The sequence below is a fragment of the Citrobacter sp. XY323 genome, from assembly GCF_025106035.1.
Lineage (GTDB): Bacteria > Pseudomonadota > Gammaproteobacteria > Enterobacterales > Enterobacteriaceae > Citrobacter > Citrobacter braakii.
On record NZ_JANYUK010000001.1, the window covers coordinates 346029 to 461371 of the forward strand.

The window sequence follows — 115343 nt, forward strand, 5'->3', positions numbered from 1 at the left end:
ACCATTGGCAAATTTGGCTACGTAATTTCCGCTGAATTTGCCGTAAATATCGGCATTATCGTGGTTATCCCGGTCAGCGGTATTTTGCTGCTCTTCACCATGACGATGATGACGGCTCTGCTGGCTGTTGCCGTTCTCAATAAAGCCATGATCGCGGTTCCACTGATAGGATTTATTGATATCGCAGCCATTGAGTTCACTCATTTGCGTACAACCTGAATGTTCATACTTTTTCTGCATTGCCGGGGTAATTGCGCATGCTGTTGTGGCCGTTGTCAGGCTGAGGACAAAGAGGGTCAGCAGACGTTTTTTCATTTTTTGCTCACTATCATCATTAAGTTTATTTATAGGAATACGAACTGTTCGAGTGTCATGTTTACGACGACGGCAGTCTCCCATTAAATATTAATGACGCATACCAGGGGTAATCCTAATTTATATTAATGGTGAGAGCGTGGGGGCTGTAATATGCAACATTACAAGCAGGTGAATTACGTATTTTATACAAGTAAGATAAAACGCTTAATTATATTTACTTTTTAATGAAGTGTTTAAAGAAATATTAATATTGACATTAACGGCAGGAACGCAGGCTTGTAAATGGACAGGCCTGCGTGGCGCGTTTTGTCCGCAATATTCATACATAGCGTATTGATGGACATTTTATTCAACACAGGACAACGTTACCCTTGCGCGGGGATCTGTGCACGGTGCTGCCTGGCCTGAACCTCATGGGCATATGAATGACCGTTATTCACTGACTGGTGAACGACCATCGCTTTTTCATGTTTATTCATTTGTGAAAAGGGGTGTGCCTGGGATGGCGTTGACGTTGAATTATTCGTCTGCGCGACGTGTTCTTGCGCCATTTGTTGATGTGCAGGGGCACTGCTGTTATTCATCATTTCATGGGCTGCTGCGGCCTGCTGATGCATTTTGGGTGTGTCTGCCGCATTAACGCCAGCTGAAATAAAAAACGCGATAGCGAAAAAAGAGGATATCTTATTCATCATATTTCTCCTGTTTGGGTTTACGGAAGAAATTATAATTGGTGAGGGCTGTCAGCGGCGTGACAGGACTATGACGGTTATGTCAGAGAATCGGTGATGATATATATCGTTCATACTTCAAGCTGCATATGCGTTGGCTGCGCTCGTTCACCCCAGTCATTTACTTAAGTAAGTGACCGGGGATTCCCTCTCTTGCCGCCTTCCTGCAACTCGAATTGTTTAAGGTATCAACGCCATTATCATAAATTACATCGCATGCTTGGGCAGCGTCAGAATAAAACGGGTGGCAAGCTGATCGGATGTCACCGAGACTTTCCCCTGATGGGCGATAACAATCGATTTCACAATCGCCAGGCCAATACCGCTGCCTTCGCCTTTACGCTGTCGCGAAGGGTCAACCCGATAAAACCGATCAAATAGCCGCGATAGATGCTGTGGGGGAATGGGGGGGCCGGGATTTTCCACGACTATCTGGACCAGGCCATCCGCCTCTTTCACCCGCACGGTTACCGACTCGCCTTTTGGCGTGTAGCGCATGGCATTTGAAAGCAGATTACTCATTGCCCGGCGTAGCATTAACGGATCGCCTGAAACCCAGCATGCGCGTCCTTCAAAACGTAAGCCAACCTCGCGCTCTTCTGCCCAGGCTTCGAAAAAATCGAACACTTTACCAACCTCATCGGCCAGATTAAGCGCTGTCTTTTCCGGGATAAGCTGATTGTTGTCTGCCTGCGCCAGAAACAGCATGTCGCTTACCATTTTCGACATACGACCAAACTCTTCAAGATTGGAATACAGCACGTCTTCCAGCTCTTTTTGGCTACGGGGTTGGCTGAGCGCAATTTCCGTTTGTGTGACCAGGTTGGTTATTGGCGTGCGGATCTCATGGGCAATATCTGCCGAGAAGTTCGACTGACGTTTAAATACATCCTCGATGCGTTCGATCATGTGATTAAACGAACTTACCAGTTGTTCCAGTTCAATAGGGACCGCTTGCGGATCGAGGCGCACATCAAGATCTTTTGAGGTGATATTTTGGATGCGCCGACTGACATTACGGATCGGTTCATGGCCTTTATACACAGCGAACAGCACGATAAATACAATCATCATGCTAATCAGCGATGCCGTCATAATCAGTTTGTTTTTCAGGTCGTTAATATAGTGCAGATGAAAATCGATCGATAACGCCAGATACAGCGTATACGCCGCTTTTCCATCAGTCAGCTTTCCTACCGGCAGGCGAATCATTCGCCAGTTAGACGACGTTTTTTGTCCGTGAATATGTTTGGCCGTTTGCAGTGTTGGGCCGGATATAATAAAAACATCGCTGGCATGGGCATTTTTATCCGGTCTTGCGCTAGCGATAAATTGCCGGAGATCCGGCGCATTTGGCGAATGAAAAATGGCTTTCTGCTTACTATCTTCCAGAGAAATAATGACGTTCGAGTAGCCCTCAACCACGTTTTTTAGCGTTTCCAGACGGCGTGATTCCGGCTCGTTGGGTTGGTTAATAATCCGCTCCAGCGTGGCGCTGATCTCTTGTAAATCATTGATGTCCTGCTCGGCGAAATGGACCTTCACGGAGTGGATCATTATCCATGCAAAGGCGAAAAATGAAGCGATCGTCGCCAGACTGATAAAAAAGGTCAGTCGTGTCGCCAGCGAAAAAGGGCGCCGCCATCGTTTACTGGGCATCAGGAACCTCAAGCATATATCCCACGCCGCGTACGGTCTGAATCAGTTTCGGCTCAAAATCGTTATCAATTTTGGCGCGCAGACGCTTAACGGCGACGTCGATGGCATTGGTATCGCTGTCAAAATTCATATCCCAGACCTGGGAAGCGATCAGTGAGCGGGGTAAAACTTCCCCTTGATGACGCAGGAAAAACTCAAGCAGCGTAAACTCTTTGCTGGTCAGGGTAATACGCGTCCCGCTGCGGGTGACTTTTCTGCTGACCAGATCGACCATTAAATCCGCGACCTGAAACTGGCTTTCGACAATCACCGCCGCCCCGCGGCGCAGCAGCGTTCTGACCCGCGCCAGCAGTTCGGCGAAGGCGAACGGTTTGACCAGATAATCATCAGCGCCTAATTCCAGACCTTTAACCCGATGTTCAATGGTACCCAGCGCGGTGAGGAGAAGAATGGGCATCCCTTTGTTAGCGGAACGCAGCATCCGTACGATATCCCAGCCGTTTACATCCGGCAGCATGATGTCGAGTATGAGCAGGTCGTAATCGCCGGTCATCGCCAGGTGGTACCCGTTCAGGCCGTTATCCGCTAAATCCACGACAAAACCCGCTTCCGTCAGGCCTTTCGTCAGGTATTCACCGGTTTTTTTCTCATCTTCGACTATCAACACCTTCATCGCATTCTCCTTCTCACACGGGTTGTGCGGACTTTCAATTCTAGGGAAGCGGGATCGGATAGCAATCGGTTATTGGGAAAATGACAGTTTTGTCATTTTCCTGTCACCGCTTAAACAGAGTCACTTCGTTAAAGTACAACACTATAAATTCCTACATTTTTTAGGGCCATCAGTCCGGTCAGGACGAGAAGAACTATGAGCAAATTTAAGCTTCTTACCCTCAGCGCTGTATTCGTTCTCGCCGGTTGTTCATTGGCGCCGGACTATCAGCGTCCGACATTGCCTGTACCGCAGCAATTCTCCTTAAGCCAGAACGCCCTGGTTTCTGCACCGGTGGGATATCAGGACACGGGCTGGCGGAGCTTCTTCGTTGACTCCCAGGTAAAGGCGCTGATTGGCGAGGCGCTGGTCAATAACCGCGATTTACGTATGGCAGTGCTAAAAGTTCAGGAAGCGAGAGCGCAATATGGCGTCACGGACGCTGATCGCTATCCGCAAATCACGGCAGGTTCCAGTGGTACTTACAGCGGCAAATTAAAAGGCGATAGCAGCACCGATCGTGAATTCGAAGCTGGACTCAATCTCAGTTTCGATCTGGACTTCTTTGGTCGGCTGAAAAATATGAGTGAAGCCGAGCGACAGAACTTCTTTGCCAGCGAAGAGGCGCGTCGGGCGGTACACATCTCATTAATCTCCAACGTATCGCAAAGTTATTTCAATCAGCGTCTGGCTTATGCACAACTGCAAATTGCCGAAGAAACGCTGCAAAACTATCAGCGTTCTTACGCTTTTGTTGAGAAGCAGTTGCTGACCGGAAGCACCAACGTACTGGCGCTGGAACAGGCGCGGGGCGTGATTGAAAGCACGCGCAGCGAAATCGCGAAGCGTAAAGGTGAACTGGCGCAGGCCAACAACGCGCTGCAACTGTTGCTGGGTACGTACGGGAAATTACCCAACGACCAGATGCGCAGCAGCGGAGATATTAAACCAGTAACGCTGCCGCCGTCGCTCTCGTCGCAAATCCTGTTGCAGCGCCCGGATATTTTGGAAGCTGAACACGGATTAATGGCGGCGAATGCCAATATCGGCGCCGCACGGGCAGCGTTTTTCCCGTCGATTACCTTGACCAGTTCGGTTTCCAGCAGCAGCAGCGATCTCTCCAGCTTATTTAATGCGACCAGCGGCATGTGGAATTTTGTCCCCAAAATTGATATTCCCATTTTTAACGCCGGACGTAATCAGTCCAATCTCGACCTCGCTGAAATTCGCCAACAGCAGTCGGTGGTGAATTACGAACAAAAAATTCAGAACGCGTTTAAAGAGGTGGCGGATGCGCTGGTGTTGCGCCAAAGCATTGCCGATCAAATTAGCGGTCAGCAGCGCTACCTGACGTCATTGCAAATCACCTTACAACGCGCCAGAGCGCTTTATCAAAATGGTGCGGTTAGCTACATCGAAGTACTGGACGCCGAACGTTCTTTATTCGCTACGCAGCAATCGCTGCTCGATCTTAATTACGCCCAACAGGTTAATGAAATTAAGCTGTTTGCTGCCTTAGGCGGCGGTTGGGTGGAGTAATCCTTAATATTAACTTTTCAGGAGCATCAAGTATGAATACTACCGCCAAAGCCGTGTTGTTTAGCTTTTTCTCTGTGGTCATGTTTAACGCTCAGGCCAATGAGCATCAGCATGGCGAGATGATGAACATGCAGCCAGCGGCCCAACAGGAAGACGTCATTAGCGCCACCGGGATGATTGAAGCTATTGATAAAGAAAGTAAAAAAATCACGATCAAGCATGATCCCATTCCCGCGGTGAACTGGCCTGCCATGACGATGCGTTTTACGCGGGTTGCCGACACCAAGGCTGACGATATTAAACCCGGCGATAAGGTTGCGTTTACGTTTGTTCAGCAGGGAAATATCTCTGTGTTACGCGATATTCACATCAGTAAATAACGTTCTCGCTGGTCTCTTTTATTCTTGCCCGAATTCTTCGAAATTCGGGTGAGACTATCGCGCAATGGAAATCACTATGGCGTCTTTAAATATTAAAAATACCGCGCTTATTCTCACTGGCATGATTGCCGGTGGGGTTATTTCTGTCGGTATTTATACTTATTATTCATCAGCAAACGTAACGGCTGAAACCGGGCAGGCTTCGCAAAAAGAAGCCAGAAAAGTGTTGTTCTGGTATGACCCCATGTACCCGAACACGCGCTTTGATAAGCCGGGTAAATCACCGTTTATGGATATGGATCTGATCCCCAAATATGCCGATGAAGAGACCGCGAGCGCGTCAGAGCCTGGCGTGCGTATCGATCCTACTCAGACCCAAAATTTGGGTCTGAAAACAGAACCTGTGCGCCGTGGCCCGCTGCACTATGCGCAAACTTTCCCGGCTAACGTTAGCTATAACGAATACCAGTTTGTTATTGTCCAGGCCCGCTCCGCAGGCTTTATCGAGAAGGTTTACCCGCTAACCGTGGGCGACAAAATTAAGCAAGGTGCGCCGCTTATCGATCTGACGATTCCCGACTGGGTTGAGGCGCAAAGCGAATATTTGTTACTGCGGGAGACCGGCGGCAGCGCGACACAGGTGGAAGGGATTCTGGAGAGATTACGTCTGGCCGGTATGCCGGAAGCGGATATTCAGCGCTTAAAATCGACGCGTAAAATTCAGACCCGCTTTACCTTGAAAGCCCCTATTGATGGGGTGATTACCGCATTCGATTTGCGTACCGGCATGAACATTTCCAAAGACAATGTGGTTGCGAAAATTCAGGGGATGGACCCGGTATGGGTCAGCGCGTCGGTCCCGGAATCTATCGCCTGGCTGATCAAAGACGCCTCGCAATTTACCATCACCGTGCCCGCCTGGCCGGATAAGCCTTTCACCATTAGCAAGTGGAATATCTTGCCAAGTGTCGATGCCACCACGCGTACGCTGCAGATCCGTTTGCAGGTCAATAACCCTGATGAGGCGCTCAAGCCGGGGATGAATGCTTACCTGCAACTGAAAACGCAAAGTGAACCGATGCTGCTGATCCCCTCAAAGGCGTTGATTGATACAGGCACCGAGCAACGGGTGATCACCGTCGATAACGAAGGTCGATTTGTACCGAAGCAGGTTGCGGTATTCCATGAATCTCAAGGGCTGACGGCTATCCGCTCAGGCCTGACTGAAGGTGAAAAAGTGGTGTCCAGTGGTCTGTTCCTGATTGATTCCGAGGCGAATATCTCTGGCGCATTGGATCGTATGCGCGCGCAGAACAGTGGTGCGCAAGACGCATCCGCAAAGCCAGCCCAGGCGACCCATTCACACTGAGGACATGATAAATGATTGAATGGATTATCCGCCGTTCGGTGGCAAACCGTTTTCTGGTGATGATGGGGGCGCTGTTTCTCAGTATCTGGGGAACCTGGACCATCATCAATACCCCGGTTGATGCGTTGCCCGATCTCTCTGATGTTCAGGTGATCGTCAAAACCAGCTATCCAGGGCAGGCACCGCAAATCGTTGAAAATCAGGTGACTTACCCGCTGACCACCACCATGCTGTCGGTACCGGGCGCGAAGACCGTACGTGGTTTCTCGCAGTTTGGTGATTCCTATGTGTACGTCATTTTCGAAGATGGCACCGATCCTTACTGGGCGCGCTCGCGCGTACTGGAGTATCTCAACCAGGTTCAGGGAAAATTACCGGCAGGGGTCAGCGCGGAGATGGGACCGGACGCCACGGGCGTCGGCTGGATCTTTGAATATGCGCTGGTCGATCGCAGCGGTAAACACGATTTGGCAGAGTTACGTACTCTTCAGGACTGGTTTTTAAAGTATGAGTTAAAAACGATTCCGAACGTGGCAGAGGTGGCCTCGGTAGGCGGCGTGGTTAAACAGTACCAGGTTGTTATCGACCCGATGAAGCTGACGCAATATGGCATCAGCCTGGCGGAGGTGAAATCTGCACTGGATACGTCGAATCAGGAGGCGGGCGGCTCGTCTGTTGAGATGGCTGAAGCGGAATATATGGTCCGTGCCAGTGGGTATCTACAAACGCTTGATGACTTCAATAATATCGTCCTGAAAACAGGGGCCGACGGTGTACCTGTTTACCTGCGCGATGTCGCGCGTGTGCAGATTGGGCCGGAAATGCGCCGTGGGATCGCCGAACTGAATGGTGAAGGCGAAGTGGCGGGCGGGGTGGTAATTCTGCGTTCCGGTAAAAATGCGCGTGAAGTGATCTCCGCCGTTAAAGCCAAACTCGACACGCTGAAAAGCAGCCTGCCGGAAGGCGTTGAGGTAGTTACAACATACGATCGCAGTCAGCTCATCGATCGCGCTATTGATAACCTGAGCTATAAGCTGCTGGAAGAGTTTATCGTTGTTGCGCTGGTGTGCGCGCTGTTCCTGTGGCATCTGCGTTCGGCGCTGGTGGCGATTATTTCCCTGCCGCTGGGACTGTGTATCGCGTTTATCGTGATGCATTTCCAGGGGCTGAACGCCAATATCATGTCGCTTGGGGGCATTGCCATTGCCGTCGGGGCCATGGTCGATGCCGCGATCGTGATGATTGAAAACGCCCATAAGCGGCTCGAAGAGTGGGGACATCAGCATACGGATGAAAAACTGGATAACGCAACGCGCTGGAAGGTTATTACCGATGCCTCGGTAGAGGTCGGCCCGGCATTGTTCATCAGCTTGCTGATTATCACCCTGTCGTTTATCCCTATTTTCACGCTCGAGGGGCAAGAGGGGCGACTGTTCGGCCCGCTGGCGTTCACCAAAACGTATGCCATGGCAGGCGCGGCGTTTCTGGCTATTGTCGTCATTCCGATCCTGATGGGTTTCTGGATCCGTGGCAAAATTCCGGCGGAAAGCAGTAACCCGCTTAACCGTTTCCTGATCCGTATTTATCATCCGCTGTTGCTGAAGGTGCTGCATTGGCCTAAAACCACCCTGCTGGTGGCGGTGCTTTCAATACTGACGGTTATCTACCCGCTGAATAAAGTCGGTGGTGAATTCCTGCCGCAGATTAACGAAGGCGATCTACTGTATATGCCGTCAACCCTGCCGGGGATTTCGGCGGCGCAGGCGGCGGATATGCTGCAAAAAACCGACAAGCTGATCATGACCGTTCCGGAAGTGGCGCGTGTGTTTGGTAAAACCGGTAAGGCGGAAACCGCAACGGATTCCGCGCCGCTGGAAATGGTCGAAACAACGATCCAACTGAAGCCGCAGGATCAGTGGCGTCCGGGGATGACGATGGACAAAATCATCGCCGAACTCGACAAAACCGTGCGCTTGCCAGGGCTGGCGAACCTGTGGGTTCCGCCTATTCGTAACCGTATCGACATGCTTTCTACCGGCATCAAAAGCCCGATTGGGATAAAGGTGTCAGGTAACGTTCTGGCTGATATCGACGCCACGGCGGAACAAATCGAAGAGGTAGCCAGAACCGTGCCGGGCGTCGCTTCGGCGCTGGCTGAGCGGCTGGTGGGCGGGCGCTATATTAATGTGGACATTAATCGGGAGAAAGCAGCCCGCTACGGTATGACCGTTGGCGCGGTACAGTTGTTTGTCACCTCCGCGGTCGGAGGCGCGATGGTGGGCGAAACGGTGGAAGGGATTGCACGTTATCCGATTAACCTTCGCTATGCGCAGAGCTATCGTGATAGCCCGGAAGCGCTGCGTAATCTGCCCATTCTGACTCCCATGAAGCAGCAAATCACGCTGGCTGATGTTGCAGATGTGACAGTGGTTTCTGGTCCGTCGATGTTGAAAACCGAAGATGCGCGACCCACAAGCTGGATTTATATCGACGCCCGCGACCGTGACATGGTTTCGGTGGTGAACGATCTGAAAAAAGCGATCGCTGAAAACGTACAGTTAAAGCCGGGGACCAGCGTGGCGTTTTCCGGGCAGTTCGAGCTGCTTGAACGCGCCAGCCATAAGCTCAAACTGATGGTGCCGATGACGCTGATGATTATCTTTGTCCTGCTTTATCTGGCTTTCCGTCGCTTTGGTGAAGCGCTGCTGATTATTACCAGCGTGCCCTTTGCGCTGGTAGGGGGGATCTGGTTCCTCTACTGGATGGGGTTCCATATGTCGGTTGCGACCGGAACCGGGTTTATCGCCCTGGCCGGCGTTGCCGCGGAGTTTGGCGTAGTGATGCTGATGTACTTGCGCCATGCTATTGAAGCCGAGCCTGCACTGGAAAATCCGCAAACCTTTACGGCGGATAAGCTGGATGAAGCGTTGTATCACGGCGCGGTGCTGCGCGTGCGTCCGAAAGCGATGACCGTGGCGGTGATTATCGCGGGCCTGTTGCCAATCTTGTGGGGGACAGGGGCGGGCTCAGAAGTGATGAGCCGCATTGCCGCGCCGATGATTGGCGGCATGATTACCGCGCCATTGCTGTCGCTGTTTATTATTCCGGCAGCTTATAAGCTGATGTGGCTGCACAGGCATCGCAGCCAAAAGTAATGCCTTGAAGCGCTCGCCTGCGTCGGTTTTGTTGCCGAAGCAGGCGGTGCGTTATGCCGCCAGCGCTTTCACGCGTTTGCGGTACTCGCCCGGCGTGCAGCCAAATCCCCGTAAAAAGACTTTGTGAAACGATGATTCGCTGGCGTAACCCACCGACTCGGCAATAACGATCAACGGCTGCGATCCGCGTGACAGCATCTGGGCGGCGAATTGCAGGCGTAGCTCGGTTAACACCGCCAGCGGCGTGGAGTTTGAGACTTCACGAAATAGCTGCGCAAAGCTGGCCCGCGACATATGGGCACGCTTTGCCAGTTCTTCGACAGTCCAGGGAAAAGCCGGTGACTCCAGCATCATGAAGACAACGGCACCCAGCCTTGGGTGCAGCAGTAAATTCAGCACATTTTTAGCGGGGATCGGCTGGGATAGCCACTCGCGAACGGCTAACGCGAACAGCGTAGCGCATTGCTGGCTGCAAACGATGTTGGAGCCTGGCAGATCGTTGATGTATTCCTGCTGCATCAGCGCAATCATGGCCTTCAGCCAGTGGCTAATGGGACTGTCATCTTCTGGTGCCAGTATTAATACTTCCGGAAGGGCAGTTAAAAAATAGCGTGAAGATGCCTGCAATCGCAGGCTTCCGCAGACAATATGCGTTTGTTCTTCCCCTGTCTGGCACAGCCGATGCGCGGAGTTTTGAGGCAGAATGACTATTGTTCCTGGACGTAACGTAGAAGACGTTCCGTCTGGCATATCCAGTTGAGCAAAACCCTGGGTTACCGTATGCCAGCGGATAACGGACAGCTCACCCGCCGCGTGCGGCAGTTGCCAGTCCCTGCTCAGCAGGCAGTTTTGATCAATCGAGCCCTGCGGGTCGTTAAGCATAAGTAATCGGCTAAGTGCATCCATAAAGACTCCTGAGCAGTTATTGTTGATGCTTGTCGAGATGAAGTAACGCTGTTACTCATTATTTCTTAAATAAATTTATGGTGTTAGTTTATTGTCTCGATAGATTGAGTGGAAGAGAGATGGTAGTTATTTAGACGATTTGACAGTGATTTGCGCGATATGGATACATTGTTCATGCATCGTTAAACCTATACTTCAGTTCAACAAACGAACAGTGACATGGTGGAGAGACAGCATGAATCAGTATCAGGCGATTATTATCGGATTTGGCAAAGCGGGTAAAACGCTGGCGGCTACCCTGGCGAAAACGGGCTGGCGAGTGGCGATTATTGAACAGTCAAACACCATGTATGGCGGGACATGTATCAATATCGGCTGCATTCCCACCAAAACCCTGGTACACGATGCTGAACTTCAGCATGACTTTGCTGCGGCGATGCTGCGCAAGGCCTCCGTTGTCAGCTTTCTGCGTGATAAAAATTTCCATAATCTTGCCGATCTGGAAAATGTAGATGTGATTGAAGGCCGTGCTGAATTCATTGATAACCATACGGTGCGGGTCGTGCAGCCAACAGGCGAGATTGAACTAAGCGGCGAAAAGATCTTTATTAATACCGGCGCACAAGCAACGATGCCAAACGTGGCAGGGTTAATGACTACACCGGGCGTGTTTGACAGCACCGGGTTGTTAAGTTTGACGCAACGTCCGGAACGTTTGGGGATTTTGGGCGGCGGTTATATTGGTATTGAATTCGCATCAATGTTTGCCAACTTTGGCAGTAAGGTCACCATTTATGAAGCCGCCCCACTGTTTTTAGCCCGCGAAGATCGGGATATTGCCGACGCTATCGCCAACATTTTACGCGACAAAGGGGTTGAGATTATCCTCAATGCCAGGGTGCAGGCGGTTTCGTCCCATGACGGCGCGGTGCAGGTGCAAATGCAGGAAGGCGTCCAGACTGTGGATGCGCTACTGGTGGCATCGGGTCGCAAACCGGCAACTGAAAATCTGCAGTTGCAGAATGCGGGTGTGGATGTCAACGAGCGCGGTGCCATTGTGGTGAATAAATATCTGCGTACTTCGGCAGACAATATCTGGGCCATGGGCGATGTGACGGGGGGGTTACAATTCACCTATATCTCGCTGGATGACTTCCGTATTGTGCGCGACAACCTGTCAGGCGAGGGATTACGTAACACCGGCGATCGCCAAAACGTACCGTATTCTGTCTTTATGACGCCGCCGCTTTCCCGCGTGGGGATGACAGAAGAACAAGCTCGCGCCAGCGGCGCGGCGGTCCAGGTTGTCACCCTGCCTGTCGCGGCTATCCCGCGTGCACGGGTGATGAATGACACGCGTGGCGTACTTAAAGCGGTGGTAAATCGCGAAACGAAACAGATATTAGGCGTATCGCTGCTGTGCGTGGATTCTCATGAGATGATTAATATCATTAAAACCGTTATGGATGCTGGTTTACCTTACACGACATTGCGCGATCAAATATTTACTCATCCGAGCATGAGCGAATCACTGAACGATCTCTTCTCTCTAATAAAATAATAATATAGTTTGCATGATTGCCCCACCTGTGTGGGGCTTTTTTTTATCATATATAAAGAAATACTCATGAACAGTTATTCTGGCGTCATGGAGGAAATAAGATAAGCAATAATGTTTTATTCTATTACGAGTGAAATTACTTGTTAATGGAAATAGAAATGAACATGCTTAAAACTTCATTATTGTTGACTGCTTTACTGACCGCGCCGGTGACATTTTCTGCACTGGCACAACAGCCGGTCGAAGTAGCCCGCGTCAGCGTGTCGGCAATTGCCGCCGCACCTTCTGTTGTTGAACATGCAATCGCCAGACTGGCGCAGGAAAATAAGGCAACTTCCTGGAAAATCACCTCAATGCGCATTGATAGCAGCACTCACGCAACCGCAATTTTGTACAAGTGAGGAGAGTCTGAATGGAAAAGTATCTGCGTTTACTCAGCAAGGGCGATAGAATTGGATTAACATTGATTCGCCTGAGTATTGCCATTGTTTTTATCTGGATTGGCTTATTGAAATTTGTACCTTACGAAGCCGATAGTATTACGCCATTTGTTGCCAATAGTCCGGTAATGTCATTTTTTTATGAACATCCAGAAGAATATAAGCAGCATTTAACCCACGAAGGTGAGTTTAAACCGCAGGAGCGGGAATGGCAGAAGGCGAATAACACCTATACGTTCTCCAATGGCCTGGGCGTAGTCGAAGTGCTGATCGCATTGCTGGTGCTGGCTAATCCTGTTAGCCGTTGGTTGGGATTAATTGGTGGCGTACTGGCATTTGCTACTCCGATTGTGACGTTATCATTTTTAATTACCACACCGGAAGCATGGGTGATGCCACTGGGCGATTTGCACCACGGTTTTCCGTACTTGTCCGGAGCCGGGCGTCTGGTGTTGAAAGACACATTAATGCTGGCGGGAGCGGTGATGATCATCGCAGATTCATCGCGATCAATTATTAAGCAAAAGTATTGAATTTTTAACGTTGTACCCTCTGTAAGACAGTAAGCCTCTATAGTTCGATTCGGTAATTACCGGGCCAGCAGGATGCTGGCCTTTTTTCTGCCCTAAGGTAAATTTATTTTACAGGTGAAATATAATTATTCACTTTTTCACAATAACTAGTCGGAGCTATATTCCTGGTTAATGATATAGTGCAGTAAGCATTTTCTCTTCTTCTTGCGATAGCACGCCAGTCCGCATACTGCGTGGTCCTTCCATCAAAACCCATTCATTTCCCTCTATTTTTTTCTGTGTAGTTCTTGCTATTTGTTATCTCAAAATGACATCTCAAAGAATTTTATTATTCTCTTTTGTTATAGTTAGCCAACAACTTCATGTGGTTTTAGGCATGGCTTCAGCTAGAATTAACTTTGATTAAATGTTTTTACGTATCAATAAATGGCTAAAGATAGTTAAAAACTTAATTTTTAACCAACTGTTCGACATGGAATCCACTATGGTAATTAAGCACCAGGGGTGGATGCTGATCTTGCGTTTTGTGAGTAACCAAAAGCGAGACATATCTTAAATATGGAAATAAGGGTTTTAGAATGAGCTTTGGATTAGCAAAGGACAACAAGTTTGAAATCATCGCTACCCTTCGTGAAGAGTTGCACAAGAAAACGAAACTTGAAGTTTTATGTGAAAACCATAGTGTTATCACGCAGTTAGAGAAGATTGATTTCGAGCGGTTTGTCATCTCCGGACACGAAGACATTGTTCCTGAAAAGGTCCAGTACTTTATCCTGCACAGTGAGAGTGGGATTGTAAAATTTAGTGCCAGATTCGAACAAACCTTATCAGCAGGTGTACAAGCAGGATTATCCTACTTCATCCCGGATATGATTTTCTTTGCCCAGCAGCGACAAAATCAGCGTTTTTCCTTCCTGAAGGGTTACGACTTTTTCTGTTTTGGTCGTTACAAAAACGGAGAAAACTACTCTCTGAAGATTAAAAACATCTCGCAGGGCGGTTGTGCATTAATTGTTAAAGATGTGAACTCCCGTTTTCTCTATAAAGATGCGGTGATTAAAAATGCCGCGCTGGATTTTGATACGTTTGGCAGGTTACAGCTGGATTTGAAAGTGATCGATGTCGTCATGATCAATGAATTTGATGAGGATAATCAATTGTATGCCTGTCATCAGATTTCATGTGAGTTCGATTTTAAAAATCGTCGTGAAGAGGCAGAGGTCGAGAAGATTATTATTAAATTTTTAATGAGTAATAAGATTTGATGCTGATAAGGAGCGATGAACAGGATGTTGATGTGTGGCAGTGATAATTTTGTGGGCAACGGTTTGTTCGCCTACCTGACAAGCAAACATGTACCGATACAAACATTCCAGTTTGAGGATATGTTGCATCAGTCATCATTATGCCAGCATCAAACCATGGTTTTTAATATCATTGATAACGAACAACCATGTTCAACTATCGTGCAGTTTTTGAATAAAAACCGCTTCAAGTTTTATAATAATGTCGTGGTAATTATTGCTGATAGTTTGGTGGCGAAATTATGTGTAGAGTTATTATATGTTGAAAAAACGATAGTTTTGACGGAGAAATCTTCACTGCGCGATTTCGGTCAACTGGCGTCGTTAACGGCCGGGAAATGGAATCCCCGGCTGTATCGTTCACAGAAAAGATTAACCGAGAGAGAGCAGCAGATTCTGAATTTATTGGTAAACGGATATACCGCCAGAGAAATTTCAGAGTTAGTTAGCCTGAATTATAAAACTATCCAGGCGCATAAAATGAGGGTCGTCACCAAGCTGGGACTGACCAATACCTCGGAATTAAATAAATTAATTGTCAGATTTACCCATCGTATGTCTTTTTTACCCTAACCTGGCCATTCTATTCTGATGTAACACACCTAATAGTAGATACAATTCGGGAGTGATATTGACTGGTTTTTAATTTTTATGATTTGTTGAGGGAGAGAGGAATGTTTAATTCTAGTGAGGTGTTAACCGCGCTTGAAAAGGCATTGAATACCAGTCAGCTTTATATGGTTTATCAACCAATTTTTAATTTGCGTAATCAGCGTATTAGCGGGTTTGAAGCATTAATGCGTTGGAATAGCCCCCAGATGGGGATGATCTCTCCCGATGTTTTTATTACCTTGCTGGAAGACAGCGGCAATATCATGTCAATTGAAGATATGGTTACCCACACTCCCTGGGATGTGGCAACCCGTTGGCCAGAGCCCCTTGTATTGTCCGTCAATATTTCCGCGCTTGAATTCTGCGATCCGCTGTTACCCCAACGCGTCAGAAAAAATCTTACTGTATGTGGTCTCCCGCCCCATCGATGCCAGATAGAGGTCACGGAAACGTCGCCGCTGTGCGACAGTCAGGTCGCGGCTAAAAATATGACGGAGCTGAAGGCGATAGGGGTCAAAATTGCCCTTGATGATTTTGGAACCGGCCACGCCAATCTTAACTATCTGTTGAAATATCCTTTTGATACCTTAAAAATTGATAAGGAATTTATCGCCGGCATTGAACCCGATACCCGTTCAACAAAGATTGTTGAGGGTATAATTTCACTGGCGCACAATTTTGGTATTGAAGTTCTTGCTGAAGGGGTGGAAACCCAGTCCGAACTGGACCGGCTGATGCAGATTGGTTGTGACAAAATTCAAGGCTTTTTCATTTCTCCCCCGGTGTTGGCAGAAGAGATCCCGTTACTCCTGACGCAGTATAATCCTTAATATTCTCCCTCTCTGTTGTTCCCCTGAACCTCGATTGTTTCGCGTTGCCAGAGGGCCGCTCCCGCGCTTTCTCCGCCAGTCCGTAGGCCTGATACGTTAAGCGCATCAGGTAGCTTTGTATCTGTGACAGGCAAAAAAAAGCCCCCTGTTAAACAGAGGGCTAGCGAGTTTATGTCAGCTTAGAACGATTTCTTAAAGCCAATTGATGCATTAACCGGCGCTTCAACCTGCGACTTACTGCCACCGTTGCTAAATTGCGTACCCAGTTCTCCGTAAACCTGCAGGTTTCTGTCGATAGACCATGACAGACCGGCTGCAACTTCAGTGCTGGAGTACTGTTGTGAAGACTCAAGCGTGGTGGTGGCTACCGCATTGCTAAAGTGCGTTTTGTCTTTTGAACCCAGACCCTGCCAGACGTTGACCCTGCCGTAAGGCTGGAATTTGCCATGGTTGGTGTCATAGTCAGCGACCAGACGCACGCCCAGACGGGCGGTAAAGGAATCCGCGGTATCCATTTTCACTTTCGTTTGGGTCACGCCATCAAGCCGCCCGTTATCAAAGTCGCTGTATTGATAGATTAACTGAGCCTGAGGTTCCAGACTCCATGCGCTGGCGCCTAAACGGAACGATTTACCCACTTCTGTTGACGCCGTCAGCGTGTTGCCTCTGACGGTATACGAGCCGTTGTTACCGGTCGCCGCCAGGCGGGATTTATGGTTACCGTATTGCAGGACGTTATCAACATACATCCCGTCGCCTGAGAACCAGGTGGCGTAGCCGCCGACATAAAACGCGTTGTCGTCGATGTTGCCGCCTTTGCCGTCGCTGCCTGTCTTCGTGCCTTTCACGTTGCTGTCGATATCAAGAATGCTGGTATACATCCCGGCTTTCCAGCTTTCGTTGGCATACATATCGACGCCAACCTGAATCCCCATGGTGTGGGAGCTGGTTTGCGTTCCAGCCGCATCATCCAGTTTGGTTTTACCGGAGTAGCCAATCATTCTTGCCCAGGCGCGATTGTCTTCATCAATACCCGGTTTAACCTCGTCACCCATACGCTGGTGCATGTTGCCTAACAGGCTGATGTCGCCCTGACGAACGACGCTGGCGAGACCAGAATACAGCATAGTTTCTGGACGATATTCGCTTCTCAGATACCAGTTTTCACCCTGACCCTGAGCGTTGCCCGCATGCAGTTGATACTCAAATGCGCCTGCAGCCATACGATCGGCGGCAAGATGGAAGGCGTCTCGTGACGTTTGTGCCGTAGTGGTTGCGCCATTGAGCGCGGTTACCACTTCGATACCATCACCAATAGTTGGTGCGCCGAGACCAGAACCATCGACATCCAATAGCGTACTACCGCTGGCTTTACCGCCATCGATAATCAGACGGTCGGCAATGCCTGCGCCGCTGCCATTTTGTGTGGCCGCCATGTTGATAGTCCCTTTTTCGCCGGTGTAATCCCCTTTGACGGTTAACGTTGTGCCAGTCTGCTGGCCGATGAGTGAAACATCGCCGCCGTTGCTCAGTCCCGCTACCGTCTGGTTGTAACCTTGCGTGTTGAGGGTGGTGTCAGCGACAACGTAGTGGTGTGATGCGCTACTCAGAGTGTTGGTATTACCCGCCTGCAGTACACCGTTGGCAATCAGCGTTGCGCCGCTGTAGCTGTTTTCACCATGCAACTCCGTAACACCGCTGCCGGTTTGATGCAGTTGGCCTTCGCCGCTGATATTACCGGTCAGCGCCAGGGTATCGCCACGATTGACGTTGAGTACGCCGTTATCAACGATATCTCCCTGAATGCTGCCGATATCACCGCCGTTACCCAGCTGTAAAACGCCTTGCTCGATGGTGGTGCCACCGGTGTAGGTGTTATCCAGCGTCAGGGTGAGGGAACCTTTACCGGTTTTGGTCAACTGACCGTTACCTTCGACTTCCGTCAGCAGAGAAACGTTATGTCCGTTGGTGTCGAATGTCCCGCCGCCGGATTCCAGAGTCACCTGACGAGCGGTATCAAACGCTTCACCATATTTCAGCGTACCACCATTAAAGGTAATTCCCGTCTCTGGTGCGCCAAGGTTGGTATCACCCGCCACCTGCAGCGTACCTGAGGTGATGGTGGTTCCACCGCTGTAAGTATTGTCGCCAGTGAGGATGAGCGTACCGAGGTCGCCTTTATTCAGGCCGCCGGTGCCGCGGATCACGCTGTCGATAGTCGCGGTGTAGTTAGCGCCGTCTACTGTGCCATCGCCGACGCGAATCAGCGTATTAGCTGTATCGGTGGTAATGGCTTCCCCGCCCACGCGATAACCATCGGTGGCGAACTGTGCGCCACTGATGATGACGTCGCCTTTGCTGTTATCGACGGTTACGTTGCCCGCTTCTCCCTGGAAGACGGCGAACGCAGCATCGGTAAACGGTGCATTCAGCGCGCCTTCTGGCGTTGATTCATCCGTTGTCCAGTTGTCATTACCCTGGCTGGATTGCCAGATACCGTCGCCGCCGTTGATGACGCCGTTGTTTTTCAGCTCGCCATTCTCACCGCCGGTGCCGTCCCAGAAACGTAGCGTCAGCCCGGCATGGTTGACCAGGTTAACCTGGTTTTTAACCGAGGTTTGTACGTACAGGCTGTCCGCAGCTTCCGGCGCGTCGGCAATGTCCATCACATTGTTGGTTAATGTGCCGGTGTAGTTGATGACGCGGTAAACACCAACGTCAAAGCTTCCGCCTGGAGAGGTCTGGATATTGAGCTTACCATCGAGCGTCAGATCGCCATTCACATCTATCAGGTCATTGAAGGCTCCGCCTGGGGTATAGGCTTGACCAAACTGGTAATCAAGCTGTGCGTTATCGCTGAGCGTCAGTGAACCGGTAGTCAGTTTACCCACGCTATTGATGGCTGCACCCGCGGTAATATGGCCGTCATCCAGTACATCAACCGCGCCGCCGATAATACCGTTCCCGCCGAGCGTTGCCCCAGATTTCACCGTCACCTGACCGGTCGCGGCAGACTGATTACCGTTGACCAGCAGTACGCCTTCATTGACGTCCGTGGTGCCGGTCCAGGTGTTATCGCCGGTCAGCGTTAACGTGCCGTCACCGATTTTCACCAGGCTGCCGTCGTTGCCGCTGATAATGCCGCTGATGGTGTCATCAAGGTGCAGATTACCCAGCGACAACTCTTTATTGCCCAGTTCGACATTCCCCGCGCCGGACAACGAGCCGATAGATGTTGCGCTGTCGACTGCGCTGATATCGACCTTGCCGCCCGCCAGGTTTTTAACGACGGTATTCTCTGCTAACGCCTGGTCCGCAAAGGTCATCAGTCCGCTGTTATTCACGCTAGCAGAACCACCGCTGGCGTTTTCTTCCAGCGCCAACGTACTGTCTTTTGACACGTTAACCGTCGCCTCTCCCGCGGTGGCATTATCGGTTAACAGCGCTTTCGCTGTGCCCGTCAGGTTCAGTTTTGCGCTCGCGGCGGTGACGTTATCCGCCAGCGTTAACAGACTGTCGGCAATGTTCATGGTCAGGGATTTCAGGCTGGTCTCTGTTCCGCTGACATTGAGCGTCGCCCCGTTATTGACGTTCACGGTGCTGCTTTCATTGCTACCAAAGGCCCCGGTTTTGCTGACGTTGACCGTCACATTGTTGGCATTTCCGGTACCGGAAATTTCTGTGTCGCCTTTATAGCTGTTCGCGCGATTGAGCGACAGAGTACTGCCCGCATCGCTTGAGCTGCTGGTGACTTTCAGTTTACCGTCGCCGGTAATCTCACCGGTTGGCGTGAAGTTATGTGAATTGAGGTCAAACACCGCCGCGTTATCATTCGCGCCCAGCGCAATGGTGCGATTGCTGGTTAGGTCCGCGCCCATCTGCAGCGTGGAGCCGTTGTTGATAGCCAGGTCGGTTCCGCTCTGACCGAGGTTGCTGTCGGCGGAAATCTGCAACGTACCGCCATCAATGCGTGTGCCGCCGCGATACGCGTTATCACCACTGAGGATCAGACGACCAAGGTCGGTTTTCACCAGCGTCAGCTTGTCAGTCGTGCTGGCTTCGCGGATGACGGACTCAATGGTCGCGGTATAGTTTTGCCCCGCGCCACCCGCGCCAACGCGCAGCAGCAGTTCACCGGTTCCCGGCGTCTGGCCGGCGTGGGTCGCGTTTTCCGTGGTGGCATAAGCGTTAAGTGCGTCGCCTTTAACGACATAGCCATCGGCGTCAAACTGTGCCCCGGAGAAGTTAACTTCTCCCGCGGCGTTATCCACGGTAACGGTGCCACCTTTGGTGGTGAAGACGGCAAAGGACTTCTGCGCCCAAGGTGCGTTACCTTCGCCCGTTGCCGTGGTCCAGTTGTTATCACCCTGACTGCCGATCGCCATCCATTTGCCATTGCCACCGTCAATTTTGCTGTCGCCCTCAATGCCCGACGCGCCGTGGCTCTGACTTACCGTCGCTCCGTCCCAGAATTGCAGGGTAACGCCGTTGGCGTTCACCAGGTTGACCTGTTTGTCGATAGAGGTCTGGACAAAAATATTGCTCTTATCCTGACTGTCCGGTATTGCGCCCAGCTCCAGCGTCTGGTTATCCAGCGTACCGCCGTAATTATAGATACGGTACACGCCCGGTCCGAAGTTACCGCCTTGCGACGTGGTAACATCCAGGGTCCCGTCCAGTTGCAGATCGCCTGCTACGTTCACCAGATCGTTTAGCGCACCGCCTGGCGTAAAGGCCTGCCCCAGTTCGAAAGCGGAGGTCGTTTTGCTGCCAAGCTGCAGATTACCGTTAACAGATAGCGTACCCGCACCGCCGTCACCGGCGCTGATGGTTGTGGCATCGTTCATCAGCACGTTGCCGCCGATAATGCCCTTACCGCCAAGTGTGGACGTACCGCTGACGGTGGTGACGCCGTGCGCCGCGCTTTGATCGCCATTCACCAGCAGCGTGCCGTTGGTAACGGTGGTGTTACCGGTATAGGTATTGTTGCCGTTCAGACGGGTAATGCCGCCACCGATTTGCTGTAGCGCGCCGATACCGGAGATCACACCGTTGAGCAGCACGGTGTTGGCGCGATTAATCGCCAATACGCCGTTGTCGATGATGTCAGAGACGGCGCTCACTTCGCCTTCATTTCCACCGTCACCTAATTGCAGCGTACCGGTTTGATCAATGGTGGTAGAGCCGGTGTAGCTGTTGTTAGCGGTAAACACCGTGGTGCCGCCCGCCGCACGTTCAAATTTCCCGTCGCCGCTGATGATCCCGCGATAGATCTGTGCTGCTGAGGTATCTCCCTGAGTATCGAAGATAACTTTGCTGTCTGCGCCCTGGGTGGTGACATTGTAATCGCCAATGCTTGCGGCAGTGCTGGTTGGCTCGACGTGGTCGCCGGTACGCAGCGTGGCGCCATTGTTTACAGCAAGGGTTTCGCTCGCCAGATTCAGGTTTTCAACGATGCGTACATCTGCATTTGACCCGCTGATGGTCAGTGAATCCCAGCCGGTGCCAATGTTGGTACCGGTATTCAGGTTGTCGCTAGCCAGCGTACCAATCTTCGCACCTTTTGTATCAGTGAAGGTGAGGGCGTTGCCCGTTCCCGCTGCGGTAAGGATGTGGCGCGTTTTATCCAGCGTCACATTGCCGATATTGGCTTTATTGTTACCACCAGTACCCGCGAAATTCACTTCGCCAGCATAAGAGCCGCTACGCCAGTTGAAGGTATCCGTACCTTCACCGGTGTTGATTACGCCGCTGGTCACACCGCCGCTGATATCGATGGTGTCATTGCCTTTACCAGACTGAACTGCCACGGCCGAGTCGTTGATGGCCTGCAGGGTTCCCGTGTTGGTGATGGCTTTACTGCTGTCGCCGCTGGCGTCTATTACCGGTGAGGTGGTACTGGCAGAGATAATCTTGCCGCTGTTGGTCAATGCGCTAACGTTTTTCGCGATGATTGCTGAACCACCTGCGCTGTCATGCACGTTGATGTCGGCATTGGTGGTGATACGACCGTCCGTATTGGCGCGGATACCGCTGCCTTCGCTGTTTAGTACCTCAATGGTATAGCCTTTGCCGATGGTTAGATTGCCCGTCACCGCGTCGCCATTACGTTGTTCAAAGGCGAAGCCGGTACCTTTACCGTTGACGTTGAGGATATTGTCCAGCCCATCGTTCATGGTCAGAGCCACGCTGGTGCGGATCCCTGGGCCATCGTTGGAGTCGATGGTGACATCACGCAACGTGATATTGGTGTTGTTGGCATCGTTTTGAATACCGGCACCGGTACCATCAGCGCGGATCATCACGCTTTGCGCGGCCAGAGCGCCAGCGCCTTCGGCCAGGCGAATGCCGTCAGCGGAGCCATCGGTGGTAATGCTGTCGCCAGTCATACCGTTAATCAGCAGGCTTGCCCCTTGGGTCAACAGAACGCCAGCTGTGCCATCATCAACCTGAATTTTGCCCAGCTTATTAATCTGCGCGCTGGAGCCTGAGGCGCGTACGCCGATGCCGTTGCTGACATGCAGGGCGAGGGAGGAGTTATTGGTTAAGCTACCGCCTTTTTGAACATCGACACCGATGCTGTCGACGCTGGCCAGATCGATAATCGATTTGGTATCGAGGATCAGGTTGCCCAGATTCCTCGCCACATAGGCGATTACCTTGTTGCCGCTGGCTTCAGAGGTGATCTTCGCGTTTGAGGTCAGGGTCGTGCTCGTGGCATTGCCCTGCGTATTACCATTCAACTGATGCGCCTGACCATCCACAACCCCGGCAACGGTTCTTTCACCGGTTAAATTGATGGTGGTTTTATCGCTGATGGTCCCTTTCGCGCCGCCTTCGATAACCAGCGCCGCAGAGTCAGTGCCCTTAACGGTGAACGTTGCTTCACCGGTATCTACGTTACTGCCTGCGCCGGTGGCGAGTACGCCCACGGAATTGTTACCGCTGAGAGTCAAATCCAGGTTGGAGGTGGACTGATCTTTCGGGTTAGTGGTATTACCGGCCAGCAATGCGCCATTGGCGATACGGAAAATGGTGGTGCGATCCTGACCGTTGTCATTCATCACCGCCTGACCAATATTGGCGGTAGCGCCCTTACCATACAGGTAATAACCAATCTGATCGGTGCTATTAAATGAGGGGCTACTTAAGCTGTCAACGTTAGCGATGGCGTTATCACGCACGTGGACGCCGATGTTACCGGCTTTATCCAGCGTAATATTGGAATAGACGTTAACCACTGCCTGACCGTTGGCGTCACCTTCCGCCCAGATGGCGTAGTTACGGTTACCGACGCCGCCTTCACCGTCCACCACGATAGCGCCTGCAGCGCTGGTGGTGACTTCGGCATTTTTGTTATTGGCGCTAACGTGGATCCCTACGTTGTTGGTGCCATTCACGTTAATCTTGCCGTCGTTACGGATTTCCTGATTATTTTCTGCGCCGCTGTCGTGTACGGAGATGCCGTAGTTTTTACTGCTGCCCCCTTTAGAACCGCCATTGATCACGATATTGCCGGTATTGAGGACGTTGCCCGTGGCATTTCCGACCAAAATCCCCGCGGCGTTACGGACGCCGGTTCCCAGCGTGATAAGGCCGTTGTTAATCACCTCTTTGGCGCTCTTGATCATAATACCGGCGCTCAGGCTGGAACCGCCTGCCATGGTGACATCTTTATCCGGATCGCTTGCGTCGCGACCAAGATAAATAGAGGCATTCTGAGCATTGGTAAAGGTGGCATTCCCGGCGACTTCTACGCCATAAGCGGTGCTGCTGGCAAAGGATGTACCGCTTTTACGTCCGTCTACGACGTTAATCTCGCCATTGTTGACCCCTTGCGCATCGTCAGACAATTGCATACCAATCGCCAGCGTCAGCGAAGAAGCGGGGACGTCTTTGCTCCAGGGATCGGCTGCCGAAGCGGTACCAAAGTTATCGGTGGTGATCGCCTGGTTGATGATGCCGTTGTTAGCGAGCTGGCTGGTGCCTTGGCCTTGCATACCAAATGCGCCATAGCTGTTGACGTTTTGGTTGCCGTCTTTATCGATAAACAGCCCGGAGTTGATCATCCCGTTGTTGGTTGCCGTCGCGTCTTTTGCCAGCATGCCAATCGCCAGGCTCTGCCCGGTAGACGTTCGTAATGCGTTCAGTTCGCCAAAGTTTGTGATAACCCCGCCATCAACGGCTTTCATGACGCCATTAATACTGCCGTCAACGGCAAGAATCGCATCTTTGTTCAGGGTGCCGGAGGTGCCTGCGCCGTTGGCGTAAATAGCATGCAGCTCACCGCGGTCAGCGGTCGCGTTATTGGCATGCGATAAGCCGTCTGTCCAGACGTCGTAATCCCAACTGAGCACGTCAGAGGGCTTGCTGGAATTGATCAGACCATCAATCAGCTCTGCATACTTCGTTTGTGCTGCGGTGACGGTAGTGACTTCATCCGTTTCCAGCCACAGCTGGATTTGGCTGACTTTTTCGCCTTCCGGGTTTTCCGCCGCGTCGCTGCTATTGCCCAACAGCCAGTCGTTAAATTCGGCCAACTCCTGCGTGTTGGTGATGTTAAATGTGCGCTCACCCGTTTCGACGACTTTGCCGTCCGTATCATAGCCGTAGGTCATGAGCGTGACATCATCGCCAAACACGGAGGTTTGCGCTGAGCCGGCGAAGGTTTTTTCAGGAATAACCGGGGCGGCGTTAAATTTGATAAAGTTATCGGATTGCCAGTAAACCTGGCTACCCGCGTCCTGAGCCTCCAGTAAGGAGGAGTCTTTGGCCAGTAATTCGATGGTATTGGTTTTGGCGCGTACATTGAGCGTGTCGTCGCCCAAATTCAGATTGGCCGTGGAGCCGTTTGTCGCCAGCGCGATGCCAAATTGTTTGTAGATTTTAGACTGCGTCGGATCGTAAGTGTTTAATGCCGAATCGCCAATCTGTGATTCGGTAAGAAAGTTACTTAACGCGTTGGTATCAAAGACTTTAATGGTTGTTTTTTCGCCGGGGAACGCCGGGTCGTTAATCTCAAATTCTGTGCTCTGCGAAGGCGTTGATGATTGGTTATAAGTCAGGTATTCCGCCAGCTCCTCGGCAGTAGTAATCGTTTTTACGCCCTGGTCAGGGCTGGTGGCCTGCAGGGTGATTTTGCCGGTTTGCAGTAGCTCTCTGATGGTCGTTGATTCAACAACGCCACTTTGACCCGGACTGATGGTTGGGATCGCGCCGCTGATATTGAGCGCCTGACCAGCAGTGATATCTTCATATAAGAATCCGTAGTCGTGGACACCTTCATAATCCCCAACAGAAATACCTGTCTGGTAGTCGGTGAAAATATTATGTTCACCGATGTCGATGATCGGAGTTGCTGAAGCTTGCATTGAAGCAGCGCTTAATGCGCCGGCCGTGAGTACGGCGACAGTTTTACGCGAGCTGCTTTTTTTCTTTCCTTTGGTTAATTCGGAAACGACCACCCAGATACCGAGCACCGCGTTCCAAATAATGCTGTAAACTTTGTTCATATATAACCCTCGTCTACATTCCTGTTATGTGTATTGTTAATACATTGAGTTGTTGGCTATGGTTGGCACGCGGATGTGCTACCCGGTAATAGATTTTTGGAAATAGGATTCCCTTCCGTGCGATGCGGAATTAAAAAGTGAGCCGAAAGGAAATCTTTTAAATAATAACCGTGATAATTGTCCTTAAATAAGTCAGTTACGGCTGGCTATAGTGAGAAATGGTGTACTTGAGTCGGGAGTTATTTTTCCCGAGTTTTCTGGCAATGTTGCTTTTGTACGCCCCGATGGTTTTTTCACTTTTTTGTGATGCCCCAGCGATTTGAGTCAGTGACCACCCCCGGGCAAGCATCATCATTACGTTAAATTCGTTTGCTGTGATTTTGTTATTTATTTCTTTGATATTACGTGGTTTTTTGTTTTGTGATATGCACGTCACGGCATGCAGTAACCGATCAAGGCTGGCGTCTTGATCGAGGAACAGCATGTTCCTCCCGCAAACGGTTTGAAAAATAGAAAAAGTAGCTTCATCTGCCAAAACAATAATTTTTGTGGCAGGGCGTAAAGCCATGTTGCGGATAATCCTGGCATATTTTAAAAAATCTGAGTTGTCAGGATTAATAATGATGCAATCCATTTCATAAGGGATTATGTTGACGGCAGAAAGCGTCTGAGAGGAGTAGTACGCGATATCAATATATAATGATGAACCACGTAGGATTTCTCGCATGCCTAGCCAGGGATAAATTGATTCACCCAAAAAAATAGCCTTAGACATAACGATCTCCTTGAAATTTTGGTGCAGGCGGTCGCCTCTTTTTTTAGGCTAAAAAAAGAGTTTCTTGCGACGCATGAAATGTTAATTAAATCTCGTATGACGTTCTTTGGTGTGAACGCATCCTTATTTATTGCAGATTCAACAGATATTTCTGTATTAATTTGAATCATTAACTATTCTTAAAGTAGATATTACACTTTGTTAAAATTTAAGATAAATCGTTTATTTCAGCTCTGAGTAAATGATTGATAGATTTCGCTTATGGATCACGCGAATAATGTTTCAGCCATTTCTATAAAGACAGGGTATTCCTATTTAGACTGGAGGGGATTTATATTAAAAACCTTATATTTCAAACAGATAACCATTCTTCTTAATGGGACTATTGGCAGGTAGGAGAATTCTTAATCAAGGCCAGGATAAAGAGAGAGGGAGAGCGGTGGGAGAGAGAAATATTGTCTTATTTGCAGTTATCGACCTAAAACTCGAGTATTTAAGTTGATAACTCTGACTTACCTTAATAACTAAGCATTTTGTGCTATTTTTATCATTTGGTGCTTAATCTTCAAATCTCGCTTGAAGATGTTGTATTTTCTGCTTTCTATCGCTGATAGCGCTTAGCCCGCCAACAGCTCCTGCTCAACCTGTTGCACCTGTTGTTCCAGCGTATTGCGGATTTCCGTAAGCGCCCGTTGTTGATCGGAGAAGTAAGCCTCTTTATCCGTCACGGAGGTGGCAAGGCGCCAGGCGTTCTCAGCTTCCAGTTCGGTAATCTCTTTGAGCAGTGCGTTAATTTGTTCTCTGAGCTGCTGTATTTTGCTGCGTAAATGCTGCAGATCGTTCAATCGGTCACTCGCCATCATCGGTTCGAGGCCGCTTTGCAATTGAGTCAGTAGCGCCCGAACGGCAGCAAGGTCGGCATTCTGGCGCGCCTGGTTAAGCTGCACCATCATCTGATGCGCTTTCTCTTTCAGATCGTCCGCCACCACGTCCGGATGACAAAGACGGCTGGCCTGACGCCACAGGCGTTTTAACTCATTACGCTCTTCAGAAGAAAGTCGTTGGTCCCGGCTAAAACGATGTTGCGCATCCTGCTGCTGCTCCTGATATTCATCATATTCATGGCTGGCTTCTTCCTGTGCCTGACGGGCTGCGCTGTCGTCCTGGCGAGAAAAGTCGTTTTCCAGCTCACGAATCTCCGCCAGCAGGGCGGTAATAAGCTCCGTTTGTTGCTGAATTCGTTGACGTGTTTCCACCGATTCGCGCGAATCTGAATTCTGGTTCATCCAGAGCTGCTTAAGCCTGGCCAGTTGATCAACGGCCTGGGAAATATAGTGCTGGCAGGATTGATAGTCTTGTTCCCGGCGTTTTCGCTCCGCTTCCTGTTTGCGCTGGGCGCTGGCGGCGAGCTGTTTACGCAACTCGAGGATCCGGCTCATCAGCGGCCCAAGGCGAAGATGATACAGATCGTTGAAATCATCGAGGATTTGAATGCGCGTGTTGCGCTTATCGATCAGGTCACGCAACTGTGTTTCGAGCGCCTTTAGTTCCAGTTTACTGGCGGCAATGGCAGGATCCTGCCACGTTGAGACTGCCCGTTGAGATTGCAGCCAGGCCGTGATTTCACGTAGGGCATCACTAAAGCGCCGTGCTTCGAGCGCCTGAACGATGGCGCCTGGCAAGACTGACATAGGCTCATTTTTCAGATGATCTACCTGCTGGAAAATAATCTCCTCATCTTCCAGTTCAATAGCGCTTTTGACGATTTCCAGTCGTTTGATGATCTTATTCATGACAGTCGTTGCCTGGCCTGGCTCAAAAACGAGTGGCTGAAACACAGCGGGTTCACCCGTTTGAAAATGTTAGAAAAACAGTAAAGCGCATTCTGTGGCCTGCGATGCCTTTTCGTCCAGAATAATTCACTGTAATTATGAACAAACGCAATGCCACGGGTACAGCGGGTCCTTATTGCGCCTTGCGACAACCAGGTTGAAATGTTAAAAGAAGCCCCTTCAATAAAAACGACACAGGGGAAGGGCGTGAAAAACGCGTCAACTGCATCTGACACCAGCGTGTCTGATGCCGCGTCAACGAATGAGCCGACGCTTCAGAGGGGGTTGCAAAACCGCCATATTCAATTAATTGCGCTGGGCGGCGCAATTGGTACCGGCCTGTTTTTGGGCATTGGCCCGGCTATTCAGATGGCAGGACCTGCGGTGTTACTGGGTTACGGCGTTGCCGGGATCATCGCTTTTTTGATTATGCGTCAACTGGGCGAAATGGTGGTGGAAGAACCCGTTTCGGGATCGTTTGCCCATTTTGCCTATAAATACTGGGGACCGTTCGCGGGATTTCTGTCCGGCTGGAACTACTGGGTTATGTTTGTGCTGGTTGGCATGGCGGAACTGACCGCGGCTGGGATCTACATGCAGTACTGGCTGCCCGATGTCCCGACCTGGATTTGGGCCGCGGCATTCTTCGTGATCATCAACGCGGTTAACCTGGTCAACGTACGTCTGTATGGCGAAACGGAATTCTGGTTTGCGCTGATTAAAGTGCTGGCCATTATCGGCATGATTGGTTTTGGCGTGTGGATGCTGTTTTCCGGTCACGGCGGGGAACATGCCAGCATTGATAACCTGTGGCGTTACAACGGCTTTTTTGCCACCGGCTGGAACGGGTTGATCCTGTCGCTGGCGGTAATTATGTTCTCCTTTGGCGGACTTGAGCTTATCGGGATTACTGCCGCAGAAGCGCAGGATCCGCAGAAAAGCATTCCAAAGGCGGTAAACCAGGTGGTGTACCGAATTCTGCTGTTTTACATCGGTTCTCTGGTGGTGCTGCTGGCGCTGTACCCGTGGGTGGAAGTGAAATCCAACAGCAGCCCGTTTGTGATGATCTTCCATAATCTTGATAGCAACGTGGTGGCTTCTGCGCTGAACTTTGTCATTCTGGTGGCTTCGCTGTCGGTATATAACAGCGGCGTCTACTCTAACAGCCGTATGCTGTTTGGTCTCTCTGTCCAGGGGAACGCGCCGAAGTTCTTAACCCGCGTCAGCCGTCGCGGCGTACCGGTGAATTCACTGATCCTCTCCGGTGCTATTACGTCTCTGGTCGTACTGATCAACTATGTCCTGCCACAAAAGGCCTTTAGTCTGCTGATGGCGCTGGTTGTGGCGACGCTGCTGTTGAACTGGATTATGATCTGCCTGGCCCATCTGCGATTCCGGGCGGCGATGCGTCGTAAGGGACGTGAGACGCAGTTCAAAGCGCTGCTGTACCCGGCAGGGAACTACCTGTGTATTGCTTTCCTTGGCATGATTCTGGTGCTTATGTGTACGATGGACGATATGCGCCTGTCAGCTATCCTCCTGCCGGTGTGGATCCTGTTCCTGTTCGTTGCCTTCAAACTGCTGTGTCGTAAGTCCCGCTAAGTTTCTACCGATCCCATCGTCAGGATGGGATCGGATCTTCTCTCAATGTTTATCGTGACCGCTCTCGCAATTTTGCCTTTGCTGGCAGGATCTTTATTTTGTAATCGATTACTTTTCTATTGAATCTATTTTGTAATCGATTACTTTTTAAAGGTGAGGCAAAAAATGGTGTCAACAACCGAAAGTAGTGGAAAACAGAACGTACGGCACCGGCTGCTGGTACCCCGGCTGTCGCTAATGATGTTCTTACAGTTCTTTATCTGGGGAAGTTGGTCCGTCACGCTGGGGCTGGTGATGAGCCAGCACAACATGTCGCTGCTGATTGGCGATGCGTTTTCAGCCGGGCCCATTGCCTCTATTCTGTCGCCGTTCGTCTTAGGGATGCTGGTAGACCGCTTCTTTGCCTCGCAAAAGGTGATGGCGGTGATGCACCTTGCAGGCGCGGCGATCCTCTGGTTTGTTCCGCAGGCATTGGTGGCGCAAAACGGTGCGCTGTTGATTGGTCTGCTGTTTGGCTACACGTTGTGCTACATGCCAACGCTGGCGCTTACCAACAACATTGCTTTTCATAGCCTGTCGGATAAAGACAAAACTTTCCCGGTGGTGCGGGTGTTTGGCACCATTGGCTGGATTGTCGCGGGGATTTTTATCGGCGTAACCGGAATCTCGGATACTACCGGCATCTTTACGCTGGCGGCGGTTATTTCTGTGATTCTGGCGCTCTACAGCCTGACGTTGCCCAACACGCCAGCACCGGCGAAAGGACTGCCGGTAAAAGTGCGCGATCTGTTTTGTGCGGATGCTTTCGCCTTACTCAAGGTTCGTCACTTTTTTGTCTTCTCGCTCTGCGCGACGCTTATTTCTGTACCGTTGGGAACCTATTACGCATATACCGCGTCGTTTCTGGCTGATGCGGGCGTTGGCGATGTCAGTACGGCGATGTCGTTTGGTCAGATGTCTGAAATTTTCTTCATGCTGGTGATCCCGTTCCTGTTCAGGCGTCTGGGCGTGAAATACATGTTGTTAATCGGGATGTGCGCCTGGTTTGTGCGCTACGCATTCTTTGCCCTCGGCATCAGCGAAGAGGGCCGATTCCTGCTGTATCTCGGCATTCTGCTGCACGGCGTGTGCTACGACTTCTTCTTCGTGGTCGGCTTTATTTACACCGATCGTATTGCCGGGGAGAAAGTAAAAGGCCAGGCGCAAAGCATGATCGTTATGTTTACCTATGGGATCGGTATGCTGCTTGGTTCGCAAATTTCAGGCGCACTTTACAACCGTCTGGTGGCGGGACAAACGGTGCCTCAGGCGTGGACCACATTCTGGTGGATCCCGGCAGTGGCTGCCGCAGTGATTGCCGTGATTTTCCTTTTCTCTTTCAAGTATGACGACAAAGAGCAGGCGTAATTTTCAGGAGGGGTTATGAAAACCATCAAGGGGCCTGGCATTTTTCTGGCGCAATTTATCGGGGATCGTCCCCCATTTAACACCCTGGAAGGCGTGGCAAAATGGGCGGCGGAGCTGGGCTATAAGGCATTACAAATCCCGTGTAATCACAAGTCTTTGTTTGATGTTGAACAAGCAGCCATAAGTCAGGCCTATTGTGATGATATTCGTGGGATGCTGGCCGGGCATGGGCTGGTGATTAGCGAACTATCTACCCATCTTGAAGGCCAACTGGTTGCCGTCCATCCGGCTTACGATGACGCTTTTGACGGATTTGCTCCGCCATCTGTACGCGCTAATCCGCAGGCCAGGCAGGCGTGGGCCGTCGAAACCCTCCACCAGGCTGCTGCGGCTTCGCAAAGACTGGGGCTGACGGCGCATGCTACGTTTTCAGGTTCGCTCGCCTGGCCCTTCTTTTATCCGTGGCCACCGCATAACCGTCAGCGCTTCGAAGAGGCTTTTCTGGAGCTGGCGCGCCGCTGGAGACCCATTCTCGATCGCTTTGATCATCATGGGGTGGATGTTTGCTTTGAAATCCATCCCGGTGAAGATCTGCACGATGGCGTAACGTTCGAGCGCTTTCTGGCACTGGTTAATCATCATCCTCGCTGCAACATTCTCTATGACCCGAGCCATCTGTTATTGCAGCAGATGGATTACCTTGGGTTTATCGATGTTTACCACTCGCGCATTAAAGCGTTTCACGTCAAGGACGCTGAGTACCACGCCAGTAGCCGCAGTGGTGTCTATGGCGGTTATCAGCCGTGGCTCGAGCGCGCTGGGCGTTTCCGTTCCCTGGGGGACGGGCAGGTCGATTTCAAAACCATCTTCAGCAAGCTCACACAATATGATTTCCCTGGCTGGGCGGTACTGGAATGGGAGTGTTGCCTGAAAGACGCGCAAACCGGGGCGCGTGAGGGGAGCGATTTTATACGCCGCCACATTATTCCGGTTTCTTCACGCGCATTTGATGATTTCGCCGCTGGCGATGAGGTACGCAAATGATACAGGTTGGCATTATTGGCAGCGGTTTTATTGGGCCTGCACATATCGAGGCGTTGCGTCGACTCGGCGGTGTGAACGTGGTGGCGCTCTGCGATAGCTCGCTGGCGGTTGCCCAGGAACGTGCAGATGCTCTTCATATTCCTCAGGCGTACGGCAGCGTTGAGGCGCTGCTGGCGCATCCCGGACTGCAGGTGGTGCATAACTGTACGCCGAATCATCTGCATGCCGACATCAATCGGCAGATTTTACGTGCGGGTCTGCACGTGTTTTCAGAAAAGCCGCTGTGTATGACGCCTGATGAGGCTCGTGAACTGGAAACGCTGGCGGAGCAGGTAGGAGTGGTGCATGGCGTGAGCTTTGTCTATCGTCAGTTTGCGATGGTACAACAGGCTGCCAGCATGGTCAGGCGCGGTAGCGTGGGGCGTCTGTTTGCCGTCCAGGGGAGCTATTTGCAGGACTGGATGCTGCTGGAAACTGACTACAACTGGCGGGTCGATGCCAAACAGGGCGGCAACTCACGGGCGGTAGCGGATATCGGTTCCCACTGGTGTGACACGGTGCAATTCGTCACTGGAAAACGTATTGTCGAGGTGATGGCCGATCTGGCTATCGTCTGGCCGGTACGAAAAGCCAGCATCGCCAGTAACGCTACGTTTGGCCAGCAAACGGCTGACCTGCAATTTGAGGATAAAGCGGTGACGACGGAAGATTGTGGATCGGTGCTGGTACGTTTTGACGATGGTAGCAAAGGCTGCTTTAGCGTTTCACAGGTGAGTGCCGGGCGCAAGAATCACCTGAGCTTTGAAATTAACGGTAGCCAGAGTTCACTGCACTGGGATCAGGAAACGCCGCAACAGCTTTGGGTCGGGCACCGTCAGCAGGCGAACCAGATCCTGACGGATGACCCAGGATTGATGAATGCGGATGTCGCTGCCAGTGCGCACTTTCCGGGGGGGCATATTGAGGGCTGGCCGGATGCGTTCAAAAATATGATGCAGCAGTTCTATCAGGCGGTGCAGGCAGGCAAAATGCCCGCGGCGGCGGAGCGTCGATTTGCGTCATTTTCTGATGGTGCGGATGTGATGTATATCATTGATGCGATTATAAAAAGCCATCAGCAGCAGCGCTGGGTATCAGTGCAGCGCTAAACACGCACCCGGTTCGCCGGGCAGTGATTTTATGGTAGCCTCAACGTAAAGCCTAAACCGCAGGACTTGTCGTCGTTATGTCTATTCAAAAAATCGCCCAGCTTGCCGGTGTGTCGGTGGCGACGGTATCGCGTGTGCTGAATCACAGTGATACCGTCAAAGCCAAAAATCGCGAGCGCGTGCTACAGGCTATTAAAGAAAGCAATTATCAGCCCAACCTGCTGGCTCGTCAGCTGCGTACGGCACGCAGTTCGATGATTCTGGTGATGGTTTCCAACATTGCCAACCCTTTTTGTGCAGAGGTTGTTAAAGGCATTGAAGAAGAGGCGGAAAAGAATGGCTATCGCATTTTGCTGTGTAATTCCGGCTCGGATACCGCCCGCTCAAAATCGGCGCTAAAGCTGCTGTCTGGGAAAATCGTTGATGGCATTATCACCATGGATGCATTCTCAAAATTACCGGAACTGACCACGCTGATTGGCGACGCTCCCTGGGTTCAGTGCGCGGAATATGCTGATAAAGGCGCGGTTTCCTGCGTAGGGATTAACGATGTTGACGCTGCGCAGTCGGTAATATCTCACCTGGTGGAAAAGGGCTATCGACGCATTGCGCTAATCAATCATGATCTGAGTTATAAATACGCCCGGTTGCGCGAACGTGGCTATAAAGCGGCGCTGCATGCGCTGTCGCTTGAGTATCAGGCCGTAGAATACGCCAGCGAATTAAGTTCCAGCGCAGGAATTGCGGCGATGAAAACATTGCTTGCCGCAGAGGTGAAACCCGACGCGGTGTTTGCCGTATCGGACACGCTGGCCGCTGGGGCGATGCGTGCTATTTTCAATGCCGGATTACAGATCCCGCAGGATATCGCCGTCGTGGGGTTCGACGGTACGGAACTGGCAGAAATGGTTTCCCCACAGCTTTCGACCATTGAGCAGCCCTCGCGGGATATAGGCCGCAAAGCGGTAGGATTGCTGCTGAATAAAATAGAAAATCCTGACGCGCAGACGGAAAGGGTGATGATGGACTGGCGCTATATTTCACGCGCCAGTACCTGAGCTTTAGCGTTGAAACGCGCCTGACAGCGCGCGAATATCATTTCCGGTGGGCGACTGATGAATGCGCAAGCCAAATTCTTCGATCACGGCGAATATATGGTCGAAAATATCAGCCTGAATACTTTCATATTCCAGCCAGACCACCGTATTAGTAAAGGCATAAATTTCGATCGGTAAGCCGTGATCGTCTGGCGCAAGCTGGCGCACCATTAACGTCATATCTTTGCGAATCCGCGGATGATGACGCAAATATTCGTTCAGATAGGCGCGGAAGGTGCCAATATTCGTCATCCGACGGTGGTTTAATACTGATTCAGGTGCATCTAACTGCTGATTCCACTCGTCAATTTCCTGATGGCGCGTGGTCAAATACGGTTTCAGCAGGTGCGCTTTATGCAGCCGCTGACGCTCATCCTCATCAAGAAAATGAATGCTGGTGGCATCAATGCTGATGCTGCGTTTAATGCGTCGCCCACCGGAAGCCGACATCCCACTCCAGTTTTTAAATGAGTCCGATACCAGTGACCAGGTTGGGATAGTGGTGATGGTGTTATCCCAGTTGCGCACTTTTACGGTGGTTAAGCCAATATCAATCACCGCGCCATCTGCGCCGTATTTAGGCATTTCCAGCCAGTCACCCAACTTCAACATATCGTTGGCTGAAAGCTGTATTCCGGCCACCAGCCCGAGGATCGGATCTTTAAACACCAGCATTAACACGGCGGCCATGGCACCCAGACCGCTTATCAATATTGCCGGTGACTGACCAATCAGCAGGGAAATCATCAATATTCCGACGACAATAGCGCTGATGAGCTTGATGCCCTGAAATATGCCTTTTAGCGGCAATTGCGATGCGGCAGGGAATTTTTGCGACAGATTAAGAATGACGTCCAGCAGGGAAAACAAGGACAACAGGGCGTACATCATGATCCACAGCTGTGCGCAGGTTACTAATATTTCTGCTGCTTCACTGCCTTTCTGTAACCAGAGTGCGGCCTGTATATTGACAATGATACCCTGCAGGGTGAATGCCAGCCGGTGAAATAACTTGTTCTGCGTGATGATTTGTAGCCACAGGCGGGAGCTGGCGTTGGCGCGCTTTTCAAATGCGCGTAATACCACCCAGTGCAAAATAACGTGAACAATAATGGCGGTGATAAAAATAATGCCAAAAATCATCACCAGTGAGGTGGTGTGATTTATTTCAATGCCGAGTTCTTCTACCTGAGATATCAATTCCTGCATAACGTCTCCTTAATAAACAGCGGTCTATGATGACCGCTGTGTAGAGCTTATGCAAATGCGGGGATTAAACTTCCGTCAGTGTTGTTTCCAGCGGCAGACGAGATTTTGGCAGCGCGGCGTTGAAATCTTCTACGCTGTGATGACCCACCGGGACCACAACTACGCTGGTGAATCCTTTTTCTTTCAGGCCAAATTCTGCATCCATCACCGCCGCATCGAAGCCTTCGATCGGCACCGCATCCAGACCCATCGCCGCCACGCCCAGCAGGAAGTTACCGACGTTCAGATACACCTGTTTTGCCATCCAGTGGTTGTCATCTTTCAGCTCTTTGCGATGCATGTCGGCAAAGAAGGTACGGCCTTTGTGGTTTGCGGCTTTGGCTTCAGGGGTGGCGAAACGGCCATCGCGCTCTTCTTGATCCACCACGCGCTCCAGCCAGGCATCGTCCATCGCCGTTTTGGCGCAGAACACCACGACGTGGGAAGCATCCAGCATTTTACGTTCGTTGAATACAAAGCCGCCGGCTGCGGATTTCGCCACGCGCGCTTTACCTTCGTCAGTGCTGGCAACGATAAAGTGCCACGGCTGAGAGTTGGTGCTGGACGGACTAAACTGCAGCAGCGTTTTTAATTTTTCGGCTTGCTCAGCGGTCAGTTTTTTATTCGGATCGAATGCCTTAGTGGAGTAACGTTTTAAGGCGACAGAAACAATATCCATAACTACTCCTGGTGATTTTTCATACCCTGCGGGTGCGTTTTGTTTCAGCAGGGTACAGGGTTAGCAAGAAAAAGATAAGACAGGAAAATGCAAAAACACTTATCGGAGTTAACGATAAATCAACCTGGACGCAGGCGTTTTTGATCCCGCTTCGCCAGGCCGTCTACAACGCGATGCCATGAATCATTTACCAACTCCGTCAGTAATGACTCGGTAATGTCGTCGCCTGGGTAGACCGATATCCAGTGCTTTTTATTCATGTGATAGCCGGGTTCAATGCTGGGGTAGATCTGCTGGTTTAACAGTGACTTTTGCGGATCGGCTTTCAGGTTAACCAGCGGGCGTCCGCGAAGCTCTGAGACCAGCATAAAAATTTTGCCGCCGACTTTGAAGACATCGTATTCCGGGCCGAATGGCCAGCAGTGCTCGGTAAAAGGCAGTTCGAGCGCAAGGCGCTTTGCACAGGCATGTAAGGTCTGGCCGTCCATTATTTTTCCTCACGGGTGAGTGCGCGCCACATCGCCTCAAATCCCATCGAAATATATTCTTTTGCGCGAGCCGCGTCGCGGGCGGCGAACTCCATGGTGGTCTCTGCCAGAGAAAGAAACAGCGCGTCGCCAAAGGCGCGATACTCGTCAGACATAAACTCAGGTCGTACGGAGCGATGACAAAGATCGCGCAGTTCCGGGAACATATCATCAGCCTGCTGTTCCGTTTCTTTGCTGATTTTCTCGCTGACGGCCAACTGGCGAATCGTGCGATGCCCGCAGGTATGGTTCAGGCCCCAGCTAATGTAGCTGTTCCAGATGTAGTGAGTCATGGTTTTGGCATCGGTCACCGATCGATCCAGATTTGCCATCATCGACTGACAAAGGTCTTGCTTCAAAAAGAGGTAAAGCTCGTTGATCAAATCATCTTTGGTCGCGAAATAGCGAAACAACGTCCCCTCCGCAACCCCTGCATTGCGGGCTATCACGGCGGTAGATGCCGCAATGCCTGATTGTGCAAATGCTGTGGTTGCAGCTTCCAGTAATGCCAGTTTTTTGTCTTCACTCTTCGGACGAGCCACTACACTTTACCCTTAAGTCTGTAAAAAACATGATTGAATCACGGCCTTTGCAGCACCGCAACGGCGAATGTCAAAGATTGAAAATCATCTTGACGGCGAACTTTCGATTTCTATAATGAGTGCTTACTCACTCATAATCAAGAGTCAGTCGCGCAAACCAGCGGAAAGGGGCGCGTTTAAGGTCAGGATATGAAGCGTCTCACAGTTTGTGTGGTTGTTATTATGCTTATTGCCGCAGCTGCAAGTTTACCGTTTGTACTCAATGCCGGGTTTGGTCAGGCCCCGCAAGGGGCACAACTGAGTTTGGTTGAACAGTCACCTCACTATCGTGATGGACAGTTTCATAACCAGGTGCCGACACCGGGCTATACCGGCAACAAAGGCATGCTGGCGGCCTGGTGGGAATTTCTGGTCGCTAAGCGTGATAATGCGCGCCCGGCGCAGCCGTTACCGCTGGTGGCAACCGATCTCGCCGGACTTTCGCCACAGCAGGATACTCTGGTCTGGCTGGGCCACTCCTCATGGTATTTGCAGCTGGCGGGTCAACGTATCCTGATTGATCCGGTATTTAGCAATTATGCCGCACCGTTTTCATTCCTGAACAAAGCCTTTGCCGGGGATTATCCGTGGACTGCGCAGACGATGCCGGAGATCGATCTGCTCATTATCTCGCACGATCACTATGACCATCTGGATCTCGCCACTATCAAGGCGTTAATGCTGAAAATTAAGCGGGTGATTACGCCGCTCGGCGTAGGGTCGCATCTGCGTTACTGGGGGATGCGCAGCGAGATAATCGAAGAGCGGGACTGGAATCAGTCCGTCAGAGTGACGGATTCGCTGATCGTTCATGTGCTGCCTGCTCGTCATTTTTCGGGGCGCGGTATCAAGCGCAACCAGACGCTATGGGCGAGCTTCATGTTCGAAACGCCGGAGCAGAACGTTTATTACAGCGGAGATTCCGGCTATGGACCGCATTTTAAAGCCATCGGTGAGCAGTTTGGCTCGATTGATTTGGCGATTATGGAGAACGGTCAATATGACCAGGACTGGAAGTTTATTCACATGATGCCAGAAGAGACGGCGCAGGCCGCGGCCGATCTGCATGCGAAAGCCGTGTTGCCAGGGCATGCCGGCCGTTTCGTTCTGGCGAAACATACCTGGGATGATCCCTACAAACGACTGGCGCTTGCCAGCCGTCGTCAGGATTACCGACTACTGACGCCAATGCTGGGTGAACCGGTAATACTGTCCGAACCGGACCAACCGTTTACGGCCTGGTGGCAACAGGCGACTCAATGAATACAGGGGAGAGCATGATGACGATTTCTGCTCAGGTCATTGATACGATTGTTGAATGGATTGATGATAATTTGAATCAGCCATTGCGCATTGATGATATTGCACGCCATGCGGGATATTCCAAATGGCACCTGCAGCGTCTTTTTATGCAGTACAAAGGTGAAAGCCTCGGGCGCTACATCCGCGAGCGTAAGCTGCTACTGGCGGCGCGCGATCTACGCGATACCGACCAGAAAGTGTATGACATCTGTTTGAAATACGGATTCGATTCGCAGCAGACCTTTACGCGAATTTTCACCCGTACGTTCAGCCAGCCGCCGGGCGCGTATCGCAAAGAAAATCATAGCCGAACGCATTAACGGCAAAGGGTTCTCGCGGGTCTAATCCGCCAGCGAGAACCAGCGCCGCCAGATAAAACGCAGTACAAAATATTCAATCACCCCCAGCAGTAAAAACCACAGACAAAACAGCAAAGTATAAAATTGGTTGAGATCCATTAGATGAAAGGTGGCGACGAGTTTTTGCGCCAGCACAATGCCCAGTGAGGGGGCGGGCAGCAGCAGGCAAGACAAAAAAGCCAGCAGCAGGATCCCTGCGGCGGTCATCAGTGATTCAAGCGGGTGTTTCATGGCATTGTTAAACTTGAGTTAAAAAGCCATTGTCCGGGATCTCTGTGGGCAACGCAAACGCCACGCTTACAGCCCGGCCCAAATCTCACAATGTTTTTTCACCAGACCGCTTAGTGATCCGCCATCGGCGACAAAATCACGCATGCTCTGCGCTTCATCATGACCATTTTTAACCTGCAGACGTAAGGATTTAATCGCGCTGGTCGCGCCCACTTTGTCCGCAGAGGCGGCGACATTCTCCAGTAGCCGTAGCGTGTCATCTGACAGGCGGTGCCCATCGCCAGTATTGACGTCGGTGATGATTCCCGCCATGCCAAAGCGGCAGGCCTGGAAACGGTTAAATTTATACAGCAGGTAATCACGCTCCTGGTGCTTGAATGGCCGTTTAGTGAGCAACCAGTGGGCGGTAGCCTGAATAAGTCCCGCCATATTGACTGCGTGTTCAAGGGTTAGCGGAGTGTCCATGACGCGAACCTCTACCGTACCAAAGTGCGGGCTGGGGCGGATATCCCAGTGTAAATCTTTAATGCTATCAATCATGCTGGTGTAAGCCAGTCGACGAAATAACCCCTCAAATTCCTGCCAGTTATTCACCCACGGCATCGGGCCATTATCGGGAAATCCAGAGAAAATATTCAGCCGCGCGCAGGCAAACCGCGTGTCGGACGTTTGCATATAAGGTGAGGCGGCAGAGAGCGCAATAAAATGGGGAACAAATCGCGACAGGCCGTGCAGGAGGTAAATAGCATCATCGCCGTTTGCGCAGCCGATATGCACATGTTGGCCGAATACCGTCGCCTGCTGAATAAGATAGCCAAAATTTTCCAGGTTGCGCCGATAGCGTTCGTCATCGCAGACTTCCTGACGTTGCCATTTTTGAAACGGATGCGTACCGCCGCCACAGATGGCGAGGTGATGCTCGGCAGCAACCCGCGAGATTATCTGCTGCATGGCGGATAATTCAGCACTCGCCTGGTCGATATTGCGACAAACCCCGGTCGCCATCTCCAGCATACTTTCAGTGATATCGTGCTTTACTTCTCCGGCGGTGAGCTGCGGCTTTACGGCGTCAATCAGTCGGGAAGAGTCCTGGCTCAGGTCGTAGCCCGGAGGATTGACCACCTGCATTTCCAGTTCAATGCCTAACGTAAAAGGGTCAGAAACATGAAAATCGGGTAGGGACATAGTGTTCTCTTCAGCGTTGATTTTTAATCAGTATAGACGCGTCATCTTGCAAGCTGCATATAGAAGGGCCGCTGATTTTCTGTTCGATGTCAGAAATCCCCCCGCGATGCTTTGAAGGCGAAATGGCCGGTGTTATAACTATTTTTTACTTCGCAACAGGGGTTGAATCGTGCCGGAAATTAATCTTTATGGACAGACCGTCGGCGATATTGTGCCTGACTGGAATGGTGCAGCCGTACTGCCGCGGGAAGAACTTGCAGGGCAATATTGTCGACTGGTTCCCCTGGATGCCGACAGCCATGCCGCCGATCTGTTTGATGCTTACGCGCAGGCGCCAGACGATCGCGACTGGACCTGGCTTGCAAGTTCTCGCCCCACGAGCGTTGAGGCCACAGCTTGCTGGGTAGAGGGCAAATCTACGGATGCATCTCTGGTTCCCTTTGCTGTCATTGAACAGCGTTCCGGTCGTGCGGTGGGACTGGTGTGCTTTATGGCGATCGAACGGGAGCATGGTTCGGTTGAAATTGGTCATGTGACCTGGTCACCGCGCATGAAAAATACGGTACTCGGCACCGAAAGCATCTGGCTGTTGCTGCGCCAGGCGTTTGCGTTGGGCTATCGTCGCGTGGAGTGGAAATGTGACTCTCTGAACACGGCTTCCCGTCGGGCGGCGGAGCGCCTTGGGTTTATCTTCGAAGGACGTTTTCGCCAGAAGATTGTGCGCAAGGGGCGTAATCGCGACAGCGACTGGTTATCGATGATTGATAGCGAATGGCCCCAGTGCGACGCTGTTTTGCAGCGCTGGCTGGCTGCCGACAACTTCGATGAAAAAGGGCAGCAACGCCGATCTCTGGCGGCGTGTCAGCCGCAGTAGCTCGCTTTTGAAGAATTAGCAGTGCGCCCACAGTCAGTTATGGGTGCGGGCGCATTTATCATTAGCGTTGATTTATTAACGGGTTTGCCAACGGGTGCGTTCGACGGCTCCTTGCCATTCATGCCAGCGTTTTTGCAATCTCCCATGGCGCGCCATGTTTGGCTGGAACGATACGTGATCGGGCAGATAATCTCGCAACTGGCTGGTAGATGCACCCTGCAGCTTCTTGCGTGCCAGCAATCCGGCACCGATAGCGGAAAGTTCAGGGATATCGCTGCGCATCACCGGACAGCCCAATAAATCGGCTTGATACTGCATTAGCCAGTCATTTTTTGTTGGCCCGCCATCAACCATTAACGCGCTGAGTCGAAAACCGTTGTGCTGGCGCATCGCTAAAACAACATCGGCAATCTGATAGGTAATCGACTCCAGTGCCGCACGTACCAGATGTGCGCGTTTCACTCCGCGGCTGAGACCGTGAATCAACCCCCGGGCATCTTCATCCCACCAGGGCGCGCCCAGCCCGGTAAGGGCCGGAACAAAATAGACGCCCAGCGTGGAGTCAACCGTGGCGGGCAGCGTATTGAGCTCATGAAGCAGTTGCTCTTCCGGTAATTCGCTAAGACCTGTGCTATCGGCCATCCATGCGACGGCATCTCCCGTATGCGGAATATTACCTTCCAGTCCGTAGACCAGGGTGTCACCGTCATGCCAGGCTATGGTCGTTGCCAGCGCGCTCACCTCGGACTGCGCCGAGAATACGGGTGCCATAATGGAAGATCCGGTGCCATAGGTCGCTTTGACGCAGCCTTCCATACCCAGCCCATGGGCAAAAAGCGCAGCATGAGAGTCGCCAATCATCGCCAGAATAGGGATTCCATCAGGTATCCTCTCCAGACCTTTTGTTACGCCAAAATGGTGGCTGGAAGGGCAAACTTCGGGTAACGCCTGCTGCGGAATACCGAATAGAGCCAACATCTCGTTATCCCATTGTCCGCTGTTGAGATTGAGCAACTGCGTGCGTGAAGCGTTGGAGATGTCGCAACGAAATTCCTCGCCGTGCGTTAAGTTCCACAGTAACCAGCTATCGATGGTCCCGAGACATATTTCCCCTTGCTGTGCGAGCGTCATACCGTTGGGAACTGACTCCAGCAGCCAGCGCATTTTAGAGGCGGAAAAGAGTGGGGCAACGGGTAATCCGGTGATGGATTTTATGTACGCCTCGTGCCCCTGTTCACGTAATGCACGGCAAAAATCGGCCGTACGCGAACATTGCCAGGTGATAGCAGGGCCGAGAGGGCGACCGCTGGCACGATACCAGCCTATCGCCGTTTCACGTTGATTGCTGATCGCCAGCGCTGCGACGCGTTGTGCGCCGACGCAGGCAATGGCTTGTGCCACAACATCCAGCGATGCGTCCAGAAGTGCATCACCTGACTGTTCAACCCAGCCTTCACGGGGCGTGTGGATCGCCAGCGCGCGTGAGAACTTCGCGACCACGTTTCCCTGACCATCCAGCGCTACGGCTTTGGCATTGGTGGTGCCTTCATCAAGCGCAATAATAATGTCTTTTTGTGCTGACATTGTTTTCTCCAGCCCTTCGGTTTCCCTGAGTATTAGCGATGGAAAAAGGTATCCACCCCGAGATAGCGGGTGAAAGCTTCATGCAGCACCTCTGCGCTGGCGGAATGGTTCATTGCCACGTGATGCTCAAAGCCATTACGACAAATCCAGGCCAGTAGGTTCTCCAGATGAGGCACCTGGATTACCGCTCGGCAGCCGACAGTGTCCAGCGGATCGTCAACCGATAGCCCTTCGCCGACGTAGGCTTTGATTTCGCCGGTTAAATCGTCGGTACTCAGGCGGAAGTAGGTCAAGGCACCGCTTTTCATACGACCATGAACTGCACCGCAGGTGTTCTCTTTACCGACGGTGGTACCGATGATATCCGCCGTCCCCATCTTCGGGCTGTCCAGACTGGCTGATGCGAAATTACCGCAGTGAAAAAGAACGCATTTATCACGATCGTCGCCGAAATTATTATTCCAGTCGGCAATGGATGCTGGACTTAAGTTGCTGCTGGCGAGGGCATACATTGACAACGCGCCCATCACATCCACTTCGCAGGCACTGGGCATTAACTGCCCGGACATCACGCTCATGATTGAGCACACGTTGATGCCTAAATTTTCCTGCAGCGAGGTCCAGCACTGGATGGCAGTTGTATCAATATCATTAGCGATGACCCATTCGCTGATAACGACAAACAGTTTTGCCATGGTGACCAGTTTGTCTGCTGGAATGGCGCTGGCGTCGGCGTTATCCATCAACAGGCGGCGTTTTTCATCCACCCGGATATCGTCGTCGCGCAGTCGTTTGATGCGGGTAAAGACTTCAGACAGATCCAGTGTTTCGACGGCAATACCCAGTCTTTCGAGCAATTTTTCGCTGTAGCGGACGGTGTTAAACCCAGCTGGACGTGCGCCGATAGCGCCGACGCGAACTCCGCGCATGCTGGCGACCACGCGACAGATTTGTTCGAAACGTTTCAGGTCTTGTGCAAACACCTCGCCTGACAGGTCGCAGACATGCTGGGTGGTTAGCGTAAACGGTATACCGTACTGGCGCATGTTATTGCACAGGGAGATCTTGCCGCAGAAGCTGTCACGGCGAGTGGCAAGCCCCATTTTATCCAGGTTGTCTTCCTGCGCCTGGATCAGAACCGGGACATCTAAACCGGAAAGTCGCAGCGTTTCCGCTATCGCTTTTTCATCGCCAAAGTTCGGCAGTAGTACCACCACACCGTGAATCTTGTCGCGGTGAGCGCGGAAAAGTTCAGCACAAACTTTCGCATCCTGACGGGTTTCAACACCGCCGAGTTCTGTCTGCGTATCGTTGAGCATAATGGTGTTAATGCCCAGCCGCTCAAAGAGCACGCTGGCTTGTTCGCGGGCTTCAGCAACCAGATAGCTCGGGAAAAATCCCCGATTGCCAATAATCACCGCCATGGTCAACTGATGAGGAATTCGTGACATCGCTTTCTCCAGTAAGTGTTCTGTTGTTGTTATTGTTTTATCGTGTTGCCAGCAACAGTGCGGTGGCGTTTTTCACGACACCCGCCGCGTCAATTTCATGGTGCGCGCGCGTTGCTGCACGATCGGCTGCGATTGCATATTGGCCATCGGCAATCCCCAATCTACGCAGTGGAATGGCACAGCCAGCTTCTGCCAGCACTTCAGCCACCAGACTTCCCACGCCGCCATTAATGTTATGTTCTTCCACGCTAACCACTGCCTTGCAGTGGGTTAAAGCCGCCAGTAACTGTTGGGTATTGCAGGGACGAATTGACGGTACACTGATTACGCTGGCGTCAATACCCGCCTGTTCCAGCACTGTGGCAGCCTCGACAATTTCATGCACAGTTGAGCCCATTGCCACCAGTGCGACATCTTTTCCTTTGCGCAAAATATCGATATTACCCGGCGCGAACTGGTAGTTTTCATCGTGTAATTCGGGTAAGGCTTTGCCATCCAGGCGAATATAAACCGGACCTATGTGGCTTAAGGCGTAGTCGAGAATCTGTCGGCATTCCACCGGACAGGACGGGGCGTAAATCTCAATATTGCCAAAACCGCGTAGCACGGAAATATCATCAATGCTGTGGTGCGTACTGGCGAGCGGTCCGTAGCTGGCCCCTGCGTTCAGGCCAATCAACTTCACGTTGGTATTGTTGTAGCAAATATCGACTTTAATTTGCTCATTGGCCCGAGAAATCAAGAAGGGCGCAGCGTTACAGGTGACGGCGATTTTACCGCCCAGCGCCAGTCCGGCAGCAGCACCGACCAACGTCTGTTCGGCAATACCCACGTTGACCAGACGACCGGGAAATTCCTTCATAAATGGGGCGATTTTGGCTGTTGATGTTGAGTCAGCCACCACTGGCACAACATCCATTCCACGTTTGACCGCGGCAATTAACGTGTTCACCATGACGGTGGCGAGGTGTTCGCTATTACGCATCTTTCAGTTCCTCCAGCGCCAGTTCAACTTCTTCTCCTTTTGGCACGCGGTGGTGCCATTCCGGGCGGCCCTGGATAAAAGAGATCCCGGCTCCTTTGGTGGTGTGTGCAATGACGACATATGGCTTGCCTTCAGGGGTTAATCCTTCCAGCGTGCGCACCACATCGCTCATATCGTTCCCGCGACACTCTGTGACTTGCATACCGAAGGCTCGCCATTTTTCATCCAGCGGATCGGTGTTCATGATCTCTTTGGTTGAGCCGGCAAGCTGGAGGTTATTTTTGTCGTTGATGATAATCAGGTTATCCAGTTTATAGTGGGCAGCGACCAGTGCCGCTTCCCAGTTGCTGCCTTCGGCCAGTTCACCATCACCGGTGACGACAAACACCCGGCGTTTGCTGTTGCTGCGTTTAGCCGCCAGCGCAATCCCTACTGCAACCGGCAGACCGTGACCAAGAGCTCCGGTATTCAATTCAATTCCTGGCGTTTTATGTTTTACCGGATGCCCCGGCAGATGCGAATCAGCGTGTTGATAGGTCGCCAGCCAGTCCACAGGAATAAAACCGGCTTCTGCCAAGACACAGTAGTAACCGCCCACAGCGTGACCTTTTGACTGGATGTAGATATCGCGCTCGTCGCTCTCTTTAATCTCCGGGGAGCAATTCAGGATGCGAAAATAGAGTGCTGTCAGCAGTTCAACCTGCGACAGGTCTGCGCCAGTGTGCCCGCCAGCCGGGCTTTCAGCATTCAACACGATAATGCGGCGACGCACGGCACGTGCTTTCTTTTCTAGCTCTGGTATTGAGAGCGAAAACGGATTCATAAGACACCTCTTGAATGTTTAATCTTGAATGAATAAATATTCCATGTGAGTGCAGTAGTGCAACTGTCTCTCTACCCACTACGTAATCTGCAGATAAAACAGTCAGTCGTTATTGGTTAGAATAAATATTCACTACTGATTTATTATTCACTATTAAAGATATGCCTTGTCTGGCGGTTTGTCTACGGCTTGTGCCACCAAATTTTGGAGAAAAGAGAAAAGGATCACACTAACGTGATAACTGGAAAGGTACTGATGACTTGTTATCTATTCAGGTATGAATAAAAATAACAGGCAGTTTATCAGGGGGAATGCCATGTCAAAGCAGGATGAACAGCGGTTGCTGGTTAAGATTGCCACGCTTTACTACGCCGAAAATAAAAAACAGTCTGAAATCGCCACGCTGCTGCATTTGTCGCAGTCCTTTGTCTCCCGTGCTTTAACGCGTTGTCAGAAAGAAGGCCTGGTGAAAATCACCGTCGTACAGCCGACCAATATCTTTGTGGCGCTGGAAAAAGCCATTGAAGAGCAGTTTGGTATTCGTCAGGCGATTGTCGTGGATGTCGGTGACAACCCCAGCAATACGCAAATTAAGCATGCAATTGGCAGTGCGGCGGCGCATTACGTTGAAACCCGCTTGCGAGCCGAGGACCTGGTTGGAATTTCCTCCTGGAGTAGCACCATTCGCTGTATGGTCGATGAGATGCACCCGCAAAATATCCGTGCGGCGGGGGTGATCCAACTGCTGGGCGGCGTAGGGCCGAATGGTAACGTGCAGGCCACGATTCTTACGCAACAGTTGGCAGCGCACCTTGGCTGTCCGGCCTGGCTTCTGCCTTCACAAAGTATTGAGCATTCGGTTGAAGAGCGTACACGGTTGGTTAACAGCCCTGACGTTGCCGCGGTGGTTGAAAAGTTTGCTGAAGTGGATGTGGCAATTGTCGGTATTGGCGAACTGGAGCCTTCTCAATTGCTGAAAAACTCAGGCAACTACTACAACGAAGAAATGTTGCGACTGCTCGCCGAGCGCGGCGCAGTAGGCGATATCTGTCTGCATTATTACGATGCAGCAGGTAACCCGGTACTCAGCCATGAGGAAGACCCGGTCATCGGAATGGAGCTTTCGCAGATCCGGGAGTGTAACCACGTGATTGCTTTGGCTGGTGGTGTGGAAAAACAGAATGCGATACGCGGGGCATTGCAGGGGAATTATATTGACGTATTGATCACCGACTACCCGACAGCCCGCAGTCTGGTGAAAGGGTGATGTCACGGTGAGTTAAACAATTGACAGCCCCAGGAGGCCCCTGGAGCTGTCTGGTTGTACATATCAGACTTTTCAGAGGGGATTACTGACTTTCCATCGCCGCCTTTTGTGCTACCACCGCGGCTTTTTGCTGCATCCGGTTTTGCATCTGGTCGATGATGACCGCGACGATAATCACGATACCTTTAATCACCATTTGCCAGAACTCGCTGACGCCCATCATCACCAGACCATCGGCCAGAAAACCGATAACGAAAGCGCCAATCAGCGTGCCTAAAATCGTGCCCCGTCCACCGGCCAGTGACGTACCGCCGAGAACCACTGCGGCAATGGCGTTCATCTCAAATGCCGTACCGTTGGCCGGATGGCTGGCGGAAAGCTGTGCCGAGACCACAATTCCAGCAATCGCGGCACACAGTCCGGATAGGGTATACACCCAGATTTTCACCTGTTTTACTTTTACCCCTGACAGCTCAGCAGCGCGCTCGTTATCCCCGATGGCGTAAACGTGGCGACCAAAGGGTAGACGACGAGCGACGTAAGCAATGACCAGTGCCAGCACAATCATCATCCAGATGGCCCACGGAATCCCAAACAGTGTACCGGCACCAATCTCATCAAAACCGGTATTGCCGAGCTGCGGATTGCCGGAAAGCCCAGGAAAGGTTTGCCCATCGGAGGTCAGCATCGCCGCCCCGCGCAAAACGTACATGGTTCCGAGCGTACAAATAAACGGTGCGACGTTATAGTGGGTGATGATCCAACCATTCGCCGCGCCAATCAGCCCACCAATCAACAAGACGACAGGCACAATCACCCAGACGCTGGGGAAAATTGCGATGCCGAACATTGGCAATACAATGCCTTTAGTGATTAGCCATCCCGCGACCATGCCGCACAGCCCAAGCGTAGCGCCAATTGAGAGATCAATCCCGGCGGTAATAATGACAAACGTGATCCCCAGCGCCAGAAAGGCGTTAATGGCGATATGCTTGATCATAATGACCATGCTGCCGCCAGAGAGAAATCCCGGTACGGTGAAGGCAAAGAACCCGACGATTAAAAACAGTGCAATAAAAGTGCGCAGTTTTAGGATTAGTAGCAGGATATTTTCCCGAGAGAAGGCGACTGTGGAGCGAGGCGCGATGGCGGCAGATTGTAGTGTTTTCATATCAGAACCCCTGAGCACTTGCGGTTACCAGCGCCGATTCTTCGGCACGATCGCGGGCGATATCGGCAGTTAGCTTGCCGCCGGACATCACCAGAATGCGGTCAGAAACCGCCATAATTTCTTTTAAATCTGAGGTGGAAAAGACCACAGCAATACCTTGCTGGGAAAGCTGGACCATCATGCGGAACACATCGGCTTTCGCCCCGACATCGATGCCGCGTGTGGGTTCGTCAAGAAATAGAATTTTGGGATTGGTGAGCAGAGAGCGACCAATCACCACTTTTTGCTGGTTCCCTCCGCTCAGCGCCTGAATTTCAACCTCTGGCGAGGAGACTTTTATCGACAGATTGCCAATTGTGCTGGCGACCACGGCCTCTTCATCTTTGCGGGCAATGGCAAAGCCACGTTGCAGACGCCGCCAAAGGCTGGCAATAGTCAGATTGGTGGCGACGGATGAAATGGGGAAAATCCCCGTGCGCTTGCGATCCTCCGGCACCAGACTCATTCCCATACGGATGCGATCGGCGGTGGTTAAGCGCTGCGGGACCGGTTTGCTGTCGAGCCACAGTTTTCCGAGGTAGTTGCGCTCAGTACCTAACAAGCACTCGAACAATTCGGTTCGCCCAGCCCCCATAAGTCCATAGATACCGACAATTTCACCGGCGTGAACGTTAAAGGTGACGTCATTGACGACTGCGCTGCCAGCGGTATTCACGCAGGTGATATGTTCAGCTTCCAGAACCGGAGCTCCAAACGTGCGGCCGGGTTCGAGAAAGTTGCTTACCGGATCACTGCCCAACATCTCGCACACAATCCACGGGACATCGATGTCGCTAACCTTGGCTTCGGCTTGAAATTTACCATCACGTAAAATAGTGATCACATCGCCAATTGCCATCAATTCTTCGAGACGATGGGAGATATAGATTATCGACACGCCCTGGCGAGTAAGTTCACGGATCACGCGAAACAGAATCTCGACTTCAGTTTTACTGAGCGCTGAGGTGGGTTCATCAAGAATCAGGATATCTGCATCTTCAGCCAGTGCTTTGGCGATTTCGACCAGCTGTTGCTGCCCTACTTTGAGATTGCCAACCAGGTCGCGCGGTGATATCGGCTGATCGAGCCGGGTTAATAATTCCGCGGTGCGTTTCTCTTGCTCGGCCTCATTAATGGGGGCCATGCCTTTTTGAATCTCCCGACCGAGGAAAATGTTTTCCGCGACGGAGAGGTTCTCAAACAGGTTTAGCTCCTGATGCACCATACCAATTCCATGTGCCGCAGCATCCCGGGTGCTGGCAAAGCGCACGGGATTTCCATTGAGCGACATCTCACCGCTACTGGGTTGCTGAACGCCAGCGAGGATCTTCATCAACGTCGATTTCCCCGCACCATTCTCACCAATAATCACATTCACCTTGCCACGCCAGACCTGATAATCGACGCTGTCCAGCGCAATTGTGCCGGGAAACAGCATTGAAATGGCATGCGTGCGCAGGATGATGTCATCAGCTGAGGTATTGCGCATTAGTGAGCCTCCTGTTCCAGCGTCAGTGCTGCTGCGTTTTCCGCTTTTCCAGCATTCAACGTCACGGCGAACAGCACCGTGGCAGTTTTCCCTTGCCAGCTAGTGTCTACGGCGGGTAACTGTTTCGCCGCTTCACGGTTATAAGCCCGTGACAGTTGGGCAAACTGAACCTGGTTAGTAAAATCTTCAAACTTGAAACCACTGGCATCGCGAATAGCATTGCCACGCATTACCGGGCCAATCTGAATCGTGACGGGCATATCATTGACCCTCACCACGATGGTGTGCTCTCGCCCATTGGTGGTGTCGACGCTATCAATCTGGCTGGTCAGGCGTACAAACACGCTTTCGGGAGCGGGTGAGGGGGCCTTCAGGCGAGTGGTCAGCGCTGAAGCATCCAGAACATGTTGCTGTGCCGCTTCCAGGACGCGGGATTGCCAGGTTTGTTGCGCGATCTGATCGGGAGTCTGGTTGTCGAAACTGGCTTTGGCCTGAGGATCGGCCGGGATAATTGGTTTGCCGTTTTCGTCGAGGTCAACTACCGTACAGGCCGTCAGCAACAGGGTGGCGCATCCAACCAGCGCGGCACCCCATTGTGTTAACGACATAGTGCCTCCGCTTAGTGGCTCAGGTTGAACTTGTTCAGCTTGCTGGCATTGGTTTCGTCAATCAGCACGCAATCCATGAGCTGTTTTTCTTCTTTCTGGGCTTTGCCGTTTTTCAGATAGTAATCCGCCTGCTCAACAGCCATTTGTGCCTGCTGCCAGCCGGGCTGCAGTACTGTCGCTTTAATATTGCTTTTATTAATGATTGAATCGCGGGTGTAGTCGCTGCCATCAAAACCGACCACGATGACATTATTTTTCCCCGCCGCTTTTAATGCGGCTTCTGCACCCAGCGCCATAGTGTCGTTACCTGAGATCACACCTACGATATCTGGGTTGGTTTGTAGAATGGCTTCCATTCGGGTAAAGGCTTCGGTTTGGCTCCAGTTTGCCGTCTGCTGGGCTACCATTTTCATGTCCGGATAGTCATCGAGTACATCGTGATACCCCTGCGAGCGTACATGGGCGTTGGTGTCGGATTGACGTCCCAGCAGTTCAACGTACTTCCCTTTTCCGTCCAGTAACCTGGCGAACTTCTCTGCGCCGAGCTGTGCGCCTTGATAGTTATTCGACACGATTTGCGCCACCGCGATGCCGGTTTTATTGATTTCGCGATCGATCAGAAAAGCAGCTACACCCGCTGCTTTGGCTTTTTCCAGCGGCCCTACGGTGGCATCTGCACCCGCATTATCGAGAATGATCGCTTTCGCTTTACGAGCAATAGCAGTCTCAATCAGTTGGTTTTGTTTATTGACGTCATCATCATGAGAGGCAACCAGCGTGGCGTATCCAAGCTCTTTTGCTTTGGCGACTGCACCGTCGGCTTCGGCTTTAAAAAACGGGTTATCGTGAGAAGGGGTAATAATCGCAATCAGTCCGTTGTCGGCAGCATACAGCGAACCCGATGTGGTAAGGATCGAGGCCAGTAATACGGATTTAATCAAGGTCTTGTTCATCTCTTTCTCCACTTTGAATATTTATTCAAATATGATTTATTATTCAAGTTAACGATAAGTCGAGATAATCGAACTGTCTACGATTTGCGCAGCTAATTTCTTAAAAAGAGAAAAGGATCACGATCCTGATGGTGAGGATGGAAATAGCGTCACGATATTTTTATCACGCTGAAACCAATGAACGTTAACTTCTTGATTGCCGAGGTTTGCCGAAAATGACGGCATGATTTGTAATGTTAATTGCTGAGTCGTGAGTGCGGTGATTTTTGCGCTGGTGAAACCTGGTAGCCCCGATGCCTGATTGGAAAACGCCTTATACAGGCTCTCCTTTGCGCTGAATACCAGGGTTAAGGCGAGCGGAAAGGGCAGGCAGGTATGCTGCAAAATCTGATGTTCGTGGTTATCAATAATGCTATCAGCCAGCTCAACTGCGGTTTGTGGTGTAAAAATAGCTTCTATATCCAGCCCAATGGGATGCGTTGATACGACCGCCAGCGCCGTTGTTGCGCTATGGCTGATGCTGCCAAACAGATCCTGCGGCCACAATGGTTGGCGTTGCACACCGATGCCGGGCACGGTTTTGTGGCCAAATTCACGCAGTGCGTGGACTGCGGCAATACGCCCCGCTAAGTGCTCAGCTTTACGCTTACGCCCACTGGAGTGGAGCTGAGTGTGGTGGGGGAGCCAGAGCAGGTCGTGCTCATGGAAAGTGTCGGGATCAAATTCGACAATGTGCAGCGTATGATCTGCGAAAGGGAGCGGGATGTGCGTTGTGTGCATGATTTCTTACGGCTTCCCTCTCCCCGCAGCGAGGAGAGGGAAAAACGTTATCAGAAGTGTGTGTTAACGCTCATGAACCACGTCCGGCCCGGTTCGTTATAGGTGTACGCGCCAGCGCCCGCCATGTAATAGCCAGTTTTGTTGTCGCTGGTGGTTTGGGCATTACCTTCACGCCACAGACGTTTGTCGAAGACGTTATCCACGCCGCCGGTCAGGCTGACGTTTTTCGTCACATCCCAGGTCGCACTCAGGCCGACAATGCTGTACGGACTCACTTCCTGGGCTGAACTGCCGGTCACCGGTTTCCCCTGGTAATCGTATTTTTTCGGCTGCTGTTTGCCGTACCAGGTGAAGGTGGATTGCAATGACAGATCTTCGCGTGCCTGCCAGCTCAGGGTCGAGTTCAGCGTGTATTCAGGAATAATCGACAGGCGTTCGCCGGTCTCTTTATTCTTACTTTGCAGCATGTAGGTAATGTTGTTGGTCCAGGTTACGGTCTCGCTAACCGGCACGTTCAACGTCCCTTCCAGACCTTCCACCACCGCTTTAGGCACGTTTTCCCACTGATAGATATCGGTGTAGGTTGTTGTTGTTTTACCTGTGGTCGGGTTTTTCTGGGTAATCGATGTTCTGCTTAACGGTACGGTTCCTGCTTCAATCTTGTTACGGTAATCGTTGCGGAACCAGGTTACCCCGGCCAGCCAGCCATCACGTTTGAACTCCAGACCAATCTCTTTGTTGATACTGGTTTCGGCCTTCAGATCATCGTTGCCCATCATGTAGCAACCAATACCGGTCGCTGAGCCAGTGGCGTAGCAACCCTGACCTTTACTGTACAGAATGTAGTTCGGGTTGAGCTGATACAGGCTTGGCGCTTTATAGGCGCGCGCAATCCCCATCTTCAGGGTGAAATCATCGCCCAGACCTTGGGACAGGTTCAGGGACGGACTCCAGTTATCGCCCACAATGCTGTGATGATCGAAACGCAAACCCGGCGTCAGCATGGTGCTGTCGGTCAGTTCCATGTTGTTTTCAGCAAACAGAGAGAAAATCTCTGCGTCTGAGTACGGGCTGCGGTTGGTGCTGCTGGACCCAGGAATATTACCGCCCATAAAGGTCTGAGTATTGGAACTCATGTCCTTCATGCGCTGCTGGTTCCATTCGGTACCGAGCGTCAGATTTTGGTTAACCAACAGGTCGAATGGAATGCTAATTTCGCTGTGCAGGGTGACATCCGCCAGGTCAGTGTCGGTAAAATGATTACTGTTAAATAGCCCTTCAAGACCTCCTGCCAGACCTTCACCCAAACGGGAGTTGCGGGTATGTTCGTATTGCGCCCAGTTGCTGGTGGTAATGCCGTTGTCCCAGCCGCCGTTCCACGTCAGCGCATAGTTCTGACGGTACATACGGTTGGTTTCTTTACCGTAGTATTTTTTTACCAGTCCGTTGGTTTTGTTATCGTTGTTGGTGTTCTGGGTGTCGCCAGCGTATAGATTGCCCTGGCGGCTGTAGCCGGCTTCAAACTCCAGCGATTGCATTGGCGCAAAATCCCACCGCAGTTGGCCGTTGATATCTTTGTTTTTTACCCCTTCACGACCCGCTGGCATGGTATCTGCGTAGTCGCCCGTACGTGCAGACTGGTGACCATCGTTAATGTCCCACGCGTCGGCCTGGGTTTTGTCGAGGTTACCGTTCAGGCGGAAGCTGAAATCCCCGCCCAGCGGGCCATTCAGGCTAAAGTTGGTGCGTTTGGTCGAGCCTTCTTCTTTGTGTTCCGGGGCGTTGAAATAGGTATTCCAGGAGCCATGCCACTCATCGCCGCCTTTCTTGGTGATGATATTCACCACGCCGCCAGCCGCACCGTTGCCATAGCGTGCCGCGGCAGGACCGCGCAGCACTTCAATACGTTCGATCATTTCCGGAGCAACCCATGCGGTATCGCCGCGGGTATCACGCTCGCCGCGCCAGCCCTGACGCACAGAGTTACGGCTGGTTACCGGTTTGCCGTCGATCAGAATCAGGGTGTTTTCCGGCCCCATGCCGCGAATATCGATCTGGCGGTTGTTGCCGCGTTGACCGCTGGTTGAGTTACCGGTCAGGTTGACGCCTGGCATGGTACGGATGATTTCCGACACATCGCGAGCGGGAGGATTCTTACGAATTTCATCAGCGGTAATGGTTGAAACGCCCGGTGCCTGCAGGTTCTGCTGGGCGGCGGTAACCACGATGGTGTCTTCATGAGAGACAGCGGCGCTATCGGTTTGATCTTCTGCCATCGCTGGCAGGGCTACCCCGTAAATCCCTAAATTGACCAATAAGGCCAGTGAATGAATCTTGTTGTTCATTGTATGTCCTGCTGTTCTTTTAGCCACGAGTACCAATGTGCCGTGGTGCGGCATTTGGTCTGATGTCGCCCGCATCCGCGTAAACCCTCCATTCCAGAAAAAGTACGCAGCGCCAGGCCGGTTTATAAGTGGTGAAAAACTGTGCGCGCTTCCCACAGCGCGACAATACGCTATTGCAAATGCAAATAGTTATCAATAATATTATCAATATATTTCACGCTAGATCATAAAATTTGACAATAAACATGGGGTTATGGCGGTGACGACGTTAAAGATGGGAAGCGAGGCGTGGTGGCAGTCAAAAAAAGGCCCGGAGTGGGAGCGTGAAGACAACGGAAATTATCGGGTAACCTTCTGGTGGCGCGACCCGCAGGGAACGGAAAAAGAGTCAGCCATTCATCGCGTATGGGTCTATATCACCGGCGTCACCGACCACCATCAAAATGCCACCCCGCAGTCGATGCAACGCATTGACGGAACAAATGTTTGGTGCTGGAGTGTTTCCCTTAGCGCCAACTGGCGCGGCAGTTACTGTTTTATCCCAACAGAACGAAATGATATTTTTGCTGCGCAGACGCCGGGCGAAGCGCCTGACCGAACCGTGCTGCGTGAAGGCTGGCGGCAATTGTTGCCGCAGGCTATTGCCGATCCCCTCAATCCGCAGAGCTGGCAGGGCGGTCGTGGCCATGCGGTGTCTGCGCTGGAAATGCCTGATGCACCCGTACAACCGGGATGGGATCGACCTGAAAACCCCGACTCGCCCGCAGTTTGCCTGCAATGGCGTAGCGCCAGACTCGGCAATACACGCCGCGTGTGGGTGTTTACCACTGGTGAAGCCCAGCCGGAAGCGCGTCCCCTGGCTATCCTTCTGGACGGACAGTTTTGGGCACAAAGTATGCCGGTCTGGCCTGCGCTGACTTCACTCACCCATCGCGGACACCTCCCGCCCGCCGTTTATCTCCTGATTGATACCATCGACACGGCTCACCGCAGCCGCGAATTGCCGTGTAATGCGGATTTTTGGTGGGCGGTACAGCAGGAGTTATTGCCGCTGGTGAAGACTACGACCGCGTTCAGTGACGACCCGCAGCGTACCGTCGTCGCCGGGCAAAGTTTTGGCGGGCTGTCATCGCTATATGCCGGGCTTAACTGGCCCGCGCGCTTTGGCTGCGTGCTCAGCCAGTCGGGCTCTTATTGGTGGCCGCATCGCGGTGGTCATCAGGATGGGGCGATCGTTGAGCAACTGAAGAGTGGAAAGATAAGCGCCCAGGGGCTGCGTATTGTCCTGGAAGCTGGGATCCGCGAGCCCATTATTTATCGCGCAAATCAGGCGCTTTATGCCCAGTTACCCTCTGCACCACAGTCTATTTTCTGGCGTCAGGTTGATGGTGGACACGATGCGCTTTGCTGGCGCGGCGGACTGATGCAAGGGCTGATCACGCTCTGGCAACCGCTTACCGACACGATTTAACCGGACGATGTTCCACGACAGGAGTTGAGTATGGAATTCAGTAACCCCTTCGATAATCCGCAGGGCCAGTTTTACATTCTGCAAAATCCCCAACGTCAGTTTAGCCTTTGGCCGCAGCAATGCTCACTTCCTGCTGGCTGGACGGTCGCGTGTGAACCCCAATCACAGGAAGCCTGCCAGCAATGGCTGGATGCAAACTGGACCACGTTGGCGCCAGCGAACTACGTCGATGTGCAGGAGGCTCCATGACTCAACGTTTACCGTTAGTTGCGGCTCAGCCGGGGATCTGGATGGCAGAAAAACTCTCCACATTGCCCTCAGCGTGGAGCGTGGCGCACTACGTAGAATTAACCGGCGATCTGGACGCACCGTTGCTGGCGAAAGCGGTAGTGGCGGGTCTGCAGCAGGCCGATACTCTAAGGATGCGGTTTAGCGAAGATAACGGCGAGGTCTGGCAATGGGTAGACTCTGCGCTTGCCTTTGCGCCACCAGAAATTATCGATCTGCGCGAAAAATCCGATCCGCATGCGGCAGCGCGCGCCTTGATGCAGGCAGACCTGCAGCAGGACATCCGTGCTGATGGCACTAAGCCGCTGGTTTTTCACCTGCTCATTCAGGTGGGAGAAAAGCGTTGGTATTGGTATCAGCGTTACCATCATCTGCTGGTTGATGGCTTCAGTTTCCCGGCCATTACCCGCCAGATAGCCGCGATTTACCGCGCATGGCTGCATGGCGAGCCCACGCCGGAATCACCTTTTACGCCATTTTCTGAGGTGGTGGAAGAGTATCAACAGTATCGGCAAAGCGATGCCTGGCAACGCGACGGCACCTTCTGGACCGAGCAGCGAAAGCAACTCCCACCTCCGGCTTCGCTGTCTAACAAACCCCTGCCAGGTCGGTCGGCCAGCGCGGATATTATTCGTCTGAAGTTAACCGCGCCTGAAGGGGAGTTTCGCCGGCTTGCGGCACGTATGCCAGATGTTCAGCGTGCGGATCTGGCCCTTGCGCTGGTGGCGCTGTGGCTCGGACGTTTATGCAGCCGAATGGAATATGCCGCCGGGTTTATCTTTATGCGGCGTATGGGGTCGGCGGCGCTCACGTCCACCGGACCGGTTTTAAACGTCCTGCCATTTGGCGTGCAGTTGAGTGCGGCAGAAAGCTTGCCTGCACTTGCCCAACGACTGGCCGCACAGTTGAAGAAAATGCGCCGACATCAGCGATATGATGCTGAGCAAATTGTTCGCGACAGCGGGCGCGCAGCCGGTGCCGAACCGCTGTTTGGCCCGGTACTGAACGTGAAAATATTCGACTATCAACTGAATATTCCTGGCGTTCAGGCGCAAACCCATACGTTGGCGACAGGTCCGGTGAACGATCTGGAGCTGGCGCTGTTCCCGGATGAAAACGGCGGGCTGAGTATTGAAATCCTGGCCAATAAACAGCGCTACGATGCCGCGACGCTGGCGCAACATGCATCACGTTTAACCGCGCTTATCGCGCAGTTTGCCGACAATCCGTCGCTATGCTGCGGCGATGCCGGGATGCTGTTGCCGACAGAACATGAGCGGCTGGTGAAGATTAACGACACGACCGTGGCGATCCCGTCCACCACGCTGAGCGCGCTGGTGGCACAGCAGGCCGATAAAACGCCGGATGCCCCGGCGCTGGCTGATGCCCGCTATCAGTTTAGCTATCGTGAAATGCGCCAACAGGTCGTGGCGCTGGCGCGCCGCCTGCGCGAACGTGGCGTACAGCCTGGTGACAGCGTTGCCGTGGCATTACCGCGTTCCGTGTTCCTCACGCTGGCGCTGCACGGTATTGTTGAGGCAGGAGCTGCCTGGCTGCCATTGGATACCGGATACCCGGACGATCGCCTGCGGATGATGCTCGAAGACGCGAAGCCAAAATTGTTGATCGCGACCGAAGAGCAACTGGCGCGCTTTAGCGATATTCCGGAGCTGGAAAGTCTGTGCTACAACGCGCCGCTGCCAGAAGAGGATGCTGCACCGCTGGCGTTATCTCAACCTAATCATACGGCCTATATTATTTTTACTTCCGGTTCTACCGGCAGACCAAAAGGGGTAATGGTTGGGCAAACCGCCATCGTTAACCGTTTGCTGTGGATGCAAAATCACTATCCACTGACCGCGGATGATGTGGTGGCGCAAAAAACGCCGTGCAGTTTTGACGTCTCGGTATGGGAGTTTTTCTGGCCGTTTATTGCCGGGGCAAAACTGGTCATGGCAGAACCTGAAGTGCACCGCGATCCGCTGGCGATGCAGCAGTTCTTTGCGCAGTCAGGGGTGACGACCACTCACTTTGTTCCCTCTATGCTGGCCGCTTTTGTTGCTTCACTGACGCCGGAAACCGCGCGGGAGAGTTGTGCCTCGCTGAAACGGGTATTCTGCAGCGGCGAAGCCTTACCTGCAGATTTATGCCGCGAATGGGAACTGTTGACTCATGCGCCACTGCACAATTTATACGGGCCAACGGAAGCGGCAGTCGATGTGAGCTGGTATCCGGCCTGGGGGGACGATCTCGCTGCCGTAACGGGCAATAGCGTGCCGATTGGCTATCCGGTATGGAATACCGGTTTACGGATCCTGGACGCCATGATGCGCCCGGTGCCCTTTGGCGTGGCAGGTGATCTCTATCTGACGGGGATCCAACTGGCGCAAGGATACCTGGGGCGAGCGGATCTAACCGCGAGCCGCTTTATCGCCGATCCATTTAACCCTGGTGAACGCATGTACCGTACCGGGGATGTGGCGCGCTGGCTGGAGAATGGCGCAGTGGAATACCTCGGGCGCAGCGATGACCAGCTTAAAATTCGCGGACAGCGCATTGAGCTCGGTGAGATTGATCGGGTGATGCAGCAACTGCCAGATGTCGAACATGCCGTAGCCCACGCCTGCGTATTCAACCAGGCGGCGGCGACAGGCGGCGATGCGCGACAGTTGGTGGGGTATCTGGTGTCGCAATCGGGGTTACCGCTGGATACGTCTGCATTGCGGGAAACTCTGCGTGAAAAACTGCCTGCGCATATGGTGCCGACGGTATTGTTGCAACTGGCGGAGCTGCCGCTGAGTGCAAACGGTAAACTGGATCGTAAAGCGCTGCCGATGCCGCAGTTGACGTCGCGTACGTCAGGACGTGCGCCGCGAGCAGGGACTGAAACCGCCATCGCGCAGTCTTTTGCGGCTTTGCTGGATTGCGAGGTTAATGACGTAGAGGCTGACTTCTTTGCGCTTGGCGGACATTCGCTGCTGGCGATGAAGCTGGCAGCGCAGTTGAGCCGGATTTTTGAGCGTCAGGTAACGCCTGGGCAGATAATGGTGGCTTCTACTGTTGAACAACTGAGTGCACTGCTGGAGAGCAATGATGATGAACAGTCGCAGCGTCTGGGATTCGAGACGCTGCTGCCGCTGCGTGAAAGTCATGGCCCAACGCTGTTTTGCTTCCATCCGGCGTCGGGTTTCGCCTGGCAGTTTAGCGTGCTGTCGCGTTACCTCAGTCCGCAGTGGTCGATTATTGGCATTCAGTCGCCGCGACCGGATGGCCCTATGCAGACGGCGGAAAACCTTGATGCGGTATGCGAACATCACCTGGCAACGCTGCTCAGCCAGCAGCCTCATGGTCCCTATTATTTATTAGGCTACTCGCTGGGGGGGACGTTGGCGCAGGGAATCGCCGCACGCTTACATGCCAGAGGAGAGACAGTTGCATTCCTGGGGCTGCTGGATACCTGGCCGCCGGAAACGCAAAACTGGCAGGAAAAGGAGGCTAATGGGTTGGATCCCGCGGTACTGGCCGAGATCGAGCGTGAACGTGAAGCGTTTCTGGCAGCGCAGCAGGGGAATGCGTCAGAGGCCTTATTTAATGCTATCGAAGGCAACTACGCCGATGCGGTTCGCCTGCTCACCACGGCACACAGCGTGCCATTTGCTGGTCACGCCACGCTGTTCGTCGCTGAGCGCACCTTAGTGCCGGGGGTCAGTCCTGAACGCAGTTGGTCACCGTGGATATCCAGTCTGGATGTATATCGGCAGGACTGCGCGCATGTTGATATTATCTCTCCCAGCTTGTTTGAGGCGATAGGGCCAATAATAAACACCCTGATCAATAAATCGGTGTAACAAAGCGAATCTTACTATCGCGACAATCAAATAACCCCATGATGTAATAATTATGTTATGGGGTTGATCTTTTTTGGTGTGATGAGGGCGATTAAAAGGGTGAATAAATTCCGAATATAATTTTTGGTAGGGCTTCGTGCACAAAGAGTGTTTCGGATAATTCTTACTAACTGGTAGACTTCTCTTTCGGAAATGTTCTTCTTTGGGTACGGATCTCAGGTCACACACATGTCATCATTAAATATTAAGCAAGATAACGTTTCGGATTTTACTGCGTATCCTCAGCCAGCGGTAAATGCTAACGAAATCGATTTAGTTAATCTAATCGAAATCTTATGGCGCGCCAGGACGAAAATTATGGCGACCGTTTTCGCCTTTGCCTGTGTGGGTATTCTGTTCTCTTTTCTACTACCGCAAAAATGGACCAGTCAGGCCATCGTGACGCCGGCCGAGCCCGTCCAGTGGCAGAACCTCGAAAATACGTTGACCAAATTGCGCGTGCTGGATATGGATATTAACGTTAGCCGTGGTGATGTATTTAACCTGTTTATCAAAAAATTTCAGTCGCCCTCATTGTTGGAAGAGTATCTGCGTTCTTCTCCTTACGTGATGGGACAACTGAAAGGCGCGGATATCGATGAAATGGACCTGCATCGGGCAATTGTCAGGCTCAGTGAAAAAATGAACGCCGTTGACAGCAATGTGGGAAAAAAGAATGAGACTTCGCTGTATACCGCATGGACGCTAAGCTTTACCGCGCCCCAGGCTGAAGAAGCCCAGTCTGTGCTGAAGGGCTATATCCAGTATATTTCTGATGCTGTGGTGAAAGAAACGCTGGAAGATATTCGTAATAAACTGTCCATCAAAACCAGCTTTGAGAAAGAAAGACTGGAGATGGATCGCGTCAGGCTTAAGAATCAACTGGACGCCAAAATCCAGCGACTGAATTATTCACTGGAAATTGCGAATGCCGCTGGGATTAAAAAACCGGTCTACAGTAATGGCCAGGCGGTGAAAGATGACCCTGATTTCTCTATTTCACTGGGCGCTGATGGCATTGCACGTAAATTAGAAATAGAAAAGTCGGTAACGGATGTTGCTGAAATTAACGGTGAATTACGTAACCGCCAATATCACGTTGAACAGCTGTTAGCTATGAATGTGAATGATGTAAAATTTACGCCATTTAAATATCAACTTTCACCTTCGCTACCAGTGCATAAAGATGGTCCGGCAAAATCGATGATCGTTATTTTGGCTGCTTTGCTGGGTGGCATGGTGGCGTGCGGTGGTGTTCTGCTGAATTACGCCATGGTGGCGCGTAAGCAAAAAATGACGTTTATTGACCAACAACTGGTGTGATGACTTTTCGTCTGGCGGCGAGCAGTCCGCCAGACGGTAAATCTTGCTATTTATCGCGCCCAAGCGGCACCACTAACGGCGTTCCGGCAACCGGATCGTCGATAATCATACAGCGCAGACCATAGATTTTTTCAATAAGCTGCGCTGTGATGATCTCCTTCGGCGCACCCTCGGCAACAATTTTTCCGTCACGCAGCGCAATCAGATGCGTTGCATAGCGACACGCCTGATTAAGATCGTGCAGAACGGCGGCCAGCGTATACCCTTTCTCCCGGTTTAGCTCACTCAGCAGCTCCAGCAGATCGATCTGATGGCTGATATCCAGCCAGGTGGTAGGTTCGTCGAGCAGCATAATCGACGTTTCCTGCGCCAGCACCATCGCAATCCATGCGCGCTGGCGTTGTCCACCGGAAAGGGTATCCACACTTTGTGACGCAAGATGAGTGATTCCCGTCGCCTGCATTGCGTTTGAGACCGCGATTTCATCCTCATTTCGCCAGCGGGTAAACAATGGCTGGTGCGGGTAGCGCCCACGGGCAACCAGCTCCTGTACCGTAATATCACCCGGCGTGGTGGCGTTCTGCGCCAACAAACCTATTCTGCGAGCAACCTCTTTGCTGGCATAGTGCTGGATATGCTCGCCGTCGAGCCAGACCTTACCGTGCGCGGGCGTCATCAGACGACTAAGCGTGCGCAGTAGCGTTGATTTTCCGCAGCCGTTTGGCCCGATAATCGCGGTGAAGTGACCGTCTGGAATCGACACATTGAGGTTTTCCGCTACGGTAAATTTGCCATAACCCAGCGTTAACTGGTCGCCACGCAAACGGGCTACTGATTCGATCATTTTTTGCGGGACTCCTGAATTAACAAGACGATAAGATAAATACCGCCGAGGCTTACGGTGACAACGCCCACCGGAAGCTGATAAGGCATAAACAGCTGTTGGGCGCATAAATCCGCCATCAACAGCAGCAACGCGCCACACAGCGCCGACAGGGTTAATCCCCAGCGCGATGTGCCGCTAATCCGCCGCGCGATATGTGGGGCGACAAGGGCAATAAACGAGATAGGGCCAGCCAGCGCGGTGGCGGCAGCGGTCAGTACAACCGCAACCAGCATCATCATCAGACGTGAGCGCTCTACGCTGACGCCAAGCGCACAGGCGCTGTCATCACCCATTTCCAGTAAACGCATCCGGCGCACCAGCAGCGTGGCGCACACCAGCATAAGGATAATCAGTGGGGCAGAAGGCCAGGTTTTGGCCCAGGTCAGGCCATTGAGCGATCCGGCGTTCCACAGTCCGGCGGTCAGCGCGGTTTCTAATGATGCCTTCAGCAGTAGCCAGGTGTTGAACGCAACCAGCATGGCGCGTATGCCGATCCCAATAATAATCAGCCGAAAGGTGTCGATACCATTGCGCCAGGCGAGCGCCCAGACCACCAGAGACGTCAGGACCCCGCCAACCATGGCCGCAAGCGCGATAGCGGTGAGATGCTGTCCGAACAGCACCATTGCCACCAGCACACCGCTCCAGGCACCGGTATTGAAACCCATCACATCCGGGCTGCCCAGCGGGTTGCGCATCAGCGACTGGAATATTGCACCGCTCACGCCGAGCGCCGCGCCTATCAATAGCGCCATCAGCACGCGTGGCAAACGCCATTCGGTCACCACCAGCGTAATACTGCGCGGCGCATCGCCAAGCAGAGCGGCAATAATTTGCTGGGTTTCCAGCGTCACGACGCCGCTACGCAGGCTCCACAAGCCAACGGCGAGACAACCTACAACCAGCAGCAGGCTGCTGACTATCAGGCGGCGGGAGAGGTGCATCATGCGCCACCCCCGCGCGGTTTCCGGCGTACCAGAAAGATAAGCACCGGCGCGCCGATAAATGCGCTGACCACTGAAACGCGCAGTTCGCCGGGGACAATCAGGCGACCGATGATATCGGCAATTAACAACAGAGAGGGGGTTGCCAGCAGGGTAACGGGCAGCGACCAACGGTGATCTGCCCCCACCAGCCAGCGTGCCATATGCGGCATCATCAGGCCGATAAAGGCGATAGGGCCGACAATCGCGGTCGCACTGCCGCACAGTACGGTAATCACCAGCAGGCCAATAAACTGCGTGCGAGCGACTTTGCTGCCAAGCGCGGTGGCGGTGTCGCTCCCGAGGCTCAGGCTATTCAGAGCACGGCTAAGGAACAACGCGACAGCCGCGGCAATCAGTATCGGCACCAGGACGACCTTCAGCGTTTGCAGGCTGCGGATATCCAATGAACCGGCCTGCCAGAAACGCAACTGATCGTAGACATCCGGGTTGAGCAGGGCGATTCCGGTGGATAATCCTTCCAGCACCGCGCCCAGCGCAACGCCCGCCAGCGTCAGACGTACCGGGCTTAACTGCCCGCCGCCCTGGCTGCCGGTAAATGCCACTATAAGCGACGCGGCCAGCGCCCCGGAAAAGGCCATCAGCAGTTGCTCTTGCGCAGAGGAAAAACCGAACAGCGCGGCTCCCAGCACAATAGCGAAGCTGGCACCGGAGTTAACGCCCAGAATGCCGGGATCGGCGAGAGGGTTACGCGTGAGCGTTTGCATTAATGCACCAGCCAGACCCAGCGCCCCACCGGCGAGCAGCCCCGCCAGCGTGCGCGGCAGTCGCGCGTCCAGCACGATGGTGCAATCAGCGCTTTGACAACTGCCGGTAAGTGCATCCAGCACCACGGAGGCAGGTAGCGACTTGGCGCCAATAACCAGACTTAATACCGTGGTGAGAACAAGTAATAACAATAGTCCGGGCACGGCGAAGGCACGTGTCGCGGAAACAGAGCATGACATATCAACTTCCCTGATAATGATAGTAATTATCGTTATCGATCTTATTTGGATATGTTAGCATGTGCAGCCATCGAATGGATATTGAAAAAGTACCTGGTAAGGCTCTGTAATGAATCGACAATCCTGGCTGCTCAATCTCAGCCTGTTAAAGACCCACCCTGCATTTCGCGCCGTCTTCCTCGCCCGTTTTATTTCCATTGTCTCTCTGGGGCTGCTCGGCGTGGCGGTTCCGGTACAAATCCAGATGATGACCCAGTCGACCTGGCAGGTCGGTTTGTCAGTGACGTTGACCGGCAGCGCAATGTTTATTGGTCTGATGGTGGGCGGGGTGCTGGCCGACCGCTATGAGCGTAAAAAAGTGATCCTGTTGGCTCGTGGAACCTGCGGAATCGGTTTTATTGGTCTGTGTCTGAATGCGCTGCTGCCCGAACCGTCTTTACTGGCGATTTATTTGCTTGGCTTATGGGACGGTTTCTTTGCCTCACTGGGCGTGACCGCGTTGCTGGCGGCAACACCGGCGCTGGTTGGCCGGGAGAATTTGATGCAGGCCGGGGCGATTACCATGTTGACGGTACGTCTGGGTTCGGTTATTTCGCCGATGCTTGGCGGGGTATTGCTCGCGACCGGTGGCGTGGCGTGGAACTACGGTCTGGCGGCGGCGGGCACTTTCATTACCTTGCTGCCGTTGCTGAGCCTTCCCGCGCTGCCGCCTCCGCCGCAGCCGCGCGAGCATCCGCTAAAATCGCTGCTGGCAGCATTTCGCTTTCTGCTTGCCAGCCCGCTGATTGGCGGCATTGCGCTGCTTGGCGGTCTGTTGACTATGGCGAGCGCCGTGCGCGTGTTGTATCCCGCGTTGGCGATTAACTGGCAAATGTCGAGCGCGCAAATAGGTCTGCTGTATGCGGCCATTCCTCTTGGCGCGGCGGTGGGCGCGTTGACCAGCGGGCAACTGGCGCACAGCGTGCGTCCGGGACTGATCATGCTGGTATCGACCGTGGCTTCGTTCCTGGCTATCGGTCTGTTTGGGTTGATGCCGGTCTGGGAGCTTGGCGTTGTCTGCCTGGCGCTGTTCGGCTGGCTGAGTGCGGTCAGCTCTTTGTTGCAGTACACCCTGTTACAGACGCAGACGCCAGAAGCGATGCTCGGGCGAATTAACGGTTTGTGGACTGCGCAGAACGTAACAGGAGATGCGATCGGCGCGGCGCTGTTAGGGGGGTTGGGGGCGATGATGACACCGGTTGCTTCGGCAAGCGTAAGTGGGTTTGGGCTGGTGATTGTCGGTCTGCTACTGCTGCTGTTGCTGGGAGAAGTGCGCCGATTCCGACAAATGCCCGTGAATGCCGGATAGCGTTGTCTTCTACGGTTTGTAGGCCGGATAAGGCGTTAGCCGTATCCGGCGCTGGCGATTAAAAGAGAGCTGACAGACGTTGCAGCAGCAGGGTCGCGCTGTAGTAGTCGAGACGGAAGGTTTCCGTACCCAGGGCGTAAACACGTTTATTCTGCACGGCAGGCAGATGCGCCAGCAGCGGATTAGCATAAATGGCGTCGGCATCTTTGTTGTCGCCAGCGAACAGGAACAGCGCTTCGCCGTTCAGACCAGCCGCCAGGTTCTCACCGCCAAGCTGGATGATATCGTGGCGTTTGCCCTGACTCTGGCTGGTGTGCAATCCGGCAGGCAGCGGTGCCAGGGTGAAACCTAACTGCTCCATCAGCTTGCCCTGCGCCGACTCAGGCGTCCACAGGTTGGCGCTGTGCGCTGCAGCGGTGTACACCAGCGCGCTGACCGGTTGCGGCGGCAGGGTAATACGCTGCTTGACCGCCTGCAGTTGCTTATCAAACTCGGCAATACGCGCAGCCGCCTGTTGCTCCTGACCGGTAATTTCACCTAACTGCGTCAGCAGCGCCTGCCAGCTTTTGTCGTCGTAATTAATGATGAGCGTTGGCGCAATGGTGGACAACTGATCGTATAGCGCGAGGGCTGAATCTCCCCCGGTGGCGCTGATCAGAATCAGATCCGGCATTTGCGCTGCCACGGCCTCAGCGCTCGGTTCGCCGATATACAGGCGGCTCAGTTTGCGCGCCTTTGCCACTTCGCTCCACTGGCGTAAAAAGCCCTGTGCATCGCCGATACGATTGTTCGGCGTAGTAGCGCCGCTGGCGATGACCGGGGCATCAATTGCCAGCAGCGAGCCGGTGAGGGTGACGCTGGTGGAGACAATTCGCTGCGGCTTATGTTCCAGCGTATGCGTACCACGACTGTCGGTAACCTGACGCGGCCAGTCGGCGGCATAACCTGAAGAAATTCCTGAAATAGACAAACCTGCCAGTAAGAGCACGGTGCGGCAAAAAGAGGGGAGACTCACGAATCAGCATCCTGTTATCAGTATAAGTAATGCTTCTCATTTTCATTGTTAGTGGACAAGGATGCAAGCCAAAGTCGCACATTGTGCTGCCACAAGAGTTGACATACCGCCGCTTTGCTTTTAGGTTAGCGACCGAAAATATAAATGATAATCATTATTAGAGCTTTTATCATTTTTGGAGGATGATATGGAAACGTCACTGGCCGAGGAAAAAACGCAGACTATGCCGACGCTCGCTCCCGACAGTTTTTTCTTTATGTCGCCGTACCGTAGTTTTACGACGTCAGGATGCTTCGCCCGCTATGCGGAACCGGCAATTGATGGCGATTCGCCAGACAGCCCTTTCCAACAAAAAATGCATGCGCTGTTTGCTGATGCCAAAGCGCAGGGTATCGCTAACCCCATCATGGTCGGAGCGATTCCTTTTGACACCCGCCAGCCGTCATCGCTGTTTATTCCCCAGTCATGGCAGACTTTCTCCCGAACGGCGAAGCAGCAATCATCTCGTTACTTTAACGCGCATCAGTCGCTGAACGTTGTTGAACGTAAATCGATCCCGGAACAGAACTTCTTTGAAGATATGGTCACTCGCGCGGCTGCGCTGACGGCAACCCCGGAAGTCGACAAAGTGGTGTTGTCACGCCTGATCGATATCACCGCTGATGCCAATATTGACAGCGGGGCGCTGCTGGAGCGCCTGGTGGCGCAAAATCCGGCGAGCTACAACTTTCACGTTCCCCTTGAAGACGGTGGCGTATTGATTGGCGCCAGTCCGGAACTGCTGTTACGCAAAGAAGGCGATCGTTTCAGCTCATTACCGCTGGCAGGCTCGGCACGACGTCAACCGGACGATGTGCTGGACCGTGAGGCGGGCATCCGCCTGCTGGCGTCCGAAAAGGATCGCCATGAGCACGAACTGGTGACGCAAGCCATGAAAAATGTCCTGCGCGATCGCAGCCGTGAACTGCAACTCCCTTCTTCTCCGCAACTGGTCACCACGCCTACGCTCTGGCACCTCGGCACGCCGTTTGAGGGTAAAGCCAACACGCAAGAAAACGCCCTGACGCTCGCGTGCCTGCTGCATCCGACGCCTGCGCTGAGCGGCTTCCCGCATCAGGTTGCGCGCAAACTTATCGCCGAGCTGGAGCCGTTCGATCGCGAACTGTTCGGTGGCATTGTCGGCTGGTGTGATGCCCAAGGCAACGGCGAATGGGTGGTGACGATCCGTTGTGCGAAGCTGCTGCGTAATCAGGTACGTTTCTTTGCCGGTGCCGGGATTGTTCCGGCTTCGTCCCCGGTTGCGGAATGGCGTGAAACGGGAGCCAAACTCTCCACGATGTTGAATGTTTTTGGACTGCATTAAGAGCCTTATTGACCAGGCCTCTAAGGAGCGATAATGAGTATTCCTTTCACCCGTTGGCCGGAGGAGTTTGCCCGCCGCTATCGTGAAAAAGGTTACTGGCAGGATTTGCCGCTGACCGACATTCTGACCCGTCACGCCGACAGCGACCATACGGCGGTGATCGATGGCGAACGCCATCTGAGCTATCGTCAACTGAATCAGGCCACTGACAATCTCGCCTGCAGTCTGCGCCGTCAGGGGATCAAACCCGGCGAAACCGCGTTGGTGCAACTGGGCAACGTGGCTGAGTTGTATATCACTTTCTTTGCGCTGCTCAAGCTGGGCGTAGCTCCGGTGCTGGCATTATTCAGCCATCAGCGTAACGAACTTAACGCCTATGCCAAACAGATTGAACCGGCGCTGCTGATTGCCGATCGTCAGCATGCGCTGTTTAGCGGGGACGATTTTCTTAACGCTTTTGTGGCTGAACACAATTCAGTGCGCGTGGTGCAACTGCGCAATGATGAAGGCGAACACAATCTGCAAACGGCGATAAGCCAGCCTGCGACTGATTTTTCCGCCACGCCATCGCCTGCTGATGAGGTGGCCTATTTCCAGCTTTCTGGCGGGACTACCGGGACGCCAAAGCTGATTCCTCGTACCCATAACGATTACTACTACAGCGTGCGTCGCAGCAATGAGATTTGCCGCTTCACCGGGGAAACGCGTTATTTATGCGCGATCCCGGCGGCGCATAACTACGCGATGAGTTCGCCTGGCGCGTTGGGGGTATTCCTGGCTGGCGGCACCGTCGTGCTGGCGGCTGACCCGAGCGCCACCCTGTGCTTCCCTCTGATTGAACAGCATCAGGTTAACGTCACGGCGCTGGTGCCGCCAGCGGTGAGCCTGTGGCTGCAAGCAATTGCGGAGTGGGGGAGCAATGCGCAATTGGCTTCGCTGACGCTGCTACAGGTCGGTGGGGCTCGGCTTTCCGCCTCGCTTGCGGCGCGTATTCCGGCGGAGATCGGCTGCCAGCTGCAGCAGGTCTTCGGCATGGCGGAAGGGCTGGTGAACTACACCCGTCTGGACGACAGTCCTGAACGCATCATCAATACCCAGGGCCGCCCGATGTGTCCCGATGATGAAGTCTGGGTAGCAGACGCTGACGGCAACCCTTTAGCCGAGGGAGAAACCGGGCGCCTGATGACGCGTGGCCCATACACCTTCCGCGGCTACTTCAACAGTCCTGAGCACAATGCCAGCGCCTTTGACGCCAACGGTTTTTACTGCTCCGGCGATCTGATCGCCATCGATCGAGATGGCTACATCACCGTCCAGGGACGCGAGAAAGATCAGATCAACCGCGGTGGGGAGAAGATCGCTGCAGAAGAGATTGAAAACCTGCTGCTGCGCCACCCGATGGTGATCCATGCCGCGCTGGTCAGTATGGATGACGAACTGATGGGCGAGAAAAGCTGTGCCTGGTTGGTGGTAAAAGAGCCGCTGCGAGCGGTGCAGGTGCGTCGTTTTCTACGCGAACAGGGCGTAGCGGAATTTAAATTACCTGACCGCGTGGAGTGCGTTGAGTCGTTACCGCTGACTCCGGTTGGGAAAGTAGATAAAAAACAATTACGTCAGTGGCTGGCATCACGTTCACTGGCCTGAAGGAGAATAAGAGATGGCAATTCCTAAACTGCAGGCTTATGCGCTACCCACGGCGCTTGATGTTCCGGTGAACAAAGTGGACTGGGCGTTTGACCCCGAACGCGCCGCACTGCTGATCCACGACATGCAGGACTATTTTATCGGTTTTTGGGGCGATAACTGCCCGATGATGGAGCAGGTCGTCGCTAACATCGCCGCACTGCGTCAGTACTGCAAAGAGCATAACATTCCGGTGTATTACACCGCTCAGCCGAAAGAACAAAGTGATGAAGACCGCGCACTGCTCAATGATATGTGGGGACCGGGACTGACGCGTTCGCCGGAACAGCAAAAAATCGTAGAGGCGCTGGCGCCGGATGAAGCGGATACCATTCTGGTGAAATGGCGTTACAGCGCATTTCATCGCTCCCCGCTGGAACAGATGCTTAAGGAAACCGGACGTAATCAACTGATCATTACCGGCGTGTATGCGCATATTGGCTGTATGACCACCGCAACGGACGCCTTTATGCGCGACATCAAGCCGTTTATGGTTGCCGATGCGTTGGCAGACTTTAGCCGTGACGAACATCTGATGTCGCTGAAATACGTGGCGGGACGCTCCGGGCGTGTGGTGATGACTCAGGAATTATTACCGACGCCGGTACCGGCCAGCAAAGATGCGTTACGCAGCGTTATTCTGCCGCTGCTCGATGAGTCCGAAGAGCCGATGGATGACGAAAACCTGATCGACTACGGACTGGATTCCGTGCGCATGATGGCGCTGGCGGCGCGCTGGCGTAAGGTTCATGGCGATATTGACTTCGTGATGCTGGCGAAAAACCCGACTATTGACGCCTGGTGGACGCTGCTCTCTCGCGAGGTGAAGTAATGTCTGGATTTGACTTCGCAGGGAAAACCGTCTGGGTAACCGGCGCGGGAAAAGGGATTGGCTACACCACGGCGCTGGCGTTTGTGAAAGCGGGTGCTGAGGTGACAGGATTCGATCGTGAATTTTCTCAGGATAACTACCCGTTTGCCACCGAAGTGCTGGATGTGGCGAATGCTGAACAGGTGGCTGAGGTGTGTCAGCGCGTCCTGCAAACGCGCGAGCGGTTGGATGTGTTGGTCAATGCGGCGGGTATTTTGCGTATGGGGGCCACCGATGCGCTGAGCATTGAGGAGTGGCAGCAGACGTTTGCGGTTAACGTTGGTGGGGCGTTCAATCTGTTTCAGCAGACGATGGCGCAGTTTCGTCGCCAGCAGGGCGGGGCAATCGTGACCGTCGCGTCGGATGCAGCGCACACGCCGCGTATCGGTATGAGCGCATACGGTGCGTCAAAAGCCGCGCTGAAAAACCTGGCACTGACCGTCGGACTTGAACTGGCAGGCAGCGGTGTGCGTTGCAATGTGGTTTCGCCAGGCTCGACCGACACCGACATGCAGCGTACGTTGTGGGTCAGCGATGATGCGGAGCAACAGCGCATTCGTGGGTTTGGCGAGCAGTTTAAGCTCGGCATTCCGCTGGGGAAAATCGCTCGTCCACAGGAAATCGCTAACACGATTTTATTCCTCGCTTCCGATCTGGCGAGCCACATTACGCTTCAGGATATCGTGGTGGACGGCGGCTCCACGCTGGGGGCATGACGATGATCTGGAAACGTCATTTAACGCTGGATGAACTGAATGCCACCAGTCAGAACACGATGGTGGCGCATTTAGGCATGGTCTATACCCGACTGGGGGATGATGTGCTGGAAGCCGAAATGCCGGTGGATAGCCGGACGCATCAGCCGTTTGGTCTGCTGCACGGCGGCGCGTCGGCGGCCCTGGCGGAAACATTGGGTTCGATGGGGGGTTATCTGATGACTCGCGACGGACAGTGTGTGGTGGGTACGGAACTGAACGCCACGCACCATCGGGCGGTTGCGCAGGGGAAAGTGCGCGGCGTTTGCCAGCCGCTGCACCTCGGGCGTCAGAGTCAAAGCTGGGAAATCGTCATCTTTGATGAGCAGGGACGACGCTGTTGCACCTGTCGTTTAGGCACTGCGGTGATGGGGTGAAGTCGCCCGACAAAGTAAAATGAAATTGCAGGGTTAACGGCTAAATGAAGTGATCCAGTTAACAATGCAATGTAAATACTCAGTGATACTTCGGGTTTACATGGTTGTCAGGTTGTTAAATTCAGAAAAGATGTTATAGAAACAAAATGTAACATCTCTCTGACCAGGACAACGGAAAACCAAGTATGAATAAATCAGGGAAGTACCTCGTCTGGACAGTGCTCTCCGTTATGGGAGCATTTGCCCTCGGCTATATCGCATTAAATCGTGGCGAACAGATCAACGCGTTGTGGATAGTCGTGGCGTCGGTCTGTGTCTACCTTATCGCTTACCGTTTCTACGGCCTGTACATCGCGAAAAATGTACTGGCGCTGGACCCGACGCGTATGACGCCAGCTGTGCGTCATAACGATGGTCTGGACTATGTTCCTACCGATAAAAAAGTGCTGTTTGGCCACCATTTCGCGGCGATTGCTGGAGCGGGTCCATTAGTTGGACCGGTGCTGGCGGCGCAAATGGGCTATCTGCCGGGTATGATCTGGCTGCTTGCCGGGGTGGTACTGGCGGGGGCGGTGCAGGACTTTATGGTGCTGTTTGTTTCTACCCGTCGCGATGGTCGTTCCCTTGGCGAACTGGTGAAAGAAGAGATGGGCCCAACGGCGGGCGTCATTGCGCTGGTGGCCTGTTTTATGATCATGGTGATTATCCTCGCGGTACTGGCGATGATCGTCGTGAAAGCGCTGACCCACAGCCCGTGGGGAACCTACACCGTCGCCTTTACTATCCCGCTGGCGATCTTCATGGGGATTTACCTGCGTTATCTGCGCCCGGGCCGCATTGGTGAAGTGTCGGTCATCGGTCTGGTATTCCTGGTGTTTGCTATTATTTCCGGCGGCTGGGTGGCTGAAAGTCCGACCTGGGCACCGTACTTTGACTTTACCGGCGTACAGTTGACCTGGATGCTGGTGGGATACGGCTTTGTCGCCGCCGTACTGCCGGTGTGGTTGCTGCTGGCGCCGCGTGATTATCTCTCTACCTTCCTGAAAATCGGTACCATTGTTGGTCTGGCGGTAGGGATTCTGATCATGCGTCCGACGCTGACCATGCCTGCGCTGACCAAGTTTGTTGACGGTACAGGCCCGGTCTGGAGCGGTAACCTGTTCCCGTTCCTGTTTATTACCATCGCCTGCGGTGCGGTCTCTGGTTTCCACGCGCTGATTGCCTCCGGCACCACGCCGAAGATGCTGGCGAATGAAGGTCAGGCCTGTTTTATTGGCTACGGCGGGATGCTGATGGAATCCTTTGTCGCCATTATGGCGCTGGTGGCGGCCTGCGTTATCGACCCGGGCGTCTACTTTGCGATGAACAGCCCGATGGCTGTACTGGCACCTGCCGGAACCACCGATGTGGTTGCGTCAGCGGCACAGGTTGTGAGCAGTTGGGGCTTTGTTATCACGCCTGATACGCTGCATCAGATTGCGAACGATGTCGGCGAACAATCCATTATTTCCCGCGCAGGCGGTGCGCCGACGCTGGCGGTGGGCATGGCGTATATTCTGCATGGTGCGCTGGGCGGCATGATGGATGTGGCGTTCTGGTATCACTTCGCCATTCTGTTTGAAGCCCTGTTTATTCTGACGGCGGTAGACGCCGGTACGCGTGCCGCACGCTTTATGCTGCAGGATCTGCTGGGCGTGGTGTCACCGGGTCTGAAACGTACCGATTCGCTGCCTGCGAACCTGCTGGCAACGGCGCTGTGTGTGCTGGCCTGGGGTTACTTCTTGCACCAGGGCGTGGTGGATCCATTGGGTGGTATTAATACCCTGTGGCCACTGTTTGGTATCGCCAACCAGATGCTGGCCGGTATGGCGTTGATGCTTTGCGCGGTGGTGCTGTTCAAGATGAAACGTCAGCGCTACGCGTGGGTGGCGCTGGTGCCAACGGCCTGGCTGCTGATTTGTACCCTGACCGCCGGCTGGCAGAAAGCGTTTAGCCCGGATGCGAAAATTGGCTTCCTCGCCATCGCTAACAAGTTCCAGGCGATGATCGACAGCGGTAATATTCCGGCGCAGTACACTCAGTCGCAGCTGACGCAGTTGGTGTTTAACAACCGCCTGGATGCGGGTCTCACTATCTTCTTCATGGTAGTCGTTGTGGTGCTAGGTCTGTTCTCCATCAAAACTGCACTGGCAGCACTGAAAGAGGACAAACCTACGTCGAAAGAAACGCCATACGAACCGATGCCTGAGAATGTCGAAGAGATCGTGGCGCAGGCGAAAGGCGCGCACTAATATTCTCTTAACCAACGAGCCCTCTCCTGAATGGGGAGGGCGTTTGTTCGACAGGGAACCACTATGTTTGAAACGCTCTCTAAAGCCGGGAAGTATTTAGGTCAAACCGCCCGATTAATGATAGGTGTGCCGGATTACGACAACTATGTTGAGCATATGCGCGTCACGCATCCGGACCTGACGCCAATGACCTACGAAGAATTTTTCCGCGAACGCCAGGATGCGCGCTACGGGGGGAAAGGCGGCGCGCGCTGCTGTTAATGCACTTCATCATTCAAGCTGCAGGCGTGTTCACCCTGGTCACTTACCTTTGTAAGCTCCAGGGGTTTCGCTGCGTTGCCGCCATCAGGCATCCCACACCATAATCACACCGTAAACGATTCTACTTTTTCGAACGCTGCGCGCAGCGTCTGTGGCGTTAACGTTACCGGCAGCGCATGAATGGACTCCACCGGGCGCAGGGTGTGCGCAATCACGTTGTCGATTTCGGCGCGGTTGTTGATGTCCACGTCCAGTTGAGCCAACCGGGTTGGCAGGTTGAAGCGCTGATAGGCGGTAATTAACTGCGCCAGCACATCATCTTGTCCCAGCAGCGCGCTCTGCACCAGTATGCCGTACGCTACTTTGGTGCCATGCAAAAACTTCTCGGTCTGCGGGAGCACGGTCAGGCCATTATGTACCGAATGCGCTGCCGCCACGCGGGTGTAGCGCTCACCCAGACCGCCGACCATGCCGCCTCCGGCAATAATTGCATCCACTACATCGCAAAATGTGCGGCTCAACGTGCCTTGTTGCTTATCGACCAGCGCCTGCTCGCTGCTTTCCAACAGGACGTCGCGGATCGTCTGCGCAGCATGGATACCCAGACGTACGGTCAGAGGCAGGTTTTTCGGCTCAGGCGCGAGCACGACGGCCTCGTACCATTTCGCCAGCGTGTCGCCGATCCCCGCCAGTAAGTATTCTTCAGGCGCATTGAGAACGATCTCTGGCTCGACCAGCACGAGGAAATTGGCGTCAGCGAAAATTTCGAAATGCAGCGCCTGGCCTGCATCGTTGTACCAGACGGAGAGCGGTGTCCATGCGGCGCAGGTCGCTGCGATAGTAGGAATACCGACAAAAGGCAGACCCAGACGACGAGCCAGCGCTTTGGCCGTGTCGAGCAATGTCCCGCCGCCCACACCAATCACCACGCTGCGATTCTCTCCTGACTCTTTTGCCAGTTGAGTAACATCGGTTTCACTGCAATGTCCCGTAAACAGCAGGTGTCTGGCATCGGCAAGATGAAATGCCTCAGGCAGATAAGGGCGGGCCGCGTCGATGGCGCGTTCACCGTAAACCCAGACGGCGCGTGAGAGTTGCTCAGCGGTGAAAAAGTCGTTCAGTCTTGAGAGGCTGCCGGGATGGGAAAAATAGTTGGCCGGGCCGGTGACGACGCGAATCTCGGTATTACTCATGTTGTGTTGTCCTTTTGGCTGTCCTGTCAATGCAGGTTATTTTTATATAGACGTCTGAACGTCTTGATTGCCAAATACTAGCATCGTGCTATAGTGGCTTCAACCACAACATCACCCGCTGGGATAACAATAATGAGTAATAACCCGCTGATTCCGCAAAGCAAACTGCCTAATCTTGGCACCACTATCTTCACGCAAATGAGCGCGCTGGCGCAGCAGCATCAGGCCATTAACCTCTCGCAGGGATTTCCTGATTTTGACGGCCCACTTTTTTTGCAGGAACGTCTGGCGTATCACGTCGCGCATGGCGCAAACCAGTATGCGCCGATGACGGGCGTACAGCCGCTGCGCGAAGCCATTGCGGATAAAACCGCGCAGTTGTATGGCTATAAACCTGATGCGAATAGTGAAGTGACCGTGACGGCGGGGGCCACAGAAGCGCTGTTCGCCGCAATTACGGCGCTGGTGCGTCCTGGCGATGAGGTGATTTGTTTTGACCCGAGCTACGACAGCTATGCGCCCGCGGTCGAATTATCCGGCGGCGTAGTTAAACGTATCGCGCTGCAACCGCCGTCTTTTCGCGTCAACTGGCAGGAATTTAGCGCTGTACTCAGCGATCGTACCCGACTGGTGATCCTTAACACGCCGCACAATCCTTCCGCCACCGTATGGCATCACGCCGATTTTGATGCCCTGTGGCAGGCGATTAGAGAACGCGAGATCTTTGTCATCAGCGACGAAGTTTATGAGCACATTTGCTTCGCCGGACAAGGACATGCCAGCGTGCTGGCGCATTCACAGCTGCGCGAACGCGCCGTTGCCGTTTCATCGTTTGGGAAGACCTACCATATGACCGGCTGGAAAGTCGGTTACTGCGTTGCGCCTGCCGCCATTAGCGCTGAATTACGCAAGGTACACCAGTATCTGACGTTCTCAGTGAATACGCCGGCTCAGTTGGCGCTGGCGGATATGCTGCGGGAGGATCCAACACACTATCGTGAGTTGCCAGCCTTTTATCAGAAAAAACGCGATGTGTTGGTGAACGCGCTGCGTGACAGCCGGCTGGAAATTTTGCCGTGTGAAGGCACCTATTTTCTGCTGGTCGATTACAGTGCCGTCTCCACGCTTAACGACGTTGAGTTTTGCCAGTGGCTGACCAAAGAAGTAGGCGTTGCCGCGATCCCGTTGTCGGTTTTCTGCGCCGATCCTTTCCCGCATAAGCTGATTCGCCTATGTTTTGCCAAGCAAGAATCGACGCTGCTGGCGGCAGCCGAACGTCTGGTTGCGCTGTAGCTATTTTACTGTCCAGGCTTTGGAGAAGCGACGGTCGGCAAACAACTCTTGCAGACCGTTAATTTGTTTCAGACGTAAAACCTCATCGTCGTCCATACCTAACTCTTTACTGATTTTCTCTGCGCTCCATCCCAGTAGTGATAATTCACGAACGATTTCCGACATGGCATGAATTTTATGCCGCCCACGGGCACGGTTATGACGAATTGTCGCTGCCATGCGTTCATGGCGCTCACGCTGTAAACAGGTGACCGGCAGGTAGCCATGCAGGCGTGATTTCAGCGACGGTTTGCTTTTACCTAGCTCATGACGGTGGAAACCATCGACAATTTCGTATTCTTCCGCCGTGGAGTGAACTACCACGATGGGCTGCGTGAATCCGTCTGCTTCGAGGGATTTCTGCAGCAGCTTTTTCTCCGGAGGCGCAACGTTATTGGGGTTATAGTCATTGGGTGAGATATGCTCGTTTTTAATCCATAGTACACAGTCTACTGGCTCTTCACGAAAAGGGCTGACGCTGTGGATAGCCATTCTGAATTGGTTGATTGCTTCAATTCGTTCTTCTTCTGACAGCCCAGAAAGAAAACCAGTGAGTTCTTGAGTTAGTCGGTGTTGCATAAGATTCCCCATTGCTGGCGTTTTATTTTCATGCGTTCATTATAACGTTGGTAGTTTTTGGGTTTTGTGGGGCTGAATGACAGCGCCCGGCACCAGTAGTCGTTATTCAGCAGGACTTTACAGATACGCCGCCATGACGGAATATCCGCTGAGCCAATATCTTTTTCCTGAGTTTGCGGGATATTGTCCATGCCCTTTTTCTTATACCACTGCAAATAGATGGCGATTTTATTGCGATAATGCTCAGCGGTCTTTTCCGGCATGCTGTTGAGCAGCAGCATGGCGTATTCCTGCCAGTTTAAATGTTCGGGTTTCAATATTTTGCGGTGCCCGTAAAAATGGTTGTCCTGACCGGCATAAATTCCGCCACTTTTTACACCGCTGACACGGGCGCACATGGTTGCCCAACGCTCGGGTTCAATGACGTGATATAGCCATAATCCCTGACGCTGTTCCGGGCCAAAGGGCTCACAAATACGCATGTAACGTGTTGGGACACCGGCCTGATACATGAGATTGTATAAGGGATTGCACGACATTCTGGTTTTTGCGAACCAGGTCCAAATATCGGCAGTTTTCCAGTCATAAATCGGGTAAATATACCAGGTATGCCCGCCGGGGGCGCTGGTGGTCCAGGGTTTATCATCGGCAAAGCGCTGCTTTTGCGAATTGGCAATGGCGACAAAACGATTATATGACTCATCGGCGCGGATCCCGACCATCATGCCGGCTGGACGTTTCTCTGAATACCAGTCAGCGAACTCGCGAACAAATTGTTCAAAGGTCATGCCGGGTTGATAGAAGGAGAAATACTCTGGATCGGTTATGGCATCCGTGGGAGGCTGGCGAACCCACGGAGTACCGGGTTCCCAACACTGCCATTCTGGCTGAAATTGAGAGAGGGAATTCTGGGTGGTGAGCGGTAAAGCCACCCAATAAAAGCGCTCGATGACATCAGAATAACGTGCACGAAGCGCCTCAACATAATCAATAGTGCAGGAAAACTGGGCTTCCCAGTCGATAAATAGTACGTCAATTTTTTTATGCAGTTGGCGTGCAAGCATAGCTGTCAGATGTAACATCAGTCCTGAATCTTTCCCGCCGGAGAAAGAGACACAAACCCGAGGCAGAGTTTCCAGCGCCCAGGTTATGCGCTCCAGAGCGGCGTCCAGCACGTTTTGATCAAGCGGGATTTTATAAATAGACATATTAAACTCATATCAAAATTATTATTTAAAACAATAACAAATGCTGACAATAAGATATGCTAATTTTTTCCAGGTGCAACGTTTTAATACATTCATGGTTATTTTGAATTGCCTTCATTCATAAAAATATAAAATGAATAGGTAAAGCTCTACTTGTTAGTCCTTTGGTCATTTTTATCATTTATTTTATTAATTAAATTAACGAAGCCAGTATTGTTGAGTGACGCTCTGTTATACATTAAAAATAAATTTATTTTGGGTAAGGGGATATCGATACGGATCTCTTTTAAATTAAATGAGCCGATATATTGTTCGTAAACATCTCTTGGTAACAGACCTATGATATCTGTGTTTGAAATAATATTAATGATCGTTATTAATGAGTCGCTGCGGAAGCCAATATCTCGATTAGCCAGCAATGCGCTGGTTTTTTGCCAGTATTCTTTAACGCCAGGATCTTCAGAGATAAGTTGCGTGAACTGTTCTTTTAATATTGTTTCAAGCGTACTTTCTCCATTAATTCTCGGATGGTTTTTGTTGCAAACTAATATTGTTTCAGCAGTTTTAAATGGCGAGCATATTATCGAACGATTACTCACTGGAGCGGTAGCAATGACTAAATCTGCTTTTCTGTAAGCCAACAGATTTTCCGTGCTTTCAGCAGTGATCAGTATGTTATGGTGCTCAATTTCGACATGCGAGTCTTCTCTGAGAAAATGAATAACTTCCTCGATGTTGATAATGGTTGGCAGTTGTGGACAGTAAATAACGAATTTTTTCTTCAGACTGGAGTTATTCATGATGTTTAGTGTCTGCTCCAGACTGTTGAGGTTTTTCTCAAGATGATGATGGAGGTTAATCCCCATAATCGTTGGCGTTAGGCCTTTTCCGGAGCGGATAAACAGTGGGTCATTAAATTGTGTGCGTAGCCGTTGCAGTGACTGGCTAACGGCAGAGGGGGTGATATACAAAGTTTCGGCAGCTTTAGTGATACTCAAATGTTGATAAATACACTCAAAGATAACCAATAGATTGAGATCGAACTTTTTAAGGTCATAGAGGTTAGCCATACATACCTTCCTGTGATGGTCATGTTTTGAAAAATTTAATTCTGAAATATTTTAAGTTGTGAATATTCTTGTGATTTATGTTTGTGTGCTTAATGAATTATTAATTTAAACTAAAAATAGCACATGTTGCGTAATTTTGACCAAAAAAGTTAATTTAAATGAGTGATTGACATGGGAATGATAACAACCACTCATTTTTTTACATTTATTTATTACCCATGATAATGTTTAATTTCTCCTTATCCGGTAAGCCGACTTCCTGTTGTAACGTATCGTCTTTACTCATGTAATAGATAGCCGGCGTGACGTTGGCGCCTAAATCATCCATCAACTTTTGATTGATATTCAACACTTTCATCTGCTCCGGTGAGACGGAAGTCGGGATTTGTAGCTTCATTTTCCCACCGGATGCCTCATAGTCATGCCAGGTCTTGGCCGGATCTTTTGCGGCCAGAATCGCTGCGGCGGTAGCCGGGCTTTCGGGTTTAATTACGCCAACCAGTAATGTGCGCAACTGAACTTTACCTGAGTCCACCCACGGGCGAGCCTGCTGCCAGAACTGTTTGCAATAGGGACAGAAGGGATCGGCAAACACGTAGACAATGACCGGAGCCTCTTTTTTCCCGTTCAGAATCCAGGATGCTTTTTCCATTCGCTGCCACATTTCGCGCCCGGCAGGGGCGTAGATCTCTTTTTCTATCAGCGCATTACTGAGGTTTTCACCTTTTTCGTTATACATATAACCGGAAATGGCGTGTTTACCGTCAGGCGTAACATAGATAGTAACGCCCATATCCTGGTATTTTCCCAGGTAGCCCTTCATTCCACCCGGCGCGTCGAAGGGTTTCAGAATAGTAATGCCCTGTTTCTCAATAGCTTTAACGGGAGCAGGAAGTTCTTCGGCGTGCACCACGGCAGGAAGCAGGGTTAAGAGTAAGGTACGTTTAAACATTGATTTTCCTTATAAAATCAGAAGGAAAGGGGGCTAAGTTGCAAAACCTATCGCAGCCATAGGTAAGATCGACCGTCTGTCGATTGCCCTTTCTTGAGTGGGGTGATGTAATCCCAATCGCTGTTACGACCTTTGTTAAGGTAATGTAGAGCGCAACACATAGCCAGCCCTGCTGGCACTGACGTTACCTGCGGGTAGCTCGGGTAATGAGGCTCCCTGCAAAGGGGGCCTTTTTTACTTTTATCTTTAGGTTCACAACATGAGTTTGAGTGGGTTGTTAGTTAACGCTTATTGATTTGATAAAGGAAACGCATTAGCCCTGCGAAGAGATTTTCGTTAACTTATCTCTCAACGAAAACACGGAGGAAGTACAGATGTCTTTGATTAATACCAAAATTAAACCTTTCAAAAACCAGGCGTTCAAAAACGGTGAGTTCATCGAAGTAACCGAGAAAGATACCGAAGGTCGCTGGAGCGTCTTCTTCTTCTACCCGGCTGACTTTACTTTCGTTTGCCCGACCGAGCTGGGTGATGTGGCTGACCACTACGAAGAACTGCAGAAACTGGGCGTAGATGTCTATTCCGTATCTACTGACACCCACTTCACCCACAAAGCATGGCACAGCAGCTCTGACACCATCGCGAAAATCAAATACGCGATGATCGGCGACCCGACTGGCGCCCTGACCCGTAACTTCGACAACATGCGTGAAGATGAAGGTCTGGCTGACCGCGCAACCTTCGTTGTAGACCCGCAGGGTATCATCCAGGCAATCGAAGTTACCGCTGAAGGTATCGGCCGTGATGCGTCTGACCTGCTGCGTAAAATTAAAGCCGCACAGTACGTTGCCTCTCACCCAGGTGAAGTTTGCCCGGCGAAATGGAAAGAAGGCGAAGCGACCCTGGCTCCATCCTTAGATCTGGTCGGTAAGATTTAAGTCGCATAATTTGTAGGCCGGATAAACGCAGTGCATCCGGCCATTCCACAGGCGCAGTTTGCGCCTGTTTCATTCCAGCACCATGACGCAAGTTGCATTAATGCAGTCCCGCAAAGTCGGCTTGCATGATGATGTTTTCAGAGAGGGAAGAAGAATGCTCGACACAAATATGAAAACCCAGCTCAAGGCTTATCTTGAGAAACTGACCAAACCTGTTGAGCTGATTGCTACGCTGGATGACAGCGCCAAATCGGCAGAAATCAAGGAACTGCTGACTGAAATTGCTGAACTGTCAGAAAAAGTCACCTTTAAAGAAGACAATACTCTGGCGGTACGCAAGCCATCGTTCCTGATCACCAATCCAGGTTCTCACCAGGGGCCGCGCTTTGCCGGTTCTCCGCTGGGCCATGAGTTTACCTCCCTGGTGCTGGCGCTGCTGTGGACCGGTGGTCATCCGTCAAAAGAGGCGCAGGCGTTGCTGGAGCAGATCCGCGATCTTGACGGTGATTTTGAGTTTGAAACCTATTATTCGCTTTCCTGTCATAACTGTCCGGACGTGGTACAGGCGCTGAACCTGATGTCGGTACTGAATCCACGCATCAAGCATACGGCGATTGATGGCGGTACATTCCAGAACGAAATTACCGATCGCAACGTGATGGGCGTTCCGGCGGTGTATATGAACGGCAAAGAGTTCGGTCAGGGGCGTATGACGCTGACTGAGATCGTGGCGAAAGTAGATAGCGGCGCAGAAAAACGTGCGGCACAAGAGCTGAACAAACGTGATGCTTATGACGTGCTGATTGTCGGTTCCGGTCCTGCGGGGGCGGCAGCGGCAGTGTACTCTGCACGTAAAGGTATTCGCACCGGTCTGATGGGCGAACGTTTTGGCGGTCAGGTTCTTGATACCGTTGATATTGAAAACTACATCTCAGTACCGAAAACCGAAGGCCAGAAACTGGCGGGCGCGCTGAAAGCACACGTTGATGACTATGATGTTGATGTGATCGACAGCCAGAGCGCAAGTAAACTGGTTCCGGCGGCGCAGGAAGGCGGTTTACATCAGATTGAAACGGCATCCGGCGCGGTGCTTAAAGCACGCAGCATTATCATTGCCACCGGTGCGAAATGGCGCAACATGAACGTTCCGGGCGAAGATCAGTATCGCACCAAAGGCGTAACCTACTGCCCGCACTGCGATGGCCCGCTGTTTAAAGGCAAGCGCGTTGCAGTGATTGGTGGCGGCAACTCCGGTGTTGAAGCTGCTATTGATCTGGCAGGCATTGTTGAACATGTGACGCTGCTGGAGTTCGCACCTGAAATGAAGGCTGACCAGGTGCTGCAGAATAAGCTTCGCAGTCTGAAAAACGTCGATATTATTCTGAATGCGCAAACGACAGAAGTGAAAGGCGATGGCAGCAAAGTCACCGGCCTGGAGTATCGCGACCGCGTGAGTGGCGACGTTCACAGTGTGGAACTGGCGGGTATCTTTGTACAGATAGGTCTGCTGCCAAACACCAACTGGCTGGAAGGTGCCGTCGAGCGTAATCGCATGGGTGAAATCATCATCGATGCCAAGTGCGAAACCAGCGTGAAGGGGGTTTTCGCCGCTGGTGACTGCACCACCGTACCGTATAAGCAGATCATCATCGCGACCGGTGAAGGCGCGAAGGCCTCATTGAGTTCGTTTGATTATCTGATTCGCACGACAGTAGCATAAAAAAAGTAAGACACACCTGCAATGCCAAAACCGTCAGCCATCCGCTGGCGGTTTTTTATTTCCACGCTTTCAGATTGTCAATTCTTGAAACAATAAACCGCGTAACACATTCATTTAATGAGTCTGATCATTAGTTTCATCAAAGAAAGATGAGGCGTTTTCTTTATTATATCAACCTGCATTACGTTTTCATGGTCACCCCTGTCAGGCGTTAACCTGGCAGGGGTTTTCTTTAGCAAATTAGAGGCTATTAACGTACAACTAGCACTGGCAGAGTAGCGTGGCGAACAACGCTGGAAGCGTTTGAGCCGAGCAGATGAGTGCTGATTGATGGGTTGCGCGATCCAATGACGACCACATCCGCATTCAACTCTTCACCCAACTCGTTGACGACGTCACGTACGCTGCCAAAGCGGACGTGTTGTTTAATACGGGAAGGATCGATGCTGAAGTGACCGACCATCGTTTGCAGACGGGTTTCCGCTTCGTGTTGTAGATGCTCTTCAAAACGACGGACATCGGCTGCAAAGCGGTGCAGGCTTAAGCTTGCTGAGCCTGGCAGCACATGCAGCAGATGGATAACCCCGTTTTCCTGTGCCAGAAATTCTGCATGGCGAATAGCCTTGTCGCTCAGTTCCATTTCGAATACATCAACAGGCATTATGATTGTGTTGTACATAAACATTCTCCTTGTCATTACATGAACACATATCAGCATAGTATTAAAAATGATTCTGTCAGTCACGACACAGATTTATGTTTTGCGAACAGGAGATAAGGTGAGAGTCAGGAGCAGAGGACTAACCGGAAAGAGGATGCGGATGCATCCCCTGTAAGATAAAGCGAGTGGCTTTGATAAGACAGAGTTAGCGCAGGTAGTCGCCCGCAGCTTCAGGTTGGTACTCAAGCTCGATGACTTCGAGGTGTGTTGAGGTCCCGCCTGGTAGTTCCCAGTGAATGGTGTCGCCAACGCGCAGGCCCAGAAGTGCAGCGCCAACAGGTGCCATTACCGAAAGCTGTGTGCTGCTGTCAGTCATATTGGCCGGATACACCAGGGTACGCACACGGACTTCGCCATCACTCAGATTGCGGAATTTCACGCGGCTGTTCATGGTCACGACATCGTGCGGCATGGTTTCTGGTGAACACATTTGGGCACGATCCAGCTCGGCGTTCAGGGCGTCGGCAATCGGTAAACCAGCAAACGCAGGTTGCTCCAACAGGCGGTCAATGCGTTCCGCATCGAGGTCGTTAATGATGATAGTTGGTCTGGACATTTGTTACTCCATGTCGTCGATACTGCGGGTGCGCAGGTAAATAATCCCAAAAGAAAACCCTCACCGTCAGGCGGCAAGGGTTTAGCTTTTATGATGATACTGAGACTTACCCCTGGTTTGAAGTGATTTAGTTCACATTCAGGCAAATCATCAATATTGTTGCGTATGGTGTGATTTTAGCCGAAAAACGCGATCGTTCTCCAATTTGCATTATGCTTTTTAAGCGCTCGCTGCGGGCGCGTCAAACAACTCAGTGTTCCGCGACAGGAGATCTCATGAGCCAGTACGACAAACTTACCTTGAAAGACGGCAGCTATTTGCATTTTAAAGATTGGGGAAGTGGGCAGCCTATTGTCTTTAGCCATGGCTGGCCGCTGACGGCAGATGCGTTTGAGGATCAGATGCTGTTCCTCGGGTCGAAAGGATTTCGGGTGATCGCCCATGACAGGCGTGGGCATGGGCGTTCAGCCCAACCCTGGGATGGTCACAATATGGATCAGTATGCTGACGATCTGGCTGAACTTACCGCGCATCTCAATCTTAAAGATGCCGTACATGTCGGACACTCTACCGGGGGCGGGGAGGTGGCGAGGTACATTGGTCGCCATGGAACGCAGCGGGTAGCCAAAGCGGTGTTAATCGGCGCGGTGACGCCCATAATGATCAAGACCGACTTTAACCCAAATGGTGTGCCGAAAGAGGTGTTTGATGGCATCCGTGAGGGAGTGATAAACGATCGCGCTGCTTTCTTCTATGAACTGACCGCTGCATTTTATGGCTACAACCGCCCGGGCGTAAATGCGTCGAAAGCCGTTCGTGAAAGCTTTGTTGAACAGGGCTTACAAGGTTCCATCAAAGCGTTGTACGACTGTATTCACGCGTTTTCAGAAACTGACCTGCGTGAGGATCTCAAAAGGATGACTATCCCGACGCTGGTGATCCATGGTGATGACGATCAGATTGTCCCGTTTGAAACCTGCGGAAAGGTTGCGGCGCAAATACTGCCGGACTCGCAGTTGAAGGTGTATGTTGGCGGTTCGCATGGCATTTGCACTACCCATAAACAACAGATCAACGGCGATCTGCTCAACTTTATTCAATCGTAATCTTTAGCGGATTGTTCTACGCTGATCTTCTTTTTCCAGGGAGATGAGCGAAGCATAATTTGTGCTGCGCTGATGTTAACTTCAACAGAGAACGCTATGTATTTCTATCAACCATCACAAGGACACGGCTTACCGCATGACCCGCTGAATGCCATCATTGGACCGCGCCCTATTGGCTGGATTGCCTCCCGCGACAGCGACGGTCGGCATAACCTTGCACCGTACAGTTTCTTTAACTGCTTTAATTATCACCCGCCGATTATTGGTTTCGCCAGCAGCGGCTGGAAAGACAGCGTGCAGAATATTATCGACACCGGTGAGTTTGTCTGGAATCTGACGACTCTTGAGTTGGCCAGTGCAATGAACGAAACGTCAGCCAGCTTGCCTCACGGCGAAGATGAGTTTTTTGCCGCCGGGCTTAGCAAGGCAGATAGTCGGATAGTCAGCGTGCCGCGGGTGGCGCAAAGCCCGGTCAATTTTGAGTGTCGCTTATCGCAAAGTCTGCAACTGACCACCGCTGATGGTTCGCCTGTTGAAACCTGGCTGGTGCTGGGAGAAGTGGTGGGCATTCATATTGATGAAACGCTACTGGAAGGCGGCATCTACCAGACGGCGAAAGCAAAACCGGTACTGCGTGCGGGCGGGCCAACGGCGTATTATTCGATCAGTGAAACACACCGCTTTGATTTAGTTCGCCCGGATGCCCGTTCAAAACGCTAACCATATGGACCGACGCCAGCTTGCCGCGCCGGTCGTTATTTTCAGTATCCCACTTTGTCGATAATAAACTGTTTACCGCAGTTACCCGGATGCGGTTGCGGTAAGAATGACTGTGCGGATAACGTCTGGTTAATGGTGTCGGCTTTCAGGGACAACTGGATTTCTGTGAGATAGGCCGGATTGCCGTGGCAGCTTAGCTTCACGGCTTTAACGTTCTCTCTGCCCCAGCTTTTAGCGACGGCGGCGTCAAATGCGCTGCGGCTGACGGTTTTGCCGTAGTTTTCCGCGAGGAATTTGCCAGCCTCGCTGTTCTTAACCTCATTATTCATCCGTACCATCGTGCCGAAGTATGCGTCGGGATCAAAACCGAAACAGGCGCCATGTTTGGCATATTCGTAACGTTCCAGACAGGTTCTCCCGCCGGCACCGGGCATTACGGCACTGAGTTTTGCCGCGCTTTCCAGCGACAGGCCCGTTTCGGGAGCCGCGCATTTACGGCTGGCGCGCGCTTCAGGCAGGTTGGGAATAGGGCGAGTCGCGCAGCCAAAGCGCATCCAGCGGCGGTTGTCTACTCCACGGGCGGCGATGGATTTTGGCAGGCTGGGCCATAAACCGTGAACGGTCAGGAAATCTGCTTTGTCCGCGCTCTCTTTTTGCAGACGACATTCGGCGGGCTCTTGACGATTTCTCTCGTGTTGGCTCTGACAAAATCCGGTTTGCCAGGAGAGGGCCAGCACGTAGCTGTCAAAATCAGCGTACTGTTTTGCCTGAAGTTCATCGGCCTGAGCCGCAGAAACTGGGAGCAGAAGTGCTGCCAGCAGCGAAGAATAACGCCATGTTGATGTCATGATGATTTCGGATACTTATATAAATTCTGAATATCATCTATTTAATCATAAAAAATGCCAGTCAGGTTTAGCTGACTGGCATCATTTTCATCAGGCGGGAACCCGAATGATTAGCTCCACATTGCCAGAATCGGCCAGCCGACCAGCAGAAGCATAGAGATGTAGATAACGCCGAAGATAGCACCCAGACGCCAGTAGTCTTTGGACTTCACATAACCGCAGCCGTAAATAATAACGCCAGGGCCAGTTGCATACGGAGTCAGACAGCCCATGATACCGATGGACAGTACCAGCAGGATACACAGGTGTTCCATCGGAACGCCCGGGATGCCTTTACCGACGGCCAGAATAACCGGCAGCATGGTGGCGGTGTGTGCGGAAAGGCTGGCAAACAGGTAGTGAGCAAAATAGAACACCAGCACCAGAACGATCACGGTCGCGTTAGGCGAGAAGCCTTCCAGGTGCGAGCTCATCGTGTTGGCGAACCAGTCGATGAAGCCTGAGCGGGTTAAACCATTCGCCATAACGACCAGCGTGGCGAGGTTAACCAGGGTGTTCCATGCGCTGTTATAACGGGTGATGTCTTTCCACGGGACAACGTGCAGCGCCAGCATCAGCGAGACTGCCAGCAGACCCACAGCGGTCGCATCAATCAGTTTACCGCCAAAGACCCACAGACCCAGGCTGAGCAGAACCAGACCGATCAGGGTCAGCTCTTTACGCGTCAGTTTACCCATGGTTTTCAGTTCATCACCAGCCCACGCGGCAACTTCAGCACTGTGAGTAACTTCTGGCTTGTAAAGAACATAGGACAGCCACGGAGCAACGATCAGCAAAATAATACCAACCGGCAGGAAGCTGAGGAACCATTGCAACCAGCTGATTTGAATACCGGCAATTTTATTGACGAATTCCAGACCCAGCACGTTAGGTGCAGCACCGGTAACGAACATAGAGGAGCTCAGGCTGGTACTGATTACCATCATCCACATCAGATATCCGCCGATACGGCGTGCGGACGGATCGTTCGGGAATGATTTAAACAGCGGCGGCAGGTTTTTGATAACCGGGAATACGGTACCACCGGTACGCGCGGTGTTGGACGGTGTAAACGGCGCCAGCAGAATGTCGATGATGACAATCGCGTAGCCCAGCGTCAGGGTGCGCTTACCCATGAATTTTACCAGGAACAGCGCGATACGACGACCCAGACCGGTGACTTCATAGCCCAGCGCGAAGATAAACGCGCCAAACACCAACCACACGGTCGTGCTGGAGAAGCCTGCCAGACCCCATTTCAGCGCTTGCTTACCCGCTTTAAACGCCGGGTCGGCCAGCTCTGAAGCATCAAACAGCAGATAGTTGCTGCCGATGACGCAGATCGTTACGGCGATAAAGCTTATCGCTGTTGCCGGGATTGGCTCCAGGATCATCCCGACAATCATTGCCACGAAAACGGCAAAATAGTGCCAGGCCTGCGGGGGCATTCCATCAGGGACAGGGATAAGAAACATGACGCCCATTACGACCAATGGGGCCAGTAATTTCCATATTTTATCTTTTGCTAAAGACATGTGTGTGATTCTCCGGAAAGGATCTTTAATTGTGATAATGATGAACTTGTGAAATCTGAGCTAAGAACCAGGTGACGATCAGCAGGTCGGCGCAGCCTCCTGGGCTGAGGTTGCGTTCAATGCACTGTTGGTCGAACTGGCGCAGGTATTCGAGATCGGCAGGGGTGCGAATCCCCCCTTGCTGCAATAGAGTTGTGGCCTGCTGCTGTAGCCAGCGCAGACCTTCTGCGCCGCCACGTGAAGCCACGTTGGTGTCGCCATTGATAGACATCAGCAGCAATAACGTGTCGAGTAGCGCCAGTTCAGGATCGCGGCCCTGAGTCAGCAGTGCGCGGTAGTGCGGCAGGGCATGCTGGATGACTAGCGGGTATCCCGCTTCGGCTTCGCCCCGTGCGCCGGTTAATCCCAGTTGCTGATAAAGACGTTGGCCAGCCGTGAGTTGTTGATTGTTCTGGCGCAGTTCGCGCTCGGTTAGGCCACGGCAAAATGTTGCTGCCGTTGAGCAAAGGGTTTCAGCGGTAACAGTCAGTTGGAGCTGGTGCAGGCGGCCAATGGCGGCACACAGCAGCCCCAGTGAAAAGATGCTCCCTTTATGGGTGTTTACCCCCTCGGTGGCGCGAAACATATCGGCTTCGCAGGCCATACCCAGTGGGCGCAGTCCTTTCAACACATCTTCAGGCGACAGCTGTGCGCTAAACGCCCCATATTCAATAAAACGCGGCAGCCAGGCCTGAATTGCTTCAGCGCTGCGATGAAAATCTTCCAGCGCCATATCTTTATGTGCGCCGTTGTTAATACGATCCACCAGACCCGGTTTGGGCGACAGGTTGACTTCAGTCAACATGGCCCGCCACGCAAGCGTTGCGTAAGCGTCAGGCAGATCCAGAGGAAGGACTGCGTTATTGGTTGATGTTGCGGGAATCGGCATCATGCAGCAGTGCCTCCATCTGAGAGAGTAAGTCGGAAAGCGCGTGGGTTTTACCCCGCGCGCATTCGGCAGCGCTTTGCTCGCACAGCAGACAGCGGCGGGCAGGGAGTGCGAAATGACGTCGGGACAGAATTTCCCCATCAGGGGTCAGGACATCGATGTCCCATAACCGTCCCAGCGGATGTGAATGCTCAAGTTCAATCGTGGCGAGCTTGAGGTCGTGGGCCGGGGCCTCAATAGACAAAAGACCTTCCGGACCGCTGGCAGAAACCAGCGCCGTTTGCTCTCTGATAATCCAGGTGGATTTTTCCGCCAGCGCGAGCAGGGCGGTGACGCCGTGATTAAAGATGCGACGGGTTAATGCGCTGTCTTTAATCGGACCCGGTGCGACCACGGTAAACGAGACCAGTGGCGCGTGATGACGCGTCAGCCAGGCATGTTGCCTTGCTTGTCTCTCATCCCGGCTGGCGAGCAGCTCGGGAATCGAAACCGCGTGTTGGGTGGCGTGTTCAGGGAGCAGGCGCATGGCTTATTCCTTCACCTGATGCACAACGTCAATCACCGAGCCATCGCGGTAACGCACAACGGCAATCACGCGGTCGGTGAATTCGATAGCGCGTGGCTGACCGGTGAGCTGCTGTGCACGTTCGCGCAGCCATTCAATGGACACCACTTTCATACCGGCTTCTTTCAGACGTTCAGCCAGTTCCGGACGCGCAGGGTTAACGGCGATACCGTGGTCAGTGACCAGGATGTCTACGCTGGAGCCTGGGGTTACGCAGGTCAGGACGTTATCAACCAGCGTCGGGATGCGTCCGCGAACCAGCGGAGCGACAATGATGGAAAGCGCAGCGGCAACCGCAGTATCGCAGTGACCGCCGGATGCGCCGCGCAGTACGCCGTCAGAACCGGTCAGTACGTTAACGTTGAAGCTGGTATCAACTTCCAGCGCGCTCAGTACCACGACGTCCAGACGATCGACGGAGGCGCCTTTTGAGCCCCAGTTGGCATACTGGTTGGCACTGATCTCAATGTGGTTTGGATTGCGGGCCAGCGACTCTGCCGCGTTACGGTCAAAGCTCTGTACGTCCAGCAGTTTGCGAATCAGGCCTTTTTCGTGCAGGTCAACGATGGTAGCGGTGATGCCGCCCAGGGCGAAGTCAGCACGGATATCGCGGCTGCGCATCTTGTCTTCCAGGAAACGAGTAACGGCCAGAGAAGCGCCGCCGGTTCCTGTCTGCAGTGAGAAGCCTTCATTGAAGTAACCGGAGTTAGCAATGACGTCTGCCGCGCTACGGGCAATTAACAGTTCACGCGGGTTGGTGGTCATGCGTGTCGCATCAGCACCGATTTTGTCCGCATCGCCGACCTGATCGATCTGTACAATCAGATCCACCTGATCCTGCGTAATGCTGGCCGGGTTATGTGGATAGGTCAGCAGCTGTTCAGTCAGCAGGACAACCTGTTTTGCATTTTCGGCATCGACGCGGGCATAGCCCAGTGAACCACAGCACGCTTTACCGGTATAGCCGTTAGCGTTACCAAACTGGTCGCAGGACGGTACGCCGAGGAACGCCACATCAATGCTGAGTTCGCCACTTTGCACCAGGTGTACACGGCCGCCATGGGAGTGGACCTGCACAGGCTCGGCCAGCAGGCCACGCGAGATCTCTTCCGCCAGCGGGCCACGCAGCCCGGAGGTGTAAATACGGCTGACCACGCCCTGACGGATGTGCTCAACCAGCGGAGCATGGCAGTCGCTCAGGGAGCTGGAGGCCAGCGTCAGATTTTTAAAGCCCATTCTGGCGATGGCGTCCATCACCAGGTTAATCGTCAGATCGCCACCGCGAAAAGCGTGGTGGAAAGAGATGGTCATGCCATCCTGTAAACCTGAACGACGAATGGCGTCTTCCAGGTTAGCGCACAGCTTTTTGTCGCGCGGTTTTTGCGCCTGTAATTCTACTTTTGCGGTGCTCTGATAAGCGGAAAGCTCACTTTCTGCATGACGGCTCCAGGTCGCCACGCGATCCTGGCGTTGAGACTGTTCGATTTTCTGCGTCATTTTTTTGCCTTATTCTTCGCGAATGCCTGAAAGTTCTGCACGGGAGATAACCAGAAGGGCGCGCTCGATAACCGGGCTGTCGACCATTTTGCCGTTCAGGGAAACTACGCCACGGCCTTCGCGAGCGGCGGCTTCAGCGGCTTCCACGACCAGGCGCGCGTGAGCCAGCTCTTTGCGTGTCGGCGCATACAGGTTGTGCAGGAGCTCGATCTGGCGCGGGTTGATGAGCGACTTACCGTCAAAACCCAGTTGCTTGATGTGTGCGGCTTCATGCAGGAAACCCGCTTCGTTGTTGGCATCGGAATAAACGGTGTCGAACGCCTGAATGCCGGCAGAGCGTGCCGCCTGCAAAATAGAGCAGCGGGCAAACAGCAGTTCAGTCCCTTCCGCAGAGCGCTCAGTGCGCAGGTTACGCACATAATCTTCCGCACCCAGTGCAATACCGATCAGGCGCTCGGAAGCGTGGGCAATTTCTACCGCGCGGGTAATGCCTAACGGCGATTCGATGGCGGCTAACAGACCGGTACTGCCGGGCTCACGGCCACAGGCTTTCTCGATACGCAGGATTTCGCTTTCGATGTCGATGACATCCTGCGCGGTATCGGTCTTCGGTAAACGCACGATGTCAGCGCCGCCGCGTACCACGGCTTCGAGATCGTTAATGCCCCATTCGGAGTCGAGGGCGTTTACGCGCACGATAGTTTCAACGTCGTGATACAGCGGATGCTGCAGCGCGTGGTACACCATACGGCGAGCAGTATCTTTCTCGCGCAGCGCGACGGAGTCTTCCAGGTCGAACATCAGCGCATCTGCCGGATAGATGAACGAGTTGCTGACCATGGCGGCATTGGCGCCCGGTACGAACAGCATGCTGCGGCGGGTACGGGTTTTACGTTGCTGCAAAGATTCACTAATCACTGGCAATCCTCCCATGGCAGTGCAGGAATACCGCCAGCGCGGGCCAGTAGTGCTTCCAGTCGCGCACGTAAAATGCAGTCCAGTGCGCCTTTATCATCAACATTTAATTGCACGCCGCGTACGTTGTAGCGGGACAGAACGTCCAGAATGGTGGCCCGGATGGCATCACCGAACTGCTTTTCGACGCTACTGTTAACCTGCAGGTCAATATCCTGCGAATCGAGTGGGGCGATGCGAATCATCACATCACCGGACTCGAGTGTGCCTGCGACGGCTGCCTGGTTTATTTTCATTTTTCACCTGTTGCTAATGCGGGGGTATTTTGGCGGACTGCCGCACCCGATGAGGCCCGCTCAACCATGCTTTGCAGATAGTGCAGCGTGGCGTCAGGGACCAGGGATGCGATAGCCGTGAGATCTTTTTTAACCAGCAGCTTGCGCACCCAGGAGGCAGAAATCGGCATCTCCTGGAAGCACAGCCGCTCAATTTCCACCAGTTCAATCGGTGGGGCGGGAAGCGTTGGGGTCTCCAGCCAGTAGCGCATATCGTTGTTGTACTGGGAGGTGACGGTGCAATACGGCTCGGTACCGACGAAGCGGTGCGTGACGCCAAGAGCCGGGGCCAGATACTGGCGGAAGATTTTCAGGTCTATTTCGGTATAGCAGTGGTTAATAACGCTCTGCTCTTTGATGAAGTAGCACGGGAACGTGGCGCGGGAAATGATGTATTCCGAACCGCGATGAACGGTTAAACGTGGAATGTCTTTTGTCCCTTTAAGCACCAGATCCAGTCGGTCTTCATACGGAAAACGCGAGGTATCTTCTTTCACCAAAAACAGATGCAGCCAGTCACATTGCGCGGCTGCTTGTTGGATCAGAAAACGATGTCCGTTGGTGAAGGGGTTGGCGTTCATGACGATACAGCCAATTTTTTTCCCTTCATGGCGCTGTTTCGCCAGTGATTCAGCGTAGCGTTTCAGACGTGTGGTGCTGTTTTCCATCAGCACCATAATGCCGGGAACGCTGGTCAGCGTAGAAAAACCGCACTGCTTAAACAGCGACTCGTACTCGGTTTTGGTATAGATGAAGAGGTGCGTACAGTGGCGCTCATAGGCGAGGTTGATTAACTCGGTCGCCAGCGTCAACGCTAAGCCTTCACCCCTTACGGATTCGCAGATGGCGACGCACTTTATGATATTGCCGGCAATGCCGCCGCAGGCAATCAGGCGGTCATCACGGGTGACGGTGATAAATACTTCGACAGTTGTATCAACGCTCAAATCATTCTCTTTCAGAAATTGCGCGATAGCCGCCATCTTTTTATTTTCTGAGCGTTTAACTTGCGTGAATATATTATTACCGAACATAGTGAATAGAGCCCCGATGCTATATTTGTTACTGGGTTTCTGTTTTTGTTGCTCTGTTTAGCAACCTGATAACTTCTTGTTTGCAATTGAAGGGAATGTTTTTTTATTACGGAGTATTTCTTTTTTTCCCTGCTGCATACATCGTAAGGAGTATTTTGGAGGTAATTTTTGATTTATTTCACAATAAGTTAGAAGGTTTTAATGTGTTTTATGGTTTTAAGTTTTTTAATTAATTTAACTCCAAAATAGCGTGTGGTTTTAATTTGTTTAATTGATTTAAGGTGGGGAATCTGCAACGATCCTGTTTTATACCGCGACTTGCAAATAAAACATTTTTATTACAACTACAATGAGAAATAAGTTTCGGGTATCGTCGCTGAGGAAGAAATATGGCAGAGCAGAAAAATAAAACACGGTTTCCTTTTTTTCGCAGTCTGGCGTTTCCATTGCGTATCTTTCTGCTTATTTTGGTCGTTTCTGTTTTTATTATCGCCGCGTTAGCACAATACTTTACCGCCAGTTTTGAAGATTATCTGGCAACGCATGTCCGCGATATGGCGATGAACCAGGCCAAAATCATCGCCTCTAACGACAGTATCATCGCGGCGGTGAAGCATCGTGATTACAAGCGTCTGGCGACCATTGCCGACAAACTGCAGAGCGGGACTGACTTCGACTATGTGGTTATCGGGGATACCAACTCTGTCCGCCTTTACCACCCAAATCCGGAAAAAATTGGCTACCCGATGCAGTTCACCAAACCCGGCGCGCTGGAAAGAGGGGAAAGTTACTTTATTACCGGCAAAGGGTCGATTGGGATGGCGATGCGCGCCAAAACGCCCATCTTTGATGACGATGGCAAAATCATTGGCGTGGTCTCAATTGGCTATCTGATCAGTAAAATCGATAGCTGGCGATCGGACTTTTTACTCCCAATGGCAGGGGTGTTTATCCTGCTGTTGCTGGTACTTATGCTGCTCTCCTGGTTATTTGCCGCCCATATTCGCCGGCAGATGTTGGGGATGGAGCCTAAGCAAATTGCGCGGGTAGTGCGTCAGCAGGAAGCGCTATTCAGCTCGGTATATGAAGGTTTGATCGCCGTGGACCCTGATGGGTATATCACCGCCATAAACCGCAGCGCGAGGAAAATGCTGGGACTGTCTTCGCCTGGACGAAAGTGGCTTGGAAAACCGGTTAGTGAGGTGGTTCAGCCGACTGACTTTTTCACCCAGCAGATTGCGGAAAAACGACAGGACGCGATGGTGAACTTTAATGGCCTGAGCGTTATCGCTAACCGTGAGGCGATTCGCTCCGGCGATGAACTGCTTGGGGCAATCATCAGTTTTCGTAGTAAAGATGAAATTGCTACTCTTAATGCGCAATTAACGCAGATCAAACAGTATGTAGAGAGCCTGAGAACGCTGCGTCATGAACACCTTAACTGGATGTCGACCATTAATGGCCTGCTGCAAATGAAAGAGTATGACCGGGTGCTGGCAATGGTGCAGGGGGAGTCGCAGGCGCAACAGCAACTGATTGACAGCCTGCGTGGCGCGTTTGCCGATCGTCAGGTAGCCGGTCTGTTGTTTGGCAAGGTGCAGCGTGCACGTGAACTGGGCCTCACTATGACTATCGTTCCTGGCAGTCAACTGCATCAACTCCCTGAGGGGCTGGATAGCACAGAGTTTGCAGCAATTGTTGGCAATCTGCTTGATAATGCATTTGAAGCGAGCTTGCGCACCCAGCAAGGCAACAAGATCGTCGAACTCTATTTGAGCGATGAAGGGGATGACGTGATCATCGAAGTTGCCGATCAGGGATGCGGTGTACCGGAAGCATTGCGTGAAAAAATATTTGAACAGGGTGTGAGCACCCGTACCGATGAACCAGGTGAACATGGCATCGGTTTGTATCTGATTGCAAGTTATGTGAGGCGCTGTAACGGGGTGATTACACTCGAAGATAACTCCCCCTGCGGCACCTTATTTTCTTTATTTCTTCCGAAAGTGAAAAAAAATAATGACGGAACCATTAACGCTATTGATCGTTGAGGATGAAACGCTACTGGCGGAAATGCATGCTGAATATATCCGCCATATACCCGGCTTCAGCCAGATTTGGCTGGCGGGTAATCTTGCGCAAGCGAGGATGATGATTGAGCGTTTTAAGCCCGGTTTGATTCTGCTCGATAACTACTTGCCGGACGGCAAGGGAATTACGTTGTTGCATGAGCTAACCCAGACGCGTTATCCGGGGGGCGTGGTGTTTACCACGGCGGCCAGCGACATGGAAACGGTCTCCGAGGCCGTGCGCAGCGGCGCGTTTGATTATCTGGTCAAACCCATTGCCTACGAGCGCCTGGGACAGACGCTGACGCGTTATCAACAGCGCAGACGCATGTTGGCCGGTAATGACAGCGCCAGTCAAAAGCAGATTGATGAAATGTTTAATGCTTATGCGCGCGGCGAACCGAAAGGCGATTTGCCGACCGGAATTGATGCGTTAACGCTGAATGCGGTGTTGAAATTATTTGCCGATCCGACGGTACATCATACTGCGGAAACGATCGCCCAGGCGCTCACTATCAGCCGTACCACCTCCAGGCGCTACCTGGAGTACTGTGCCAGCCGTCATTTGATTATTGCGGAGATTATTCACGGTAAGGTGGGGAGGCCGCAGCGTATTTATCACGGCGGCTAATTCACGTCATCCTTGAAGCTGCCTCTTTGTGGGCTGCGTGAAGAAACCCCAGTCACATAATTATCTATGGTACTGGGGATGTCTTCACTTGCCGCCTTGATGCAGCTTAAATGATTTTGCGTATCAAGGTCAGATACTGACAGTTATCGTTAACCGCCAATCAGGGCGGACGTCGCCGGCACCATCACTTCAGTTGCGATAATCACAACCAGCAGTCCAACCAGAACCGGAACCGAGGTACGTTTCACTACTTCGAACGGAGAGATCTTTGCCATCCCTGCGACAGCGACAACCACACCGGAGACCGGAGAGATTGTGCGTCCAAGGTTTGATGCCTGCAGCATCGGGATAGCCAGGTAAGCCGGGTTAATACCAGAAGAGTGCGCCAGTTTCGGGATCATCTCAACGAAGGCATAGAACGGTGCGTTACCGGACCCCGTGGTCATTGCCGCCAGCATAGTCAGGATCACCAGTACCAGCATCAGAATAATGCTCGCGGAGCCAAACGAGGTGGCGATAGAAATCAGACTCTGAATAAAGCCGATTGTGCTCAGACCCTGGGCAAAAACGCCCGCCGCGACTAACAGCATCACCACGTTAGCAAAGGCATCCGCCATACCACGGTAGGCGACTTCCAGACCCGAGAAAACCTTCTGGGTGTTGAATCCTCGTACGAACTCCAGTACAGCAGCGATGAGCATGCACAGCACCAGAATCGTAATGATATGAAGCTGTGGGCCCCATTTCCCATCGAAAATCAGGACGCCAACGATCGGGGTAAATGGCAAGATGGCGTAAAACGACGGGGCGGTAGTGGTAATTTCAGCCACATCTAACATTTCATGAGAAATGTTCTCTTTTTTATCCAGATAACGCTGCCAGAAAAAGTGGGCAATCGCCATAGCAATGATGGCGGCAATGGAAATTGGCAGCGTGGTTTTAAACGCGAAATCGATCAGCGGCATTTCCGCGGCTTTTGCAGCCAGCACTACATCACCGGATGTTGGCGAAAGAATAATAGCGGCTGGGGAGGCGCAAATGGCCGCTGCGGCGCCACGGCTAATCCCAACGTTAACCATGATCGGGAACAATGTCGCCATCAGCAATACGCCCAGACCGGTTGCTGAAGAGACCGCCAGGGACATCAGGCAGGCGACAAAATAGGCGGCAATCATAAGCAGATAAGGTGAATTGATATACTGCAGCGGCTTAGAGGCCAGCTTAACCACCATATCATTCGCGCCAATATGCGTCATGTAGGCGGCAAAACCACACAGCATCATAATCATCATGCCGAGATCGCCGCCACGGCTCATCAGCAAAATTTTAATATATTCAACAATGTCTGTTGCCGTATAGCCCGTCGTTGCTGCGCTAGACGGCAAAACTTTATGGCCCATCAACGCACTGATAATCAGCAAAACCAGACCGCCGACAAACAGTACGCCTGTCGCGGAATAACCTTTAATGATGTAGCGCGCTACACCCACAATAACCACAACCCCAATAAGGAGTTCAATAAATGTCAACATTGTTTCCCCTGTCGCATTGCTGCCCAGAAAGTTAAAAAACTAAAAAAAGTAAAAAGTGGTGACAGAATGTGCCTAATAAACCGATAACTCTTGCTGATTGAAATCAATAAAAATACGGATTCAAGCGATGGCTAAGCCGTTTTTTCAGCATCGCGATTAAAAAAAGAATATCACAATAAAAAACTGTGAAGCGCAGCGTTGGTGTGTGTGTTTTGTGGTGTTATTGATAATTTATTGTTAATTTGTTGTAATGCTATTTAACTCTTGCCGCAGGAAAGCACAATTTATTGGCAATAAAGAGAAAATAGTTCCTATGAAATGGCTCAGTAAATAAAGGGATAACTTATAGGCTGAGGAATATTCTGATTTTTTATTTGCGCATTTTTGTTAAGCTGACATTAAGGTTGGGTTTGCTAAAATTAATAATAAATCCCAGGATGGTAATTAAGTTGTGATTTTCGCTAAACGATATTTTCTCATTTTTTCATTTACTTTTATTCAGTTAGCTTTCACTTCCCAGGCTGCTGCTGAAGATAAAGGCTGGTTTGCTACTTTTAAAGATAATGTCAGTGAAACCTGGCAGCAGCCGGAACATTATGATCTGTATGTACCTGCTATTACCTGGCATGCGCGTTTTGCCTACGATAAAGAAAAAACGGATCGCTACAATGAACGGCCGTGGGGTGCAGGATTTGGTCAATCCCGTTGGGATGATAAAGGTAACTGGCACGGACTTTATATCATGGCGTTTAAGGATTCCTACAATAAATGGGAACCCATTGGCGGCTATGGCTGGGAAAAAACCTGGCGACCGCTGGCTGATGAAAACTTCCATACAGGTCTCGGCTTTACCGCCGGTTTCACCGCGCGTGATAACTGGAACTACATTCCGGTACCGGTGCTGTTACCTCTGGCATCAATTGGTTATGGTCCGGCAACGTTTCAGATGACCTACATTCCTGGAACGTATAATAACGGCAACGTCTACTTTGCGTGGATGCGGTTCCAGTTTTGATGGACTACCTGTATTGTCAGGTGGTTTATTGAAAAATCTTTTAAAAACATAGTGATAGTAAGTTTAACTGAAAAATAACGCGACATTTATCACTTTTTGATAAAGTTCGACTGGACAAAGTGCACCACAATTGTTGTACTGATACCCGACACAGCATTTGTGTCTATTTTTCATGTAAAGGTAATTTTGATGTCTAAGATTAAAGGTAACGTTAAGTGGTTTAATGAGTCCAAAGGATTCGGTTTCATTACTCCGGAAGATGGCAGCAAAGATGTGTTCGTACACTTCTCTGCAATCCAGACCAATGGTTTTAAAACTCTGGCTGAAGGTCAGCGTGTAGAGTTCGAAATCACTAACGGTGCCAAAGGCCCTTCTGCTGCAAACGTAATCGCTCTGTAAGCATACGACAGCAAGCATTCAAAACCCGCTTAATTGCGGGTTTTTTTCGCTTCAATGTGCGGGAGAAGCAGATACCAACCAGAATGCCAGGGCGGTCATCGCGAATGATCCCAACAGATTAACCAGTACATTCACCATAGCCCAACCAAAGCGTCCTTCCTGCAGTAAAAACACTACCTCAGCAGAGAAAGTGGAAAACGTTGTCAGTCCCCCGCAAAAGCCAGTAGTAATCAGCACCTTCCACATTGGGTCAATATTTGTCATGCGATTAAACCATGCCAGACCCATACCAATGATAAATGCGCCAAGTAAGTTTGCAGCCAGCGTACCGAATGGAATGGCCTGATGCAGCGGGTTAAACCGCATACTCAACATCCATCTTGCTACGCTACCTGTGCCACCACCGATAAAAACCGCTAAAAGGAGTTGTAACACTGCGTAATCCTGCTATTTGATTGTATAGAGGGTGAGTGTAACGCTGAATAATTGTTGTTGGCGAGCTTAACAAAGTTTTCTGGAGGGAATATGTTCGTTGCAGCAGGGCAATTTGCCGTGGGACCTTCATGGGAAAAAAATGCAGAAACCTGCGCCTTACTGATGTCTCAGGCTGCAGGAGAGGGGGCGTCGCTACTGGTATTACCGGAGGCATTGCTGGCGCGTGACGATTTAGACCCTGACCTGTCAGTGAAATCAGCTCAGCTTTTGGAAGGTGGGTTTCTGACGCGTTTGTTGCGAGAAAGCGCACAAAATGAGATGACGACAATCCTGACGATTCATGTTCCCTCTGTGCCAGGCCGGGCATTTAACATGCTGGTGGCGCTACGGGCTGGTCGGGTAGTGGCCCATTACGCTAAATTACATCTCTATGACGCCTTTTCGATTCAGGAGTCACGTAATGTCGATGCAGGGGACGCCATAGCGCCGCTGCTGGACGTAGGCGGATTAAAAGTAGGACTAATGACCTGCTATGACCTGCGCTTCCCTGAGCTGGCGCTGGCGCTCGCGTTGCAGGGGGCTGAGATTCTCGTTTTACCTGCGGCTTGGGTGCGGGGATCGTTAAAAGAGCATCATTGGGCCACGCTTTTGGCGGCAAGAGCGCTGGATGCCACGTGTTATCTGGTTGCGGCCGGAGAATGCGGCAACAAGAATATCGGCCAAAGCCGGGTCATCGATCCCTTTGGCGTGACTATTGCGGCGGCGGCTGAAACACCCGCGCTCATTATGGCCGAGGTTTCCGCCGAGCGGGTCAGGCAGGTCAGGGCACAACTTCCGGTGTTAAGTAACCGACGCTTTGCGCCACCGCAATTATTATGACGTTTTTTTAAACAAGGCTTGATTCACCTTGTTACAGATTGCTATTGTGTGCGCGCGTCGAAAGGCCGTTAATATTCTCAGGTTAATATGGCGCTTTATGTAGCCTGGTTTAAGTCAAGAAGGTATCTATGGGTGAGATTAGTATTACCAAACTGCTGGTGGTTGCCGCACTGGTTGTTCTGCTGTTTGGTACCAAGAAGTTACGTACTCTGGGTGGAGACCTGGGGACGGCAATCAAGGGCTTCAAGAAAGCAATGAACGACGATAATGCCGATGCCAAGAAAGAGGCTGATGGTAGCGTTCAGGCTGAGAAGCTTTCTCATAAAGAGTAATTCTGCAAACTCTGCATGAAAAAAAACCGGCGATTTGCCGGTTTTTTATTGCTGATATGTAAGTGAGTATTACACGATTACTTCACTTCCAGCCCTTTGGCCTGCATGTCAGCATGGTATGAAGAGCGCACGAATGGACCGCAAGCAGCGTGGGTAAAGCCCATAGCCATGGCTTCTGCTTTCATCTCATCGAACTCATCCGGGCTTACATAGCGTTGAACCGGGAGGTGATGGCGGCTTGGCTGTAAATACTGCCCCAGCGTCAGCATGGTCACGCCATGGCTGCGCAGGTCGCGCATGACCTCAATGATTTCAGCATTAGTTTCACCCAGACCCACCATCAGACCCGATTTGGTCGGAATCTCCGGGTGCGCTTCCTTGAAGCGTTCCAGAAGCTTCAGCGACCAGTTGTAGTCAGCCCCAGGGCGTACATTACGATAAATACGCGGTACGTTTTCGAGGTTGTGGTTAAACACGTCCGGCGGCGTGGCTGTGAGGATATCCAGCGCGCGATCCATACGACCACGGAAGTCAGGCACCAGCGTTTCGATTTTAATCGACGGACTTTTCTCACGAATCGCGGTGATGCAGTCAGCAAAGTGCTGAGCGCCGCCGTCACGCAGATCGTCGCGGTCAACGGAGGTAATCACGACATAGCGCAGCGCCATGTCCGCAATTGTCTGAGCCAGTTTTAACGGCTCGTTGGCGTCAGGAGCAACCGGACGGCCATGGGCAACGTCACAGAATGGGCAACGGCGAGTACAGATTGCGCCGAGGATCATAAAGGTTGCTGTTCCGTGATTGAAACATTCAGCCAGGTTAGGGCAGGAAGCTTCTTCGCAGACAGAGTGCAGGCCATTTTTGCGCATTGCCGCTTTGATGCCCTGGATGCGAGTGGAGTCCGCTGGCAGTTTTATTTTCATCCATTCCGGTTTACGCAGCAGGGCTTCACGCTCTGTTGCCACATTTTTTACCGGGATAAGAGCCATCTTATCGGCATCGCGGTATTTAACACCGCGTTCCATCACAATGGGTTTACTCATAGCTTGCGTGTTCCAGTTGCGAATTACGAAGGAAAGCGTTTCAATTCAAGGGAATGTTGCATTTATCAACTATTTTTGAATTAGTGATACGCAGTATATCATTGAAACGGGCCAGAAAGCAGCCTGACAGGCTGGCAAAATGTAAAATAGTTGTTGTTTTGTGCCATTTGCCACAACATATGCCGTGGCAAAGTATGACCGTATTTTCAGCCCGCAATGTACTCGTGCGGTGGGTTACCCAACAGCGCGAAGATGTTGGCCAGCAGGCGGGGGCGAATGCTCTCGGTCGTGGCTGTGCTATCCCACTGCGATACTTTCGCCATCTTCATTCCGGCATAACCGCAAGGATTGATTCGCAGGAAAGGTGACAAGTCCATATCCACGTTGAGCGCTAAGCCGTGAAATGAACATCCTTTACGGATACGTAATCCCAAAGAACAGATTTTCTTCTCACCCACATATACGCCAGGCGCATCGGCTCGCGGGTGGGCGTCAATGCCGATTTCCGCAAGGGTATTCACGACGGTTTGCTCCAGCAGCGTAACCAGTTCGCGCACGCCAAGTTTACGACGCTTCAGGTTCAACAGCACATACATAACCTGTTGGCCTGGTCCGTGGTAGGTCACCTGACCGCCACGATCGCTCTGGATCACCGGAATATCTCCCGGCATCAATACGTGCTCAGCTTTACCTGCCTGACCCTGGGTGAAGACAGGATAATGCTCTACCAGCCAGATTTCATCATGACTGTTTTCATCACGGGTATCGGTAAATTCATGCATGGCCAGAGAGACTGGCTCGTAAGGTTGAAGACCGAGCTGGCGGACCAGAATTTTATCCTGATACAAAACGGCATCTCCGTAGAGAATGTTAAAGAGGGGAAAAGTATATCACAGGGGGGAGGGGTTACCCGAGCGGGGATGCAGCGGGTAACCGACAGGTTTTTACAGCACCATGCGTACGATATCGATATTGCCTAATTCTTCGTACAACGTTTCAACCTGCTCAATGTGTGTAGCAGTGATGGTGATTGAGACCGAGTGGTAGTTGCCTTTGCTGCTCGGTTTTACCGTCGGAGAGTAATCACCTGGCGCATGGCGCTGTACCACTTCAACCACCTGATCAACCAGCTCAGGCAACGCCTGCCCCATTACTTTGTAAGTAAATGGAGTAGGGAATTCAAGCAGTTCGTTAAGTTTGGTTTTCATGTCAGCTCCGGCGTTACATCAAAAAATAATAACTCCCACTGCGCGTGGGAGTTATCTGGATACCTAGTATATGGGGACGTAAATCACACTTTCAAGTGTTCGATTTTTAGCCAAACCAGTGATGGAACATTAATTTAATGTAATCAATGATTTTCCCAAAGAAGTTGCCTTCAGGGATTTCCTGCAGCACCACCAGCGGGCGCTGTTCAATGGTTTTGCCATCCAACTGGAAGTTGATAGTGCCGACAACCTGGTTTTTCTGCAGCGGGGCGTGCAGTTCAGTGGTGTTCAACACATAGCTGGCTTTCAGGTCTTTCATGCGGCCGCGCGGAATGGTCAGGTAGACATCTTTATCAACGCCTAACGACGCACGATCGGTGTTACCAAACCAGGCGGGTTCTGAGGCAAATTCTTTACCCACTTTCAACGGGTTCACGGTTTCAAAGAAACGGAAGCCCCAGGTCAGCAGTTTTTTACTTTCGGTTTCTCGGCCTTTATAGGTGCGACCACCCATAACGGCGGAGATCAGACGCATCTGGCCTTCGGTTGCGGATGCAACGAGGTTATAGCCAGCCTTATCGGTGTGACCGGTTTTGATACCGTCGACATTCAGGCTGTTATCCCACAGCAGGCCGTTGCGGTTTAACTGACGAATGCCGTTAAAAGTGAACTCTTTTTCTTTATAGATAGAGTATTCGTTAGGCACGTCACGAATCAGAGCCTGACCAATCATCGCCATGTCGCGAGCCGAGCTGTACTGACCGTCAGCATCGAGACCATGAACGGTCTGGAAGTGGGTGTTTTTCAGGCCCAGCGCATTCACATAGCTGTTCATCAGGCCGACGAAAGCATCCTGGCTACCGGCTGCGAAGTCTGCCATCGCCACGCACGCGTCGTTTCCGGATTGCAGGTTAATACCACGGATCAGCTGAGAAACAGGAACCTGCATGCCTGGCTTGAGGAACATCAGCGATGAACCTTTGAAGACCGGGTTGCCCGTAGCCCATGCGTCATTGCCGACGGTGACCAGATCGGTTTCTTTGAATTTCCCGGCTTTCATCGCCTGGCCGATGACGTAGCTGGTCATCATTTTGGTCAGACTGGCGGGGTCGCGGCGAGTGTCTGCGTTCTGTTCTGCCAGAACTTTACCTGAATTGTAATCAATCAGGATATACGACTCCGCATCGATCTGCGGAACACCCGGGATCATGGTTTTAATATTCAGGTCATCGGCATGAGCAGCAGAGAGAGAGGCTGCGCAGAGAGCCGCGGTGAGCGCCATACGCTGCACGAAACGAGCGGAAAAAGTGGTCTTCATGGTCTGAACTACGACGTCCGTGATGAAATTAAAAAAAGTGCCCTACTATAGCAAATGCATAACTGGCAGGCATCTGACTTTCCGCGTGACTTTGTTAATGTCATTTACAGAAACTGACAGTTCAGATACCTGATTTACGTTATTACACGCCGGTGATGAAGGACTGTAATTGCGCCTCGGATTGAAGACGCTGCTGCAATGTGGAGGCTTCAGCTTTGCTGGCAAACGGCCCCATCTGGATACGCCAGACTGCGCCGTTTTGTACCACCCGGCCAGGAACGCCAAACTGCTGGCTTAAACGCTTTTGATACTGCTGCGCGCGCGACTGCTCGCTGACTGCGCCAACCTGAACCACATAGCGTCCGTTGGCGGTTGCCGCAGGCGCAGGAGCTGTGACGGCTGCTGGGGTTGCTGCCGGCGCGGTTGACGTGACCGGTGCGGTGGTTGTCGATTGCGGCGCCGGAGTCGGCTCGCTGCTTTCCAGCACGCCTGATGCGAGCGTGGTTGGCGCACCGAGGAATCCACTGCTGTTTACTGGCGCACCGGTTGGATCATCGCTTTTCAGCGTGGAATTACTGATCGGACGAATATCGCCTTGCGGCTGACCTGCATCCGATGGCGAAGGCATGCTTCCCATATTGCCGCCACCGCTTAAATCAGGACGCGCAGGCAAGGCATAAGTTTGTTTCGCGACCGTGGTACAAGCCATACCCGGTCCGGACAATGAACCATCCTGGGCGACGATGATTGGGTCGATACGCACTTTAGTGTTGTTGGAGGTGTTCAGACGATCGGCTGCGGCGCGCGAAAGTGAAATCACGCGATCGTTGCCATAAGGCCCGCGATCGTTAATGCGCACGACGATCATCCTGCCGTTCGCCAGATTGGTAATTCTGGCATAGCTGGGGACAGGCAGCGTCGGATGCGCAGCGGTCAGCTGCATCGGGTCGAACGCTTCGCCAGACGCGGTTAAGTTGCTTCCTGGTTCCGCATCATAGATAGCGGCAAGTCCGGCCTGGCTAAAGCGGGAGGGATCCTGCACGATTTTGTAGCTTTTACCATCACGCTGGTAGTCCTGATTCGCCGTTGGGTTCAGGGGTTCAAAGCGCGGATCGGCCCCGCTGATTTCAACAATCGGACCATTACACACCGCAGGCTGCGGCGCGACAGCAACCTGTTGCTGACCATCATCACTCGAACACGCCGCGAGCATTCCTGCTGCGATGCAGATACCAAGCCACTGCTTACGCATTGCGTACCCCTTACACGCTTTTCGACAACATTTTTCTATGGGTGTGGATCGACATAACAATCCCGAACCCGGCCATCAGCACGATAAGTGCCGAGCCTCCGTAACTGACCAGTGGGAGTGGAACCCCAACCACGGGCAGAATACCGCTCACCATACCAATATTTACGAAGACATAAACGAATAATATCAACATTAAGCCACCCGCCATGACGCGACCAAAGGTGGTTTGCGCGCGGGCAGCGATCCATAATCCGCGCATAATCAGCAAAATGTAGAGCGTCAACAGAATCAAGATCCCCACCAGACCCAGCTCTTCCGCTAAGACAGCAAAGATAAAGTCGGTGTGGCGTTCGGGTAAAAACTCAAGCTGCGATTGTGTACCATGCAGCCAGCCTTTGCCGCGTAACCCGCCGGAGCCAATAGCAATTTTAGACTGAATTATGTGATAACCCGCGCCCAGCGGATCGGTTTCCGGGTCGAGCAGCATCATGACGCGCTGACGCTGGTAATCATGCATCAGGAAGAACCACAGTATCGGGATAAACGCCGCGACCAGAACCACCGCAACGCCGATTAAGCGCCAGCTCAAACCAGAAAGAAACAAGACAAACAGACCGGAAAGGGCGACCAGAATTGAAGTGCCGAGGTCAGGTTGGGCGGCGACCAGCAGCGTGGGCATAAAAATCAGCACCAGCGCAATGGCGGTATTTTTTAGCGATGGTGGGCAAACGTCACGGTTAATAAAGCGCGCAACCATCAGCGGCACGGCGATTTTGGCAATTTCAGAAGGCTGAAAACGCACGATACCCAAATCCAGCCAGCGCTGCGCACCTTTGGAAATGGCGCCGAAGGCGTCTACCGCCACCAACAGAATGATGCAAAAGATATAGAGATAGGGCGCCCAGCCCTCATACACCCGGGGGGGAATTTGCGCCATCACTACCATGATGACCAGGCCCATTGCGATCTGGCCGATTTTGCGCTCCATCATGCCAATATCCTGGCCGCTGGCGCTCCAGATGACCAGTGAGCTGTAAACCAGCAAAGCCAGCAAAATAAGCAACATTGTGGGATCGATGTGGATTTTGTCCCAGAATGTTTTTTTGTTCGGATTATCCGTCACGATTATTGGTCCTCCGCTGCTGCAACCGCTGGGTTTTCCGCAGGCAGATTGGTGTTGTTGTCGCCCAACATAATATGGTCAAGGATCTGGCGCATAATGGTACCCACTGCCGGACCCGCACCGCCGTTTTCAAGGATCATGGCGACAGCGACCTGGGGTTTATCATAGGGGGCGAAGGCCGTCATCAGCTTGTGGTCACGTAAACGCTCGGCGATCTTATGTGCGTTATAGGTTTCATTAGCTTTCAGGCCAAAGACCTGCGCGGTACCGGATTTCGCCGCAATTTTGTAAGGCGCGCCAGCAAAATACTTATGCGCAGTTCCGTTAGGGCGGTTCGCAACACCATACATACCGTCTTTCGCGATTTCCCAGTAACCAGAATGAATATCGCCAACGGGCGGTTCGTGCGGCTGTACCCACGGCACCTGCTTGCCGTTTTCTGCCGTGCTCATCAACAGATGCGGGACTTTTATCAAACCGTCGTTGATAAGGATCATCAGCGCTTTACTCATCTGGATTGGGGTTGCTGTCCAGTAACCCTGGCCGATGCCGACGGGAATGGTATCACCCTGATACCATGGCTTTTTAAACCGTTTTTGCTTCCACTCGCGGGTTGGCATATTGCCGGAGCGCTCTTCGGCAAGATCGATGCCCGTATATTTGCCGTAGCCAAATTTGCTCATCCACTCTGAAAGCCGGTCAATCCCCATATCATAGGCGATTTGATAGAAAAACGTATCCGCGGACTCTTCCAGAGAGCGGGTGATATTCAGATGGCCGTGCCCCCACTTTTTCCAGTCGCGGTAACGTTTTTCAGAGCCCGGTAGCTGCCACCAGCCCGGATCGAACAGGCCGGTATTGCGGGTGATGACGCCTGCGCTTAACGCAGAAACCGCAACGTAAGGTTTAACCGTCGAAGCAGGGGGGTAAACACCCTGTGTGGCGCGGTTAACCAAGGGGGTGTTCGGGTCATTGAGCAACCCGGAGTAATCTTTACTGGAGATACCATCCACGAACAGATTCGGGTCATAGCTCGGCATAGATACCAGCGCCAGAACGCCACCGGTACGCGGGTCGGTAACCACCACGGCGGCACGACTGCCCGCCAGCAGCGTTTCAATATACTGCTGGAGTTTCAAATCAAGGGTGAGATAGATATCGTGCCCGGCCTGCGGCGCCACTTCTTTCAGCTGGCGAATGACGCGGCCGCGGTTGTTCACTTCAACTTCTTCATACCCGGTTTGGCCGTGAAGCACGTCCTCATAATAGCGTTCAATACCCAGCTTGCCGATGTCATGCGTTGCCGCGTAGTTAGCCAGCTTGCCGTCTTTGTCCAGGCGGTCTACGTCTTTATCGTTGATCTTCGATACGTAGCCAATTACGTGGGTCAGCGCAGAGCCGTATGGGTAATAGCGGCGTTTATAGCCTTTAACTTCGACCCCAGGAAAGCGATATTGATTCACGGCAAAGCGTGCGACCTGAACTTCAGTCAGGTTGGTTTTTACCGGAATAGAGGTGAAACGGTGTGAACGGGCGCGCTCTTTTTTAAAGGCGGCAATATCGTCGTCCGTCAGGTCTACGACGTTACGCAGCGCGTCGAGGGTATCCTGAATGTTGTCTACCTTTTCCGGCATCATTTCTATCTGATAAATGGTGCGGTTAAGGGCGAGAGGAATTCCGTTGCGGTCATAAATGATGCCGCGACTCGGCGCGATAGGCACCAGTTTGATGCGGTTTTCGTTCGAACGGGTCTGATAATCAGTGAAGCGAACGATTTGCAGATTATAAAGGTTGGCGATCAGCACGCCGGTTAGCAGCAAAATCCCCAAAAAAGCGACCAGCGCCCGGCGCACAAACAGCGCGGACTCAGCCGAATAGTCGCGAAAAGAATTCTGTAGTTTCATCCGCTGCTTAATCTACTCAAGAATCAATGATCACTCACGGTGATAAGGATGGTTGGTGGTAATGCTCCACGCCCTGTACAGACTCTCCGCAACCAGAACCCGAACAAGAGGGTGTGGAAGGGTTAATGCAGAGAGTGACCAGCTTTGTTCCGCTGCTGCTTTACAGGCAGGAGAGAGACCTTCCGGCCCGCCAATTAACAGACTGACGTCACGACCGTCCAGTTTCCAGCGCTCCAGTTCGGTCGCCAGTTGCGGCGTGTCCCAGGGTTTACCCGGGATATCAAGGGTGACGATGCGGTTTTTGCCTGCGGCAGCCAGCATCTGCTCACCCTCTTTGTCGAGAATGCGTTTAATGTCCGCGTTCTTGCCGCGCTTTCCTGCCGGGATTTCGATCAGCTCAAAGGGCATATCTTTCGGAAACCGACGGAGATACTCGGTAAATCCGGTTTGTACCCAGTCAGGCATTTTCGTACCCACAGCGACAAGTTGCAGCTTCACGCATTAACTCCAGAGTTTTTCCAGTTCATACAGGCGACGACTCTCTTCCTGCATCACGTGGACAATCACATCGCCGAGGTCAACGACGATCCAGTCAGCGACATTCTCGCCTTCCACGCCGAGCGGCAGCAGGCCAGCAGTGCGGGACTCCTGGACCACGTGGTCTGCAATAGACATAACGTGACGGCTGGATGTACCGGTGCAGATAATCATGCAATCAGTGATGCTGGATTTGCCCTGAACGTCTAAGGCGATGATGTCTTGACCTTTCAGGTCATCAATTTTGTCGATTACAAAATCCTGGAGTGCTTTACCCTGCAAGTGTTCCCCCTGGGTGAAAAGAGTTAAAAACGTCTGTTAGTATACCTGAACCAGAGGCGATATCGGGACAAATGTCTCCGAATGCGCTTGTGAAGTGCGCTATCATCCCACCCCACGCTACAGAATGCATCGCCATTTTTGTAAAACAATTTTTGCAAAGCTCTGAAGGGCGGGAAAAGTCAGGCTGCGGAGAATAACAGCCTGTCATGGGGTGTCAATGGGAGAGAGGCCCTTCGGCATAAAAAACAGCGCTTTCACTCCCCGTCGCGCCATACGGCCCGGCTGTTAAGCACTTTCAGAACCGCAAAATCGTCACAAAAATCAATTGCGCTCCAGCAGCCTTGTTCGACGCGGAAATGCCACATTGCCGCAGCGGGCATGGACAGCAGACGGGCGATCAACACGCTCAGCACGCCTTGATGACTCACCACCAGCAGATTTTGGCTCGCTTTATAATCAGCAAGCTGGGCAATGAAACGTTCCACTCGCTGGGAAAACGCCTGAAAACCTTCGCCATTGGTGGGCGTCGCATTCTGCCAGTCGTTACACCATACGGCGTAATTTTCGGCGTCTTCGCGCGCCAGATCGCGATGGTGACGCATTTCCCAGTCACCAAAAAACATCTCATTAAGCTCAGGCATGTTGCGCACAGGAACTTCGCGTTCCGCCAGAATCAACTTCGTTGTATGGCGGGCGCGTTCCAGTTCGCTGCACAGAACGTTGTCGACAGGGACATTGCGTAACAGCGTACCCAGCGTTTGTGCCTGAGCGATCCCCCGTTCCGTTAGCGGTGTGGGGGCGTGGCCGCTATATAAACCAGCGACATTGGCTTCGGTTTCGCCATGACGTACTAACCAGAGTCTCATGTTTTCCTCGTGAGGCTATTCGCACAAAATATGATGTTTGCCCTGATTGCGCAGTGATTTTTCACTAAAATACCCTTTTTTACGTGGAGCGGCACGATGTCTTTATTGAAGAGCGCACATGGCGGTAACACCCGAGAAGCCGCCGAATTGTTGGGCATCTTGCCTGAACAGTTGCTGGATTTTAGCGCTAATATTAACCCGCTGGGTATGCCGGTAAGTTTAAAACGGGCGATTATCGACAATCTGGACTGCACGGAGCGTTACCCGGATGTCGATTACGCGCAACTGCATGCCGCGCTGGCGGAGCATCATCAAATTCCGCCCTCGTGGATCCTGGCCGGGAACGGTGAAACCGAATCCATTTTTACCCTGGTGCATGGCCTGAAGCCACGCCACGCGATGATCGTGACGCCCGGGTTTGCGGAATATCGTCGGGCGCTGCAATGGGGAGAGTGTACGATCCATGAGTTTGCGCTGTGCGAAGACGATGGCTGGCAGCTTACCGATGCGATCCTCGATGCGTTAACGCCTGAGCTGGACTGCCTGTTTCTCTGTACGCCCAATAATCCCACCGGGTTGTTGCCCGAAACCCGCCTTCTGCGTGAAATTGCCACGCGTTGCGAGTCGCTGGGGATCGCCCTGATCCTTGATGAAGCGTTTATCGATTTTATTGCCGGGGAGTCGGGGTTTATCCCGTTACTGCACGAGAACCCGCATATTTGGGTGCTGCGTTCGCTCACCAAGTTCTATGCGATCCCGGGACTGCGTCTGGGGTATCTGGTCAACAGTAACGAACAGGCGGTTGCACAGATGCGCAGCCAACAAATGCCGTGGTCAATTAATGCGTTTGCTGCCCTGGCTGGCGAGAATATCTTACGCGATAGCGCATATCAGCGGGAGACGTGGAAATGGCTGGAACAAGAGGGGGAGCGGTTTGATCAACAACTGCAAGATCTGCCCGGCCTGACGGCGTATCCCGGCCGGGCAAATTATCGTTTATTACGCTGCGATCGTGCGGATATTGATCTGCAACTTGCGTTGCTGAAACAGCATGTCTTGATTCGCAGTTGCGCCAATTATCCGGGGCTGGATGCGCGCTATTATCGGGTAGCCGTTCGCAGCCAGGAAGAGAATAACCACCTGCTGACGGCCTTACGCAAGGCGCTTAGCGGTACAGTCCCTGTTGATTGATATAGTCAAGCACCGCGTCTGGCATCAGGTCGTCGCACGGCTCGCCCTTTTCCAGGCGCTCACGGATGAGCGTGGCGGAGATGTTAAACCACGGCGTTTCGGCCAGGTAAATTTTCCCGCAAGGCAGGTTGTGCAGGTCATCTGCTGAATGGGTCAGATGATCCTCCAGCCATTGCTGGTGTTTTTCCTGCGCCATTTCGAGTGGATAGCCCGGACGTCGGCACACGATGAGGTGGGTATTACCCAGAATCGTGTGGTAGTCATGCCAGGAAGGGAAGGTTAGCAGCGAATCCTGACCAATGATAAACGCTAATGGCACGTTCGGGCCTTGCTCCTCGCGCCACTCTTTTAGCGTTTGCGCGGTGTAGGAGGCGGTATCGCGTTTCAGCTCGCGTTCATCCAGGGAAAACAGCGGTTTATCAGCAATGGCCAGTTCAACCATACGCTTACGTTGCTCACCGGACGCTTCGGGCTGCGCACGATGTGGCGGCACGTTATTGGGCATGATGATGACCCGGGAAAGGCCAATCAGATTCGCCAGAATTTCAACCGGTTTAAGATGACCGTAATGCACCGGATCAAAGGTGCCACCGAACAGAGCCTGCAATGATTTCATATCAACCATCAATAAAAACATCGGCCAGCGATTTATGACAGAGCAAAAGGGAAAGCCCCTCTAGTTCCGCCCACACTGACTGACCATAGTCTTGTTTAAGCGTAATTTCCGTACGCGTTAAAAGCGTCACAGCCTGACGCAGTTGCGCCGGGTTCAGCCGGTTTAGCGCATCTCCCATCATGCCCCGGCGATTTTGCCACACCCGGTGTTTATCAAACAACGTGCGCAAAGGCGTATGGGCCGACTGCCGTTTTAAGTTAACCAGCAACAGCAACTCACGCTGGATCGTACGCAGCAAAATAACCGGCTCGCTACCTTCCAGGCGTAGCTGCTGCAGAATGTGCAGCGCGCGTTTGCTTTTGCCCATCAGCAGCGCGTCTACCCAATGGAATGGGGTAAAGTGCGCGGCATCGTTAACCGCTTTCTCCACGCGAGGCAGTGTTAGCTTGCCGTCAGGCCAAAGCAACGCTAATCGTTCCAGCGCTTGCGCCAGTGCTAACAAATTACCTTCATAGCAATAGCACAAAAGCTGATTGGCTGCGTCATCCAGTTGCAGATTGTTAAGCTTCGCTCTGGCGGCGACCCAACGAGGAAGCTGTGCTTGTTCCGGCGTCTGGCAGCTTACCTGCACCGCATTATTGGCAAGTTTGGTATACCATGCGGCGTTTTCCTGTGCCCTGGTGAGTTTGTTGCCGCGAACTATCAGCAGCAGATCGTCATGTAACAGAGTGACGAGTGACGCGAGCTGTTCATTAATGGCGGCATTAGGGCCATTTTCAGGCAATTGCAGAAGCAGGGTTTGACGGCTGGCAAACAGGCTCATCGCCTGGCAGAGTGAAAAAATCTCTCCCCAGTCGGTGCTGTTGTCCAGAGTGAAGGCGTGGTGTTCTTCGAATCCTTGTGTTGCGGCAGCCTGACGGATGGCATCCTGGCTTTCCTGCAATAAGAGGGGATCGTTGCCCAAGAGTAAATACGCCGCGCGCAGCCCTTCATTGAGCTGTGCGCGGAGTTGTTCAGGGTACAACTTGAGCATCAGTTACCCAGCGTGGTGGAGACACGCGCCGGAGATGACGCAGGCGCTACGGTTTTATTCTCCGCAGGCTCAGCATCAGCATTGGATGACTGAGTATCGGCCAGATGTACGCTTGGCAGCTTACGAATCAACTGTTCAGCCGCTTTGTCATACATCTCTTTTATGATCATGTCCTGCTCGTTATCCTTCGCCAGTGCAGCCTGTGGGTTGTCAAAGAACGAACGATAAACTTTGGCGCTGATTGGGTAAATATCATGACCTGGAATCAGCACAGTAGCACTTACGGACATCACCATCTGGTATTCAGCCGTTTGACCGTTCTGGAATACCGATGCCGTATCTTGCGAAAGGCTGACCGCACCCAGACGTAAGGACGTCACATCTTTACGCATGGTGCCGTCTTCAAGCAGCGTAACGCCGTTCAGACGCAGCTGATTACGCACCGCGCGGCTTAACGGGCCGTTCGGATCGCCAGAGTTCAGGATCATGGTTTTCATTGAGGGTGGAACCTGCGTAGTACTACGCAGATGCCAGCCACACCCGGCGGTGACAAGCACCGCCAGCGATAACAACAATGTTGTCAGAAGTCGCACGCTTCCTCCCGCGCTTAGCCAACGACCAGATTGAGGAGTTTACCCGGTACATAAATCACTTTACGTACGGTAACGCCATCAAGATATTTTGCCACCAGATGCTCCTGGCCAGCACGTTCACGAACCTGCTCTTCAGTGGCGTTTACCGGAACGGTGATTTTGCCACGTACTTTGCCGTTTACCTGAACCACAACCAGCGTTGAGTCTTCAACCATTGCTGCTTCGTCCGCCACCGGCCACGGCGCGTTGTCGATATCGCCTTCGCCTTTCAGCGCCTGCCACAGGGTGAAGCAAACGTGTGGGGTGAACGGGTTGAGCATGCGTACAACAGCCAGCAATGCTTCCTGCATCAGGGCTCTGTCCTGCTCGTCTGCCTGCGGTGCTTTCGCCAGCTTGTTCATCAGCTCCATAATCGCCGCAATCGCGGTGTTAAAGGTCTGACGACGACCGATATCATCGGTGACTTTAGCAATGGTTTTATGCACGTCGCGACGCAGCGCTTTTTGATCTTCGCTCAACACATCAACGTTCAGGGCAGCAACATCTCCCTGGGACGTATGTTCGTAAACCAGTTTCC

Annotated in this window: 102 protein-coding genes (2 of these 102 cut by a window edge); 43 read left to right on the forward strand and 59 right to left on the reverse strand. The window is 52.3% G+C overall.

The features are described 5' to 3' along the window. The 4 genes from N0B36_RS01625 to cusR form a co-directional block, all read right to left on the reverse strand. Window positions 1-315, reverse strand: the 5' portion of a protein-coding gene (locus N0B36_RS01625; protein WP_259685778.1) for a hypothetical protein. 192 nt of this gene lie to the left of the window's left edge; only the first 315 of its 507 coding nucleotides appear in the window; its start codon is at window positions 313-315; the stop codon falls past the left edge of the window. 368 nt (window positions 316-683) lie between these two features. Next, window positions 684-1010 (reverse strand): copper-binding protein, encoded by a 327-nt coding sequence (locus tag N0B36_RS01630; RefSeq protein ID WP_311044821.1) that lies wholly within the window; start codon window positions 1008-1010, stop codon window positions 684-686. Window positions 1011-1256: 246 nt separating this feature from the next. After that, window positions 1257-2708, reverse strand: a complete 1452-nt coding sequence (locus tag N0B36_RS01635) for a Cu(+)/Ag(+) sensor histidine kinase (RefSeq protein ID WP_141874940.1) — start codon at window positions 2706-2708, stop codon at window positions 1257-1259. Next, the gene (gene cusR, locus N0B36_RS01640; protein WP_016152149.1) at window positions 2698-3381 is read right to left on the reverse strand and encodes a copper response regulator transcription factor CusR; all 684 of its coding nucleotides are present in this window, start codon (window positions 3379-3381) and stop codon (window positions 2698-2700) included. The genes N0B36_RS01635 and cusR overlap by 11 nt, the downstream gene beginning before the upstream one ends. Before the next feature lie 195 nt (window positions 3382-3576). On the opposite strand from cusR, the gene N0B36_RS01645 reads away from it, so the two are divergent. From N0B36_RS01645 to N0B36_RS01660, 4 genes are all read left to right on the forward strand, one after another. Then, window positions 3577-4959, forward strand: a complete 1383-nt coding sequence (locus N0B36_RS01645) for an efflux transporter outer membrane subunit (protein ID WP_016155924.1) — start codon at window positions 3577-3579, stop codon at window positions 4957-4959. A 32-nt stretch (window positions 4960-4991) separates the two neighbouring features. Next, a complete protein-coding gene (cusF, locus tag N0B36_RS01650; RefSeq protein ID WP_259685788.1) occupies window positions 4992-5339 on the forward strand; it encodes a cation efflux system protein CusF in 348 nt (115 codons plus the stop codon). Between the two features lie 76 nt (window positions 5340-5415). Continuing rightward, entirely contained in the window at window positions 5416-6708 is a 1293-nt protein-coding gene (locus N0B36_RS01655) for an efflux RND transporter periplasmic adaptor subunit (RefSeq protein WP_259685793.1), read from the forward strand. An 11-nt stretch (window positions 6709-6719) separates the two neighbouring features. Continuing rightward, a complete protein-coding gene (locus tag N0B36_RS01660) occupies window positions 6720-9863 on the forward strand; it encodes a CusA/CzcA family heavy metal efflux RND transporter (protein ID WP_200107519.1) in 3144 nt (1047 codons plus the stop codon). Window positions 9864-9914: 51 nt separating this feature from the next. On the opposite strand, the gene rclR is transcribed toward N0B36_RS01660, so the two are convergent. Then, window positions 9915-10769: a reactive chlorine-specific transcriptional regulator RclR gene (rclR, locus tag N0B36_RS01665; RefSeq protein ID WP_259685794.1), complete on the reverse strand. Its 855-nt coding sequence runs from the start codon at window positions 10767-10769 to the stop codon at window positions 9915-9917. Between the two features lie 235 nt (window positions 10770-11004). Between rclR and rclA the strand changes: the two genes are divergently transcribed. The 6 genes from rclA to N0B36_RS01695 all read left to right on the forward strand — a co-directional run bounded on the left by rclA (window position 11005) and on the right by N0B36_RS01695 (window position 16049). Continuing rightward, a complete protein-coding gene (gene rclA, locus N0B36_RS01670) occupies window positions 11005-12330 on the forward strand; it encodes a reactive chlorine resistance oxidoreductase RclA (protein ID WP_259685796.1) in 1326 nt (441 codons plus the stop codon). A 164-nt stretch (window positions 12331-12494) separates the two neighbouring features. Continuing rightward, window positions 12495-12731 (forward strand): reactive chlorine resistance periplasmic protein RclB, encoded by a 237-nt coding sequence (rclB, locus tag N0B36_RS01675; protein ID WP_049282516.1) that lies wholly within the window; start codon window positions 12495-12497, stop codon window positions 12729-12731. An 11-nt stretch (window positions 12732-12742) separates the two neighbouring features. Continuing rightward, a complete protein-coding gene (rclC, locus tag N0B36_RS01680) occupies window positions 12743-13303 on the forward strand; it encodes a reactive chlorine resistance membrane protein RclC (protein WP_016152157.1) in 561 nt (186 codons plus the stop codon). A 578-nt stretch (window positions 13304-13881) separates the two neighbouring features. Beyond that, window positions 13882-14568, forward strand: a complete 687-nt coding sequence (locus N0B36_RS01685; protein ID WP_259685797.1) for a flagellar brake protein — start codon at window positions 13882-13884, stop codon at window positions 14566-14568. 24 nt (window positions 14569-14592) lie between these two features. Then, a complete protein-coding gene (locus tag N0B36_RS01690) occupies window positions 14593-15180 on the forward strand; it encodes a helix-turn-helix transcriptional regulator (protein ID WP_019076223.1) in 588 nt (195 codons plus the stop codon). A 101-nt stretch (window positions 15181-15281) separates the two neighbouring features. After that, window positions 15282-16049 (forward strand): bifunctional diguanylate cyclase/phosphodiesterase, encoded by a 768-nt coding sequence (locus N0B36_RS01695; RefSeq protein ID WP_016152160.1) that lies wholly within the window; start codon window positions 15282-15284, stop codon window positions 16047-16049. A 179-nt stretch (window positions 16050-16228) separates the two neighbouring features. Here N0B36_RS01695 and N0B36_RS01700 read toward each other — a convergent pair whose 3' ends face one another. From N0B36_RS01700 to N0B36_RS01710, 3 genes are all read right to left on the reverse strand, one after another. Continuing rightward, a complete protein-coding gene (locus N0B36_RS01700) occupies window positions 16229-25561 on the reverse strand; it encodes an autotransporter outer membrane beta-barrel domain-containing protein (protein ID WP_259685798.1) in 9333 nt (3110 codons plus the stop codon). Window positions 25562-25757: 196 nt separating this feature from the next. Next, window positions 25758-26336 carry a LuxR C-terminal-related transcriptional regulator gene (locus tag N0B36_RS01705; RefSeq protein ID WP_047501815.1) on the reverse strand — a complete coding sequence of 193 codons (579 nt, stop codon included), beginning with the start codon at window positions 26334-26336 and terminating at the stop codon, window positions 25758-25760. 617 nt (window positions 26337-26953) lie between these two features. Next, window positions 26954-28129, reverse strand: coding sequence for a DnaJ family molecular chaperone (locus N0B36_RS01710; protein WP_016152164.1), 1176 nt, complete (start codon window positions 28127-28129; stop codon window positions 26954-26956). A 246-nt stretch (window positions 28130-28375) separates the two neighbouring features. On the opposite strand from N0B36_RS01710, the gene pheP reads away from it, so the two are divergent. The 5 genes from pheP to N0B36_RS01735 all read left to right on the forward strand — a co-directional run bounded on the left by pheP (window position 28376) and on the right by N0B36_RS01735 (window position 34427). Continuing rightward, window positions 28376-29770, forward strand: coding sequence for a phenylalanine transporter (gene pheP / locus N0B36_RS01715; protein ID WP_047415083.1), 1395 nt, complete (start codon window positions 28376-28378; stop codon window positions 29768-29770). A 165-nt stretch (window positions 29771-29935) separates the two neighbouring features. Beyond that, window positions 29936-31177: an MFS transporter gene (locus tag N0B36_RS01720; protein ID WP_259685800.1), complete on the forward strand. Its 1242-nt coding sequence runs from the start codon at window positions 29936-29938 to the stop codon at window positions 31175-31177. 15 nt (window positions 31178-31192) lie between these two features. After that, window positions 31193-32221, forward strand: coding sequence for a sugar phosphate isomerase/epimerase (locus N0B36_RS01725; RefSeq protein WP_259685801.1), 1029 nt, complete (start codon window positions 31193-31195; stop codon window positions 32219-32221). Next, on the forward strand, window positions 32218-33369 hold the full coding sequence (locus N0B36_RS01730; RefSeq protein ID WP_259685802.1) for a Gfo/Idh/MocA family protein: 1152 nt from the start codon (window positions 32218-32220) through the stop codon (window positions 33367-33369). The genes N0B36_RS01725 and N0B36_RS01730 overlap by 4 nt, the downstream gene beginning before the upstream one ends. 77 nt (window positions 33370-33446) lie before the next feature. Further along, a complete protein-coding gene (locus tag N0B36_RS01735; protein WP_016155936.1) occupies window positions 33447-34427 on the forward strand; it encodes a LacI family DNA-binding transcriptional regulator in 981 nt (326 codons plus the stop codon). Window positions 34428-34430: 3 nt separating this feature from the next. Here N0B36_RS01735 and N0B36_RS01740 read toward each other — a convergent pair whose 3' ends face one another. The 4 genes from N0B36_RS01740 to N0B36_RS01755 form a co-directional block, all read right to left on the reverse strand. Further along, window positions 34431-35675 (reverse strand): mechanosensitive ion channel family protein, encoded by a 1245-nt coding sequence (locus N0B36_RS01740; RefSeq protein ID WP_016152170.1) that lies wholly within the window; start codon window positions 35673-35675, stop codon window positions 34431-34433. Between the two features lie 64 nt (window positions 35676-35739). Next, window positions 35740-36393, reverse strand: coding sequence for an oxygen-insensitive NAD(P)H nitroreductase (gene nfsB / locus N0B36_RS01745; RefSeq protein WP_016152171.1), 654 nt, complete (start codon window positions 36391-36393; stop codon window positions 35740-35742). 119 nt (window positions 36394-36512) lie between these two features. Beyond that, a complete protein-coding gene (locus N0B36_RS01750) occupies window positions 36513-36881 on the reverse strand; it encodes an MmcQ/YjbR family DNA-binding protein (protein WP_016152172.1) in 369 nt (122 codons plus the stop codon). Continuing rightward, window positions 36881-37462 carry a TetR/AcrR family transcriptional regulator gene (locus tag N0B36_RS01755; RefSeq protein WP_016152173.1) on the reverse strand — a complete coding sequence of 194 codons (582 nt, stop codon included), beginning with the start codon at window positions 37460-37462 and terminating at the stop codon, window positions 36881-36883. The genes N0B36_RS01750 and N0B36_RS01755 overlap by 1 nt, the downstream gene beginning before the upstream one ends. 189 nt (window positions 37463-37651) lie before the next feature. On the opposite strand from N0B36_RS01755, the gene N0B36_RS01760 reads away from it, so the two are divergent. Both N0B36_RS01760 and N0B36_RS01765 read left to right on the forward strand, forming a co-directional pair. Then, window positions 37652-38764, forward strand: a complete 1113-nt coding sequence (locus N0B36_RS01760; protein ID WP_259685804.1) for an MBL fold metallo-hydrolase — start codon at window positions 37652-37654, stop codon at window positions 38762-38764. 17 nt (window positions 38765-38781) lie between these two features. After that, window positions 38782-39123 (forward strand): RamA family antibiotic efflux transcriptional regulator, encoded by a 342-nt coding sequence (locus tag N0B36_RS01765; protein WP_003021996.1) that lies wholly within the window; start codon window positions 38782-38784, stop codon window positions 39121-39123. 21 nt (window positions 39124-39144) lie between these two features. Here the strand turns inward: N0B36_RS01765 and N0B36_RS01770 are convergent, their stop codons facing one another. Together N0B36_RS01770 and N0B36_RS01775 are read right to left on the reverse strand one after the other, a co-directional pair. Then, window positions 39145-39393 (reverse strand): DUF1158 domain-containing protein, encoded by a 249-nt coding sequence (locus N0B36_RS01770; protein ID WP_016152175.1) that lies wholly within the window; start codon window positions 39391-39393, stop codon window positions 39145-39147. 66 nt (window positions 39394-39459) lie between these two features. Then, complete coding sequence (locus N0B36_RS01775) at window positions 39460-40578, reverse strand: YbdK family carboxylate-amine ligase (RefSeq protein ID WP_137367285.1); 1119 nt, start codon at window positions 40576-40578, stop codon at window positions 39460-39462. A 169-nt stretch (window positions 40579-40747) separates the two neighbouring features. Between N0B36_RS01775 and N0B36_RS01780 the strand changes: the two genes are divergently transcribed. Beyond that, entirely contained in the window at window positions 40748-41452 is a 705-nt protein-coding gene (locus tag N0B36_RS01780) for a GNAT family N-acetyltransferase (protein ID WP_259685805.1), read from the forward strand. A 75-nt stretch (window positions 41453-41527) separates the two neighbouring features. Here the strand turns inward: N0B36_RS01780 and N0B36_RS01785 are convergent, their stop codons facing one another. Genes N0B36_RS01785 through N0B36_RS01800 form a run of 4 tightly spaced genes read right to left on the reverse strand, consistent with a single transcriptional unit; the run spans window position 41528 to window position 46295 of the window. After that, entirely contained in the window at window positions 41528-43036 is a 1509-nt protein-coding gene (locus tag N0B36_RS01785) for an FGGY family carbohydrate kinase (protein ID WP_259685807.1), read from the reverse strand. A 32-nt stretch (window positions 43037-43068) separates the two neighbouring features. Beyond that, window positions 43069-44487, reverse strand: coding sequence for an L-fucose/L-arabinose isomerase family protein (locus N0B36_RS01790; protein WP_016152179.1), 1419 nt, complete (start codon window positions 44485-44487; stop codon window positions 43069-43071). A 37-nt stretch (window positions 44488-44524) separates the two neighbouring features. Next, on the reverse strand, window positions 44525-45472 hold the full coding sequence (locus N0B36_RS01795; RefSeq protein ID WP_016152180.1) for a transketolase family protein: 948 nt from the start codon (window positions 45470-45472) through the stop codon (window positions 44525-44527). Further along, entirely contained in the window at window positions 45465-46295 is an 831-nt protein-coding gene (locus tag N0B36_RS01800) for a transketolase (RefSeq protein ID WP_016152181.1), read from the reverse strand. The genes N0B36_RS01795 and N0B36_RS01800 overlap by 8 nt, the downstream gene beginning before the upstream one ends. 316 nt (window positions 46296-46611) lie before the next feature. Between N0B36_RS01800 and N0B36_RS01805 the strand changes: the two genes are divergently transcribed. Next, entirely contained in the window at window positions 46612-47562 is a 951-nt protein-coding gene (locus N0B36_RS01805; RefSeq protein WP_047358065.1) for a sugar-binding transcriptional regulator, read from the forward strand. Window positions 47563-47644: 82 nt separating this feature from the next. On the opposite strand, the gene N0B36_RS01810 is transcribed toward N0B36_RS01805, so the two are convergent. The 6 genes from N0B36_RS01810 to N0B36_RS01835 form a co-directional block, all read right to left on the reverse strand. Further along, window positions 47645-48733, reverse strand: coding sequence for an ABC transporter permease (locus N0B36_RS01810; RefSeq protein WP_016152183.1), 1089 nt, complete (start codon window positions 48731-48733; stop codon window positions 47645-47647). Window position 48734: 1 nt separating this feature from the next. Next, window positions 48735-50261 carry a sugar ABC transporter ATP-binding protein gene (locus N0B36_RS01815; protein ID WP_259685809.1) on the reverse strand — a complete coding sequence of 509 codons (1527 nt, stop codon included), beginning with the start codon at window positions 50259-50261 and terminating at the stop codon, window positions 48735-48737. Continuing rightward, complete coding sequence (locus tag N0B36_RS01820) at window positions 50261-50869, reverse strand: DUF2291 family protein (protein WP_016152185.1); 609 nt, start codon at window positions 50867-50869, stop codon at window positions 50261-50263. The genes N0B36_RS01815 and N0B36_RS01820 overlap by 1 nt, the downstream gene beginning before the upstream one ends. Before the next feature lie 11 nt (window positions 50870-50880). Continuing rightward, the gene (locus tag N0B36_RS01825) at window positions 50881-51822 is read right to left on the reverse strand and encodes a D-ribose ABC transporter substrate-binding protein (protein ID WP_016152186.1); all 942 of its coding nucleotides are present in this window, start codon (window positions 51820-51822) and stop codon (window positions 50881-50883) included. 117 nt (window positions 51823-51939) lie between these two features. Then, window positions 51940-52602 carry an enterobactin synthase subunit EntD gene (gene entD, locus N0B36_RS01830; RefSeq protein WP_259685810.1) on the reverse strand — a complete coding sequence of 221 codons (663 nt, stop codon included), beginning with the start codon at window positions 52600-52602 and terminating at the stop codon, window positions 51940-51942. Between the two features lie 50 nt (window positions 52603-52652). Next, window positions 52653-54947, reverse strand: a complete 2295-nt coding sequence (locus tag N0B36_RS01835; RefSeq protein ID WP_094760663.1) for a TonB-dependent siderophore receptor — start codon at window positions 54945-54947, stop codon at window positions 52653-52655. A 253-nt stretch (window positions 54948-55200) separates the two neighbouring features. Between N0B36_RS01835 and fes the strand changes: the two genes are divergently transcribed. The 4 genes from fes to wzz(fepE) all read left to right on the forward strand — a co-directional run bounded on the left by fes (window position 55201) and on the right by wzz(fepE) (window position 61916). Continuing rightward, on the forward strand, window positions 55201-56418 hold the full coding sequence (fes, locus tag N0B36_RS01840; protein ID WP_216403557.1) for an enterochelin esterase: 1218 nt from the start codon (window positions 55201-55203) through the stop codon (window positions 56416-56418). A 30-nt stretch (window positions 56419-56448) separates the two neighbouring features. Continuing rightward, window positions 56449-56667 carry an MbtH family protein gene (locus tag N0B36_RS01845; RefSeq protein ID WP_095715175.1) on the forward strand — a complete coding sequence of 73 codons (219 nt, stop codon included), beginning with the start codon at window positions 56449-56451 and terminating at the stop codon, window positions 56665-56667. Next, window positions 56664-60554, forward strand: a complete 3891-nt coding sequence (entF, locus tag N0B36_RS01850; protein ID WP_259685811.1) for an enterobactin non-ribosomal peptide synthetase EntF — start codon at window positions 56664-56666, stop codon at window positions 60552-60554. The genes N0B36_RS01845 and entF overlap by 4 nt, the downstream gene beginning before the upstream one ends. Window positions 60555-60782: 228 nt before the next feature. Next, entirely contained in the window at window positions 60783-61916 is a 1134-nt protein-coding gene (gene wzz(fepE) / locus N0B36_RS01855) for an LPS O-antigen length regulator Wzz(fepE) (protein WP_235116624.1), read from the forward strand. A gap of 46 nt (window positions 61917-61962) precedes the next feature. Here the strand turns inward: wzz(fepE) and fepC are convergent, their stop codons facing one another. Genes fepC through fepD form a run of 3 tightly spaced genes read right to left on the reverse strand, consistent with a single transcriptional unit; the run spans window position 61963 to window position 64753 of the window. After that, window positions 61963-62760, reverse strand: coding sequence for an iron-enterobactin ABC transporter ATP-binding protein (gene fepC, locus N0B36_RS01860; protein ID WP_200107535.1), 798 nt, complete (start codon window positions 62758-62760; stop codon window positions 61963-61965). After that, a complete protein-coding gene (gene fepG / locus N0B36_RS01865) occupies window positions 62757-63749 on the reverse strand; it encodes an iron-enterobactin ABC transporter permease (protein ID WP_016152193.1) in 993 nt (330 codons plus the stop codon). Before fepG ends, fepC begins: the two co-directional genes overlap by 4 nt. Beyond that, window positions 63746-64753, reverse strand: coding sequence for a Fe(3+)-siderophore ABC transporter permease (gene fepD / locus N0B36_RS01870; RefSeq protein ID WP_200079473.1), 1008 nt, complete (start codon window positions 64751-64753; stop codon window positions 63746-63748). The genes fepG and fepD overlap by 4 nt, the downstream gene beginning before the upstream one ends. 109 nt (window positions 64754-64862) lie before the next feature. Here fepD and entS point away from each other — a divergent pair, with 109 nt between their 5' ends. Next, on the forward strand, window positions 64863-66101 hold the full coding sequence (entS, locus tag N0B36_RS01875; RefSeq protein ID WP_016152195.1) for an enterobactin transporter EntS: 1239 nt from the start codon (window positions 64863-64865) through the stop codon (window positions 66099-66101). Between the two features lie 58 nt (window positions 66102-66159). Here entS and fepB read toward each other — a convergent pair whose 3' ends face one another. Then, window positions 66160-67116, reverse strand: coding sequence for a Fe2+-enterobactin ABC transporter substrate-binding protein (gene fepB / locus N0B36_RS01880; RefSeq protein WP_016155944.1), 957 nt, complete (start codon window positions 67114-67116; stop codon window positions 66160-66162). A 187-nt stretch (window positions 67117-67303) separates the two neighbouring features. On the opposite strand from fepB, the gene entC reads away from it, so the two are divergent. The 7 genes from entC (at window position 67304) to N0B36_RS01915 (ending at window position 74717) form a co-directional block, all read left to right on the forward strand. Further along, window positions 67304-68479, forward strand: coding sequence for an isochorismate synthase EntC (gene entC, locus N0B36_RS01885; RefSeq protein ID WP_259685812.1), 1176 nt, complete (start codon window positions 67304-67306; stop codon window positions 68477-68479). 33 nt (window positions 68480-68512) lie between these two features. Continuing rightward, window positions 68513-70123: a (2,3-dihydroxybenzoyl)adenylate synthase EntE gene (entE, locus tag N0B36_RS01890; protein ID WP_047358073.1), complete on the forward strand. Its 1611-nt coding sequence runs from the start codon at window positions 68513-68515 to the stop codon at window positions 70121-70123. A 13-nt stretch (window positions 70124-70136) separates the two neighbouring features. Beyond that, window positions 70137-70994, forward strand: a complete 858-nt coding sequence (locus tag N0B36_RS01895; protein WP_019076241.1) for an isochorismatase — start codon at window positions 70137-70139, stop codon at window positions 70992-70994. Beyond that, entirely contained in the window at window positions 70994-71749 is a 756-nt protein-coding gene (entA, locus tag N0B36_RS01900) for a 2,3-dihydro-2,3-dihydroxybenzoate dehydrogenase EntA (RefSeq protein WP_103765998.1), read from the forward strand. The genes N0B36_RS01895 and entA overlap by 1 nt, the downstream gene beginning before the upstream one ends. A gap of 2 nt (window positions 71750-71751) precedes the next feature. Then, window positions 71752-72165: a proofreading thioesterase EntH gene (entH, locus tag N0B36_RS01905; RefSeq protein WP_259685813.1), complete on the forward strand. Its 414-nt coding sequence runs from the start codon at window positions 71752-71754 to the stop codon at window positions 72163-72165. A 185-nt stretch (window positions 72166-72350) separates the two neighbouring features. Next, entirely contained in the window at window positions 72351-74456 is a 2106-nt protein-coding gene (gene cstA / locus N0B36_RS01910; RefSeq protein ID WP_016152202.1) for a pyruvate/proton symporter CstA, read from the forward strand. A 63-nt stretch (window positions 74457-74519) separates the two neighbouring features. Then, window positions 74520-74717, forward strand: coding sequence for a YbdD/YjiX family protein (locus tag N0B36_RS01915; protein WP_019076244.1), 198 nt, complete (start codon window positions 74520-74522; stop codon window positions 74715-74717). Window positions 74718-74821: 104 nt separating this feature from the next. Here N0B36_RS01915 and N0B36_RS01920 read toward each other — a convergent pair whose 3' ends face one another. Further along, window positions 74822-75910: an oxidoreductase gene (locus N0B36_RS01920; protein WP_259685814.1), complete on the reverse strand. Its 1089-nt coding sequence runs from the start codon at window positions 75908-75910 to the stop codon at window positions 74822-74824. A gap of 132 nt (window positions 75911-76042) precedes the next feature. Between N0B36_RS01920 and N0B36_RS01925 the strand changes: the two genes are divergently transcribed. Next, window positions 76043-77203: a pyridoxal phosphate-dependent aminotransferase gene (locus tag N0B36_RS01925; RefSeq protein ID WP_181220693.1), complete on the forward strand. Its 1161-nt coding sequence runs from the start codon at window positions 76043-76045 to the stop codon at window positions 77201-77203. On the opposite strand, the gene N0B36_RS01930 is transcribed toward N0B36_RS01925, so the two are convergent. The 4 genes from N0B36_RS01930 to dsbG all read right to left on the reverse strand — a co-directional run bounded on the left by N0B36_RS01930 (window position 77204) and on the right by dsbG (window position 81051). Next, window positions 77204-77821, reverse strand: a complete 618-nt coding sequence (locus tag N0B36_RS01930) for a ParB/RepB/Spo0J family partition protein (protein ID WP_046275109.1) — start codon at window positions 77819-77821, stop codon at window positions 77204-77206. Further along, complete coding sequence (locus tag N0B36_RS01935; protein WP_049282451.1) at window positions 77806-79029, reverse strand: phosphoadenosine phosphosulfate reductase; 1224 nt, start codon at window positions 79027-79029, stop codon at window positions 77806-77808. The genes N0B36_RS01930 and N0B36_RS01935 overlap by 16 nt, the downstream gene beginning before the upstream one ends. Window positions 79030-79178: 149 nt before the next feature. Continuing rightward, on the reverse strand, window positions 79179-80099 hold the full coding sequence (citR, locus tag N0B36_RS01940; RefSeq protein WP_049282450.1) for a DNA-binding transcriptional repressor CitR: 921 nt from the start codon (window positions 80097-80099) through the stop codon (window positions 79179-79181). Between the two features lie 205 nt (window positions 80100-80304). Then, window positions 80305-81051, reverse strand: a complete 747-nt coding sequence (gene dsbG, locus N0B36_RS01945; protein ID WP_259685815.1) for a thiol:disulfide interchange protein DsbG — start codon at window positions 81049-81051, stop codon at window positions 80305-80307. A 374-nt stretch (window positions 81052-81425) separates the two neighbouring features. On the opposite strand from dsbG, the gene ahpC reads away from it, so the two are divergent. After that, complete coding sequence (gene ahpC, locus N0B36_RS01950; RefSeq protein ID WP_004859485.1) at window positions 81426-81989, forward strand: alkyl hydroperoxide reductase subunit C; 564 nt, start codon at window positions 81426-81428, stop codon at window positions 81987-81989. A 154-nt stretch (window positions 81990-82143) separates the two neighbouring features. Then, window positions 82144-83709 (forward strand): alkyl hydroperoxide reductase subunit F, encoded by a 1566-nt coding sequence (gene ahpF / locus N0B36_RS01955; RefSeq protein WP_016152210.1) that lies wholly within the window; start codon window positions 82144-82146, stop codon window positions 83707-83709. 250 nt (window positions 83710-83959) lie between these two features. Here the strand turns inward: ahpF and uspG are convergent, their stop codons facing one another. Together uspG and rnk are read right to left on the reverse strand one after the other, a co-directional pair. Next, window positions 83960-84388, reverse strand: coding sequence for a universal stress protein UspG (gene uspG / locus N0B36_RS01960; protein ID WP_016152215.1), 429 nt, complete (start codon window positions 84386-84388; stop codon window positions 83960-83962). A gap of 187 nt (window positions 84389-84575) precedes the next feature. After that, complete coding sequence (gene rnk / locus N0B36_RS01965) at window positions 84576-84986, reverse strand: nucleoside diphosphate kinase regulator (RefSeq protein WP_005120853.1); 411 nt, start codon at window positions 84984-84986, stop codon at window positions 84576-84578. Window positions 84987-85261: 275 nt separating this feature from the next. Here rnk and N0B36_RS01970 point away from each other — a divergent pair, with 275 nt between their 5' ends. Together N0B36_RS01970 and N0B36_RS01975 are read left to right on the forward strand one after the other, a co-directional pair. Then, a complete protein-coding gene (locus tag N0B36_RS01970) occupies window positions 85262-86092 on the forward strand; it encodes an alpha/beta fold hydrolase (RefSeq protein WP_141874962.1) in 831 nt (276 codons plus the stop codon). Between the two features lie 96 nt (window positions 86093-86188). Next, entirely contained in the window at window positions 86189-86812 is a 624-nt protein-coding gene (locus N0B36_RS01975; protein WP_016155958.1) for a flavin reductase family protein, read from the forward strand. 41 nt (window positions 86813-86853) lie between these two features. Here the strand turns inward: N0B36_RS01975 and rna are convergent, their stop codons facing one another. The 8 genes from rna to citC all read right to left on the reverse strand — a co-directional run bounded on the left by rna (window position 86854) and on the right by citC (window position 94508). Further along, a complete protein-coding gene (rna, locus tag N0B36_RS01980; RefSeq protein WP_153690625.1) occupies window positions 86854-87660 on the reverse strand; it encodes a ribonuclease I in 807 nt (268 codons plus the stop codon). A gap of 110 nt (window positions 87661-87770) precedes the next feature. After that, window positions 87771-89234: a citrate/succinate antiporter CitT gene (gene citT / locus N0B36_RS01985; RefSeq protein WP_016152219.1), complete on the reverse strand. Its 1464-nt coding sequence runs from the start codon at window positions 89232-89234 to the stop codon at window positions 87771-87773. Between the two features lie 25 nt (window positions 89235-89259). After that, on the reverse strand, window positions 89260-90165 hold the full coding sequence (gene citG / locus N0B36_RS01990) for a triphosphoribosyl-dephospho-CoA synthase CitG (RefSeq protein WP_016152220.1): 906 nt from the start codon (window positions 90163-90165) through the stop codon (window positions 89260-89262). Then, on the reverse strand, window positions 90134-90688 hold the full coding sequence (gene citX / locus N0B36_RS01995; protein ID WP_046274581.1) for a citrate lyase holo-[acyl-carrier protein] synthase: 555 nt from the start codon (window positions 90686-90688) through the stop codon (window positions 90134-90136). The genes citG and citX overlap by 32 nt, the downstream gene beginning before the upstream one ends. A 3-nt stretch (window positions 90689-90691) precedes the next feature. Next, window positions 90692-92224: a citrate lyase subunit alpha gene (gene citF, locus N0B36_RS02000; RefSeq protein ID WP_016152222.1), complete on the reverse strand. Its 1533-nt coding sequence runs from the start codon at window positions 92222-92224 to the stop codon at window positions 90692-90694. Between the two features lie 9 nt (window positions 92225-92233). Continuing rightward, window positions 92234-93142, reverse strand: a complete 909-nt coding sequence (locus tag N0B36_RS02005) for an aldolase/citrate lyase family protein (protein WP_019076252.1) — start codon at window positions 93140-93142, stop codon at window positions 92234-92236. After that, on the reverse strand, window positions 93139-93435 hold the full coding sequence (gene citD / locus N0B36_RS02010; protein WP_003831276.1) for a citrate lyase acyl carrier protein: 297 nt from the start codon (window positions 93433-93435) through the stop codon (window positions 93139-93141). The genes N0B36_RS02005 and citD overlap by 4 nt, the downstream gene beginning before the upstream one ends. Beyond that, window positions 93432-94508 (reverse strand): [citrate (pro-3S)-lyase] ligase, encoded by a 1077-nt coding sequence (gene citC / locus N0B36_RS02015; RefSeq protein WP_016152224.1) that lies wholly within the window; start codon window positions 94506-94508, stop codon window positions 93432-93434. The genes citD and citC overlap by 4 nt, the downstream gene beginning before the upstream one ends. Window positions 94509-94897: 389 nt before the next feature. Between citC and dpiB the strand changes: the two genes are divergently transcribed. Both dpiB and dpiA read left to right on the forward strand, forming a co-directional pair. Further along, window positions 94898-96559, forward strand: a complete 1662-nt coding sequence (gene dpiB / locus N0B36_RS02020; RefSeq protein ID WP_046274583.1) for a sensor histidine kinase DpiB — start codon at window positions 94898-94900, stop codon at window positions 96557-96559. Next, window positions 96528-97208 (forward strand): two-component response regulator DpiA, encoded by a 681-nt coding sequence (gene dpiA, locus N0B36_RS02025; protein ID WP_016152226.1) that lies wholly within the window; start codon window positions 96528-96530, stop codon window positions 97206-97208. Before dpiB ends, dpiA begins: the two co-directional genes overlap by 32 nt. A 149-nt stretch (window positions 97209-97357) precedes the next feature. On the opposite strand, the gene dcuC is transcribed toward dpiA, so the two are convergent. Continuing rightward, the gene (dcuC, locus tag N0B36_RS02030; RefSeq protein ID WP_047501759.1) at window positions 97358-98740 is read right to left on the reverse strand and encodes an anaerobic C4-dicarboxylate transporter DcuC; all 1383 of its coding nucleotides are present in this window, start codon (window positions 98738-98740) and stop codon (window positions 97358-97360) included. Between the two features lie 451 nt (window positions 98741-99191). Between dcuC and pagP the strand changes: the two genes are divergently transcribed. Further along, window positions 99192-99755: a lipid IV(A) palmitoyltransferase PagP gene (gene pagP / locus N0B36_RS02035; RefSeq protein ID WP_210590548.1), complete on the forward strand. Its 564-nt coding sequence runs from the start codon at window positions 99192-99194 to the stop codon at window positions 99753-99755. Window positions 99756-99944: 189 nt separating this feature from the next. Continuing rightward, on the forward strand, window positions 99945-100154 hold the full coding sequence (gene cspE / locus N0B36_RS02040; protein WP_000034825.1) for a transcription antiterminator/RNA stability regulator CspE: 210 nt from the start codon (window positions 99945-99947) through the stop codon (window positions 100152-100154). Window positions 100155-100205: 51 nt separating this feature from the next. Here the strand turns inward: cspE and crcB are convergent, their stop codons facing one another. Next, window positions 100206-100589: a fluoride efflux transporter CrcB gene (crcB, locus tag N0B36_RS02045; RefSeq protein ID WP_003831281.1), complete on the reverse strand. Its 384-nt coding sequence runs from the start codon at window positions 100587-100589 to the stop codon at window positions 100206-100208. A gap of 90 nt (window positions 100590-100679) precedes the next feature. On the opposite strand from crcB, the gene N0B36_RS02050 reads away from it, so the two are divergent. Then, window positions 100680-101468 carry a deaminated glutathione amidase gene (locus tag N0B36_RS02050; protein ID WP_049282443.1) on the forward strand — a complete coding sequence of 263 codons (789 nt, stop codon included), beginning with the start codon at window positions 100680-100682 and terminating at the stop codon, window positions 101466-101468. Window positions 101469-101596: 128 nt separating this feature from the next. Further along, window positions 101597-101800: a twin-arginine translocase subunit TatE gene (gene tatE, locus N0B36_RS02055; RefSeq protein ID WP_016152230.1), complete on the forward strand. Its 204-nt coding sequence runs from the start codon at window positions 101597-101599 to the stop codon at window positions 101798-101800. 77 nt (window positions 101801-101877) lie between these two features. On the opposite strand, the gene lipA is transcribed toward tatE, so the two are convergent. From lipA to N0B36_RS02105, 10 genes are all read right to left on the reverse strand, one after another. Next, entirely contained in the window at window positions 101878-102843 is a 966-nt protein-coding gene (lipA, locus tag N0B36_RS02060; protein WP_003022702.1) for a lipoyl synthase, read from the reverse strand. Window positions 102844-103049: 206 nt separating this feature from the next. Further along, window positions 103050-103691 (reverse strand): lipoyl(octanoyl) transferase LipB, encoded by a 642-nt coding sequence (lipB, locus tag N0B36_RS02065; protein WP_259686020.1) that lies wholly within the window; start codon window positions 103689-103691, stop codon window positions 103050-103052. A gap of 96 nt (window positions 103692-103787) precedes the next feature. After that, the gene (ybeD, locus tag N0B36_RS02070; protein ID WP_003022706.1) at window positions 103788-104051 is read right to left on the reverse strand and encodes a DUF493 family protein YbeD; all 264 of its coding nucleotides are present in this window, start codon (window positions 104049-104051) and stop codon (window positions 103788-103790) included. A gap of 106 nt (window positions 104052-104157) precedes the next feature. Next, entirely contained in the window at window positions 104158-105369 is a 1212-nt protein-coding gene (gene dacA, locus N0B36_RS02075; protein ID WP_003022711.1) for a D-alanyl-D-alanine carboxypeptidase DacA, read from the reverse strand. A gap of 142 nt (window positions 105370-105511) precedes the next feature. Next, complete coding sequence (rlpA, locus tag N0B36_RS02080; RefSeq protein ID WP_016155966.1) at window positions 105512-106621, reverse strand: endolytic peptidoglycan transglycosylase RlpA; 1110 nt, start codon at window positions 106619-106621, stop codon at window positions 105512-105514. Window positions 106622-106631: 10 nt separating this feature from the next. Beyond that, window positions 106632-107744: a peptidoglycan glycosyltransferase MrdB gene (gene mrdB, locus N0B36_RS02085; protein WP_259686021.1), complete on the reverse strand. Its 1113-nt coding sequence runs from the start codon at window positions 107742-107744 to the stop codon at window positions 106632-106634. Between the two features lie 2 nt (window positions 107745-107746). Then, window positions 107747-109648 (reverse strand): peptidoglycan DD-transpeptidase MrdA, encoded by a 1902-nt coding sequence (gene mrdA, locus N0B36_RS02090; protein ID WP_016152233.1) that lies wholly within the window; start codon window positions 109646-109648, stop codon window positions 107747-107749. Between the two features lie 30 nt (window positions 109649-109678). Next, window positions 109679-110146, reverse strand: a complete 468-nt coding sequence (gene rlmH / locus N0B36_RS02095) for a 23S rRNA (pseudouridine(1915)-N(3))-methyltransferase RlmH (RefSeq protein ID WP_003022725.1) — start codon at window positions 110144-110146, stop codon at window positions 109679-109681. Window positions 110147-110149: 3 nt separating this feature from the next. Next, window positions 110150-110467, reverse strand: a complete 318-nt coding sequence (gene rsfS / locus N0B36_RS02100; protein WP_003022728.1) for a ribosome silencing factor — start codon at window positions 110465-110467, stop codon at window positions 110150-110152. Between the two features lie 254 nt (window positions 110468-110721). Beyond that, on the reverse strand, window positions 110722-111333 hold the full coding sequence (locus tag N0B36_RS02105; RefSeq protein ID WP_049282441.1) for an adenosylcobalamin/alpha-ribazole phosphatase: 612 nt from the start codon (window positions 111331-111333) through the stop codon (window positions 110722-110724). A gap of 96 nt (window positions 111334-111429) precedes the next feature. Between N0B36_RS02105 and cobD the strand changes: the two genes are divergently transcribed. After that, complete coding sequence (gene cobD, locus N0B36_RS02110; protein WP_259686022.1) at window positions 111430-112524, forward strand: threonine-phosphate decarboxylase CobD; 1095 nt, start codon at window positions 111430-111432, stop codon at window positions 112522-112524. Here the strand turns inward: cobD and nadD are convergent. The 4 genes in view from nadD to leuS are tightly spaced (at most 14 nt apart) and all read right to left on the reverse strand, a layout consistent with a single transcriptional unit that may run on beyond the window. Beyond that, the gene (gene nadD, locus N0B36_RS02115; protein WP_087121840.1) at window positions 112499-113140 is read right to left on the reverse strand and encodes a nicotinate-nucleotide adenylyltransferase; all 642 of its coding nucleotides are present in this window, start codon (window positions 113138-113140) and stop codon (window positions 112499-112501) included. The genes cobD and nadD overlap by 26 nt on opposite strands. Before the next feature lies 1 nt (window position 113141). Beyond that, a complete protein-coding gene (gene holA / locus N0B36_RS02120) occupies window positions 113142-114173 on the reverse strand; it encodes a DNA polymerase III subunit delta (protein ID WP_047501748.1) in 1032 nt (343 codons plus the stop codon). Then, window positions 114173-114766 carry an LPS assembly lipoprotein LptE gene (gene lptE, locus N0B36_RS02125; protein ID WP_204551558.1) on the reverse strand — a complete coding sequence of 198 codons (594 nt, stop codon included), beginning with the start codon at window positions 114764-114766 and terminating at the stop codon, window positions 114173-114175. The genes holA and lptE overlap by 1 nt, the downstream gene beginning before the upstream one ends. A gap of 14 nt (window positions 114767-114780) precedes the next feature. Next, window positions 114781-115343: the end of a leucine--tRNA ligase gene (leuS, locus tag N0B36_RS02130; RefSeq protein WP_049040670.1), read on the reverse strand. Its footprint extends 2020 nt past the window's final position; only the last 563 of its 2583 coding nucleotides appear in the window; its start codon lies off the right edge, out of view; the stop codon is at window positions 114781-114783.

What these genes read in the sequence shown, in the direction of transcription:
- N0B36_RS01685 (WP_259685797.1), top strand. Translation starts at nt 13,882, where the DNA reads ATGAGCTTTGGATTAGCAAAGGACAACAAGTTTGAAATCATCGCTACC.
- lipA (WP_003022702.1), bottom strand. Translation starts at nt 102,843, where the DNA reads ATGAGTAAACCCATTGTGATGGAACGCGGTGTTAAATACCGCGATGCC.
- N0B36_RS01660 (WP_200107519.1), top strand. Translation starts at nt 6,720, where the DNA reads ATGATTGAATGGATTATCCGCCGTTCGGTGGCAAACCGTTTTCTGGTG.
- entC (WP_259685812.1), top strand. Translation starts at nt 67,304, where the DNA reads ATGGAAACGTCACTGGCCGAGGAAAAAACGCAGACTATGCCGACGCTC.
- N0B36_RS01930 (WP_046275109.1), bottom strand. Translation starts at nt 77,821, where the DNA reads ATGCAACACCGACTAACTCAAGAACTCACTGGTTTTCTTTCTGGGCTG.
- nadD (WP_087121840.1), bottom strand. Translation starts at nt 113,140, where the DNA reads ATGAAATCATTGCAGGCTCTGTTCGGTGGCACCTTTGATCCGGTGCAT.
- entH (WP_259685813.1), top strand. Translation starts at nt 71,752, where the DNA reads ATGATCTGGAAACGTCATTTAACGCTGGATGAACTGAATGCCACCAGT.
- nfsB (WP_016152171.1), bottom strand. Translation starts at nt 36,393, where the DNA reads ATGGATATTGTTTCTGTCGCCTTAAAACGTTACTCCACTAAGGCATTC.
- ahpF (WP_016152210.1), top strand. Translation starts at nt 82,144, where the DNA reads ATGCTCGACACAAATATGAAAACCCAGCTCAAGGCTTATCTTGAGAAA.
- N0B36_RS01710 (WP_016152164.1), bottom strand. Translation starts at nt 28,129, where the DNA reads ATGAATAAGATCATCAAACGACTGGAAATCGTCAAAAGCGCTATTGAA.
- N0B36_RS01770 (WP_016152175.1), bottom strand. Translation starts at nt 39,393, where the DNA reads ATGAAACACCCGCTTGAATCACTGATGACCGCCGCAGGGATCCTGCTG.
- uspG (WP_016152215.1), bottom strand. Translation starts at nt 84,388, where the DNA reads ATGTACAACACAATCATAATGCCTGTTGATGTATTCGAAATGGAACTG.
- dacA (WP_003022711.1), bottom strand. Translation starts at nt 105,369, where the DNA reads ATGAAGACCACTTTTTCCGCTCGTTTCGTGCAGCGTATGGCGCTCACC.
- N0B36_RS01835 (WP_094760663.1), bottom strand. Translation starts at nt 54,947, where the DNA reads ATGAACAACAAGATTCATTCACTGGCCTTATTGGTCAATTTAGGGATT.
- N0B36_RS01760 (WP_259685804.1), top strand. Translation starts at nt 37,652, where the DNA reads ATGAAGCGTCTCACAGTTTGTGTGGTTGTTATTATGCTTATTGCCGCA.
- N0B36_RS01790 (WP_016152179.1), bottom strand. Translation starts at nt 44,487, where the DNA reads ATGTCACGAATTCCTCATCAGTTGACCATGGCGGTGATTATTGGCAAT.
- N0B36_RS01895 (WP_019076241.1), top strand. Translation starts at nt 70,137, where the DNA reads ATGGCAATTCCTAAACTGCAGGCTTATGCGCTACCCACGGCGCTTGAT.
- N0B36_RS01735 (WP_016155936.1), top strand. Translation starts at nt 33,447, where the DNA reads ATGTCTATTCAAAAAATCGCCCAGCTTGCCGGTGTGTCGGTGGCGACG.
- entA (WP_103765998.1), top strand. Translation starts at nt 70,994, where the DNA reads ATGTCTGGATTTGACTTCGCAGGGAAAACCGTCTGGGTAACCGGCGCG.
- dcuC (WP_047501759.1), bottom strand. Translation starts at nt 98,740, where the DNA reads ATGTTGACATTTATTGAACTCCTTATTGGGGTTGTGGTTATTGTGGGT.
- N0B36_RS01935 (WP_049282451.1), bottom strand. Translation starts at nt 79,029, where the DNA reads ATGTCTATTTATAAAATCCCGCTTGATCAAAACGTGCTGGACGCCGCT.
- N0B36_RS01725 (WP_259685801.1), top strand. Translation starts at nt 31,193, where the DNA reads ATGAAAACCATCAAGGGGCCTGGCATTTTTCTGGCGCAATTTATCGGG.
- N0B36_RS01690 (WP_019076223.1), top strand. Translation starts at nt 14,593, where the DNA reads ATGTTGATGTGTGGCAGTGATAATTTTGTGGGCAACGGTTTGTTCGCC.
- N0B36_RS01705 (WP_047501815.1), bottom strand. Translation starts at nt 26,336, where the DNA reads ATGTCTAAGGCTATTTTTTTGGGTGAATCAATTTATCCCTGGCTAGGC.
- mrdA (WP_016152233.1), bottom strand. Translation starts at nt 109,648, where the DNA reads ATGAAACTACAGAATTCTTTTCGCGACTATTCGGCTGAGTCCGCGCTG.
- cspE (WP_000034825.1), top strand. Translation starts at nt 99,945, where the DNA reads ATGTCTAAGATTAAAGGTAACGTTAAGTGGTTTAATGAGTCCAAAGGA.
- holA (WP_047501748.1), bottom strand. Translation starts at nt 114,173, where the DNA reads ATGCTCAAGTTGTACCCTGAACAACTCCGCGCACAGCTCAATGAAGGG.
- cobD (WP_259686022.1), top strand. Translation starts at nt 111,430, where the DNA reads ATGTCTTTATTGAAGAGCGCACATGGCGGTAACACCCGAGAAGCCGCC.
- entE (WP_047358073.1), top strand. Translation starts at nt 68,513, where the DNA reads ATGAGTATTCCTTTCACCCGTTGGCCGGAGGAGTTTGCCCGCCGCTAT.
- N0B36_RS01630 (WP_311044821.1), bottom strand. Translation starts at nt 1,010, where the DNA reads ATGAATAAGATATCCTCTTTTTTCGCTATCGCGTTTTTTATTTCAGCT.
- N0B36_RS01795 (WP_016152180.1), bottom strand. Translation starts at nt 45,472, where the DNA reads ATGCGTAATAGCGAACACCTCGCCACCGTCATGGTGAACACGTTAATT.
- dpiA (WP_016152226.1), top strand. Translation starts at nt 96,528, where the DNA reads ATGACGGAACCATTAACGCTATTGATCGTTGAGGATGAAACGCTACTG.
- dsbG (WP_259685815.1), bottom strand. Translation starts at nt 81,051, where the DNA reads ATGTTTAAACGTACCTTACTCTTAACCCTGCTTCCTGCCGTGGTGCAC.
- N0B36_RS01750 (WP_016152172.1), bottom strand. Translation starts at nt 36,881, where the DNA reads ATGGACGGCCAGACCTTACATGCCTGTGCAAAGCGCCTTGCGCTCGAA.
- N0B36_RS01810 (WP_016152183.1), bottom strand. Translation starts at nt 48,733, where the DNA reads ATGAAAACACTACAATCTGCCGCCATCGCGCCTCGCTCCACAGTCGCC.
- entD (WP_259685810.1), bottom strand. Translation starts at nt 52,602, where the DNA reads ATGCACACAACGCACATCCCGCTCCCTTTCGCAGATCATACGCTGCAC.
- N0B36_RS01815 (WP_259685809.1), bottom strand. Translation starts at nt 50,261, where the DNA reads ATGCGCAATACCTCAGCTGATGACATCATCCTGCGCACGCATGCCATT.
- rna (WP_153690625.1), bottom strand. Translation starts at nt 87,660, where the DNA reads ATGACATCAACATGGCGTTATTCTTCGCTGCTGGCAGCACTTCTGCTC.
- tatE (WP_016152230.1), top strand. Translation starts at nt 101,597, where the DNA reads ATGGGTGAGATTAGTATTACCAAACTGCTGGTGGTTGCCGCACTGGTT.
- fepG (WP_016152193.1), bottom strand. Translation starts at nt 63,749, where the DNA reads ATGATGCACCTCTCCCGCCGCCTGATAGTCAGCAGCCTGCTGCTGGTT.
- N0B36_RS01765 (WP_003021996.1), top strand. Translation starts at nt 38,782, where the DNA reads ATGACGATTTCTGCTCAGGTCATTGATACGATTGTTGAATGGATTGAT.
- N0B36_RS02105 (WP_049282441.1), bottom strand. Translation starts at nt 111,333, where the DNA reads ATGAGACTCTGGTTAGTACGTCATGGCGAAACCGAAGCCAATGTCGCT.
- cusR (WP_016152149.1), bottom strand. Translation starts at nt 3,381, where the DNA reads ATGAAGGTGTTGATAGTCGAAGATGAGAAAAAAACCGGTGAATACCTG.
- rclC (WP_016152157.1), top strand. Translation starts at nt 12,743, where the DNA reads ATGGAAAAGTATCTGCGTTTACTCAGCAAGGGCGATAGAATTGGATTA.
- N0B36_RS01825 (WP_016152186.1), bottom strand. Translation starts at nt 51,822, where the DNA reads ATGAACAAGACCTTGATTAAATCCGTATTACTGGCCTCGATCCTTACC.
- rnk (WP_005120853.1), bottom strand. Translation starts at nt 84,986, where the DNA reads ATGTCCAGACCAACTATCATCATTAACGACCTCGATGCGGAACGCATT.
- entS (WP_016152195.1), top strand. Translation starts at nt 64,863, where the DNA reads ATGAATCGACAATCCTGGCTGCTCAATCTCAGCCTGTTAAAGACCCAC.
- rclA (WP_259685796.1), top strand. Translation starts at nt 11,005, where the DNA reads ATGAATCAGTATCAGGCGATTATTATCGGATTTGGCAAAGCGGGTAAA.
- N0B36_RS01800 (WP_016152181.1), bottom strand. Translation starts at nt 46,295, where the DNA reads ATGAATCCGTTTTCGCTCTCAATACCAGAGCTAGAAAAGAAAGCACGT.
- N0B36_RS01845 (WP_095715175.1), top strand. Translation starts at nt 56,449, where the DNA reads ATGGAATTCAGTAACCCCTTCGATAATCCGCAGGGCCAGTTTTACATT.
- rclB (WP_049282516.1), top strand. Translation starts at nt 12,495, where the DNA reads ATGCTTAAAACTTCATTATTGTTGACTGCTTTACTGACCGCGCCGGTG.
- citF (WP_016152222.1), bottom strand. Translation starts at nt 92,224, where the DNA reads ATGACGCAGAAAATCGAACAGTCTCAACGCCAGGATCGCGTGGCGACC.
- ybeD (WP_003022706.1), bottom strand. Translation starts at nt 104,051, where the DNA reads ATGAAAACCAAACTTAACGAACTGCTTGAATTCCCTACTCCATTTACT.
- N0B36_RS01820 (WP_016152185.1), bottom strand. Translation starts at nt 50,869, where the DNA reads ATGTCGTTAACACAATGGGGTGCCGCGCTGGTTGGATGCGCCACCCTG.
- citD (WP_003831276.1), bottom strand. Translation starts at nt 93,435, where the DNA reads ATGAAAATAAACCAGGCAGCCGTCGCAGGCACACTCGAGTCCGGTGAT.
- citR (WP_049282450.1), bottom strand. Translation starts at nt 80,099, where the DNA reads ATGGCTAACCTCTATGACCTTAAAAAGTTCGATCTCAATCTATTGGTT.
- N0B36_RS01775 (WP_137367285.1), bottom strand. Translation starts at nt 40,578, where the DNA reads ATGTCCCTACCCGATTTTCATGTTTCTGACCCTTTTACGTTAGGCATT.
- N0B36_RS01645 (WP_016155924.1), top strand. Translation starts at nt 3,577, where the DNA reads ATGAGCAAATTTAAGCTTCTTACCCTCAGCGCTGTATTCGTTCTCGCC.
- N0B36_RS01970 (WP_141874962.1), top strand. Translation starts at nt 85,262, where the DNA reads ATGAGCCAGTACGACAAACTTACCTTGAAAGACGGCAGCTATTTGCAT.
- N0B36_RS01635 (WP_141874940.1), bottom strand. Translation starts at nt 2,708, where the DNA reads ATGCCCAGTAAACGATGGCGGCGCCCTTTTTCGCTGGCGACACGACTG.
- citT (WP_016152219.1), bottom strand. Translation starts at nt 89,234, where the DNA reads ATGTCTTTAGCAAAAGATAAAATATGGAAATTACTGGCCCCATTGGTC.
- N0B36_RS01720 (WP_259685800.1), top strand. Translation starts at nt 29,936, where the DNA reads ATGGTGTCAACAACCGAAAGTAGTGGAAAACAGAACGTACGGCACCGG.
- fes (WP_216403557.1), top strand. Translation starts at nt 55,201, where the DNA reads ATGGCGGTGACGACGTTAAAGATGGGAAGCGAGGCGTGGTGGCAGTCA.
- N0B36_RS01695 (WP_016152160.1), top strand. Translation starts at nt 15,282, where the DNA reads ATGTTTAATTCTAGTGAGGTGTTAACCGCGCTTGAAAAGGCATTGAAT.
- cstA (WP_016152202.1), top strand. Translation starts at nt 72,351, where the DNA reads ATGAATAAATCAGGGAAGTACCTCGTCTGGACAGTGCTCTCCGTTATG.
- entF (WP_259685811.1), top strand. Translation starts at nt 56,664, where the DNA reads ATGACTCAACGTTTACCGTTAGTTGCGGCTCAGCCGGGGATCTGGATG.
- N0B36_RS01655 (WP_259685793.1), top strand. Translation starts at nt 5,416, where the DNA reads ATGGCGTCTTTAAATATTAAAAATACCGCGCTTATTCTCACTGGCATG.
- N0B36_RS01915 (WP_019076244.1), top strand. Translation starts at nt 74,520, where the DNA reads ATGTTTGAAACGCTCTCTAAAGCCGGGAAGTATTTAGGTCAAACCGCC.
- N0B36_RS01785 (WP_259685807.1), bottom strand. Translation starts at nt 43,036, where the DNA reads ATGTCAGCACAAAAAGACATTATTATTGCGCTTGATGAAGGCACCACC.
- N0B36_RS01920 (WP_259685814.1), bottom strand. Translation starts at nt 75,910, where the DNA reads ATGAGTAATACCGAGATTCGCGTCGTCACCGGCCCGGCCAACTATTTT.
- N0B36_RS01730 (WP_259685802.1), top strand. Translation starts at nt 32,218, where the DNA reads ATGATACAGGTTGGCATTATTGGCAGCGGTTTTATTGGGCCTGCACAT.
- citC (WP_016152224.1), bottom strand. Translation starts at nt 94,508, where the DNA reads ATGTTCGGTAATAATATATTCACGCAAGTTAAACGCTCAGAAAATAAA.
- N0B36_RS01740 (WP_016152170.1), bottom strand. Translation starts at nt 35,675, where the DNA reads ATGCAGGAATTGATATCTCAGGTAGAAGAACTCGGCATTGAAATAAAT.
- N0B36_RS02050 (WP_049282443.1), top strand. Translation starts at nt 100,680, where the DNA reads ATGTTCGTTGCAGCAGGGCAATTTGCCGTGGGACCTTCATGGGAAAAA.
- N0B36_RS01805 (WP_047358065.1), top strand. Translation starts at nt 46,612, where the DNA reads ATGTCAAAGCAGGATGAACAGCGGTTGCTGGTTAAGATTGCCACGCTT.
- citG (WP_016152220.1), bottom strand. Translation starts at nt 90,165, where the DNA reads ATGATGCCGATTCCCGCAACATCAACCAATAACGCAGTCCTTCCTCTG.
- N0B36_RS01925 (WP_181220693.1), top strand. Translation starts at nt 76,043, where the DNA reads ATGAGTAATAACCCGCTGATTCCGCAAAGCAAACTGCCTAATCTTGGC.
- citX (WP_046274581.1), bottom strand. Translation starts at nt 90,688, where the DNA reads ATGCGCCTGCTCCCTGAACACGCCACCCAACACGCGGTTTCGATTCCC.
- fepD (WP_200079473.1), bottom strand. Translation starts at nt 64,753, where the DNA reads ATGTCATGCTCTGTTTCCGCGACACGTGCCTTCGCCGTGCCCGGACTA.
- rlpA (WP_016155966.1), bottom strand. Translation starts at nt 106,621, where the DNA reads ATGCGTAAGCAGTGGCTTGGTATCTGCATCGCAGCAGGAATGCTCGCG.
- fepC (WP_200107535.1), bottom strand. Translation starts at nt 62,760, where the DNA reads ATGATCGAATCAGTAGCCCGTTTGCGTGGCGACCAGTTAACGCTGGGT.
- dpiB (WP_046274583.1), top strand. Translation starts at nt 94,898, where the DNA reads ATGGCAGAGCAGAAAAATAAAACACGGTTTCCTTTTTTTCGCAGTCTG.
- ahpC (WP_004859485.1), top strand. Translation starts at nt 81,426, where the DNA reads ATGTCTTTGATTAATACCAAAATTAAACCTTTCAAAAACCAGGCGTTC.
- N0B36_RS01700 (WP_259685798.1), bottom strand. Translation starts at nt 25,561, where the DNA reads ATGAACAAAGTTTACAGCATTATTTGGAACGCGGTGCTCGGTATCTGG.
- rclR (WP_259685794.1), bottom strand. Translation starts at nt 10,769, where the DNA reads ATGGATGCACTTAGCCGATTACTTATGCTTAACGACCCGCAGGGCTCG.
- N0B36_RS01975 (WP_016155958.1), top strand. Translation starts at nt 86,189, where the DNA reads ATGTATTTCTATCAACCATCACAAGGACACGGCTTACCGCATGACCCG.
- cusF (WP_259685788.1), top strand. Translation starts at nt 4,992, where the DNA reads ATGAATACTACCGCCAAAGCCGTGTTGTTTAGCTTTTTCTCTGTGGTC.